Genomic DNA, 115,343 nt, shown 5'->3' with positions numbered 1-115,343 from the left:
GATAAAGTACTTCTTCAATCAGGTGATAAGATACCAGCTGATGGTATTCTTATAAGTGGATCGTTAAAGGTTGATAATTCAGCTTTAAATGGTGAAGCAGAAGAATGTCCTAAGGTTGGAGCAGATGAGAGCTTTCAATTAGCAGATGATATAACAGGTGATACTTTTGTAGATAAGCATTCATTATTTAGAGGCGCTGTTGTATTTGATGGAGAAGGTATCTTAGATGTAAGAAAAGTTGGACTAAAGACAATGATGGGTAAAATGGCTGAAGAAATGCAAGAAGATGAGCCAGATTCACCATTAAAGGTAAAGCTTGCTAAACTTGCAAAGCAAATATCTACATTTGGATATATTGGTGCTATCGTTATTGCTGTATTATATTTTGTATACTTTATTGTATCAAATGGTGGACCATCTGAGTACTTCTCACTAGGATTTGAAAGAATATTTAAAGATTTAGTAGATGCAGTATCTCTAGCAGTAGTTATTATTGTATGTGCTGTTCCAGAAGGATTACCATTAATGATTTCATTAGTATTAATGCAGAATACAAGTAAGATGCTAGATCACAATGTATTAGTTAGAAAAGCTGAAGGTATTGAAACAGCTGGTTCATTAAATATTTTATTTAGTGATAAAACAGGTACAATTACTAAAGGTAAGCTTGAAGTAGTAGATTTCTTCGTAGGAAATGGTTCGTCTATAGCTATTGAAGATTTAAGTAAACATAGCAAGGTTAAAGGATTAGTAGATATTGCTATAGGTAAGAATACAAGATCTATGTTTGATGCATCTCATAAAGTAATAGGAGGAAATGCGACAGATCAAGCTCTTATGAAATTCATAGGAGAAGAAACATTTAATACATTACAAGAAAATAAAGAATATGTAATTACTGCAGAACAAGGATTTAATTCTTCTAATAAGTTCAGTCAAGCAAGAATAGATGCATTAGGAAAAACATTCTACAAGGGTGCACCAGAAAGATTATTAGCTAAGGCTACTAAATATCTAGATGAACAAGGAAATGTTCAAGATATAGATATGGAAGTTCTTAATAAAAAGATTGATGATCTTGCAGCAAAAGCAATGAGAGTACTTGCATTTGGATACTCTGAAAAGAACATGGTAGAAAGTCAAATAAATGATGATATAGTTATCATTGGACTTGTTGGAATAAGAGATGATGTAAGACCAGAAGCAAAAGAAGCAATTCATGAGGTTCAATGTGCTGGAATACAAGTTGTTATGATTACTGGTGATAGACTAGAAACAGCTGTTGCAATAGCAAAGGATGCTGGACTATTAAAAGAAAATAGTGATATGGCAATTACTTCTGCACAACTTAATGAAATGTCAGATGATGAAGTTAAGAAGATTATACCTCGTATAAGAGTAATAGCAAGAGCTTTACCTACAGATAAGTCAAGAATGGTTAGATTATGTCAAGAGATGAATCTTGTTGTTGGTATGACAGGTGATGGTGTTAATGACTCGCCAGCCCTTAAGAGAGCAGATGTTGGATTCGCTATGGGTAGTGGTACTGAAGCAGCAAAAGAAGCAGGTAAGATAGTAATATTAGATGATAACTTTAAGTCGATTAAGGATGCTATATTATATGGTAGAACAATTTATCACAACATATTGAAGTTCTGTAAGTTCCAATTAGTTATCAATGTTACAGCAGTAATAGTAAGTGCAATAGCTCCATTCTTTGGTGTAGAAGAACCTTTAAAGGTTACACACTTATTGTTTGTTAACTTAGTAATGGATGGTCTTGGTGCAATAATGTTAGGTAATGAACCTGCATTAGAAAAGTATATGTTAGAAAAACCTAGAAGACGTGATGAGAGTATTATAAGTAAAAATATGATGGCTCAAATTCTTATTATGGGTGCATGGTTAACTATAGTTAGTTTTGTATATTTAAAAGTACCATTCTTCGAAAATCTATTTGGTTCAGAAGAAAAACACTTAACTGGATATTTTGTATTATTTATTGTTAGTGCATTATTTAACGGATTCAATGTAAGAGATGATGAATTTGGTATATTCAAGAGACTTGATGAAAACCCAGGATTCTTAAAAGTATTCTTTATTATTATTCTTGTTCAAGCTCTTATTGTAAATGCAGGACTTGTTCCATTAAAAATATTTAAATGGATTGGAGAAATGTTTAGCTGTGTTCCATTTGGACCTAAAGGTTGGATTGCAGTAATTATTCTTGCAGTAACAATGATACCAGTAGATATTATACGTAAGGCAGTTGTTAAGGCATCTAAACCAAAGAATTCAGATGATATCGTAGAAGATGAATTAGCCTTAAACAAAAAGTAATAAAATATAGATAAAAATAGGTGCTTACTTATTGAGTAAGTACCTTTTTTAGTGAAAGGAAAATAATATGAAAGTTTTTAATGTTGACCTTGATAATACATTAATATATTCTTATAAGCATGATATAGGTCCTGATAAGATGGATGTAGAGTTATATAATGGAAGAAATATATCGTTTATAACAAGAAAGACATATGATATGTTATTAAAACTTAAAGATAAAATATTGATTGTTCCTACAACAACAAGAACAATAGAACAATATAAACGTATAAATCTTAATGTGGGAAATTTCAAATATGCTCTTACATGTAATGGAGGAGTCTTATTAGTTAATGGAGTTGAGGATGAATTATGGTATAAAGAATCATGTGAAATTGTTAAAAATAGCATAGAGTCATTACAAAAGGCTATTTTAATTCTAGAAAATGATAAAAGAAGAAGCTTTGAAGTTAGATTTATTAAAGATTTGTTTGTATTTACTAAATGCAATGAGCCAGAAAATGTTGTCAAGGAATTAAAGGAAGTTTTAGATGAAACACTAGTTGATGTATTTAATAATGGTATAAAGGTATATGTAGTACCTAAAACATTATCTAAAGGAATGGCAATAAAAAGGTTTAAAGAATATATAAATGCTGAAGAAATAATAGCAGCAGGAGATAGTGAATTTGATATATCTATGATTAAGAATGCTGACATTGGAATTGCACCAAAAGGATTACTTGAAGAGGATAAAATATTAGAGAACATAAGAATATTATCTAGTAATAAATTATATTCTGAAGAAGTATTAAAAGAAGTATATAAATATATATAAAATCCAATGTTATTTGGTTTGATTAATATTATGTTTTCTGATAATTAGTATCAATATTATATGTTTTCATAAATAGCATAATTTCATTAAGTATTTCTAAATGTAAAAAAATTAAGGTAGCTAAATGTTGTAAACTCACTAAAGTTCAAACAGTACAACATTTTAAACGCTACCTTAATTTTTTTATAATAAGAAATCCTAAAATTCATTATGAAAATTTATTCAAAGCAATAATATTGATACTAAAAAAAGAAAATCATAATATTAACATTATCAAATAACATTGGATTTTTCATTATAATAATATTACTTTGCTTAAATCAATAATTTGATATTAATTAACTGAAAAAATAAGTAATCAAAAAATATATTAGATAATTTTTTAAGTAAGAACTACTGAATACTTAAGATATTTGAAATAATCCAGATACACTAAAAATCACCATAACGCTTAAATAATTAAAATATAATAAGCTTAGTGGAAGTAACCATTATTGTTGAGGTTAGAATTATAGGTAGATATAGAATAATGTAACCATGAAGAATTAAAGATTAGTATAAATAATATGTAACAATTGGTTACTGCAACTAATGCTATTATATTTTAATTATAATCATTCATTATGAAAATTTATTCAAAGCAATAATATTGATACTAAAAAAAGAAAATCATAATATTAACATTATCAAATAACATTGGATTTTTCATTATAATAATATTACTTTACTTAAATCAATAATTTGATATTAATTAACTGAAAAAATAAGTAATCAAAAAATATATTAGATAATTTTTTAAGTAAGAACTACTGAATACTTAAGATACTTGAAATAATCCAGATACACTAAAAATCAGCATAACGCTTAAATAATTAAAATATAATAAGCTTAGTGGAAGTAACCATTATTGTTAAGGTTAGAATTATAGGTAGATATAGAATAATATAACCATGAAGAATTACATATTAGTATAAATAATATGTAACAATTGGTTACTGCAACTAATGCTATTATATTTTAATTTTAGCTTTATTAATCTATGCCTACATGTATTCCACCACTTCGTTCTGTTGGTTGAATAAGAACAGTAATTGGTTGACTACTATGCCATTCGTATGCATATGATTCGCCAGAGGCTTGTCCTATAAAATTCTTCCATGAAATATCGGTCTTGATTTGTGGATCACAATAGCCTTGTTGACTCATCCAACATATAACAGCATCTGGATCTACAGATATTGTGCTTTTATTTTGTATATTGCTTAGTACAATTGGATTACCAGTAGAAAGAATAGCAACATATGCATTATTTCCTTGACCAGTAAGTGTAGAAGTAGCTAAACCTTTTTGAGAGAATATACCAGTACCGATAAATCTTACATCGTATTTACAGTCTTGTGTAAAGGCTAGTATATTTTCAGATTCTACAGAAACAACTTCTCCAATTGCTAACTTATATATGACTATATGTTGCCCGTAGTTTGCATAATAAGTTGTAGAATCACCATTTAACATTACTTTCATTAAAGGTAAGTTTTCACCTGTCAAACGTCTTTTTAGAGAACCTAGTGCAGCTTGTGCAAATCCATTTTGTGGTCCTAATAATAATTTTTCAAATTTATAATTTTTTTCTCCTTGATTTTCACCTGCAATGAAAGATCCTGCTTTTGTATATAAAACATCATTTCCAGAACAAGTTACTTTAAGTGTTAATTCATTTATTGTTTCAAAAGTAAGCATTTTTTTCCTCCTAAAATTTAATTTACTTCAACACCATATAGATTGCAGAGTCCTTCAAGATCTCTAGCAACTCCATTACCTATAGCACTAAATTTCCAAATGCCATTATGAATGTATATTTCTCCTATCATCATAGATATAACATTAGAATAATAGTCACTCATAAGAAAACTAACTAATTCTTTACCGGTGTTATCAAGAATTCTAATATAAGCATCTTCTAGCATTCCGAAATTAAGATTATTTATAAGTGCATCATTTATAGTTAATACAAAAACTATTTTCTTTACATTTTTATTTAATTTATTTAAGTCAATATGTATTTTTTCACGATCTGTATTATTGCATACACTAAAGTTTACACTGTCATCAGGGCTTTTAGTTTGACCGTAAAATACAAACCATGAATCACCTAATACTTTTCCGTTATCACCTAGTAAGAATGCAGAAACATCTACATCACATTTTGAATTTTTAACATTCCAACCTAATAATATGTCTATATAAGGGGATGTAGTATTTGAAAATAATGCTACCTTTTGACCCTTTTGTACTTTGTTATGTAAAGGTGGTACGTTTATATGCGAATTAGTAGATGTAATAGGCTCTTGATTATTAATTGTTTGGTTAACCTGTTGTGTTATTGTAGTTCTTTGTTGTGCTTGAGTATTTTTGATAGTGTTTCGAGTTATACCATTATTAAGTTCTAGTATATTATGTGCTGATTTTGATGTTTGAACTTTTATTGAGTTAATGGAATTAATATTATTTGCATTAAAAGAACCAGTTGTTCTCATTGGAATATCAACCATAAATTCACTCTCCTTTCAATATATTATATTTTATCAAAGATATGCGATGTTATCTATGTATTTTCGAATTAGTGAAGTTTTTTATTCATCTAGGGTAAATTAAACTTTTAGTTTAATTATTGTATAATTTGAAAGAAAAGTTCAAAAGTACTATAATGATATTGAGTATCAATGCTAATAAGCTTTGATATTACAATACATTTGGTTGAGGTGAATAATATGAAATATATAAAAATGCCAAAAGGTGTTAAAAAAGTAATAAATAAATTACTAAAAGAGAAATTTGATGAAGAAGAAGCACAAAAAAGATGGAATAAGATTGAGCAATTATATGATAAGTTTCAAGAAGAACAACCAGATATAGGTGGAACTAAAAATATGTTGTGGGAGCAGATGTATGCATCATTAGCTATGTTTGCATATTATGAAGCATTAGATAGAAAACCAACTTTAGAGGAGATGGAATATCTTTCAGTAGAATCATTAATAGGTAATAATAGAACTTTTGGCAAAGTTATAGATTTTAATTGGAAGTGGTTTCAGAAAATCTATGGATGGGCATATATAATAGTAAAGAAAGAAACAGATAAACATATTGCAGATGGAAGTTGGAATAATACGTGGAAGTTTGAATTAAATCCAGAAGGTAGGAGTGAAGGAGTTAATATACGTCTTATAGGATGTCCGGTATATGACTTTGCAAAAGCTCATGGATATGAAAATATTATGCCTGCATTATGTAAATCTGATTATAAAATATTTGAACCTTTTCATTGCAAAATGATTCGACGTCATACAGTAGCTAATGGAGATGGATATTGTGAATTTTGGCAAGTAGGAGATAAGAGTGAGGCTTGGAATAAGGTTGATAAGAATACATTAATATAAAATCTAATATATACTCTATTTTTAAAACAAGGTTAAAAAATTAAAATAAATTGTACTTTTAACATACATATATCCCAAAAATATGAAGAATTAACATATAATTCATTGTTTCTACATTTGTTTTTAAATAATTGATATTAAAATTAAAATATGGTATTTAAAGGTTGAAACTATAATAAAAAAACTAAACAAAGCTGTAAGGGGGATATAGAGGTATGAAAAAGAAAGGTATGATGGTGTTTTCAATAACAAATAAAATACTTATATTGATGCTTGTGTGTGTTATTATTAATGCATGGATTGTATTAGCATATAATATACCAAGTTCAAAACAAGCATTAAAAAAATCTATTGAATCTAATATGGAAGATATTTTAGAATTAAGTACTAGGCTTATTAATAACAAATTAGAAGAAAACAATAATAAAGATATATCTTATAATGAGTATAAAAAATTAATAGGCGGAGTAGGAATAAAAGATGTTCCATCAAGTTATGTTTATGTAGTAAAGACTAATAAGAAGTTTGTATATCATCCAGATGAAAGTAAATACAATAAAGAAGTAGTAAATAATGAAATTAATAAATTAATAGATAAAATTAATTGTGGAAAAGAATACAAAAGTGAAAATATAGTTAGTTATAAGTATAATAATGAAATAAAATATGCTGCTTATAAGGTAGAAATAGATAAAGGATTAATTACGGTTATAGGTGCAGATGAAAATGAAGTATTAGCATCAATGAATAAATTAACACGTAACACTACTATTGTTATAGGAGGAGTTACAGCTGGATTAGTAATATTTGATTATATTATGGCAGCAGGAATAACTAAACCTATTAAATCAGTAACAAAGGTAATAAATAACATAGCAGAATTAAACCTTAATAATACAGATGAATTAGAAAAGTTAAAACATAGAAAAGATGAAACTGGTCAAATGAGTCAAGCAGTAATAAGTATGGAAAATGATTTTAAATACATAATATCTAAAATAACAGATGTTTCAGAAGATATTCAAAGGTCATCTGATAATTTACATAAGGTTTCTAGTAAGATTAATATAGCTAGTGTAGACAATTCAGCTACAACAGAAGAATTAGCAGCGAGTATGGAGGAAACAGCAGCTACCACTATTAATATTGATTCTGATATGAAAGATATAATGAAAGATACAGAAAATATCAATAATAAAGCAATTAATGGAATGGAACTTTCAAGAGATATAAAAAGTCGTGCAAATGATATGAATAATAATGCACTTATGGCAACAGAAGAAACTCAGCAGATGTATCATAATGTAAAAGAAAAGACAACATTAGCATTAGAGGAATCTAAGGCTGTTAATAAAATAAATACGCTTGCTTCAACCATTCAAGATATTGCAGACCAAACTGGATTATTAGCTCTTAATGCATCTATAGAAGCAGCTAGAGCTGGAGATGCTGGCAAGGGGTTTGCAGTGGTTGCAAGTGAGATAAGTGATCTTGCAAGTGAATCAGGGAATACTGTTAAAGAAATAATTAACATAGTAGGAGAAGTTAATGATGCTGTTAAGAATATGGAAAACTGTATGACCACTACTTTATCGTATATAGAGAAAAAAGTTATGAAGGACTATAATATGTTTCTAGAATTAAGTAAGCAATATGATGTTGATGCTAATAATTTTAATCAATTTATGATTAATATATCGGAAAATTCTAAAAAATTAAAAGTATCATCAGATAGTATTGTTTCAGCAGTATCTGGAATTAGTGAGACAATATCTAATGCTGCTGAAGGGGTAAGTGATGTAGCAGGTAAAACAGAAATGGTAGTTGCATTATCTGATGATGTAGTACAAGTTGTAGATAAAACAGAAGAAAATTCAAGTGAATTGAAGAAAGTAATAGGTATGTTTAAATTATAAAAAAATAGTAAAGATTCTTAAATGCTATAAGCTCGCTAAAGTTTGGAAAGTTATAGTGTTTATAATAGAATCTTTACTATTTTTTTTATCATATAGGAGATTACATAGAATTAAAATACGTGGATAAGTATCTTAAACATAGTATATATGTAATGCGAAAGGGTATTACCTATAGAGTGGAAATAAGGATTTAGATATAAGATAAAATTTTTTTAACCAGTTATAAAGAAAAGCAATAAAATACATTGGCTGTAATTTGTTGACATAAGAATAGAAATAATTTATTATTTATTTCATACTAGAACGGTAGGGAATACTTACGCTTAAGGAGATGAATTTTGATGAAGAATATATTATGTTTTGGAGATTCAAATACATATGGTTATAAGCCAGATGGCAGTGGTAGATATAATTGTGATATTAGATGGACAGGTCGTTTACAAAAGATATTAGGTGAAGAATTTAATATCATAGAAGAAGGCTTATGTGGACGAACAACAGTATTTCAAGATGAATTAAGACCTGGAAGAAGAGGAATTGATATAATAAGTGTTGCTATAGAATCACATAATCCATTAGATGCAATAATTATTATGCTAGGCACCAATGATTGTAAAACTAGATATGGAGCTTCTGCACATATTATTGCCCAGGGAATAGAGAAGATAGTTAGAAAGGCACAAGATTATGTAAGCAAAGATACAAAAATATTAGTGGTTTCACCTATAGTATTAGGCAGAGGTGTAGGTGAAGAAGGGTATGATCAAGAATTTGATAAACATTCTGAAGAAGTATCTAGAGGATTAGCAAGAGAATATGAAAAGGTAGCAATACAGCAAAATGTTTTCTATATGAATGCTGCTGAAGTAGCTGTACCTAGTGTAATAGATAGAGAACATATGGATGCAGAAAGTCATAAAAGATTTGCAGATGCAATGTCTAGAAAGGTGTTAGAACTTTGGAACGTATAAAGAAAAAAGAATTGATATATGCATTTAAGAAGACATTACCTATATTATTTAGCTATTTATTTTTGAGTATGGCATTTGGTATTATGATGAAGCAAGCTAAGCTATCATTTATATGGGCATATTTAATAAGTGCAACTATATATACAGGAGCTTTTCAGTTTGTTATAGTGCCATTTTTGAGTAGTGGAGCAAATGTTCTAACTGTTGTTTTAACAGCAATTGCAATGAATAGTAGACATATATTTTATGGATTTACATTTGTTGAGGAATTCAAAAAAATGGGTAAAAGGTATTTATACATGATTTTTTCACTTACTGATGAAACATATTCGTTAGATTGTAGCTTAAATGTTCCTGATGATATTAATAGAGAAGATATTTTATTTTATATAGCATTATTTAGTAGAATATATTGGCTTATAGGAACTTCTGTAGGAGCATTATTAGGTAGAATAATACCTTTTGATTTTGAAGGAATAGATTTTTGTATGACAGCCTTGTTCATAACAATTTTTGTGGATCAATGGAGAAATACTAAAAATCATATTCCGGCAATTATAGGATTAGTTTCATCATTATTGTTTATGTTTATATGTGGAAAAGATTCGTTTATATTGCCTGCACTGATGTTATCAACTGCATTACTTATGATATTTAGAAAAAACATTGACGAAGGAAGAAAGTATATATGAGTGAAAAAAATATATTGATAACTATATTGTTATGTTCATTAGTCACTTTTTTATTAAGGGCTATACCATTTATATTATTTGGAGGTAAAAAAGAATTACCTTCAAGCATTAAATATATAGGAAAAGTCTTGCCAGCAGTTATTATGGTTACATTAATTATTTATTGTTATAAAGATATATCGCTTGTGAAGATGAATAATGCTATTGTAAAAGTCTTATCAGGATTAATTGTTGCGGTGGTACACATAGTGAAGAAAAATACAATATTGAGCATAACCATAGGAACTGTTATATATATGATATTAATTAGATTTGCTAAAATATAGAACAATATAATGCACAAAAAAATATTAAATGTAAATCAATATACACACAAAGTGACGTAAATACAAGGTTTGACAAAATATGTTACAAAAAAACAAAAAATTTGACATGAAAAAATATATGTGATATTGTATATATATAGTAAAAATGAATAGGTTTTAAGGCAAAGGTGCCAACATTAATATGTTGTGTATCTTTGCCTTTTTTGTTGTTTCATAAGAAATTATATATATGAAAAACAAAAAAATAATATAAGTAGGAGTAAATTTTAAGATGGGAGTGTTGGTAAATGAAGCACATGGTAATAACAATAGGATGTGAATATGGAAGTGGCGGACCTGAGATTGGCAAGATGATTGCAGATACTCTTGGAATTGAATATTATGATCGTGATTTGGTTGATAAAGTAGTAGATCAGATAGGAGTAGAGAGAGATTTAGTAGAAAAGGCAGACACAGAAAATAATGTAATGTATAGATTTGAAACAAAGCTAGGACCAAGGTATGCTAATCTTACGAATAGAGTAATATACAATCAATTTGAAGTAATAAGAAAATTAGCGAATAAAAAATCTTGTGTAATGATAGGACGTTGTAGTGATTATATATTACAAGATAGAAATGATTGTTTAAATATATTTATATATGCACCTGAAGAGATTCGTTTAAAGTCAGTTATGGAGAAAGAAAATTTATCTAAAAAACAAGCTCTAGAAGTTCTCAAATATAATGATGAGATGCTACATTCTCGTTATAAATATATAACAGGAACTTATAGAGGAGACAGAAAAAATCGTGATATGATGATAGACAGTAGTGTATTAGGTTGGGAAAAGACAGCAAAATATATATTACAATTAATAGAATTAAGATTTGCAGAATAGTTATAAAGTAGGAAAAAATAATATTTGAATTTTGACAAAGGCGTTAAAAATAATAACTTTAAATAAGTTAGTTATATTTTTACGTCATTTTTTATTTTTAGGATAAATCAATAGACTATAGATGAAAGTGGGATGGTATTAGATGGAAAAGAAAAAATCAGAGTTTGATAAAGTTTTTAGTGCATGGGATATTTTGGTAATAGCTTTTGGTGCAATGATTGGTTGGGGATGGGTAGTATCTACTGGTGATTGGATTGAAAGAGGCGGTGTTATAGGAGCTATAATTGGATTTGCAATAGGTGGACTTATGATATTCTTCGTTGGATTAACTTATGCAGAGTTAACTTCAGCAATGCCTCAATGTGGTGGAGAGCATGTATTTAGTTATAAGGCTATGGGACCTATAGGCTCATTTATATGTACTTGGGCAATTATTTTAGGATATGTAAGTGTTGTATGTTTTGAAGCCTGTGCATTACCTACAATAATTCAATATATATATCCAGGATTTTTAAAAGGATATTTATATACTGTTGCTGGATTTGATATATATGCATCTTGGCTTGCAGTTGCAGTAATTGTATCTATATTTATAACTTACATTAATATTAAAGGGGCTAAAACAGCAGCTTTATTACAAACTATACTTACTGCAATAATAGGTGGTGTTGGAATATTATTAATAGTAGCATCTGCTATAACTGGTGATGCATCAAATCTTCAAGATCAATTATTTGTAGGAAAGTCAGCTGGTACAAGTATAAAGGCAATTTTTAGTGTTGCAGTTATGACTCCGTTCTTCTTCATAGGATTTGATGTTATTCCACAAGCAGCGGAAGAGATTAATGTTCCATTAAAGAAGATAGGGAAAATATTAATATTATCTATTGTTTTTGCAGTTGTATTTTATGCATTAATTATATTAGGTGTAGGTTATGTTATGAACCCTGGAGATATACTTAATTCACAATCTGGTTCTGGAATGGTAACAGCTGATGCAATGGCCAAGGCATTTAATAGTAGTATAATGTCAAAGGTATTAATAGTAGGTGGTATGTGTGGAATAGTAACTAGTTGGAATTCATTCCTTATAGGAGGAAGTCGTGCAATGTATTCTATGGCAGAATCATATATGATTCCACGTTTCTTTGTAAAATTGCACAAGAAATATAAAACTCCTATAAATGCACTTTATTTAATAGGAATATTATCAGTTATTGCTCCATTCTTTGGACGTAAGATGTTAGTATGGATAGTTGATGCAGGTAACTTTGGATGTTGTTTAGCTTATTGTATGGTTGCAATTTCATTTATATTATTAAGAAAAAAAGAACCTAATATGGCTAGACCTTATAAGGTAAAAAATTATAAAGTAGTTGGAGCAATTGCGGTTTTAATGTCTGCATTTATGGTAGCTATGTATATAATTCCTAATTCAGGTTGTTCTTTAACTTGGCAAGAAGTTATTATTGCAGGTGGTTGGTGTATTTTAGGAGTAGTATTCTGTGTTGCTTGTAAGATTAAGTATAAAGATAAGTTTGGCTCTCATATAGATGTAGAAATAGAAGAAGCTGAATCAGAAGCAGAAGATGAATTAGATAAGATGGTTGCAGCAGCAATGGAAACTGTAACAGGGGAAGAGGCTATAGCGGTACAAGAAGAAGTTCAACCTATACAGTTTGCTTATAATTTACCAGTGAACATAGTATTTGGTTCTGGAAAGGTTAATGAGGTTGGAGAATTAACTAAGCCGTATGGTAAGAAAGCTTTAATTGTTACTGGTAAGAGTAGTGCTAAGAAGTCAGGATTATATGACAGAGTTAATGATGGCTTGAAAGCTGCAGGATTAGAAACAGTATTATTTGATAAAGTTTCCCAAAATCCATTAACTACAACAGCAAATGAAGGGGCTGAATTTGCTAAAGTAAATAATTGTGATGTTGTCGTTGCAATAGGTGGCGGTAGTATTATGGATTGTGCTAAGGCAATAGCATTTCTTGCAGTAAATAATGGAGATATAAATGATTATATCTATAATAGGTTAAAGAGTGATAGTGCATTACCATTAGTATTGATACCTACAACTTGTGGTACTGGTTCAGAAGGAAATGGATTTGCAGTATTAACTAATCCTGATAATGGTGATAAAAAATCATTACGATGCAATGCTATAGTAGCAAAAGTATCAATAGTAGATCCAGAATGTATGATGACAATGCCAAAGAAAGTATTGGCATCAGTTGGATTTGATGCATTATGTCATTGTATAGAAGCATATACTTCAAAAATAGCACAACCATTTACAGATGCTTTAAGTTTATATGCTATATCATTAATAGCTGATAATATAGTAAATGTATATAAGGGTAAGGCAGGAAAAGATGCTTGGGAAAAGATAACTTTAGCAAGTACTATTGGTGGTATGGTAATAAATACTGCTGGAGTTACACTAGCGCATGGTATGGAACATCCTGCTAGTGGATTAAAGGATATAGTTCATGGACAAGGATTAGCAGCATTAACTCCAACTATAATAGAAGCATCATATAAAGGAAACAGAGATAAATTTGGTAAGATAGCAAGAATATTTGGTGGTATGACTGCAGAAGATTGTTCGGTTAAGATTCGTACATTAATAAAAGAATTAGATTTAGATTGTAAATTATCTGATTTAGGATTAACAGAAGCAGATATACCTTGGATGGCAGAAAATTGTATGAAGGTATCAGCAGCTGGAATTAAGAATAATCCTATAGTTTTTACACAAGAAGAAATAGCAGAGCTATATAAGAAAGCAATGTAAAAAATCTAATGTTGTTTAGATATAATTCAAATTATATTTTTTAATGATTAGTATCAATATTATATGTTTTCATAAATAACATAATTTCATTAAGTATTTCTAAGATAATAAAAAAAGTAAAGATGCCTAAATGCTATAAACTCGCTAAAGCTCAAACAGTATAGCATTTTAAACGGCATCTTTATTTTCTTATTATAAGAAATACTAAAATTCATTATGAAGATTTATTCAAAGCAATAATATTGATACTAATTAAGAAAATTATAATATTAACATTATCAAACAACATTGGATTTTTTCATTATCAACATTTACTTAAATCAATAATTTGATATTAATTAACTGAAAAGATAAGTAATCAAAAAAAGATTAATTCAATAATTTTTTTGCTAGAAATTCTGAAGCCATAAGATACTTTCAGACAATACAGATACACTAAAAATCACCATAACGTTTAAATACCTATTGTCTTTTCCATGAGAATGTTGATTATTTAATTTAAAATACAGAATGTAAAATGAAATCAATAACTTGATATTAATTAATTGAAAAGATAAGTAATCAAAAAAAGATTAATTTAATAATTGTTTATGTAGAAATGCAGAATACATAAGATACTAGTTAACAATATAGATATATTAAAAATCACCATAACGTTTAAATAATTAAAATAGAAGTGATTTGATGGAACAAAGCCTTTTTGCTAGGGTAGAATCAGTAATATTTAGGATATATAAATTACTGTGAGAGCTTGAAGGTTAGTATGAATAAAATTGAGCAAACTGCTTTGTGAAATCAAATTCATTCTATTTTAATATGCTACTGAAACTAATGCTATTATATTTTAATTTAAATATATTACCATTGTTAAATTAATAAAAATAAGATAAACTATCTCTAGATAATGATAATAATAATCAATAACGAGAAAGGAATAAATAAACTAATGAAAAAAATAATAAATATTATATGTATTATATTAGGAAGTGTTTTTTTAATTATAGGGGCTATAGGGGTAATTGTACCTATTTTACCTACAACACCATTCTTGCTTTTAACAGCAATATTATATGCCAAGGGATCGGAGAGATTTCATAAGTGGTTTTTATCTACGAAGATTTATAAGAAATATATAGAAGATTTTATAACTACTAAAGCAATGACAAAAAAGGAAAAGATAAAGGCTTTAAGTGCTTTTACTATTCTATTGACTATAAGCATCATTGTTGCACCTATATGGCATGCTAAGGTATGTATATTAGCAATTATGATAGGGCATTATATATACTTTATTAGAAAAATAAAAACTGTTACTGAAGAAGAAAAGCAGTTACTAAAAGAAACAATTAGAATGGGAGAAAAAGAATATGTTTCATAAAAGATTACTTCAAGAATATAAGGGAAATATACCTAAGATAGTTTTTATTGTATTTATGCAATGGATTGGCATGCTTGCAAATGTTTTATTTGTGTACAAGTTAGCTATTGTTGTTGGAAATTTATTTAAGAAAAAAATGATAAGTTCTGATATTAAAGAATTTTTGATAATAGGAATATTGTCTATAATTATTAGAATTATTACTGTTACAATAGGAAACAAATTATCCTTCGAAGTTTCAACAATTGTAAAATCTTCATTAAGAGAAAGAATATTTGAGAAGTTATTAAGACTAGGCAATGGATATAACAAAAATATATCAACAGCAGAAGTAGTTCAATTATCAACAGAAGGTGTTGATCAATTAGAAATATATTTCGGTAGATATGTACCACAGTTTTTTTATAGCTTACTAGCACCTATTACATTATTTTTTATAGTTTGTACAATGGATATAAAGGTTGCTATAGTGCTATTAATATGTGTACCACTTATACCAATATCAATAGTTGCAGTTCAGAAATTTGCAAAGAAAATGTTAAATAAATATTGGAATACCTATACAGAGCTAGGAGATACTTTTTTAGAGTGTTTACAAGGATTGACTACGCTTAAAATATATGGGGCAGATGAAGAATATTCGAAACGAATGAATTTGGAGAGCCAAAAATTCAGAAAGGTTACCATGAGGGTTTTAATAATGCAGTTAAATTCTATAAGTATTATGGATTTAGTTGCATATGGTGGAGCAGCAATAGGTATAATTCTTTCATTAATATCATTAAATAAAGGCAATATAGAGGTTTATCAATGTTTCTTTATAATAATGATTTCAGCAGAATTTTTCTTGCCTCTTAGATTATTAGGCTCATTTTTTCATATAGCTATGAATGGAAATGCAGCAGCTAATAAGATATTTAAATTGTTAGATACAGAAGAACAAAAGGATGGAAGTGTAGAATTAAGTAATATAGATAACATTACATTTAAAAATGTTGATTTTGCATATGAAGATTCAGCAGATAGAATTGTATTAAAAGATGTTAACATTAATATTCCTAAGGGTAAGATGACAGCAATAGTTGGAGAATCTGGTTGTGGTAAGAGTACAATTGTTTCATTGATAATTGGTGAAGAATCACAAACTAATGGTGATGTATTGATAAACAATAGAAAGATGAATGAATACATTAGAACAAGCAGAATGAAAAAAATTATTAGAATAAATCATAATAGCTATATATTTAAGGGAACTATAAGAAGCAATCTTGCTATGGGATTAAATAATGATAGTATCTGTGAGAATGTAGAAAATAAGATGAGGGAAGTATTAGAGTTAGTTGGATTAACATCACTAATTGACAATGAATATGGACTTGATTCAGAAGTGAAGGAAAGAGGAAGTAATCTATCTGGTGGGCAATGTCAGAGGCTAGCAGTAGCAAGAGCTATACTATCAGATGCAGATGTTTATATATTTGATGAAGCAACATCTAATGTAGATATAGAGAGTGAAGAAAAAATAATGGAAGTCATAAGAAAAATATCTAATGAAAAAGCAGTTGTAGTAATATCTCACAGATTAGAAAATATAATATCAGCTGATAATATATATGTTATTGAAAAGGGAATAGTAAAAGAAACTGGTAAACATGAAGAACTTATGGCAGAAGGAGTAATTTATAGAGAGTTGTATAATAGTCAGAAGGAATTGGAGGCAGTAAGAAATGCATAACGAAAAAAATAGATCTGGATTTAAAGTGATGGCAGGACTTATAGGCATGGTTAAGCCTCTTGTGCCATTTATGATATTAGCTATTATTATGGGAGTTATAGGTAATCTTGTAGCAACCTTTATAACTATATTAGGTGGATATGGAATTGTTAAAACTGGTGATTTTAAATTTATATTTATAGTTCTTGTATTATTTGCAGTGTTTAGAGGTGTATTTAGATATTTAGAGCAAATGAGTAATCATTACATAGCTTTCAAATTGTTAGAGATAATAAGAAATAAGGTTTTTGGTGTATTAAGAAAATTAGCACCTGCAAAACTAGAAGGAAAAGAAAGAGGTAATCTTATATCTATAATTACCACAGATATTGAACTTCTAGAAGTCTTTTATGCACATACTATATCGCCCATATGTATTGCAGTTATATATTCTATTGTGATGATAGTATTTTTAGGTGTAAATCATTGGAGTTTTGCAGTTATTGCAGTAATAGCATATATTATTGTGGGATTAATAATACCTATTATTAATGGTAGAATAGGAAAAAATATAGGAGAAGAATATAGAAGTGGTTTTGGTGAGTTGAATTCTTATGTTTTAGATAATTTAAGAGGAATAAAAGAAGTTCTACAATATGATCAAGGAAAAGAAAGACTTGATAATATGAATACAAAATCTGATTCTATAGAAAATAAACAATCAAAGTTAAAGTCATTAGAGAATAAACAAGCTGTTATAACTAATTCAGTTATAATGGTTACTTCTATGATAACATTATATGTTTCTTATAGATTGATAGAAGTAGGTAGTATTAACAATCTTCAAGGAATAATAAGTATTATAGGTATAATGAGTTCATTTGGACCAACAGCAGCTCTTGCATCCTTATCAAATAATTTACATCAAACACTAGCAAGTGGTAATAGAGTACTTAATATATTAGAAGAAAAACCTATGGTTGAAGATATAGTAGGACAAGAGGATATGCCAGTAGGAGATATAAAAGCATATAGAATAGATTTTACATATGCTGATTCTAATAAACAAGTTTTAGATGGATTTAATGCTACTATAAAAAAAGGCAAGATAAATGGAATATTAGGAGCTAGTGGTTCAGGAAAATCTACATTTTTGAAGTTATTAATGAGATTCTTTAAAGCAGATAGCGGAGAAATAAGATATATAGATAAAGAAAAATCTGTAGAAGTTAATAATATTAATACTCAATCATTAAGGAGTAATATATCTTATGTAACCCAAGAAACTCAGGTCTTTTCTGATACTATAGAAGAAAATATAAGGATAGCAAAGTTAGATGCAACTACAGATGAGGTTATAGAGGCAGCTAAAAAGGCATCATTACATGAATTTATTATGACATTGCCACATGGATATAATACTAGGCTCAGTGAATTAGGTGAATCTCTATCTGGAGGGGAACGTCAGAGAATAGGAATAGCAAGAGCATTCTTACATGATGGAGACATTATGCTATTAGATGAACCAACTAGTAATTTAGATAGCTTAAATGAGGCTGTTATTTTAAAAGCGCTAGAAACAGAGAAAGATAAAAAAACTATAGTAATAGTATCACATAGAAAGTCTACTATGGCAATTGCTGAGAGTATTATGGAGGTTTAAACTTTTTTATGATAGATTTAGTTGAAAAGAGAAATACGGAACAAGAAACAATAAAGGTTATGATTGAGATATATTGTAGAGGAAAGCATAAAACAAAAAAAGGAGAGCTATGTGAAGAATGTGAGCAATTAAGAAGATATTGTAATGAAAGAATTAATAAGTGCCCATTTATGGAGACTAAGACATTTTGTAGTAATTGCAAGGTTCATTGTTATAAGAAAGATATGAGAGCAGAAGTTAAAGAAGTTATGAGATATTCAGGCCCAAGAATGATGTCTCATAATCCTATTATGGTTTTTAAACATATTATATATGGAATCAAAGATAAAGCTAATAAATAGAATTTGGCAAATCAAAAAAGTTGGTATATACTAAAAGAATTAATGAGAGATGATTATGTATAAAGGGGTGTAATTGATGAAGATAAATATGGATTTTAAAGCAATATCAAAAGATATTTTTGTTGGAATTATGATAGCAGCAGTGTCTATACCTATATCTATGGGATATGCACAAATAGCAGGTTTACCAGCAGCATATGGGTTATATGGATCAGTTCTACCAATATTATTATTTGCTATATTAACCTCATCTCCACAATTCATATTTGGAGTAGATGCTGCCCCAGCAGCACTTATAGGAGGTGTGCTTGTTTCATTAGGCATAGAAGCATATTCGGATAAGGCCCTAGAGGTAGTACCACTTTTAGCATTGTATACAGCTATATGGTTGTTTATATTTTACATTTTTAAAGCGGGTAGGCTTGTTAATTATATTTCAACTCCAGTTATGGGAGGATTTATAACTGGGATAGGTACTACTATTATATTGATGCAAGTGCCTAAACTAATGGGAGGAGTAGCAGGAACTGGAGAAGTAATTGAACTAGTGGAACATATATGGCATTCATTTTCGGATATTAATTATTTATCATTAGCAATGGGAATAATATCTTTAGTGCTTATATTGTTAAGTAAGAGATTGTATCCTAAATTTCCTATGAGTTTGGTAGTTATGATACTTGGTGCTTTAGTTACTGTTATATTTCATGTAGATGATTATGGTGTGAAACTATTACCAGCTGTAAAAACTGGATTACCATCACTTATTATTCCTAATTTTTCAGCTATGGGGATAAAGGATGGTCTTATGGATAGTTTGCCTATAGCAGTAGTAATATTGGCAGAATCCTTATTAGCATCAAATAATTTCGCTATGAAGAATAATTATAAGATAGATGATAATAGAGAGATTTTAGCTTATTCTATGGGAAACTTAGGGGCAGCACTTGTAGGATGTTGTCCTGTTAATGGTAGTGTTTCTCGTACAGGAATGGGAGAACAATATGGAGGCAAGACTAAATTAGTTTCTATTGTAGCAGCAATAACTATGATGCTTATATTGTTATTTGCAACTGGATTTATTAAGTATCTTCCAGTACCAGTTCTTACAGCTATAGTAATAACAGCTTTAAGTGGAATTTTAGAATTACATCTAGCAAAGAGATTGCTTAAGGTTAATTCAAAAGAGTTTATAATATTTATAGGAGCTTTTTTAGGAGTATTATTACTAGGAACTATTAATGGAGTTTTGATAGGTGTATTATTATCATTTGCAGCAACTATAATTAAGTCAGCAGTTCCACCTAGGACATTTTTGGGAATAATTCCAGGGAGATATGGATTCTACAATATAAACAGAAATAAGGATGCTGAACCTATAAAACATACATTAATATATAGATTTAGTGGAAGTTTATTTTTTGCTAATGTTAATACATTTCAGAAAGATATAGAAGATGCTATAGAAGAAGATACAAAAGTTATAATTGTAGATGCATCAGGTATAGGAAGTTTAGATATAACAGCAGTAGATGTATTAGAAGCTATGTATAAGAATTTTAAGAGTAAAAATATCAAATTTTATATTACTGAACATATGGGTGAACTTAATGATGAAATGAGAAAATTAGGTATTGGATATTTTGTAGAACAAGGTGTAACAAGAAGAACTATAATTGCTGCCCTTAAGGATTCAGGAGTTATTCCAGATAATTATACAGAAGAAGATTTGACGAAGAATAAAAATTTAGAGTTAATAACTAAGTATGTTCCAAGTGAAGAGGCAATGCAAGAATTTGAATGGGCATTTGGTAAAGATTCAGAGAAACAGATGGAGAAACTTGTAGAAGATGTTATAAGTCATATAGATACAATAGAAGAATTAAAACCAGATACAGATATAGAATTACATTCAGATGTATGGAATCATCTTGGTAAATATGATGAAGACCGTTTGTTAGAACATCTAGAAAGGCATTTAAGTGAAGTCGCTGAGAGATTAGGACAGAAGGCAGATCTAGTTGAAGTTAATATAATCAAGCATCGTTTAGTTCTTGCAATGCAAATGCGTGAAGAAAATTCTAAGAGATATGAAAGATATAAAAAGAAGAAAGAAGAATATGAAGTTATATTAAAAGAAAAGAATCCAGAATTGTATAATAAGGTTAAAGAACATAGAATAAAACAATACAAAAAGATGCAAGAGATTGATCCTAAGTTTGCAGAAGACATAAAGAAATGGATGGATGAATAGAGAAAAACATAATAAGACAAAAAAATAATATAATTGTGCAAGAGCCCTTTGCTTTTATAATTTATAATTATTAATATAATTTATAAAAGTGAGGGGTTTTTTTATGAAAGAAAAAGATAGAATGTTAGCTGGAAAGTTATATATAGCAATGGATGAAGAGTTAGTTAATGATATGAAGAAAAGTAGACGATTAACTCGTTTATATAATACAACTACAGAAGAACAACAAGATTATAGAAAGGAATTATTAAAAGAGTTATTTGAAAGTACTAAAGAAAATTATTACATAGAACCACCTTTTAGATGTGATTATGGATGTAATATAAGTATTGGAAATAACTTTTATGCTAATTATGATTGTATAATTCTTGATGTTAATAAAGTTGTTATAGGCGATAATGTCTTCTTTGCTCCAAGAGTAAGTGTGTTTACAGCAGGACATCCTATAGATGCTGAAATTAGAAATATGCAGTTGGAATATGGAAAACCTGTTTTTATAGGTAATGATGTATGGGTTGGAGGTAATACTGTTATTAATCCAGGTGTAACAATAGGAGATAATGTTGTAATAGGTTCTGGATCTGTTGTAACTAAGGATATACCTTCAGGGGTAGTTGCGGCAGGTAATCCTTGTAGAGTTATAAGAAAAATTAATGAAGAAGATAAGAAGTATTGGGAAAAACTAAAAAATGAATATTATGAATCAAAATAATAAAAAGTTCCTGTAAAAATAAAATTGTAATTTGTGGATATTTATAATAAAATATAATAATGTCTTATTATAGATTAGATACGAGGTAATTTTTATGGGGAAAAAGAACTTAAAGTCTAAGATTAAAAAAATAAAAAATAGAATTGTAGTAGAGGATGCTAATGAAAATAAGTCTTTGAGTAAAGTGCTTAAATTTATTTCCAATGCACAAAAAGAATTAAAAGGTTATAAATTTATAGAAGAGCAATTAATGAATCAAAGTAATATTAGAAAGTTAGTTGATACTAAGTATAATTTTAGTTTGAAGGATGTACATCTGCTATATAATATTGCTAACATGCATAAGATATTAGAAGATGATATAGATTGTACAGCTGAAGAACTACTTAAATTACCAGAAGAAAATCAAATTATTTATTTTTATAAAAGAGGTTGGATATTCAAGATAGATACACACATATTTTTAGAATATATTTTCGCAAAAGATAAGAATGCTATACTTACAGAATACACCATATCTCAGTACATAGTTGAATATATCAAATATAATAATATAGATATATTAGAAATTATAAAAGAATGGACTAGCAAAGCATTTGCTAGTAGAAAGAATGCATTTAGAGAATGTATATATAATATAAAGAGAAACAAATATACAATTGCAATAAGTATGTTATATGTACAACTAGGTGGCATCTTATATAATAGGTATGGATATAAAATAGAGAATTGGTCTATAAGTTCTAAGTTAAAAGAACATAAGTGGTATGAAATTATGGAATGTATACTGTTTGAAGACTTATATGATATATTAGACAAAAGTATATTCAATAATAATAGATGTGAATACTATAAGATAAGTAATAGATATAAAAACATTATGTTGGGTTATATAGAGTCGAATCAATATGAAGTTGAACTTGTTAGGATAATTATGTTGTTAGATTGCATTAATGATTTATCAGAAGATAAAGAACAACTTTTATTAAAAGAAGGAATAGAAGAAAATAGAATTGATTAAAATATGTCTAGATAAGATTGATTATAGATTATCTAGACATATTTCTATATTCGGTAGGTGTCATACCTACTATACTTTTAAAAACTTTTGTAAAATGACCTTGGTCGCAGAATCCTAGTAATGTAGATATTTCAAGGATACTTTTATTTCCGTTCATAAGAAGTGATTTACTTCTATCTATTTTGATTTTTTTGTAATAATTCATTACAGATATACCCATGTTTTTTTTAAAGCAAGAAGAAAGATATCCCATAGATATATGTAAGTCATCTGCTATTTCCTCTAGAGATAGATGATTTTCTATATGAGTGTATAGATAACTAACTATTTTGTTAATGATAAAATTATCTGTAACTTCCACGAAGTTAACAAGAAGATCATAATAAGAAGAGGCTAGATTGAGTTCTAATTTTTGTAATGATTGTAAAGTTGTACAACTTAAGATTGATTTGTAGAATTTATTATATAGTGGATGTAGGTATTGTTTTGTAGAGCCTTTCTTTATAACTTCTCTGCAGAAAACTACATTCCACATGATAAGATCATTTTTTTTGGTTAGAACAGGGATGTTATCTGTGTTTTCCCAAGTGTGTTTTTGCTTAATTAATTCTATTAGAGCTTCTTTATCCTTTGCTTCGATTATATTAAAAACATCATTATTGAAAAAGTAACTATCGGACTCAAAAACGTCATACATAATAAGTCACCTCCTATATTTATTATATATATTATACAAAAAATATTATATATATATCAAAATAATATGACTATTATTATAAAAAAGAGAAGTTTTTATAATAAATCACAAAAAAAATAATAGGGTTTTGTAACCTTTTACAGTGGATGTAAACATTTTTATAATGTATAATATGTAATGTAAATTGAATTATGTAGTTAAATATGAGGAGGAAAAATAATGGCAAATTTATCACTTAGAAACATTTACAAAATATATCCAGGAGATGTATGTGCAGTTAAAGATTTTAACCTTGAAATAGAAGATAAAGAATTTATAGTATTCGTAGGACCATCAGGATGTGGTAAGTCTACTACATTAAGAATGATAGCAGGACTTGAAAGCATATCAAAAGGAGAATTATATATCGGAGATGAATTATGTAACGATAAAGAACCAAAGGATAGAGATATCGCAATGGTTTTCCAAAGCTATGCATTATATCCACACATGACAATTCGTGACAACATGGCATTCGCATTAAAGATAAGAAAAGTACCAAAAGAAGAAATAGATCAAAAGGTAAACGAAGCAGCAAGAATTCTTGATATAGAACATTTATTAGACAGAAGACCAAAGGCTTTATCAGGTGGTCAAAGACAAAGAGTTGCTTTAGGTAGAGCAATAGTTAGAAATCCAAAGGTATTCCTTATGGACGAACCTTTATCAAACTTAGATGCTAAGTTAAGAGTTCAAATGAGAACTGAAATTTCTAAGTTACACCATAAATTACAAACAACATTTATATATGTTACACATGACCAAGTAGAAGCTATGACAATGGGAACAAGAATAGTTGTTATGAGAGATGGTGTAATTCAACAAGTTGATACTCCACAAAATATATATAACTTCCCATCTAACAAATTCGTTGCTGGTTTCATAGGAAGCCCTCAAATGAACTTCTTTGATGGAAAAGTAGTAGTAGAAGGAGAAAAAGCTTACGCTACATTAGGTAACCAAAAGATTCTATTACCAGAAGAAACTGCAAAGGTTGTTAAGAAAGAAAACTTAGCTGGTACTGAAGTTACATTTGGTATAAGACCAGAATATTTAGATGATGATGCAGAATTAGTAGCTGCTAATCCAGGAGAAGTTGTTGACGTAGAAGTAGAAGTTATCGAACTTATGGGTTCTGAAAGCTATATCTATGTTAAAGATGACACAACTCCATTAACAGTAAGAGTTAACGGAACAACTAAGTTAAAAGTTGGAGATAAAGCTAAGATCCATTTAGATGCAACTAAGATTCATATATTCAACAAAGAAACTGAAATGAGAATCGTTTAATTTGTACTAAAATAATATAATAAAATAAGAGTTTGAGGTGTATTCATGAAGAAAATCGTTGAGATGATGGAAAAAATAAATGAAGTTACTCAAATTCCTTTTAGAATGAAAGATGAGCTAGGAGATATATATGTATCTCCTAGCTTCAATACTATTAAGGAAGAAATTATTGAAAGAATAATTAATGTGGAAAATAAAAGAATATATATACAAATTCCTAAAAGCGAAGAAAAAGTAATGTTTCTATTAGAATATTATATTGAAAATGTGCTTAAAGAAAGCTACATAAAAAAAAGAATGATAATTAATGAGATATTAAGCAATAATTTTGTGCAAAGAGAAGAAATTATTGAAGCTTATCCTTGCTTATCTTCAAAATTTGATATGATTTTAATATATGTTGATAATATGCTTGAAGAAGCATTTTCCTTATTAAAGGAATGCTATGATGAAAATGAAATGCCTATATTGATATACCAAGACAAGATATTATTATTAGGAAAATTAGAATCTGTACATGAACATGCTGTTAGTATAAAAGAAACTATAATTACTAATATATCTACAAAAGTTATAATAAGTTACTGTAAAGTTGAGGGTTATAAGAATATATTGAAGCATATAGAAGAGTGTAATGCAAGAATATCTGTAGTTAGAAAGTTTGATATGGATATTGATATAGTTAATGAAAAAGATACAATATTTGAAGAAATAGTGGATAATATTAATTCTAAGAAAAAAGAAGAACTAATTGGGTATTTTAATAAGAAGCTAAAAAAATTAGATAATGATATGGTGAAAACTATAGATGTGTTTTTTAAGTGCGGACTTAATCTTAGTGAGGCTGCCAAGGAACTTTATATTCATAGAAATACTTTAATATACAGAATAGATAAAATACAGAAATACACAGGGTTTGACATAAGAATTTTTAATCAAGCAACTATCTTTAAAATAGTGTTTACATTATGGAAAGGTGAAAATAAATTCTAAAAAAATGAAAATAAGGTATTGAAAATGTTTCCACGGTGTAGTACAATAATCTTGGGAACGATACCGAATGTAAATTAAGTAAATTATTTTAAGTTATGTTTGGTAATGTAATTGCTTATTAGGCCTTATTATAAGGTTTATATAATAAGATGATATGAGGAGGAGTAAAAATTATGAGCAAACGTACAAGAATTTTAGCAGCAACTATGGCTGCAACAATGTTAACTACAGCATTAGTAGGATGCGGTGGATCAGATGACAAAAAGGGAGGATCAAGCTCTAAGAAGTCTTTAACTGTATGGTCTCACTTATCAACTGATGAAGTTGATGCTGTAAGAACAGTAGCAGAACAATGGGGAAAAGATAACGATGTAGATGTTAAAGTAGTAGAAGATACAGGAGAAATGCAAGCTGCTATCACTGCTTTACAAAGTTCAAAAGGACCAGATATCTACTTCGGTTTAGCACACGATAACTTAGGAACTTATCAAAAAGCTGGAGTACTTGCAGAAGTACCAAGTGATTACAAAACTTCAGATGATGAATATGTTTCACAAGGAGCTGTTGATGCTGTAACTATAAACGGAACTAAATATGCTATTCCACTAGCAGTTGAATGTGTAGCTTTATTCTACAATAAGGATAATGTTCCTGAAGCACCAACTACTATGGAAGAAGTAAGAGATAGCGGTAAATTCCAATTCAATGCTAATGACTTCTATTTAACATTTGGATTCTTATCAGCAAATGGTGGATATGTATTCAAAGATAACGATGGTACATTAGATCCATCAGATATTGGATTAGGAAATGAAGGAGCAACTAAGGGATTCGAATTCCTTAAGAGCTTAGCAGATAAGAAAGAAATATCAGTTGATATTACTGATGATATAGCTAAAGCTAACTTCATGAACGGAGAAACTGATTACTACATTTCAGGACCTTGGAATGTTTCAGATTGTGCTGGATTAGTTAATTTAGGAATTACTCCATTACCAACAATAGATGGAGAAACAGCTAAACCATTCATGGGTGTACAAGCTGCATTCGTAAGCTCAAAATCTAAAAACTCAGATTTAGCTTGGGAATTAATGGAATACTTACAAGAAAACACAACTGATATATTAATAGAAAAAGGAAGTAGACTTCCAGCATTAAATTCAGCTATGGACAGTGACGCATTCAAAGCTAACGAATACTCAGCAGAATTCGTAAAAGCATCAGAAGTTGCTATTCCAATGCCTAACATTCCAGAAGTTCAAGCAATGTGGACTCCAGGAGCAGACAACTTAAAGGCATTAATTACTGGAACACAAACTCCAGAAGAAACTGCTAAGAAGTTAGTTGATCAAGTTAAAGAAGGAATAGCAAACATGGAATAGTCTGTTAGGCTAATTCATATTGAATTTCTAAGACAATTAAGAGGGGATTAAAATCCCCTCTATAATTTACGTATATATTTTAGGTTATCTTTGAAAGGAGTTTTTTGTAGTATGAAGGCTATAACAAAAAAAGGCGATGGAGTCAAAGCAGCAGCTTTTATGGCACCTGCAATGATTTCAATAATTATTTTTACAGTGCTACCAATAGCTTATACAATATGGTTAGCATTTACAAACAAAACAATGTATATTGCAAGTGAAGATGTAAAGATGGTAGGTCTTAAGAACTTCGTAGAAGTTTTAAATGGACCATTTAAAGAAGTATTCTTCCCTGTATTTGGTTGGACACTTATCTTTGCTTTAATTTCAACATTAGGTTCATTCTTTGTAGGTTTAATTACAGCAATGTTATTGAACAATGAACACATAAAAGAAAGAGGCGTTTATAAAGCTATTTTAATTATTCCATGGGCATTACCAGTTGTTGTTGCTATTCTTTCATGGCAAGGACTTTTAAATGGTACTTATGGTGCAGTAAATAACTTGTTATTAAATATTAGAATTATAAGAGAACCTATTCCATGGTTATCAGATCCATTCTGGGCAAGAGTTGCATTATGTTTTGTTAACATTTGGTTAGGATTCCCTTACATGATGAATATTTGTTTAGGTGCATTAGCAGCTATCCCAACTACTTACTATGAAGCAGCTGATGTTGATGGAGCTAGTAAGTTTACTCAATTTGTTAAAATTACAATGCCATCAATTGCCCAAACTGCTTATCCACTTTTAATTTCATCATTCTCATTTAACTTTAATAACTTTGGTTCTGCGTACTTGATTACATCCGGTGGACCTGCTAGAGCAAATAGCCAATATGCTGGTTATACAGATATACTAGCATCTGTTAACTATAAGTTATCAAATGGTAGTATAGGTAAATATAATATAGCAGCTGCTATAGGATTACTAGTATTTATATTACTTGCTATAATTTCATATGCTCAAATGAGATTATCAGGACAATTCAAGGAGGTACAATAATATGCAGATGTCAGCTAACAATACTGAACCAGTATTAAAATATGAAGAAAAAGTTTCAGGCAGAGAAAAAAGAAAAGCTTGGATTTCAAGAATATTCCTTTGAATATTTGTTTTAATAGTTTTATTCCCATTACTATCAATAGTTGCAGCATCATTAACTAAAGGTACAGGATTCGCTACTACTAAATTATGGCCAAGTGAAGTTACATTTGAAAACTACTCAAAGGTTATAAAAGATACTAACTTCTTATTATGGGTTAAAAACTCATTAATAATTTGTTTATCAGTTGCAGCAATACAATTAATATTAACTACACCAGCAGCATTTGCTTTCTCTAAATTAAAATTTAGATTCAGAAGTGGTGGACTTATGAGTTTATTAATACTTCAAATGTTCCCTACAACAATGGCTTTACCAGCTATATTAACTATATGTTATAACTTATATGATACTGTTGGAATAGCAGGTACAGATAACAAGCTAATAATTATTCTTTTATTAGCAGGTGGTAGTGCATATAATATATGGTTAATGAAAGGTCATATGGATGGTATTCCAGATGAATTAATAGAAGCAGGATATGTTGATGGTTGTACTACAATGCAAGTTTTCGTTAAAATCGTATTACCTATGATGAGAAATATGTTCTTAGTTATATTCTTATTTGCATTCATTAATGCATATTCAGAATTCATATTCAGTTCATCATTATTAAAAGATCCGAGTGTACAAACTGTAGCAACAGGTTTACAATCATTTATAAAAGATAAATTTGCTTCTAACTGGACTCAATATTCAGCAGCAGCTATAATGGCATCAGTACCAGTAGTTGTGCTATTTATGGGACTTCAAAAGTTCGTAGCTGGTGGTTTAACAGCTGGAGCTGTAAAGGGCTAATAGGTAAAGGCAATATTAAACTAATTTCTATAGATAACTTAGTAAATACAAAAATTCCTAGTAACATAGGAATTTTTGTATAATAATTATTGGTATCGGTACCGGTTTTTCATAGGTATATAGTATATCAATGAGGGGGCAATAAATATGAATATTAGAGATATTGCTAAAAAAGCTGGAGTTGGAGTAAGTACTGTATCAAGGGTATTAAATAATCATCAAGATGTAAAAGAGAGTACTAGAGAGAGAGTTATGGCAGTCATAAAAGAAAGTAATTACGTTCCTAATAATAGTGCTAGAATATTAAAGCAAAATAACACAAATCATATTGGCATATTAGTTAGGGGCGTTTTTAATCCTTTATTTTCTGAAATGACTAATATCATAGGTGGAATTATCAATGATTCTAAGTATACAATGATATTAGAACAAAATGATTTTACTTTGTCAGATGACTTTGAAACATTACAGGCATTTATAAAAGAAAAAAGACTTAGAGGAGCTATTTGCCTTGGAGGAAATTTTGAAACAGTAAGTAAGGAACAATTAGCATCATTAGAAGTGCCTGTTATATTAACATCAGCAAATACTTTATTTATTAATGATGATATTGGGTATTCATCTGTAGGAATAGATAATGAAAAAGCAGCATACATAGCAATTAAATATTTAATAGATTTAGGTCATCGCAATATTGCGGTAATGATTGGTGAAGAGAATGACCTTGGAATCAGTTGGTTTAGATTAAAAGGTTATAGAAAAGCATTAATAGAGAATAATATTGAATTTAATACTAACAATATGTTAGTTGGTGATTATAATTCTGAAAGAGCATATGAAGTCTCTAGGGAATTTATAAGAAATAATAAAGATGTAACAGCAATCTTTTGTATATCGGATGTTATGGCAATAGGCGTTGCAAAGGCTATTGTGGATGAAGGATTAATTATAGGAGATGATATATCATTAATAGGATTTGATGGTATGGACATAAGTAAATTCTATAATCCTGGTATAACAACTGTGATGCAACCTAGAATAGAAATGGCTAAAAAAAGTGCAACATTGCTATTAGATCTTTTAGATGGAAAAACACAAAATCAACATATTATTCTAGACACTAAATTAATAAAAAGAGAATCTTGTAAAAAGAATAAAAATAAATAAAAATATAGAAAAGAGGGAATATATATGGAAAGAGGCGCAGGAGTATTAATGCATATAGCTTCTCTACCTGGTAAATATGGAATTGGTAAAATGGGAAAAGAAGCTTATGAATTTGCAGATTTCTTAAAAGAATCAGGAATTAAATATTGGCAAATATTACCTATAGGACACACTAGTTATGGAGATTCTCCATACCAATGTTTCTCAGCATTTGCTGGTAATCCATATTTTATAGATTTTGATATTCTTAATAAACAAGGGTTATTAAAGAGATCAGATTATAAGAATGAAGAATATGGAGATAATCTTGAAAAAGTTAACTATGAGTTAATGTTTGATGTTCAATATAAAGTTTTAAGAAGAGCTTATGAAAACTTTAAGGTATCAGATAAATTAGATGATATTAAAGAAGAATTTGAAGCATTTAAAAAAGAAAATGCTATGTGGCTTGAAGATTATGCATTATATATGGCTGTAAAAAACCATTTCGATTTAGTTAGTTGGAACGAATGGGATGATGACATCAAGAAGAGAGAAAAAAGTGCTGTAAAGAAATATAAAGAAGAACTAAGTGATGAAATAAATTACTGGTCATTCTTACAATACTTATTCTATGATCAATGGATGAAGCTTAAAGAATATGTTAATGAGCAAGGCATTAAAATAGTTGGGGATATTCCTATATATGTAGCTACAGATAGTGTTGATACATGGAGTAATCCTAAGAACTTTAAGATAGATAAAGAAACATTTGACCCAATAACTGTAGCTGGATGTCCTCCAGATATGTTCTCAGAAACAGGACAATTATGGGGAAATATTATCTATGATTGGGAATACATGAAGAAAGATAAGTATTCATGGTGGATATCAAGAGTAAAAGAAAGCCTTAAGATATATGATGTATTAAGAATTGACCATTTTAGAGGATTTGAAGCATTCTGGGAGATACCATTTGGAGAAGAAACAGCTGTAAATGGAAAATGGACTGAAGGACCAGGAATGGACTTATTTAATGCAATAAAAGCAGAACTTGGAGAAGTAGAAATAATTGCAGAAGATTTAGGAGTACAAACTGAATCATTAGCAGAATTCTTAAAAGAAACTGGATATCCAGGAATGAAAGTATTACAATTTGCTTTTGGTGCAGAAGAAGGAGAAGTTATGGATGGTACTAGTGATTATTTACCACATAACTATACTGAAAATTGTATAGCTTATACAGGAACTCACGATAATGATACATTTATGGGATGGTACACTGTAACAGGCGGTAAACAAGAAGTAAAAGAAGCTAAAGCTTATCTTGGATTAAATAAAGAAGAAGGATTAAACTGGGGCTTCATAAAAGGTGTATGGAATAGTGTTGCTAATATTGCTATTGCACCAATGCAAGATTTCTTAAACTTAGGAAATGATGCAAGAACTAACTTCCCATCAACTTTAAGCGGAAACTGGCAATGGAGAGCGCTTCCAAAGAGCTATAATAAGAGATTAGCTAAGAAGATATATCAATTAACTAGAAGAGCAGGAAGATGTGAATAGTTTTTTGAAAAATTTCTATCAATAAAAATATAGTTTTTATATGAATATTATTTGATTTCATCAAGTATTCTAAACAATAAAAAATTGACTTGCCTAAATATTACAAATTCACATTAGTTTGAACAGTGTAATATTTTTAATGGCAAGTCGATTTTTTATTTATAAGAATACTAAGATTTATCTAGATATATACAATAAAAAACTTTATTACTAAACTAGAAATAATTATTTTAATTAAATATTGATCATCTTTGTTATAGTATTGAATTTAAGCAATTAACATCTGATATACTATCATTAACACTACAGTTTATTTTTTTTAGTGACTGTTCTAAATTTAATAATAGTGATCTTTCAGTATCTGTAAGATTACCATTAGAGCATAGTGTTTGAGCCAAGAATAAAAGTGTAGCTTTAGCTTCTGCTAGAGTAACCTTAATATCACATAAGTTATCATCAAGATTATTTAATGATGCTGTTACTAGATTATTATTATTTGATGGACATAGAGCTGTTGAGCTTGATGTTATAGAAGTAGAACATCCACAGTTGCTATTAGATAATATATCTAATAGTGAATTGTCATCATTATCTGAACAACAACGGTTACTATTTTTTGTGTTGTTGCAGCAATCACAGTCAAATGAGCAAGAAGATCTTTTCTTGCAACATGAAGAACGATCGTATAAACTATTATTCATTTGTATCCTCCATTATAATTATTATTGATTGATATTATATTATGAAAATAATAATTATAGTGTGTGAGAATTTATAATATATTTTTTATATAAAAAGATAATAGAAGTTCCATCTTTACGGACATATTATCAATATCAACATCTAAAATGCTTTTGATTTTTCTTATTCTATAATTAATGGTATTTCTGTGAGTAAATGTAGCATCTGCTACAGCTTGAATACTTGAATTATTAAGTAGATATAGTTTTAAAGTAGTTAATAAATCTGTATTGTGCTTGTTATCATACTCAATTAAGTTGCCTAAAGAATTATTGTAAAATTCTATTAGGCTATCTTTTTTATTAATTTCTAATAGAAGCTTGTATATCCCCAAGCTATCATAGAATATACAATTGTTAGGAGAAGGAATTAATGAGCATTTATTAGATTGGTCATATCCTAATGATAGATTTTTTATACCTTTAATAGCTGAACTTATAAAAAATTTTATAGGATATTTTTCTATGAGTTTTTTAGATAAATTCTCAAAATAATTTAGAGAAATTTCTCTGGATTCGCTATGAAATACTAAGAAATAATCTTTATTAATAGTTATAATATTATATTTTATTGTTGAATAATTAAAAGATATATTATAAATAGAATTTATGATATCTTGCATTGGATAAGTAGAGGTAATCTTACAAACATAATAATAACCATCTGTATCATATTTGTTTTCAGATAAAACATCATAATATTCATAGGATAGAGTTCTATTTAGTAATAAATTTTTTATTGTTGCATCTATATTTTTAGATCTTTGTTCTTCAGTAATTATAGAATTACAATAATCTTGCATTATATCGACTAAGTGAATTTCCCAAGGCATAGTAATAAGAGGAAAATTATATTTGTTACAGTAATTTATAATATCCTCAGGTATGTTTTTTATATAATTTCCTATGTTAATAACTAATCCACCAGCATTATGTATAATTAAACTTTTAATAAGTTCTAGTAGCCAATTCTCATTATGATTATATTCAAGTCCAGTAGTAAAGATAAGTTCATTTCCACGAATAAAATCAATTGTAGAATTATCTTCAGAATAATATACCCAACTTATTATCCTATTTACACCATTAATTCCAGCAACTAATTCTAATTTGTATTTTGATTTTGTATCATTATATAAATTCAATAATGAAATAGACATATTATCACCTCGTTTATAATATTATATAATATTTTTGTGCATTAAGCACAAAAAATAAAGAAAAATTTATGCTAGACAACGTTGAGAACATAGTATGGTTGTGCTATATTATAATCAATAAATAAAAGAAAAGTAGATGACAATGAGGTCAAGGATATAGGGTCTCTTTGTCATCTTTTATTTTTTGAAAATTGTATTATTAATATATATTTAGGGGGTAGTAATTATGTTAAGAGAAGCATTACCAAAAATTATTACAGAAACAGTTCCAGGACCAAAGGCAAAGGCAATAATAGAGAGAAGAGAAAAAGCAGTTCCTTCAGCAATAAAATGTGTTTATCCTGTAGTTATAGAACGTGGAGAAGGGGCGATGATTGAAGATGTTGATGGCAATACATTTTTAGATTGGATCGGTGGAGTAGGTGTTTTAAATGTAGGATTTAGTCATCCAGAAATAATAGAAGAAGTTAAGAAACAAAGTGAAAAGTATTTTCATGGAATGTTTAATATAGTAACTCATGAGGGATATGTTAAACTAGCAGAAAAATTAAATCAAATAGTACCAGTAAAGGGTAAAGTTAAAAAGACATATTTTGCAAATAGTGGTGCTGAAGCAGATGAAAATGGTGTAAAGTTGGCAAAGGCATTTACTAAAAGACCTAATATAATATGTTTTTCAGGAGCATTTCATGGTAGAACTAATTTAACTATGGCAATGACTGCAAAGAAGGTTTATGCAAAGGGTCTTGGACCATTCCCAGAAGGTGTATATAGAGCTGAATATCCATATTTATATAGAAAACCAGCAGGAATGACAGATGAAGAAGCAATACAATATTATGTTGATTCAATATACAAGGTATTTGATGAATGTTCTCCGGCTGAATATATAGCTGCAATAGTTGTTGAACCATTGCAAGGTGAAGGTGGATTCATTCCAGCACCAATAGAATGGGTAAAGGCTGTAAGAAAAATATGTGATGATAATGGAATTATGCTTATAGCAGATGAAGTTCAAAGTGGTTTCTGTAGAACAGGTAGAATGTTTGCAAGTGAATATTGGAAGGAAAATGGTGTTGAACCAGATATACTTACAACAGCTAAATCAATAGCAGCAGGACTTCCATTAAGTGCAATAATTGCAAGAGAAGAAATAATGGAAGCTGTTTATCCAGGAACTATTGGTGGAACTTATTGTGGTAATCCATTAGCTTGTGCTTCAGCTCTTAAGACAATAGAAATTATGGAAAGAGATAAATTAGCAGATCGTTCTCTAGAAATAGGAGAAAAAGTTATGAAGAGATATAAAGAATGGGTAGATAAGTATGAAGTAGTAGGCGATGCTAGAGGATTAGGTGGTATGATAGGTCTTGAATTCGTAAAAGATAAAAAGACTAAAGAACCTAATGGAGAATTAGTTGCTAAGTTAATTCAAGAATGTGCACAACATGGATTAATGGTTGAAAATTCAGGTAGTCATGGACAAGTAATTAGATTTTTGGCACCACTTGTAATGACTGATGCTCAATTAGAAGCAGGATTAGATATATTAGAAAATGCAATTAAGAAATGTTCTTAATAAATAAAGTTATTTTGTATTTCCGTAAAATTATTCTTTGAGAATAATTTTACGGATTTTTTAAATTACGAGCAATAAGAATACACTATATATTTTGGAATATATTTGATTTAATTCACATTTATTGATATTATATATAAATGCAATACTTTAAACTAACTATAAGATAATGGGGTGAAATAATGACACAAATCAACAATAATAAAATCATTTTTAACAAAGAACGTAATTTCTTAGAAGAGGAACCGCATTGTTACAATTTACAAAATAGAGACAAACCTAATTTATATAGAGAAATATTTAGCTATGATATGGTGCCATTAACAGCTTTTAATCATAGATATACAATGCCATCAATGCCTAAGGAAATATATATTACAGATACAACATTTAGAGATGGACAACAATCTAGAGAACCTTATTCAGTTAAACAGATAGTAGACTTATTTAAAATGATAAATGAGCTTGGGGGTAAAAATGGAGTTATTAGACAATCTGAATTCTTTGCATACAGTAAGAAGGATGTAGAAGCAATATATAAATGTAGAGAATTAGGGTTTGAATTTCCTGAAATAACTACATGGATAAGAGCTAATAAGAAAGATTTTAATGTTGTAAAATCTTTGGAAATAAAGGAAACAGGTATATTAATTAGCTGTTCTGATTATCATATATATAATAAAATGAAATTAACTCGTGAAGAGGCATTTAATAAATATGTAGAGATTGTTAGGGATGCATTAAATGAAGGAATTATTCCTAGATGTCATTTAGAGGATATAACTAGAGCTGACTTTTACGGTTTTGTTGTTCCTTTAGTTAATGAATTTATGAATATGTCCAAAGAAGCAAAATTACCAGTTAAGATAAGAATATGTGATACGTTAGGAATAGGGGCATCTATGCCAGGAGTGACATTACCAAGAAGTGTACCAGGTATTGTTTATGGATTGAAAAATTTCTCGAATGTTCCTTCTGAGTGGTTAGAATGGCATGGACATAATGATTTCTATAGAGCTGTTATTAATGGAATAACAGCATGGATGTATGGAGCTTCAGCAGTAAATTGTTCATTACTTGGAATAGGAGAGAGAACTGGTAATATACCAACAGAAGCAATGGTTATGGAATATGCATCATTAAGAGGTACCTTCAATGGAATGAATCCTCAAGTAATAACTGATATAGCAGATTATTATACTAAGGAATTAAAATATGATATTCCACCTATGACACCTTTTGTTGGCGAGAATTTTAATGTAACTAAAGCAGGAATTCATGCTGATGGATTAAATAAAGATGAGGAAATTTATAATATTTTTGATACTAAAAAAATTCTCAATAGAGAAGTTGGTGTAGCTATAAATCAATCATCAGGAATTGCGGGTATAGTTTATTGGTACAATAAGAGGTATCCCGATGAAAAAGTTAGTAAAGAATCTGAGATTGTATTAGAAATTAAGAAGTGGATAGATAATGAATATGATAATGGACGTCAACATGCTATTACAAATTCTGAATTAGAGGATTTAATCAAAAGAATAAAAGGATAAATATTATGTATAATTTTATAGCATTATTGAGAAAATATTTGTTGACATAAAAAGTTATATATAGTACTATGTAGTAAAGTTAATAATATCTTCAGGGTGTGGTGTAATTCCCAACCGGCGGTTATAGCCCGCGAGCTCTTATGAGCATGATTCGGTGAGATTCCGAGGCCGACAGTAGAGTCTGGATGGAAGAAGATTAGATATAGAATTTATATATATGATTTGTATATATTTAGATTATGTTGATAATGCACTCTGGAATCTTAGGATTTCAGAGTTTTTTTCTTCATAATAATTGTATATTTTATATTTAGAAGCCTTGAAGTTAATTCAAGGCTTTTTTGTTTATAGGAAATTCAAGCCTATGGCAAAATATCATATAAGCATAAATGTTAACTATATATAGATGAAGATATGAATAACTTATAATAAACTTTTATAGGAAGTGATAAGAATATGGACAAAATCTATATGAAGAGAGCTTTAGAGTTGGCTGCATTAGGTAGAGGCAAGGTAGCTCCTAATCCTATGGTTGGAGCTATTATAGTGAAGGAGGACAAGATCATAGGAGAAGGATATCACAAGAAATATGGTGATAATCATGCAGAAGTAAATGCCGTTGAAAATGCTACTGAAGATGTAAGAGGAGCTACTATGTATGTAACCTTAGAGCCTTGTGCACATTATGGTAAGACACCTCCTTGTGCTAAACGAATAGTGGAAGAAGGCATCAAAAAGGTTGTTATAGGAGTTTTAGATCCTAATCCCTTAGTTGCAGGTAAAGGGGTAAATATACTAAAGGATGCAGGAATAGAGGTAGTGGTAGGAGTCTTAGAAGAAGAATGTAGGAAGATAAATGAAATATTTATGAAGTACATAGAAACTTCTAGACCTTTTGTACTTATGAAATATGCTATGTCTCTAGATGGCAAGATATCAACAGCTACAGGTAAATCTAAGTGGATAAGTTGTGAAGAGTCTAGAAAGGATGTGCATAAGTTAAGAAATAATTTATCAGCAATAATGGTAGGAATAAATACTGTTATAAAAGACAATCCTATGCTTAATTGCAGAATTGAAGGTGGAAATGATCCAATAAGGATAATAGTTGATTCGAATCTTAGAATTCCACTAGATTCTAAGATAGTTAATACATCAAATAATATATCAACTATAGTTGCTACTACCCATAAAGCGGATAAAGATAAAATCAAATTGCTTGAAGAAAGAAATGTAGAAGTGATTGTTGCTAAAGAAAAAGATGGAAGAGTAGATATAACTAGTCTTATAGATAAGTTAGGAGAAAAGAAAATAGATAGTATACTTCTAGAAGGTGGAAGTGAAATTAACTTTTCTTGCTTACAAGAGGGAATTGTAGATAAGGTTAGAATATATATTGCTCCAAAGATATTAGGTGGGAATAATGCAAAAGGGGCTGTTGGAGGAAGAGGTGTATCAGAGATGATAGAATCTTTTAATATAGAAAATATAGATATTAGTACTATTGGTAGTGATATCGTAGTAGAGGGGTATGTTAAGTAATGTTTACAGGAATAATAGAAGAAATAGGTGAAATTAAAAATATAATCCCTGGACATGAGAATTTATCTATAGAGATAAGAGCTACTAAAGTGTTGGAAAATACAAGGCTTGGAGATAGTATTGCAGTAAATGGAGTATGTCTAACAGTATGTAAATTAAATAAAGATTCATTTGTAGCAGATGTTATGGGAGAAACATATAGAAGAACAAATTTAAGTTTATTAAAAAGAAATAGCAAGGTTAATCTAGAAAGAGCATTATGTTTAAGTGATAGATTAGGTGGACATATAGTTAGTGGACATGTTGATGGATTAGGTAAATTAATTAATGTAGAAAAAGAAAATATATCAACGTGGTTGACCATACAAGTATCTAATAATATAGCTAAGTATATAGTTGAAAAAGGATCTATAACAATAGATGGAGTAAGTCTTACAGTGGCAGAAGTGGATAAAGATAAATTTAAAGTTTCTATAATACCTCATACCTCGAAAGAAACAACTATATTGTCAAGAGACATAGGTTATGAATTCAATATTGAAAATGACATTGTAGGTAAGTATGTAGAAAAGTTATTAGGTTTTAAGAATAAAGAAGAGAAGAGTAATATAACAGAAGATTTTTTGATGAGAAACGGCTTTATGTAAGGAGGAAAAAATATGAAGTTTAGTACAGTAGAAGAAGCAATTGAAGAGATAAGAAATGGCAATATGATAATAGTGGTAGATGATGAGGATAGAGAAAATGAAGGTGATCTAGTAGTTGCAGCAGAGAAGGTAACTGGGGAGCATATTAATTTTATGGCAAAAATGGGGAGAGGATTAATATGTACACCTATGGAGAGGGAGTTATTAGAGAAGCTAGATATAAATGAAATGGTAACAAAAAATACTGATAATCATGAAACTGCATTTACAGTATCAGTTGATTATAAAGATACAGATACTGGAATATCAGCTTATGAGCGAGCATTAACTATTCAGAAATTAGTAAGTGAAGATGTTACAGGAAGTGATTTTAGAAGACCTGGTCACGTATTTCCACTTATTCCAAAGCCAGCAGGAGTATTTGAAAGAAGAGGACACACAGAGGCATCAGTAGATTTGGCAAAGCTAGCAGGACTTAAGGGGGCTTCTGTTATATGTGAAGTTATGAAAGATGATGGACATATGGCAAGAACTTCTGATTTGTTGAAGATGGCAGAAGAATATAATTTGAAGATAATATCTGTAGAAGCAATAATTGAATATAAAAGTAAAAAAGAAGAATTAGTAGAGAAAGTTATATCAGCTAATTTACCAACTAAATATGGAGAGTTTACAGTATCTGCATTTGTTAATAAATATACAGGAGAAGAAAATATAGTTTTATCAAAGGGAGAATTTAAAGAAGGTGAACCTACTCTTGTTAGAATTCATTCAGAATGTTTTACAGGAGATGTATTAGGGTCTAAGAGATGTGATTGTGGTGAGCAATTACAAAATGCATTAAGAAGAATTGAAAAAGAAGGTAAAGGCGCACTTTTATATATGAGACAAGAAGGTAGAGGGATAGGATTACTTAATAAATTGAAAGCTTATACATTACAAGATGAAGGATATGATACTGTAGAGGCAAACTTAAAATTAGGTTTCCCAGCTGATATGAGAAAATATGATGTTAGTGCACAGATATTAAAGCAATTAGGTATAAATAAAGTTAAGCTTATGACTAATAATCCAGAGAAGATTACTGGACTTAATCAATATGGAATAGATGTGGTTGAGAGAGTTCCAATAATTATAGAAGCAAATGAAATAGATAAATTCTATTTACAAACAAAAAAAGAGAAAATGGCACATATGCTATAAGGAGGAGTATAGAAATGAAATTATTAGAAGGAAATTTAGTAGGACAAGGTATAAAGGTAGCAATAGTAGCATCTAGGTTTAATGAATTTATAGTATCAAAGCTTATAGGTGGAGCAGAAGATGCGTTAGTAAGACATGGTGTAGATACTGATGATATAACATTAGCATGGGTTCCTGGTGCTTATGAAATTCCACTACTAGCAAAGAAATTAGCACAAAAAGATGAATATGATGCAGTAATATGTTTAGGAGCTGTTATAAAAGGATCAACATCACATTATGATTATGTATGTGCAGAAGTGTCAAAGGGAATTGCAGCAGTATCATTAGAAACTAATAAACCAGTAATGTTTGGTGTATTAACTACTGATAATATAGAACAAGCAATTGAGAGAGCAGGAACAAAGGCTGGAAATAAAGGCTTTGATGTAGCAGTATCTGCTATTGAGATGATTAATTTAATGAAGGATTTATAGAAAATATAAACTCCCCACCTAACAAAAATTATATTTTGCTAGGTGGGGAAAATTTTTAATTATCGCTTATATCTAAATCACCACTTTTGGTAATTACATTTATAATTTTTTCACCAGATTTATGAGAAGAATCATCATATAAATCACCACTTAGTGAAGAAAAATTGACATCAAAATTTTCTTTAGAAGGCACAGTTAGATAAACATCTCCAGAGGTACTGTTTATGTCCATTGATTTATCTAATCTAGTCATTTCAATATCTATATCACCTGAAGTAGTCTTTATTTTACTAATTCCAAGTTCAGAAGTTTCTGCATATATATCACCACTTGTAGTGTTTATATTAGATTGCTTAGTCTTAAAGTTCTCTATATCTATATCTCCACTTATTGTAGAAATTGATGTGTTTTGAGTATTTAAATTATTTATTTCGATATCACCACTTGTGGCTTCTATATTAAATGAACTTAATGTAATTGCATTAGAACAATCGATATCACCACTTACTGTATTAATGTTTATATTATTTTTATATTGACTTGGAATAAATAATTTTAATTTAAATGTTCCAAATGATAATGAATTTTCTTTAGTTGATATAGTGGCAATGTTGTTAGAATATCCAAAATCACCAATGATATCTTCAAAGGACTTGGTATCTGAAAAAGTGCCCTCTATGGTCATTTTTATTTCAGTTGCAATAGAATTAGTGAACTCTACTTCAATATCAGCAGCAGTTGAGTTAATGTTTATTTTTTCAATATTGTCATCTATGGTAATACTTCTAGTGTCATTAAATTTACTAGTAAACCTACCGTTAAATTCAAAATCATCAAGTATGGAAAAATTATGATTTTTTAATTCTTTAGCAAGTGTACAGTTACTATTAAAAATAATAATTATAGCAGTTAAAAAGCAACCAATACATACTATAAGTGAAACAATTGCTGTTATTATAACTTTAGTAGAAATAAATTTCTTTTTCAAAATAAACACCTCCTTAGTTATTCCTGATCCAATTTATAAAACTTCTAATTAATAGAATAATTGCTTTGATTATATATATAATAACAATAATACAAAATATTGAAAGTGCAATTGTTCCAATAAGTGCAAGAATCTTTGATGCAATTGGTAAGTCAGTAAGATATTTTGGAATGGATATACCTGGAACCAATATACCGTAGCCTGATAATGTTACTGCAATTAAAGCAATACATAAAGATATGGGAACTACTATTGCTGTAACACCTATGCCAAAGATAGCACTAAGTATTCCCAAAAGTAAAGGACCACAAAATATGATTAATGCGGAAACTATTATTATCTTTAATATTATACTAGCATTTGAAGATTTTATATCAGGTTCTGGTTTAGTATAATTATTTTTTGTAGTATCATAAGAAGAAGTATTGCTAGTATCTTCTGTGTTAAATTGTGATGAATTAGTAGAGGAATCTTTTTCTGAATTATTGTTATCTTCGGATACAGGTTTTAGATAACCATTTCTATATTGATTAACTATTTCATAAGGGTCTCCTAATTCAGCTATTATCTCTTCATCTGTTTTTCCGTCAGCTCTACCATAAGTAAAGTGTTCTTCATAATCGTATAAAATATCATTTCGTTCACTAGTTGGAAAGTCTTCTAGACCTTCTTCGATAATTCTAAGAAATTCGTACTTAGTCATTATTATAATTTACCTCCTAAGATAAAATTTGGTTTACGGCATCTACAAAATGATGCCAATCTTTTTCAAGTTCAATTTTCCGCCTAAAACCATTATCAGTTAAACTGTAATATTTTCTAGGAGGACCTTCTTGGGATTCACGAAGATATGTTGAGAAGTATCCTTCAGAAGACAATCTTCGTAGTATAGGATATATGGTTCCATCAGAGATTGATATATTCTTAGATATTTCACTTACTAATTCATATCCATAACAATCTTTTTTTGATAAAACAGATAATACACAAAGTTCTAATACACCTTTTTTTAATTGAGTATCCATTCTACATTCGCTCCTTGATTATTTTCTTAACTCTATTATATTATTCGGTATTAAATAATGCAAGGTAGTAAATAATATTTTAGTCTTATCTATGTTCAAATAAGATTTTTGGATAGGTGCTTTAAATATATCTTTGTATAAGGTTTATAAGTTGTGGAATATGTGGATAAAGTGGATAACTCTGTGGATAAGTACTTTTTTATAAAAAAGGTATTGACACAATATATAAGCATAACTTTAAATATTGACAACAATATACAGTAAGTTGCAAAATGTAAATTAATAAGATAAAATCTTATTCGACAAAGATAAGAAAAAGAAAAAATACGACATAAATTATTCACATGTATGTGGAAAAGTTATGTGAATAATGTGGATAAGTATGTTTGTGAGAGGATAAGTATGTTATATAATAAAAATATTTTTGAAGCTAAATTTATAAATAGACCTAACAGGTTTAATGCAGAAGTAGATATGGATAATAATAATATAATAGTTCATGTTCCTAATACAGGAAGGTGCAGAGAACTGTTGATACCTGGAGTTACAGTATTACTTAGAGAAGAATTAAATCCAACACGTAAGACAAAATATGATTTAGTTGCAGTGTATAAAAAAGAAAAGTTAATCTCTATAGATTCACAAATTCCTAATAAGGTAGTTAAAGAAGCATTGCTTAATAAAGCTGTGGATAACTTGAAAGGTTACTCACAAGTTTTAACAGAAAAGACTTATGGAAATAGCAGATTTGACTTCAAATTAATAGATGATGATGCTAGAGAGTATTATTTGGAGGTAAAAGGCGTTACGTTAGAAATGGAAGGACACACTAAATTCCCAGATGCACCTACAGAAAGAGGTACTAAACATATAATGGAATTAATAGAAGCAAAGAAATCAGGTAAGGGTGCAGGGATTTTATTTTTAATTCAAATGGAAGATGTAAAAAGTTTCTCACCTAATAGTGAAACAGATCCTAAGTTTTCTGAAGCACTTAAACTTGCTTACAAGGAGAAGGTGGATATTATGGCATACTCCTGTAAAGTTACTAGAGAAGGAATAGAATTATATAAAAGTGTGGAGGTAGTGCTTTAGTTACTACTAAAATAGGAGTATAATAAAATAGTTAGAAATGTGAAATTAAAGGGGGTACCTATATGGAGAAGAAGAGTAAGTTTATTCCTGAAGTAAAAGGAGTACTTAGAAGTCATGTTATAGAGGTTCCACCAATAATCAGAACTTGTGGTGGAATGAAGATTTTTGGAAAGAGAATTAAATCTATATTATTTACAACAGATGTAGCAATAATAAGAAATACAAATGCAGATGCTATTATTGCAGTATATCCTTTTACACCACAACCACTTATAACAGAAGCTTTGATTAAGGCTGCAGATGTACCTATATTCTGTGGAGTAGGTGGTGGAATTACTCAAGGCAAGAGAGTGGTTAACCTTGCTCTTGATGCAGAGTTTAAGGGTGCTATGGGAGTTGTTGTTAATGCGCCTACAGACAATAGAATAGTAAGAAAAATTCATGATACTATAGATATACCTGTTATAGTAACAATAGTTTCAGATGAAGATGATGTTGACGGAAGAATAAAATCTGGAGCAACAATCTTGAATATTTCTGCTGGTAGAGATACTCCTAGAATTGTTAAGATGATAAGAGAGAAATATCCAGAATTCCCTATCATGGCAACTGGTGGTCCTACTGATGAATCCATTCAGAGAACAATAGAAGCAGGAGCTAATGCAATCACATATACACCACCATCTGGAGCTGAAGTTATGGGGGCGCTTATGGATAAGTATAGAGGAACAAATCAATAAAAATATTATTAATTTGTAATAAATATTAATTTTTATTCACAACTTAAGTGTGATATACTTAATTAAACCTATTAATTATAAGATATTATATGATAATTTGTTATAAAATAATTGTTTACTCTGTAGAAAATTATATAAATTAAAGGCATTAAAATATGGAGGTATATATGGAGATTATGGAAAATACAAAACAAGATAAAAAGAAAAAAATATTTAATGGAATAAAGGAATGGGCTATATGTATAATTATAGCAGTTATAGCAACTGTTCTTATAAATAAATTTTTGATATACAAGGTATATATTCCATCAACATCAATGGTACCTACCATTAATAAAGGAGATCAATTATTTGTAACAAGAGTATATAACCCAGAGAAACTTAAAACAGGTGATATAGTGGTGTTTTATTCTCGAGAAAATAAAGACACATATATAAAGAGACTTATAGGATGTCCTGGTGACAATGTTAAGATAGAAAAAGGCGTTGTATATGTTAATGGTGAAAAGATAAACCAAGATTATGTTGTTTATAATGATACATTTTCAGGCGAATATGATGTCCCAAAAGGTAAATACTTTTTCTTAGGAGATAATAGACCTGTATCTAATGATAGTAGAAAGTGGGTTAAGACTCCATATGTAGATGAGGATGATATTGAAGCAAAAGCAGTGCTTAGGGTATATCCTTTTAAAGATTTTGGACTTCTTAAGTAAAGCATAGAAAGTTAAAGATTATAAGATGAAAAAGAGGTGGTATATTAATGAATGAAGAGAAGAAGAATAATAACATAAATGATAAGAAACCTAATAATATGAACAATAATAATAATAACAATAAAGGCAAATCACAAATATTTTTATATTTTACTTTGATTTTCTGTTTGGTTATGACGTTTAATGTACTTAGAGATACATATTATACTGAGAAGATTTCATATAGTGAATTTAAACAAATGATAGAAGATGATGCAGTACAGAAGGTAGAGATATCTAGTGACACAATAGAGATATATTCTAAGAAGAATAGTGAATATAAGGGTGATGTTTTATATACTATAAGAGTTTCAGATGATGAGTTAGTTCCAGAATTAGAGAAGAAGAATATAGAATTTAGCGGTAAGGATGAGAGAACATCTCTTATGATGAATATATTAGGTAGTTGGATTATTCCAATAGCTATATTATTTTTCTTCTGGAAGTTTGTACTATCTAAAGCTGTTGGCAAAATGGGTGGAGGTATTGGTTCAATATCTAAAAATAAGGCTAAAGTCTACTGCGAAAATGAAATAGGTGTTACATTTAAGGATGTTGCAGGACAAGAAGAAGCTAAGGAATCATTAGAAGAGGTTATAGGATATCTTAATAATCCGTCTAAGTATACAGAGATAGGTGCAAAGTTACCAAAAGGAGCACTATTAGTTGGACCTCCAGGAACCGGTAAAACTCTTATAGCTAAAGCTGTTGCAGGAGAAGCAAAAGTACCATTTTTCTCATTAGCAGGATCTAGTTTCGTTGAAATGTTTGTTGGTGTAGGTGCATCTAGAGTAAGAGAATTATTTAAGGAAGCAGAAGAAAAAGCACCTTGTATAATATTTATAGATGAGATTGATGCTATAGGTAAGAGCAGAGATAATCAGATGCAGAGCAATGATGAAAGAGAGCAGACTTTAAATCAATTATTATCAGAGATGGATGGTTTTGATTCCAATAAAGGAATAGTAATACTAGCTGCGACTAATAGACCAGAAGTATTAGATAAGGCTTTACTAAGACCTGGTAGATTTGATAGAAGAGTAATAGTTGATAGACCAGATCTTAAGGGTAGAGAAGCTATACTAAAAGTACATGCAAAAGATGTATGTTTAGATGCAGATGTTGATTTGGTTGAAATAGCAAGAGGTACTCCTGGTGCAGTAGGTGCTGATCTTGCTAATATAATTAATGAAGCAGCATTAAGAGCTGTTAAACATGGTAGAAATGCAGTACTTCAAGAAGATTTGAGAGATGCTGTAGAGGTTGTAATTGCAGGTAAAGAAAAGAAAGATAGAATACTATCAAAACAAGAAAAAGAAACAGTAGCTTTTCATGAAGTTGGGCATGCACTTGTTGCAGCATTACTAAAAGGCAGCGATCCTGTTCACAAGATAACTATAGTTCCTAGAACAATGGGAGCACTAGGATATACAATGCAATTGCCAGAGGAAGATAAGTATCTACAATCTAAAGAAGAATTAATTAATCAAATAACAGTTCTGTTAGGTGGAAGATCTGCAGAAGAAGAGGTATTTAATAGAATATCTACAGGTGCTTCAAACGATATAGAGAGAGCAACAAGTATAGCAAGAAGTATAGTAACTATATATGGTATGACAGATGAATTTGATATGGTAGCATTAGAATCAATACAGAATAGGTATTTAGATGGAAGAGCTGTTAGAAATTGTAGTGAAGAAACTTCTACAAAGATTGATGAAGAAATAGTTAAGATAGTTCGTGAAGCACATAAAAAAGCAAGAAGTATCTTGAATGAAAATAGAGATTTATTAGATAAGATAGCTAGAGTGCTATTAGAAAAAGAAACTTTATTTGGTGATGAATTTATGGAAATGGTATGTGAAAAGTATCCAGAACTTAAAAAGCCTAAGGTAGATAAGAAAGAGATAGATGAATCAGAGGCTTTAGAATAAGAATAATAATAAATTATTGAGGATTGATGCAGGGTATATTATATTATCCTGCATTAGTTATTTAATTGTCAGGAGTGATTTTTTGGATAATAATTTGGAATTTTTAATGGAACAAGGTAAGCTTCAAGAAACATTAAATATATTAGATAAAGAAATACTTAATTACATAACAAAGCGAAAATATATTACAGAATATATTTTAGATGCTAGAAAAAAATATGTAGAGGAATATAAAGATGATGAAGATAAAATAATAGATTATTTTGATCATGAAACTTATGTTAAAGAAGAGGCATATAAGACTATAGATAAAAAGCTAAAGGAATATTCAATATTAAAGGAATCTCCTTACTTTGGTAAGATTACATTTAGTGAAGAAGAAGAAGGAGTAGAAGATATATATATAGGAAGATTTGGAGTTACCTTAGAGGAAACATATGAACCAATAGTAATTGATTGGAGAGCGCCTATAGCAGGTTTGTTTTATAAAGGTGTCTTGGGAAAATCAGAATATATTTCTCCTGAAGGACCTATAGAAGCTAATATATTAGGAAGAAGACAAATAATAGTAAAGAAAGGCGACTTAAAGGGAATATTTGATTCGGCAATAGATGTAAAAGATGAGATATTACAGATGGTTTTAACTGCTAATTCATCTAGTACATTAAAAGATATAGTTATGACAATACAATCAGAACAGGATGAGATAATAAGAGCACCTCGAAATAAAGTTGTTGTTGTAAATGGAGTTGCAGGTTCAGGAAAAACTACTATAGCTCTTCATAGGGTGTCATATCTTCTATATAACTATAGAAAAGAATTTGGAGATAAAGTTTTAATATTAGGGCCTAATAATATATTTATGGATTATATATCAGAGGTATTACCTACTCTTGGTGAATCTGGAGTAAGTGAATCTACTTTTGAGAATTTCGCTTATAGAGAAATTAACTTAAATGAAGAGTTTATCACTTTCTCTGAATATATGGAGAAAGCTATGCAAGGAGATGAGGATTTCATAGAAGACTATAGATATAAGTCTAGTGATAAATATTTAAGTGATTTAAATGATATAGTAAAGGAATTAAATAATAGTTATTTTAAGATAAGAAATGTAGAGTTCTTTGGAGAAGAGATTGTTTCGCTAGAGGAAATAAAGGAATTATTCACAAAATATTATGGATATATGCCATTGTTTAGAAGAAGTGAAAAGATAAGAAGAATACTTACATCTAAGATAAAAGATAAAAGAGATGAATGTGTAAGAAATATAAATAATGAATTTAGAGAACAGGTAAAAAGTTTAAGTGAAGAACAGCTAGAAATTGACAGAGTTAATTTAGAGTTTAGAAGAAGGTTGAAGATAAGAGAAGTTGTCAGAGAAGTAATGAATGCTAGAGAGGTATTGGATAGTTGGCTTAAACATGAAGACATTGTAGAATTATACAAGAGGCTTTTTAAAGTAAATATGCTTAATTATATGGATTTATCAGGAATATTATATTTAATGATAATGTTAGATGGTAAGAAGGTAAAAAATAAAATAAAGCATGTAGTTATAGATGAAGCTCAAGATTATTCTAAGTTGCAATTCTTAGTGTTAAGAGAATTAACAGGATGCACAAGTTTTACAATAGTTGGAGATAGCAATCAAAGACTTATTACAACAGATGAAAAGCCAGCAATATTAACACTTGAGGAAGTCTTTGGTGATAAGGTAATGAATTATAAGCTAAATAAGAGTTATAGATCAACTCAGCAGATTATGGAATATGCAAGTAAGTTCTTAAAGGAAGAAACTATAGTTCCGTTAGTAAGAAATGGCGAGAAAGTGCTTGTAGAAGATGTTAATAATGATGAAGATATGATTGAAACTATAATATCTCTTATAGAGGATTATGAAGAGGATGGATTAGAGAGTATAGCTGTTATTATAGATAATAAAGATAATATGCAGAGTATATCTACATTATTAAAAGAAAGAGTTAAAATTGTTTCATTTGATAATGACGATATGATTTATAAGGGTGGAAATGTACTTATTCCAGCATATTATGCAAAAGGTTTAGAATTTGATGGAGTAATTATTCTAGATGATAATGAAAAAACTTCAGACCTAGTAAAATATATAATGTGCACAAGAGCACTTCATAGATTATCAGTTGTAAAGAGGAGGAATTAAAATTATGAATAGAGAATTAGAATTAGCTCAAGAGTTAATAAGTTTTATAAATCAAAGTCCAACAGCATATCAAGCTACAGAGAATATCTCATTACGATTAGATAAATTAGGATATAAAAGATTATATGAAAATCAAGAATGGAAGATAGAAGCTAGAGGCAAATATTATGTTAAGAAAAACGATTCAGCAATAATTGCATTTAAAATAGGAACTCAAGAAATTACTGATTCAGGTTTCAGAATAATTGGAGCTCATACAGATTCACCAACATTTAAGATAAAACCTAATTCAGAAATGATATCTGAAGGTAGTTATCTTAAGCTTAATACAGAGGTATATGGAGGCCCAATATTAAATACATGGTTTGATAGACCATTAGCTATAGCTGGAAGAGTTGTGCTTAAGGGAAATTCTCCTCTTAGACCCCAATCAAAATTAATTGATATAAATAAACCTTTAGTAATAATACCTAATTTGGCTATTCATATGAATAGAAATGTTAATGAAGGTTATGCTATAAATAAACAAAAGGATACATTGCCATTAGTGGATATTATTAACGATACACTTGAAAAAGATAATTATTTATTAAAACTTATTGCAGAAGATGCAGATATAAATGTAGAGGATATATTAGATTTTGATTTATTTTTATATGAGTATGATAAAGGAAGACTTATGGGTCCTAATGATAATTTTATATCTGCAGGAAGATTAGATGATTTATGGATGGTATTTGATGGCTTGAAGGCATTAGAAGATAGCAATAATGATGCTACGACAAAAGTCCTTATTGCAATAGATAATGAGGAGATAGGAAGTCTTACTATGCAAGGAGCAAGATCGTCATTTATAAAAACTATACTAGAGAGAATAGCTATAGCATTAGGCAAGAATACAGAACAATTTTATAATATATTAGCAAATTCTATTATGATATCAGCAGATTTGGCACATGCAGTTCATCCTAATTCTGGTGAAAAACATGATCCTACTAATAGACCAATTTTAACTAAAGGACCAGTTCTTAAGCTTGCGGCTTCTGGAAGTTATTCTTCAGATGGCTATTCTTCTGCAATATTTAAGTCGGTATGTAAAGAAGCAAAGGTACCATATCAAGTTTTTGTAAATAGATCAGATTTAAGGGGAGGAACAACAATAGGACCTATGATGGCAGCTGAATTAGCTATTCCAGTTATAGATATGGGAGCACCGTTAGTTGCAATGCATTCAGTGAGAGAACTGGCTACTACAATAGATAATTATTATACAATAACTGCTTTTACCAAGTTTTATGAATTATAATAACTATTAAGGATAGTTATTATATTATTTGTATGATATAATTTATAAGGATTTTTATTCAAATGAAAGTAATTATGAGGTTTGTAAACCTTAGATAGATTTATTACAGAAAATAATAAAAACGTATATGTTACAACGTAAGATATAATAAATAAGAAAGGAGAGAGTTATCAGAAAATAGTAACATAATAAAGATAATTAGTTATTTTTATTGATTTTCTTGATAACGAAAAACACTTGTCTGATTATATTAATGAAATAAAAAAGAGAAGAACATTTGCGATAATTTCTCACCCCGATGCAGGTAAGACAACACTTACAGAAAAGTTCCTATTATATGGAGGTGCTATAAGACTTGCAGGTTCAGTAAAAGCAAGAAAGGCATCTAAACATGCTGTTTCAGACTGGATGGAAATAGAGAAACAAAGAGGAATATCTGTAACATCATCAGTAATGCAATTTAATTATGCAGATCATTGCATAAATATATTAGATACTCCAGGACACCAAGATTTCTCTGAAGATACTTATAGAACACTTATGGCAGCAGATTCAGCTGTAATGGTTGTTGATGCAGCTAAAGGTGTGGAGGATCAAACTAGAAAATTATTTCATGTATGTTCTCTTAGAGAAATTCCTATATTTACATTTATCAACAAGATGGATAGAGAAGCACAAGATCCTTTTAAATTATTAGATGATATAGAGAATGAATTAGGTATAAAGACATATCCAATGAACTGGCCTATAGGTTCTGGAAAAGAATTTAAAGGTGTATATGAAAGAGATAATAAGAGAATAATAGCATTTGATGGAGGAGATCATGGTCAGACAGAAGTAAATGCTATTGAAGGTGATGTAGATGATGATAAGTTTAGAGATATATTAGGATCTGCATTACATGATAAATTAATGGAAGATATCGAATTATTAGATATTGCTGGAGATGATTTTGATTTAGAAAAAGTAAGAAAAGGAGAATTAACACCTGTGTTCTTTGGATCAGCTTTAACTAACTTTGGTGTTCAACCTTTCTTAGAGCATTTCTTAGAAATGACTACAGCTCCATTACCTAGAAAATCATCAATAGGAGAGATTAATCCGTTTGATGAAGATTTTTCAGCATTTGTATTTAAGATACAAGCAAATATGAACAAGGCACATAGAGATAGAATTGCATTTATGAGAATATGTTCAGGTAAATTTGAAAAAGGTATGGAAGTTATGCATATGCAAGGAGGCAAGAAAGTTAAACTTGCTCAACCTCAACAATTTATGGCTCAGGATAGAGAAATTGTTGAAGAGGCTTATGCAGGAGATATAATAGGTGTATTTGATCCAGGTATATTCTCTATAGGAGATACATTATGTTCTCCTAACAAGAAATTCAAATTCGAAGGAATACCAGCCTTTGCACCAGAGCATTTTTCTAGAGTAAGACCAGTAGATACAATGAAGAGAAAGCAATTTATAAAAGGAATTACTCAAATAGCTCAAGAGGGAGCAATACAAGTATTTAAAGAACTTCATATAGGTATGGAAGAGATTATAGTTGGAGTAGTGGGTGTACTTCAATTTGAAGTTCTAGAATATAGATTAAAGAATGAATATAGTGTTGATATAAAGATGGAAAGACTTCCATATAGATATGTTAGATGGATAGAAAGCGAAGATGTTGATCCTGAAACATTAAACCTTACATCAGATACTAAGAAGGTAAAAGATTTAAGAGATAGAAATTTATTAATATTCCAAAATGATTGGGGAATAAGTTGGGCTCTAGAACATAATCCAGGTGTAGTATTATCTGGAGTTGGAAAGGTAGACTAATAGAATTATGATAGATATTCATTCGCATATTTTGCCTAATGTAGATGATGGTTCAAAAGACATAGAAATTACAAAAAGTATGCTTAAAACAGCATATAGATCAGGAACTACTAAGATTGTAGCAACTCCTCATTATAATAAACACTATAATTTCGCAACCTATAGTAAAACTATAGATATGGTAGAAAAGTTGAGAGAAATAATAAAACCTTATAATATAGGTATTGAGATTTATCATGGGCAAGAAGTATATTATTATGAAGATATAATAGAAAAATACAAACAAAATTTAATTGGAACTATTAATAATACTAGATATATGCTAGTAGAGCTACCAATTGAAAAGTATGAATCTAATTCTCTTAATGTGTTATATGAATTGATGTTACAAGGAGTAAAAGTTATACTAGCTCATCCTGAGAGATATAGAGCTTTTATAAAAAATCCTACATTAATTAATGAGTTTACTAGAGAAGGATTTTTATTTCAGATGAATTCAGCAAGTATAGAAGGATATTTTGGAAAAGATGTTAAGAAGACTTGTGAAACATTTTTAAATAGTGGAGTTTACAGTTTCTTGGGATCAGATGCACATAGTAATGTGAGCAGAATAACTGATATGTCAGAGTGTATAGATATAGTTAAGCAAAAGCATCCACAAACTATTATAGACTTTGAGAATAATGGAAATTTGATGCTTAATGATAAAGATGTATATTTTAAGGGTGAAGAAGTATCTGCAAAAAAATCTATATTTAGTATTTTTAAAAGATAAGTCAAAGTATGAGAATATAATTAAAACCTTAACAAGAAGCACATAATAAGGTATAATATCTAAGTAAAATAAAAATTAGAATAAAAAATTATATTTATTAAATATATAGAATGATTTTAGAAGGGTGGTAATTATGAAAGGAATTATTTTGGCTGGAGGATCTGGAACTAGATTATATCCAGTAACAAGAGCTATGTCGAAGCAAATGGTACCTATATATGATAAACCAATGATATATTATCCTATGTCTGTACTTATGCTTGCTGGAATAAGAGATATTCTTATTATTTCTACACCTAGAGATATAGTAACATTTAAGGAATTATTTGAAGATGGATCAAACTTTGGACTTAACATAGAATATGCAGTACAAGAAAAACCTAATGGTTTAGCAGAAGCATTTATAATAGGTGAAGACTTTATTGGTAATGATAGTGTAGCTATGATATTAGGAGATAATATATTCTATGGACAAAACTTCTCTAAGAATTTACAAAAGGCAGCTAGCTTAGATAAAGGTGCCTATGTTTTTGGATATTATGTTCAAAATCCTAAAGCTTTTGGGGTGGTGGAATTTGATAAGGATGGCAAGGTACTATCTCTTGAAGAAAAGCCAGAACATCCGAAGTCAAAATATGCAGTTCCTGGATTATATTTCTATGATAATTCTGTAATAGAAAAAGCTAAAAATATAAAACCATCTCCTAGAGGTGAATTAGAAATAACAGATTTAAATAAAGCATATATGCAAGAAGGAACATTAAAAGTAGAACTTCTTGGAAGAGGTATGGCTTGGTTAGATACAGGAACTCATTCATCAATGTTACAAGCATCGAACTTCGTAGAAGCTGTTCAGAGTACTCAAGGAACATTTATAGCTTGCTTAGAAGAGATTGCTTTTAGACAAGGATGGATTACATCTGACAAAGTATTAGAACTTGCAGAACCACTTAAAAAGACAGGATATGGACAGTATCTTATAGATATTGTTAATGAGTCAAAAGAAAATAGATAGAAAAGGGGTAGAATATGAATATATTAATTACTGGCGGAAAGGGTCAATTAGCTAGCGAAATAAAAACAATAATTGAAACTGGAAGAGCAGAAATAGGCCCTATAGAATTAAACAATGCAAAAACAGAATTTGTTGATGTTGATGAATTAGATATAACTAATTTAGATGCTGTTAGAAGTTACATAAATGATTTTAAAGCAGATGTAGTTGTTAACTGTGCTGCTTATACAAATGTTGACGGATGTGAATCTAATTTAGATGCTGCATTTAAAGTAAATGCAATAGGACCTAGAAACTTAGCTATTGCATGTGAAGAAGTTGGAGCTAAATTATTACATGTATCTACAGATTATGTATTTTCAGGTGAAGATGCAGCAGCACCACGTAAAGAATTCGATGAAACTAAACCAGTAAGTGCTTATGGTACTACAAAATTATTAGGTGAACAATATGTAAGAGATTTCTGTTCTAGATATTATATAGTAAGAACTGCGTGGCTTTATGGATATAATGGACATAATTTTGTATATACAATGATGAAATTAGCAAAAGCAAATGATTCAATTACTGTTGTAAATGATCAAAGAGGTAATCCAACTAATGCAAATGACTTAGCATATCATATATTAAAACTTATAAAGACTGATGAATATGGTGTATATCACTGTACAGGTGAAGGAGAATGTTCATGGTATGATTTTGCTAGCAAGATAATAGCATTATCTGGAGAAAACTGTACTGTTAATCCATGTACTTCTCAGGAATATAAGGCAAAATATCCTAATTCAGCTGATAGACCGGCTTATTCATCATTAGATAATATGATGCTTAGAGCAACAGTTGGAAATGAAATGAGAGATTGGCAGACAGCTATAGAAACATTTATGAAGAATGTTAAAAATAATTAATATATATATAAGGAGTTTATTATGAAAACATATTTAGTAACTGGAGGAGCTGGATTCATCGGCTCAAACTTTGTATTATACATGATGAAGAAGTATAATGACATAAAGATAGTAAATTTAGATGCATTAACTTATGCAGGAAACCTAGAAAATTTAAAAGAAGTAGAAAATAATCCTAATCATATATTTGTTCAAGGAAATATTTGTGATAATGAATTAGTGACAAAATTATTTAAAGAACACAATTTTGATTATGTTGTTAACTTCGCAGCAGAGTCACATGTTGATAGAAGTATAAGAGAACCTGAAATATTTGCAAAGACAAATGTTTTAGGAACAGTTAATCTATTAAATTGTGCAAAAGCAGCATGGTTTACAGAAGAAAATGGTTGGAAAGAAGGAGTTAAGTTCCTACATGTTTCAACTGATGAAGTATATGGTTCATTAGGAGAAACAGGATATTTTTATGAAACTACACCATTAGATCCTCATAGCCCATACTCATCAAGTAAAGCAGGATCAGATTTAATGGTTAAGGCATATGGAGATACATTTAAGATGCCTATAAATATTACAAGATGTTCAAATAACTATGGACCATTCCAATTCCCAGAAAAATTAATACCATTATTAATAAATAACTGTTTACAACATAAAGATTTACCTATATATGGTGACGGAATGAATATAAGAGATTGGTTATTTGTTGAAGATCACTGTAAGGCTATAGATATGGTAATCAATAATGGAAGACTAGGAGAAGTATATAACGTTGGTGGACATAATGAAAGAACTAATATACAAATAGTAGATACAGTTATAGATTACATTAATAAAAATGTAGATAGTGAAGTAACTGAAAACTTAAAGAAATTTGTTGATGATAGAAAAGGTCATGACAGAAGATATGGTATTGCACCTGATAAGATAAAAGAAGAATTAGGTTGGTATCCTGAAACAACATTTGAAGTTGGAATAGTTAAAACTATTAAGTGGTATTTAGATCACAAAGAATGGATGGATAATGTTACATCAGGACAATATCAAGAATATTATTCAAAGATGTATAAATAAAATAATTAGCCTCATTAAGACTTATTTTCTTAATGGGGTTTGTTTATACAGTAAATGAAATTTACATGAATATTATTATATGATAAAATTTAAATGTTAATGCTTAATTGTAATATGAAAATTTAACTATTATGGTTGAAGTTTGACAAACATAATTAATAATAATATCATAAAAAAGTAAAATATCACATGATAGGAGCGAAAATAATGGGAAACTTTAATTTTATAAAGACAAGTATAGAAGGAGTATATGTAATAGAAACTAAGGTATTTGGTGATAATAGAGGATACTTTATGGAAACATATAATAAGAAACAATTTGAAGAAGCAGGACTAGATATGGAATTTGTTCAAGACAATCAATCTAAATCTACTAAGGGAGTCCTTAGAGGATTACATTTCCAAACAAGAAATACCCAAGGTAAGTTAGTAAGAGTTACTAAAGGATCAGTATATGATGTTGCTGTAGACTTAAGAAAAGGTTCACCTACATATGGAAAATATGAAGGAGTAATTCTTACAGAAGATAATAATAAACAATTCTATATTCCAGAAGGATTTGCACATGGATTCTTAATATTATCAGATGAAGCTGTATTTACATATAAGTGTACTAATTTCTACACACCAGATGCAGAAGGTGGATTGATGTGGAATGACCCAGATGTAGCAATAGAATGGCCATTAGAAGGAATAGATAATATCATTCTATCAGAAAAAGATAAAGTTCATAAAACATTAAAAGAATTAGATTCACCATTTGAATATTAGAAAATAGCTTAAGGGATGAAGGGTATGCTTCATTCCTTAATGTGAATAATTATAAGAAGATTGGAGATAATTATGAGTGTTTCTATTGTAATCCCCAATTATAATGGAGAAAGATATTTACAGAAATGTTTAGATAGTATAATGATACAATCAATGCAACCTGATGAGATTATTATTGTTGATAATGATTCCCATGATAATAGTATGGATATAATACGTAGATATGGTGATAAAATAAAAACAATAATAATGGATAAGAATTATGGTTTTAGTGTTGCAGTAAATAGAGGAATAAAAGAGAGTAAGTGTGATTATGTTGCCTTACTTAATAATGATACAGAATTACAACCACAGTGGTTAGAGAAACTTGTGGAATGTATATCATCAGACGATAAGATATTTGCCTGTTGTAGCAAGATGCTTAGATATGATAATAGAAATATTATAGATGATGCAGGTGATTTCTATACAGCTCTAGGTTGGGAGCAAAAGATAGGTGATGGTGCCCATGATGATACTGATTATTTAACATCTAGAGAAGTATTTTCAGCATGTGCAGGAGCAGCTATATATAGAAAAAGTGTTTTTGATACAATTGGATATTTTGATGAAAACTTTTTTGCTTATATGGAAGATGTAGACATATCTTATAGGGCTAAGGTATATGGATATAAGAATTATTATTGTGCTGAAGCAAAGGTATATCATATTGGAAGTGCTACAAGTGGAAGTAAGTATAATGATTTTAAGGTTAAATTAGCTTCGAGAAATAATATATATCTTATTCATAAAAATATGACTTTATGGCAGATTATTATAAATTTTATATTTATATTATTAGGCATAATTGTTAAAGCAATATTCTTTAGTATAAAGGGTTATGGAAAGACTTATATATCTGGAGTAATAGAAGGATTAAAGAATAAAAAGAATATAAATAAAATCAGATTAAATAATAATGGATATGTGTATAGAAAAATTGAAATAGAACTACTCAAAGGAATGTTTAAGCTTGTAAAGGAAAGGATAGCAAAATGATAAAAGAAAATCAAAAAGCTATTAATAGAATAGCTATGCTTATAGATTGCATGACATTAGTGATTGCTTTTTTATTATCTTGGTATATTAGAGTTGCTAGTGGACTTGTAGAATTAGAAGAATGGCATTTAAGTTTTAAGGAGTTTTTAATTCCTTTTTTAATAATGATACCTGTGTATTTGATTATTTACAATTTTAAACGACTATATAATAGTGAAAGAATGATGTTTGTAAGTAATGAAATATGGAATATAATTGTATCTAATGTGATTGGAATTATAGTTTTTATAGGGGTATTATTTATAACTAGACAGATTCATTATTCAAGAAGATTTTTATTTATATTTTTTATAGTATCAACTATATTAACATCATTAGAGAGAGTCGCTTTTAGAAAGATTTTAAGAAAGCTAAGAAAAAAAGGATATAACAAGAAGTACACTGTGTTTATAGGGTATAGTAGCAGTACAGATAAATTTTATGACTTAATAAAGAAAAATAAACATTGGGGTTATAGTGTTTGTGGTATCTTTGATGATTATAAAACTAAATATGAAGAATTAACTTATTTAGGCAAAATAGATGAGTTAGAAGAATATTTAGAAAAAAATAGAGATGTTGAAGAAATAATTATTACATTAGAGATGAAGGAATATGATAAGTTAAAGGATATAATAGAAGCTTGTGAGAAGATGGGAGTAAGAGCACAGATAATTCCTAGTTATACAAAATATTTTCCTGCAAAGCCTTATGTAGAAGAGATAGGTGGAGTGCCACTTATTAATTTGAGATATATTCCTTTAGATAATATAGTAAATAGGTTTGTTAAGAGAACTATGGATATTGTAGGCTCATTAATTGCGTTGATTTTAGCATCACCTATTATGTTAATTGTAGCAATACTTATTAAATTAACATCTAAGGGAGACGTAATATTTAAGCAAGAGAGAATTGGGCTTAATAAAAAGCCTTTCATAATGTATAAGTTTAGAAGTATGAAGGTGCAAGATCCAGACGAAGAAAAGCAGAATTGGACAGTTAAGAATGATACTAGAAAGACTAAAGTGGGAACATTTATAAGAAAGACTAGTATAGATGAATTACCACAGTTTTTTAATGTATTAAAAGGTGATATGAGTCTTATAGGCCCAAGACCGGAGAGACCTCAATATGTAGAAAAATTCAAAGATGAAATTCCTAAATATATGGTTAAACATCAAGTAAGACCAGGAATAACAGGATGGGCTCAAGTAAATGGATGGCGTGGTGATACATCTATAAAGAAGAGAGTTGAATGTGACATATATTATATAGAGAATTGGAGTTTTATATTTGATGTAAAAATAATTATATTAACTTTTATAAAGGGATTTGTTAACAAGAATGCATACTAAAAAATAGGAAGGTAAAGAAATGAAAAATAAAAAGAAAAAAGCTGGGTTTTTATTAGCTTTTATAGTTGTTTTTGTTGTTTTGGCTGGATTATTTAATTTTTATTATACTAATCAAACAGAAAAATTTAAGATTTCTATGGAAGTTAAAACTGATAGTACTGATCAATTTTCAATTTATTATGATACAGATGGTTCTGAGGCTTGGAGTGAGCAAAATAGAGAAAATGAAACTTACAAAGGTAAAGGAAAATATGAAAAATTATCTTTTTGGATTCCTATAGAAGCAAAAAATATAAGAATAGATTTTGGTAATAGAGTAACAAAGATAAATATAAAAAATATAAGTGTATCTAGAAAAGGTTCAAAGAAAATATCATTAGAAGAATTTAATAATATGATAATGGAGTATTCAGATGTTGATATGACTATTGAAGGTAGTGAGGAAATAGTAGATAGCAATTCAGAAGATCCTTATGTAGTAATACCTGATTTTGATACGATAACTAAAGATATAAATGGAAGACCTGTTTATGTTAATGTAGTTCTTGTTATATTATCATTTACATTAGGATTATTAACTACTTATTCCCTTAAGGGATTAAAACAATCAATAAAATTTTTAAAGGCTTCAATAAGCAATAGGAGCTTAATAATTAATTTAGCCAAAAATGATTTTAAGCAAAAATATGTTTCTTCATATTTAGGCGTAATATGGGGATTTATTCAACCTCTTATAACAATTGCTGTATATTGGTTTGTATTCCAAGTAGGATTTAGATCAGCAGATGTTGATGGAAATTATCCATTTATATTATGGTTTATGGCTGGAATAATACCTTGGTTCTTTTTCTCAGAAGCTTTAAGTTCATGTACTAATGTATTTATGGAATATAGTTATTTAGTTAAAAAGGTTGTATTTAAGATAGAAACATTACCTATAATAAAAATAATATCAACTATGTTTGTACACTGTTTCTTTATATTATTTTTATTTATAGTATGTTGGTGTTATGGCTTTAGACCTGATTTATATACATTACAAATTTTTTATTATTTATTTGCAATGATAGTATTAACTTTTTCTATTACAGTATTTACATCATGTGTAGTGTTATTCTTTAGAGATTTAACTCAAATTATAAATATAATTGTTAATATTGGATTTTGGGCTACTCCTATAGGTTGGAATATAACAATGCTTCCAGAGGTATTACAGAAGATATTTAAGCTTAATCCTATGTTTTATATAGTAACAGGATATAGAGATACATTTGTTGAAAAAGTATTCTTTTGGAATAGACCATTTCACACAATTTATTTCTGGTTATTCTGTATAGTTATGTTACTATTAGCAGTAAAGATGTTTAATAAATTAAAACCACATTTTTCTGATGTTATTTAGTGAGGTATACAAATGAGTTTAATGATAAAAGTCGATAATTTAGTTAAAAGATATAACATGTATGATAATCCAATAGATAGATTAAAAGAAGCTTGTTCAATAACTAAAAAAAGCTATCATAAAGAGTTTAGTGCTCTAAATGGTATAAGTTTTGAGGTTGAAAAAGGTGATGCTATTGGAATATTGGGTAAGAATGGTTGTGGAAAATCTACATTGTTAAAAATGATAACTGGAGTTCTAACACCTACAAGTGGAACTATAGAGGTAAATGGAAAAGTATCTGCTATATTAGAGCTTGGAACAGGGTTTAATCCAGAATATACTGGTATTCAGAATATATATTTAAATGGTACTATGATGGGATGTACTAAAGAAGAAATAGATGAAAAAGTTGATTCAATTGTAGAATTTGCAGATATAGGTGATTTTATTAACCAACCAGTTAAAATATATTCTAGTGGTATGTTTGCAAGACTTGCATTTGCTGTTGCTATAAATGTTAATCCTGACATACTAATAGTAGATGAAGCATTAGCTGTTGGAGATACACGTTTCCAAATAAAATGTATCAACAAAATGAAAAGCTTAAAAGAAAGTGGTACAACAATTTTATTCGTATCACATGCTACAGAACAGGTAAAAAGATTCTGCAATAAAGCAATATGGATAAAGGATGGCAAGATAAAAGAACAAGGTCCTGCAAGCGAGATAGCTGACTTATACGAAGATTATATGAAATATGGAGATGTAGATAATAAACAAGATGTAAGGCTTAAGAATTCAAATGATACATCTTCTGATGAAGAAGCTATGGAAGAAGAAGAAAAAACAGCTGATGGATTAAGACCATTTAAGATGCCATTAGATGAAGATACTTTAGCTGCGATTATTAATGTTAAGACAAATAAAGAAAAATTAAGTACATTTGAAGATTTTGAAGTAGAAGTTACTTATGATGTATTTAGAGAAAAGATAGAAGGATTCTTATTAGGAGTTGCTATATATACACCTAATAGAGAATACATATTTGGGCCAAACACATATCTAGAAAAAGCAGAAGTACCTAATACTTATGGTAGGCATAAGGTAGTTTATAGAATTCCAAGTATGACCCTTCTTGGAGGAAAATATACAATAGATGTAGGAATATTTACAGATGAAAGTATTATTAATTTAGATTATAAGACAGCAGTAAAGGCATTTACTATAGCTAATGAATACATTTCAGAAGGAAAGTTTTATATAAAGCATGAATGGAATGTAATAGAATAAACTTTATTATATAGAGAAAGGTTAATTTTTATGAAAAGCGAGAATCAAGATAAGATAGAGATTTTTAGAGTAGGCGGAGAACCAACTAATAGTATAATTATAAAAAAAGACGAAGCATATGAATGTAAAGTTATATATAATGATTTCAACATAAAGAAATTAAGTATATATTTTCCCGAGGAATATGCTTATGAAAAAAAACCACTAAGGGTTGAAATATATGAAAATACTTGTAATAGTTTAGTTGCAGAACAGATTATTAATTCAATAGAAAAAGGTTGGAATGACTTTGAATTTCCAAACACAAACGGAGTTTTTGAAGAAGAATTAATTATAAGAATAATTGAAAAAGAAAGAGAAGAAGTACAGGTTGGTTCTGATAATAAGAATAACCTATGTATGAAGTTCTATCATGAAGATGTAGATAAAGATATCCAGCTACAATTAGATAACTATGTAAAGGAAATTAGAAAAATATATAATTCAAGTGGTTGGAGATTCTTAGTTAAGCTTTATGATATAAGAGATTCTATTAAGAGAATACCTAAAAAGATAAAAAAAGCAATATCTATGTGTGGAAAATTAATAAAGAATATTAATAAAAATAATATTAGGAATGCTTCTTCTTATATAAAAGAAAATGGATTAAAAGAATTCTTTGCTAAATTATTAATGAAGTTAAAAGGCTCAAAGATATCGTATGAGCAATGGTTAAAATTTAACCTTCCTACTGAAGAAGAATTAAATTTGCAAAGAGAACATGAATTTGAATACAAGCCACTTATAAGCATATTAATACCTACATATAAAACACCTAAACATTTGTTGATAGAAACTTTAGATTCAGTATTTAAACAAACTTATTCTAATTGGGAATTATGTATTGCTGATGGTGCTTCTGGAGAAGCTTATATAAAAGAAATGTTAGATGATTATGCTCAAAAGGACAAAAGAGTAAAAGTAAAATATCTAGATGAAAATAAAGGAATTGCAGGAAACACTCAAGAATGTTATCATATGGCAACAGGTGATTATATAGGCTTGTTTGACCATGATGATTTATTAGAACCAAATGCGTTATATGAAGTTGTAAAAGCAGTAAATGAGGATAGAACTATTGAATTTATATATACAGATGAGGACAAGATAAACGAGAAGAGTACTCATAGATTTGATCCTCATTTCAAGCAAGATTTTGCTATAGATACTTTTAGAAGTTACAATTATATATGTCATTTTTCAGTTTTCAGAAAAGACTTAATGGATAGCATAGGTGGCTTCAGAGAGGGTTTTAATGGTAGCCAGGATTATGATATCATCTTAAGAGCAACATATAAGGCTAAGAATATACATCATATTCCTAAGATATTATATTCGTGGAGAGTTCACTCTGGTTCAACTGCTGGAAATCCTAAGAATAAAATGTATTGCTATGATTCTGCAAAGAAAGCACTAAGTGAAGATTTAAAGGTAAGAGGACTAAAAGGAACAGTTAGAGATGGTAAATATATAGGAACATATGAAGTTGATTATGATATAATAGGTAATCCTAAGGTTTCAATTCTTATTCCTACAAAAGATCATATAGATGATCTTAATAGAACAATAATGTCTGTAATACAGAAAACTGAATATGAAAATTATGAGATTATAGTTATAGAAAATAATTCTGAGTTAAAAGAAACTTTTGATTATTACAAAGAAATACAAGACAAATATAACAATATAAAGGTTGTAACATGGGAAAAAGGGTTTAATTATTCAGCAATAAATAATTTTGGTGCAAGATATGCTACTGGAGAATATATACTTTTACTTAATAATGATGTTGAAGTAATTAATAAAGAATGGCTAACTAAGATGTTAGGATTGGCTCAAAGAGAAGATGTAGGATGTGTTGGAGCTAAATTATATTATCCTGATTCTACTATTCAACATGGTGGAATAATAGTAGGCTTAGGAGGAGCAGCAGCACATGCTCATAGAGGATTTACTAAAAAAGCTTATGGATATTTCTTAAGACTTGGAATAACTCAAAACTTAAGTGCAGTTACAGGTGCTTGTCTTTTAGTAAAGAAATCAGTGTTTGATGAAGTAAATGGATTAGATGAATCATTTGAAGTAGCTTACAATGATGTGGATTTTTGTTTAAGAGTTTTACAAACAGGAAGAGTTAATGTTTGGACACCTTATGCAGAATTATATCACTATGAATCTAAAAGCAGAGGAGATGATTCTAAGGATCCAGTTAAGGCAGAGAGATTCAGAGGTGAATTTAATAGATTTAGAGAAAGATATGCAGATTTCTTAGAAAAGGGAGATCCATATTATAATCCTAATTTAACTTTAAGTGCGGAAGATTTTTCTTTGAGATACGAAATTCAATAATTAATCAATCTAAAAATGAGAAAGGGGAGAATTACTGAAGTTATAATATTATTTCAGTAATATTAGTATGACTATATCAATAATATGTCCTATATATAAAGGAGAACGATATATATCCAGTTTAGATGCATCAATTAAAAAACAAAAAAAAGTAAATATTAAAGAAATATTGTATGTAGTTACAAAAACTAAAGATGATTCTAGTATAGATATTTTAGAGGGGCTTGGTGCAACATATAATACTATTACACCAAAAGAGTATTCTCATAGTTTAACTAGAGAACAGATGGCTTATAAAGCTAGTGGAGATATACTAGTATTCATTACTCAAGATATAATAATAGATAGTGATGTATGGTTGTATAATTTAACTAAAGATATACAAGCTAAAAAATGCGAAGCTGCATTTTCTAAGCAAGTTGCAGTTGATAAGTCAATAGAGAGATATACCAGGATGAATAATTATCCTGAGAACAGTAGAGTAGTATCTAAAGATGACGTAGAGAAATTAGGTATATTAACATATTTCTTTTCTGATGCATCTTCTGCAATTAGTAGAGAAGTATTTATGAAATTAAACGGATATGACGGAAAAAGACTATTAACTAATGAGGATATGTATATTGCATATAAGATAATAAATAATGGATATAGAATAAAATACTGTGCTGATTCAGTAGTTATACATTCACATAATTATAGCTACAAAACTTTATTTAAGAGGTATTTTGATCAAGCTGTATTTTTAAAACAAAATGAATATATAGATTGTGGTTCTAATAAAAGTGCCTTTGCATTATTAAAATTTGTACTAAAGAATGCAATTAAAGAAGGTAATTTTAAGGTCTTATTTAAGATTATTCCTAATTTTGGAGTTAGGTTTATTGCAAATAAATTAGGAAAGAAATATGAAAATATGAGTAAGGAAAAAATACTTAAATATACAGCAAATAAAAGTTATTGGAGTAATGTGGATTAGTATAAAAATAATAGAGATGTCATTCTAATATAAATAATTATTAGTGACATCTTTTTTTATGCAAAAAACTATTGATTATATATAAGTTCTGGAGAGAGAAAATTAAATTTGTGTTGGGGTAAAAGTATTGTTAAAGTAAAATTTAAATATTGGCTTGAGAATATATTTTTGTATTAAGTAACATATAAAAATTAAAATAAATAAAAAAAAATTTAACAATATGTTAAGTTGCATTAAGAATAAAGTATAATGTGGTACAATAAAAATGATGTTTTTTATAGTGTATTATTTTAAATAAGTATAGGAAACTTTACAATAACAAGGGGGAGGAAAAATGAAAAAGAGTATAAGGGTTTTAATTGGGATATTTATAATAATTAATATTTTTTCAGTAGTTGTGTTAGCAAATACAAGCAATAATACAAATGTATCCACAGAAGTTCAATCAGAAGAACAAGTATATTCAAATGATAAAACTATAAATGTAAAATATACGACACATGTTCAAAATATAGGATGGCAAGATTGGGTAACTGATGGAGAATTAGCAGGAACATCAGGTGAAGGATTAAGAGTTGAAGGGTTAATGATTAAGTTAGAAGGTGCTCCTGATGCAAAAATATATTATACAGCACATGTTCAAAATATGGGATGGCAAGATTGGGTAACTGATGGAGAACTAGCTGGAACATCAGGTGAAGGATTAAGAGTTGAAGCAATTAAGATAAGAACAGAAAACCTTCCTATAGGATATCATATAGAGTATAGAGCGCATGTTGAAAATATAGGATGGCAAGATTGGGTGACTGATGGAGAAATAGCAGGAACATCGGGTAAGGGGTATAGAGTTGAAGGAATTGAAATAAAAGTAGTTGAAAATGATAAATTTTATGATAAAATTCAGTATAATTCAAAACTTGTTAATAGTGATGAATGGATGGGAGTAGCAAAGGAGGGGAATACATCAGGGAAAATAGGAAATGATATTTCAAACTTTAAGATAAATGTAGACAAGTCTATAGCAACAATAAGATATAAAGCATATATACAAGAAGAAGGATGGCAAGATTGGATGTCCAATGATGAAATTGCTGGCAAAAAAAATAAAAGGATAAAGGCAATAAAAATAGAGTCACCAGATATATCAGATGATGTTCAATTGTTATATAGAGTATACATATCTAATAAAGGATGGCAATCATGGAAGTATAACGGACAAATTGCAGGTGATATTGAAAATTATAATTGTAATATTCAAGCAATTCAAATAAAATTTGAAAAAGATATTCCCAATATAGAATATCAAGCGCATGTTGAAAATATAGGATGGCAAGATTGGGTATCTAATGGAGAACTAGCTGGAACATCAGGTGAAGGATTAAGAGTTGAAGGTATAATAATTAAAATGAATAATTTTGATAATGGCTCTATTTCTTATAGAACTTATGTACAGAATAAAGGTTGGCTTGGTTGGAAGCATGAAGGAGAATTGGGCGGAACATCAGGTGAAGGATTAAGAGTTGAAGCAATTCAAATAAAGGGAGATAATCTTCCAGATACTTATCAAATACAATATAGGGTACATATACAAAATAAAGGTTGGCAAGAATGGAAGACTGATGGAGAAATAGCAGGTACTATAGGTGAAGGATTGCGTCTTGAAGCAATTCAAATAAGAATAGTACGAGCTGTTAGAATTACTCCTATACAATGTATAGATAAACCAGCTGATAGTGATATTATAACTGATAACTTTTCAGTAACTGGATGGTCATTGAGTTATAGCGGTGTTGAAAAGGTTCAAGCATATATAAATGATAAATTTCTAGGGGAAACAGTTCCTAATATATCAAGAGAAGATGTTTATTCAGCTTATTCAGAATACAAAAGTCATAATTCTGGGTATGAAATAAATAATTTAGATATAACAACTATTGCTCCTGGAAAACAAACATTAGAAATCAGACAGTTTGGTAAAGATGGTTACATTCACCATATGTACAAAACAATAACTATAAGAAAAAAAGATAATATTACAACTATTGATGCCCCAAATGTTAATTATGTAGAAGGTAGTGATTGTATATTAGTTAAGGGGTGGGCTTTAAATGGTTCAGGAGTAAAAAAAATAAATATATATATAGATGGAGTGTTAAAAGGAACAACTATAACTAATCAAAGTAGAGAAGATGTAAATATAAAATTCCCAGGATATATTGGAGGTGCTAAATCAGGTTACTTAACAAATGTTAACTTAGGTGGTTTAAAAGTGGGTAAACATACGTTAAAAGTTGAGCCTATAGGTTATGATGGAACAATTCAAGAAGCAAATGTTGAGTTTTATTACAAAAGCAAAGGGACAACAATAGTTGTTGACGCAGGACACAATTATGGTGGGGATTATGGAGCAATAGCTAAACATAATGGAATAACTTATTCAGAAACTGAACTAAATATAAAGATAGCAGATTATTTAAGGACATATTTAGAAAATGCAGGATATAATGTTATTATGACAAGAAAAACATCTGATAGAGATGTATCTAGTGTTAATCAAAGTTTAGCAAATAGAGTTTCTATAGCCAATAAATCTGAGGCAGTGTTATTTATAAGTATACATCAGAATGCAGCAACTGCAAGTGCCCATGGTGTAGAAGTTTATTCAACTACTAATAGCCCAGATAAAGGATATAGTTGGGATAATTATAGTGATAAAATTAATAAATCAAGACAATTGGCAACTAAGGTGGTAAATAGTATTGCATCAAATGTAGGTTTTTATAATAGAGGAGCAAAAACTGCTAATTTATATGTATTAAGAAATACAAGAATGCCAGCTATATTAGTTGAATGTGGATTTATTACAAATTATGGTAATGCAACGGCTTTATCAATTGATTTGAATCAAAGAAAAATTGCGTCAAGTATAACAGATCAAGTAGTAAGTATGTTTGGAGCTAGGTAGGAAAAATGGATTTGCCGCATTAGCAGTTAAAAACTGCTAGCGACAAATCCATTTTTCATGTCTTAAATTAAAATAAACTATATTATAGCAATATAACATTAAATTATTAATTAATAATTACCATTGATTTCAAAATAGACTAATTTACAATTTTAATTTGTTGTGATAAAATTATAAAAGTTGTATTATTTTAAAGGTGGAGGGATGTTATGAAAATTAAAAATCTAAAATATAGATTAGTATTAATTTTGATTTTTATAAGCATAATAGGATGTGTTTCTTATAAATTTAACAAACCAATAGATATAAAAGTTAATGAAAAGGAGTCTTATTATGGTGATAAGACTATAACAGGTGAATTAGTTCAAAATATAAAAGCTACATATAGTAAACCACAAAACATAATATTTAAATTAGGAAAATTATCTAATGGAAACAATTATAATATTGAAGTAAAAAATGGTGATGAGGTAGTTGGAACAGCAGAGTTACCTAAAGAGGAGATAAATAGTGATTATACTGTTAGTATTAATATTGACGGGAATGACATAAAAAAAGGTGATATATTAGAGTTAATAATAAAAAGTAAAGAGACTGCTAAATTAAACATATTAACTTCAGTTAGTGATAAAGATAACTTTTCTATTAATAATGTACAGAGTAATGAGGGATTATTTTATGTTATACAATATAATGGTTTTACTCCAGTGTATATCGGAATTGTTGCTTTGTTAATTATTGTGACCAGTGCAAGTTTATTGTTCATAAATATTAAAGAAATTCATAATAGTATGTTTGTAATAATATTAGTGTTAGGTATAATGTCTGCAGTATTAAATCCTGTATTAGACATTCCAGACGAGCATGACCATATATCAAGAGCTGATTTAGCTTCTAGAGGTTATCTTATGATGGGTGAAGACTATCAGGATTATAGAATATCTAATACAATAGGAGATATAATATACTATAATTGGTCAACTTTTGATAATACACCTTTAACGAGTACGGATCCAGATTGGAATACAGAATCTACATATTATAGTTATGCAAATGCAAATTTATTTTTTGGATATATACCTCAAACTATAGGAATAATGATTTCGAAAATTATTGGAATTAATGATTATGGAGTATTTTTAATTGGAAGAATAATGAATTTGATTATGTATGCTATAATTGTTAGATATGCATTGAAGAAAACACCGATGTATAAGATTCCATTAGCAATAGTATCTATATTGCCTATGACTTTGTTTATAGTTGCTTCATACAATGCAGATGCAACAACATATTCATTAGCAATTTTGGCAATTTCATATTTCTTATATCTGTATGATAAAAAAGATATAGATATAAAAGATATGTTTAGCTATTTTATTATATGCACTATTTTGGGGTTGGTGAAATTACCATATTGTTTATTAATAAGTTTATTATTATTTATACCTAAAAATAGATATAAATCTTCAAAGTGTTATTATAGAAGTATTATATTTATAGCTATAACAGCAATTATAGCATTAGGCTGGGCTGGTATATCAGTAATAAGAACGAAATATTCCCCATTTCAACCATATTTTGATGCGTATGGTGTTAATAGTAGAGAACAAGTTAAATTTATAATAAACAATCCAGTTTTATTTATGAAAGGATTTATAATTGCGTTAGCTAAAAATTTAGCAGGGTATATTAATCAATTAACTGAATTTGGTTGGCTATTATATGGTATGCCAAAGATTCTTAAATATTTATTTAATACATTCTTGGTGGTGGTAATACTAGGTTATCCATCTAAATATGTTTTATCCAAAAAGACTATTTGGGGCACTTTTTTGGTTTCAGTATGTATATATGTTACTACATGCTTAACTTTATATATTACATGGACTACCGTAGGTTCAAATACTATTTTAGGAGTACAAGGAAGATATTTTGTTCCAGTTATAGGGATGCTATCAATTTTATGTCCATATAGATTAAAATGCAAGGACGATAATAGAGAAATTATAGATTATACATTTATTTGCGTTGGAATATTATTTGCTATATTGTATCTGTTAACAGTAACCAATCAATATTATTAATATATATATATAAGATACTAGAGGAAAAATATTATGAAAATAGATAAGAAAAAAAAAGAGATAAATATTTTTTACTTTTGGATAATAATAGTTATACTAGCAATAATAAAGCAATTATTAGTAGCGAAGTTACCGTTATTAGCAATTCCAGTTGACAAATATGATGATGGATGGATGATGAAATTAGGATATTTTATTGCTAATCATAATTGGCTTGGAAAGTTTGATGAAATAACTTTAATGAAAGAACTAACAGGCCCTATTTATTTAGCAGTATGTTCAAAATTAGGGCTATCATTTATAGGTACAACGACTTTCTTATATTCTTTAGGGTGCTTACTTTTTGTATGTTCAATAGAAAGTTTATTCAAAAGGAAATGGCCATTGTTAATTATATATAGTGTTTTATTATTTAATCCTGTATCATATGCTTCGTGGACATTACAAAGAGTATATAGATGTGGATTGACTATCATAGAGGTTTTGGTTTTATTTGGAAGTTATTTTGCTTTATATTTAAAAAGAGATAAAAGTAATAAATCATTGTTTTTGTGGTCTATGGTTGCAGGAATTGCTTTGGCAGCTACATATCATACAAGGGAAGATCGCATATGGGTGCTTCCATTTACAATAGTTGTAACTATTGTATTAGTAGTAAATACAATAATAAATAGTTTAAAAGATAAAAAATTTAATTTTCATAATGTTAATTATTTCCGTATAGCATTGGTTATATTACCTATAGGAATTTTAATGTTTAGTAATATTTCACTTTCCTATTTGAATTACAAACATTATGGATTATATTCGTATAACTTAATTGATGATAGTAATTTTTCAAGAGCGGTTAGCTGTTTTTATAGAGTAAAAACTGAAGATGATGATAAGCAATATAGGGTATCGGTTCCTATATCGAAACTTAAAGTGCTTTATGATATAAGCCCTACACTAAAAAGTATAGAATACAAATTAACTGATCAATGGAAAGCTTGGGGACAAGCAAGATTGGGAGTAGATGACAACGAAAATGGAATGATTATATGGCCTTTAATTTCTGCTGTGGCGGAATGTGGTTATTATGAAGATGCAAAAAAAGCTGATGAATTCTATAAGAATGTTGCAGATGAAATAGAGAAGGCTATTAAAGATGGAACGGTTGCAAGCAGAGCACCTATGCCATCACCATTGATGCCTCCATGGAGAAGAGAATACACATATCAACTACCTAAAACTATGTTGAAGTTTACAATAGATTCTATAAGATTTATAGATGTAAATGCCGTATGCGAAGTGGGAAGAGGAGATAGTGAAGAAGATATAAGATTTGCAGAAGCAATTACAAACGATATAGCTATAAAAAACAATGATGATTATGTTATAAGTAGTAAGAAGAAAATAGTGGATAGAGTCAATAAGATTACACCGATATATTCGCATATCTTTCCTATTTTAGCTATATTAGGAGGGGGATGTTATATATTAATAACTGTAAAAGTGATTTGTAATATGAAAAATAAATTAAAAGAAAAGAAGAACTTTGATGTATGGTTGATATTAACTTCTATATTGTTATCATATATTGTATTAATCGGGGGGGTTGCATATAATGAGATTGCATCAGTTAAATCATCTTATTATATGTATAGATCTGGAGGATATCCATTAATGATAATGTTTGTTATGTTATCATGCACATTTGTATTAGAAGGTGTAATTAAAAATATCAATAAGATAAGAAGTAATAAACTATAGGGTATAAATTACTTGAAGATAAATGATAAAATATATATAATTAATGTTGATTATACTTGCAGAGGAGATATTATGAATATAATAATAAAATTAAAAGATAATAAGAGATTTAGAGAAATTTTTAGATTTGCAATAACAGGTGGAATAAGTTTTGTATTTGATTATGGAATATTATTATTATTAACTTCTTTATTAGGAATTAATTATCTTATATCATCAGCTATAAGTTTTACTATATCTGTTATTGTCAATTATTATTTGTGTAAATTATGGGCTTTTGAAGGAGCTAAAAACAATACTGATAAGAAGGTTGTTGTAGCATTCTTAGGTTCGAGTGTTATTGGACTAGGATTTAATCAAATATTTATGTGGGTATTTGTATCAATTATAGCTATTGATTACAGAGTAGCAAAGATTATAACTACAATATTGGTCATGATATGGAATTATATTATGAAGAAAAAAGCTTTAGTAAAAAAAATATAAAGATTATGGAGGAATTTAAATATTATGAAAACAGCAATTTTAATACCATGTTATAATGAAGCAAAAACTATTAAAAATGTTATAGAAGATTTTAAAAAAGAAATGCCTCATGCAGATATATATGTGTATGATAATAATTCAACTGATGGTACTGATAAGATAGCAAAAGAAGCAGGGGCAATTGTAAGGTACGAGTATAGACAAGGAAAAGGTAATGTTGTTAGATCTATGTTTAGAGATATAGATGCGGATTGCTATATAATGGTTGACGGTGATGATACATATCCAGCTTCATTTGCACCAAAGTTAGAAAAGCTAATATTAGAAGGAAAAGCGGATATGGCTGTTGGAGATCGATTATCGTCTACTTATTTTACAGAGAATAAAAGAGCATTCCATAATTTTGGAAACGTATTAGTAAGAAAATTGATAAATATAATATTTAAATCAAATTTAAAAGATATAATGACTGGAGCAAGAGCTTTTAACAGAGATTTTATAAAAATGTATTCAATTTGTTCAAAAGGATTTGAAATAGAAACAGAAATGACAATATTTGCATTAGAAAATAATTTTAAAATAGTAGAAGAACCTATTGAATATAAAGATAGAATTGAAGGAAGTGAATCTAAGCTTAATACATATTCAGATGGATTTAAGGTAATTAAGAAGATAGGTGCATTATTTATGGAAACTAAGCCATTTGCATTCTTTTCAATAATAACATTGTTGTTAATAGTTATAGCATTAGCATTTTTTATTCCGGTATTTGTTAAATTTGCACATACTGGAATTGTAGATAAAATACCAACCATAGTGTGTGCTGCAACATTAGGGATAATTGCAGTCATAATATTTTTCTCAGGAATAATATTATCAGTATTAAAATCTCAAGATAGACAAAACTTTGAGAGAACATTTAATATTATGCGATATATGCAAGAAATATTAAAAAATAAATAAAGAAGATTGTTTTTATATGAAATGGTAAATTATATAATATGAATTGTTAAAACTAAGGATTACTGTAAGAAAAAAATTTCATATATAATGTAACAATTGTATAAGGTTTGTATATAATTAAAACTTATAATTAATAAAGGCATATCCAAGTCATAAGAATCTGTATAGGATATGCCTTATTATTATTTTAAAATAAAGACTATTTACTAATTGGTTTTTGTTAAAGAATTATTCATTCGATTTTATTTTGTAATTGAATAAAAGTTTTTTAATTTATGTTTTTTATCAAATAAATAATTATACTGTAATATTTGATATTGGTGTAAAAGTTTATTTTCATTTTCAGATATTGAATTACCTTTTATAGAATGATAAGTACCACTTGAATCAACATAACAAAAATTATTTATAGCAGGAATTTTATCACGAACATAAGTTAAATAATTTAAATAATCACTTTTTTTAAGTCCTGTAGCATCTAGCAAATATGTGGATAGATAATTAATGCTTGTACAATCAATAAATTGTTCTTGTATATCATAGTTTGCCCATATATAAAAGGGAACTTTATATAATTTTTGATTTTCTTCTAGAGATAACTCATTTTTATCTTTTCCGTATAAGTATTTTATAAAGTCATCTTCTACTATTCCCTGATGATCACCAAACATTAGTATTATAGTTGGTTCATCTACTGTGCTAAAATAATTAATTAGATTTTCAAATGCCTTATCAGTTTCATACATAAGAGATAGATACTGATTTGCAGCAGGATATTTATTTTTATTAAATCCATCTATTTTTATTTGTTCATCAAAATTATCAGATTCATCATCATAACCACCATGATTTTGAATAGTAACGTTAAATAAAAATAACTTTTCTCCATCTGCTTTTTCATTATAAATATCTATTATTTTATTAAAGTCATAATAATCACTGGCTAATGTTCGTATATCATTATCAGGAGTTATATATAAGTTTTCTGCATAATAGTATTTATCAAATCCAAGGTTTTTATAAGCATTTATTCTGTTATAATTTGAACCTTGGTATGGATGTAGAGCAATTGTTGAATAACCTTGCTTTTTTAGTAAAGAAACTAATGAGTCTGTTTTTGTATTAATATAAGATTGGTATGCAATTGCAGAACTAGGTAAAAAAGCAGTGGATGCACCAGTTAAAAATTCAAATTCAGAGGTAGCAGTTCCACCACCATATACAGAACTTAATGCATAACCACTTATTGTATTTTCAGATAACGAATCCAAAAATTCTGTAACAGGTTTATTTGTATTAAAATTTCCTATACAATGTAAGTCAGCAAATGATTCATCCATTATCGCAATTATGTTAGGTTTTACTTTTGGCTTATTTGTAGAATTTTTATTTGAAGTCGAATTTGTTTTGGTGATTTTTTTCTGGAGATCCTTTAATGTGTTTTTTGAATAGTTATCAGGTTTAGCTATTCTATCTAAATTTCCTTCTATTATAAAGTTGATAGCTACACCATTAGTTAAATGACCATACCAATGAATTTGCTTAAAACCTAATTTGAAAAGTAATGTGCTAAAAGTAAATAAACATAAAGATATAATTGAAAGTATTAATATTGATATTTTGGTTGCAAAACGATAAATATATTTTACTTTTTTTATAGGAAATTTTATTATTATAATCATCCATAAAACAAATATATATGTAATTGTAAGCATTTCTGATGTAATGGTGAATGATATATTATCAACAATAGTAGTTGCTGTTTTTATAGAGGATATATCGTTAGGAAAGAGACCACGTCCTCTATAAATAACCATAAAATGGTTTGCGATAGAAACTATATAAAATAAAGTATGACATAATAATAATGACAATTTTGGAATATTTAGCGATATATAAAATATTGTATATATTAAATAATATACTAATACATTAAAAAGTAAAGTTTTTAATGAGAAATTAGTAAATGGATTTTTACCACTTAAACTTAAAAATTCTATTATAAAATATGATACCAACGGAGATAACGCTAATATTAAAGGTTTAAAATTAAATTTAATATTTGATGTATTGGGTATATTTAAAATAATTAGCATAATAATAAGAAGAAAATATAGTAAATGCATTGTAGAAGGAGTTGCAGCTTCTAATACATGCGGAAGAAAGCAAGTACATCCTATTAATAATATGCTTAATAATATATTTAGTATAACTTTTATAATTCTAATATTATTACAGTGAAAATTGAATTTCATAAAATTTAAAACCTCATTTCATTTTATCGTATTGTAAAAACAATGTTAAATCTATATTAAATATACAAAAAATATTATAGCAAATAACAAGATAAAAGTATATAAATATAATTTATAGAATCGATAAGAAAATTTGAGTGTTTTAATAATTAGTTGTAAAAAAATTTAGTTTGTTTTTAATAAATTAAAAGTTTTTATACAGTAGTAAACTTGATTAATAATTTACTATGTTAGCATTTATAATTAAATTAAATATATGTAAATTATGCATAGTCTAAATTATTTATTGTGCTTTGTATGATAAAATTATATTATAATAAAATTATATTAAATAAATTAATGAAAGGAATGGGTAGGAAAACCAAATGAAGTGTGGTATAAAGAAGTTTATCTCTGTACTCTCTTGTATATTTTTACTTCTTAGTATAATTCCAAGAGATGTATATGCAGACAATGTTAATTCAACAAATGCAAATAAAACAATAAGTGCAGAAGAAGAAAATGCTTTAATAGAGTATGTAGTACAAGCTTTAAATATTAAAGAAAAGTTTGTAGGACAAGAATACACAACTAGTATATGTGAAGTATTACAAGGAGATGTGTTAGAAAATTATGATAATGTAATAAATCCTGATAGAACAGATGAGGGAGAAACATTATTAGAAGATGAAGAGTTTGAGGAAGCATATAAACAATCATTTGAAGTAGAAAAATTAGATAATATTACAGAAAGCAATTATGAAGTATCTTTGGCAAAATATGATGGAAGTTATATACATATAGATACAGCAAGTACTTATGATGAAGCTGTTACAACAGCTAATAAAATAGAGGAAATAATAAAAAATTATGATGAATTAAATATAGAAGATGAATATATCCCAGCAGTTATAGATAGTAATGGAACAACTGTATATGCTACAGAAGCCATTGCTAGGGCTATAAAATGTACAAGTGGGAAGGTTGATAATTCTAATGTGACATATTTATATGATAATGTAAATGATGTTGGAAGTAAGAATACAAATTATTATATTAATCATAATTCAATTGAAGATGTAGCGTTAGTTGATAAAACCGATAGTGCAGTAAAGGTATTAGTGAATGGATATACAGGTTGGGGCAAAAGTAGTGAAGCAGGCGATGGAACTTATGACTTTGACATAATTCCTATTAATCAAGCAGTAAATCCTAGTTATTATATAGTTAATAATAATCAATTAAGACACTTTATATCTTTTGATATATATGGCAAGGCAACTCAAAAAGGTTGGACTATTTCTGCAGGAGTTGCACCTTCATATTTAGCAAAAGATACAAAGTATTATAGTTATGATGCACAATACTTTTATACTAGTTTGTCTGCATTAGAAAAAGATGTACAAGCTGGAGTTCATACTAATGCTGTTAATAGTAATAATCCATATTATAATTATTATCAAAAGTTACCATTGAGAAGTAAAACAAGTTATACTGCTGCACAATTAGATTCCTATATTAATGCGAACACTAAACCTAACAGTAAATTAAGAGGATTAGGTTCAAAACTAATAAGTGTACAAAATACTTATGGAGTTAATGCAGCTATGATATTATCAGTAGCTATAAATGAATCAGGATGGGGAGTATCTAAAATTGCACTTGAAAAAAATAATTTGTTTGGACTAAATGCAGTAGATACAAATCCAGGACAAGCTGCAAATACTTATAATTCTCCAGCAGATTGTGTAGAACAATTTGCAAAATATTATATGTCTAAAGGATATTTAGACCCACAAGATTGGAGATATTATGGTGGAATATTTGGAAATAAAGAAATAGGCATAGGAGTTAAATATGCTTCAGATCCATATTGGGGAGAAAAGAATGCAGCTCAGTTTTTTGCAATAGATAGGTATTTAAGTGGATATAATAATAATTATGAAGAAGATTTGTTAAGAGAATATAAAAAATATAGTATAGGAATATATAATAAAGACACTTCAGTTACTTTTAATAATGGCAGTGCAATATATAATGTAAGTAAGAAAAAAACAACAGCAAGAGAAATAATAAATTCTTCAGTAATTATTAATTCTTTGAACAGCGTTTATATAAATGGTACTAATAAATATAAAGTAACTCCTGAAAGAACAACAACAATTTTAGATGTTTCAAGTGAATTTTCAGGAGAGTTTTCGTGGACAACAACGGGTTTTGTTCCCCAAGATGCAGTCACAATAATAAGTCAAAGAAAAAAGCCAACAATAGAATATCAAGCCTGTGTTCAAAACATTGGATGGCAAGATTATGTGGGAGACGGAGAATTAAGTGGGACACAAGGAGATGGATTGAGAGTAGAAGCACTTAGGATTAATTTAAATAAGTATGAAGGTGCAAAATTAAACTATAGAGTTTATATAGAAGGATTAGGATGGCAAGATTGGAAAAACGAAGGTGAGGTAGCAGGAACAGAAGAGAGAAGCTTGAAGATAGAAGCAATACAAGTAAAAGCCGAAGGACTTCCAAGTGGATATGATATAGAATATAGAGCACATATTCAAAATGTTGGATGGAAGGATTGGTGTGGTTCAAATGAAATAGCAGGAATAGAGAATAGTGGTTTAAGTTTAGAGGCATTTGAGCTTAGGATTGTTAAAATAGATCCTAAGGTACAATATAGATCTCATGTGCAAAATGTAGGATGGCAAGGTTGGATGAGTTCGGGAGAGCTATCAGGAACAGAAGGTCAAGGATTAAGAGTTGAAGCTATGGAAATTTATATTTCAGGATGTCCAGGTGTAAAGTTGGAATACAAAACACATGTAGAAAATATAGGATGGCAGAATTGGGTAGAATCAGGCAAAATAGCAGGAACAGAAGGAAAAGGATTAAGAGTTGAAGCTATTCAGATAAAAGCTTTTGGTTTACCATCAGGATACTATTTAGAGTATCGAACACATGTAGAAAATATAGGATGGCAGAACTGGGTAGAATCAGGTGAAATAGCAGGAACAGAAGGAAAAGGATTAAGAGTTGAAGCTATAGAAATAAGAATTGTAAAAAAATAGATTAATGTACAAGGAATATACAAAAAAATATTGTTAATCTAATAATAGGTATGATAGAATTAAGGTGAAATCTTTATTTAGGCGAAGGGAGAATAAGAATGAAAGTTAAAAAAGCAATAATACCTGCAGCAGGTTTAGGAACAAGATTCTTACCAGCAACAAAAGCACAACCTAAAGAAATGTTGCCGATAGTTGATAAGCCAACAATTCAATATATTATAGAAGAAGCAGTAGCATCAGGAATAGAAGAAATACTTATAATTACTGGAAGGAATAAGAAGTGTATAGAAGATCACTTTGATAAATCTATAGAATTAGAAATGGAATTGGAGAAATCAGGAAAATCAGAATTGCTAGAATTAGTAAGAGATATTTCTGATATGGTAGATATTCATTATATAAGACAAAAGGAACCTAAAGGATTAGGACATGCAATTCATTGTGCAAAGACATTTGTAGGTAATGAACCTTTTGCTGTGTTGTTAGGTGATGATGTAGTTTATAGTCAAGTGCCTTGTTTAAAGCAATTAATAGATTGTTATTCAGAATACAAAACAACAATATTAGGTGTACAAGAAGTAGCTGAAGAAGACGTATCTAAATATGGTATTGTGGATGGTATTCACATAGAGGATAGAGTATATAAGGTTAAAGACTTAGTTGAAAAGCCAAAGCCAGAAGAATCACCAAGTAATATAGCTATATTAGGTAGATATATTATAACTCCACAAATATTTGAAAAGATAGAAAATACAACTCCAGGTAAAGGTGGAGAAATTCAATTAACAGATGCATTAAAAGCATTAATGAATGAAGAGGCTATGTATGCATATAATTTCCAAGGAAAGAGATACGATGTTGGAGATAAATTAGGATTCATACAAGCAAATATTGAATTTGCACTTAGAAAACCTGAACTTAGAGATGGTGTAATTAATTATTTAGATAGTGAAAGATGGAAAAATATATAAGTTGAGTATTTATAGTAATAACAAATTGAATTAAATTTTATTTAATTGCATAGTTTGCAATAAAAGTGTTTAAAATAACTCTTCCATTGAATGATAGTTTTATATCTTCTTTGGAAGAGTATTTTTAATTATAATGTAAATATTTGTTTTGTAGACTCATTACATCTAGTCCATAAATAATTATCTTTAGAAAGGGATAAAAAAATAGTAGTAACACTTCCTAGCAAAGTTTTGTTACTACTATAAATAAAAATTATAGCAAAGAAATGATAGCTAATTTAAATACAAAAATCAAGTCACTTTAATATTTCATTAGATCTGAGCATTTCAAAACAATGCTTAGAACATTTTAACAGACAATTTATGCAAATTAAATGCATCCCTAATATTTATCATCATAAATCATGACAAATCCCCCTCATTTTTATTGTGTATTTTGATTAATACACTTATTTTTACATCAAATAAATTTAGAATTATAGCATCAAATAATTTAATATTCAATACATAAGAAGAAAAGAATAAAAGTAATTATGAATAACATGTAAATCCAAAATTTAAGTTTTATTTATTTTTGTGTGTTATAAAATATCCTTTTAGGGAATAAATGAAATGCAGGTAAAAAAGCAATGTAAGATAAAGATGTTCCAAGGGAAATAACAAGATAATAAAGGAGGTTTGAAATGAACTTTAAGTTAAAAGATAAGGTTGTACTATTAATTAAATATTAACTATATGTTAGTAAATCAAATTTTAATTGAATTCACAATAACGACATTTTTTTATGGTTATTTTGTTTTGTTGTAGATTCAATTTTAACATAAAATTAGGGGATGTTTTTTTATACAAAAAAACATGTGAAACCTTGATATATAAATAAGAGGGGGAAGAAAATGAAATTTTTAAAAAAATTAGCAACAATAATGATATTATTAATAATCTTTGGGGTAATGACTCCTATAGTTAATGTTAAGGCTGCGGAGGAAAATATTATTACATACGAAACGCATGTAGAAGGGATTGGATGGCAAAATACATTTAATGAAGGTGATATAGCAGGAACTACTGGTAAAAAATTGGGAATACAAGCTATAAAAATTAACTCAATAGAAGGATTAAATATTAATTATCAAGCTCATGTAGAAGATATGGGGTGGCAATCAAGTGTTAAAAATGGGGAAGTAGCTGGAACTGTAGGAAAGAAAAAGTCTATGGAAGCAATAAAAATATGGCTTTCAGATGAAAATGGAAACGAATGTAGCGATTATTCAATATATTATAGAGTTCATATATCAGGTAAGGGATGGCAAGTATGGACTAAAGATGGTCAAGTAGCTGGAACAACTGGAAACAGAATAAAGATAGAAGCTATTCAAATATGTATAGAGAAGGTTGGAACTTTAGAATATCAAAAAATGGAGTCTAAGATTGATAATAAAGCCAATATTGATGTTTCATATCAAGCACATATATCTAAGCAAGGATGGAGTCAAATTGTAAATAATGGTACTGTGGTAGGAACAACTGGTTCAGACTTGGGAATTGAAGCATTAAAAATAAATTATAACAATAATGTAGATTTGAAATTAAAATATCAAGTACATGTAGCGAAGATAGGTTGGCAAGATACAGTTGAAAATGGAGAATTAGCTGGAACAACTGGACAAAAAAAATCAATAGAAGATGTAAAGATGTGGCTTGAAGATGAAAATGGACAAATATCAAATGAATATTCTATATTTTATAGAGTATATGTAAGTGGAAATGGTTGGAGAACTTGGGCAAGAGATAAAGAGGAATGTGGAACAACTGGAAAAGGGTTGAAAGTCGAAGCGATTCAGGTTAAAGTTATAAAATGTGGAACAAGCGATTATGAAAAATATGAGAATTTAAGAAGCAATGTTTATAATACTATAGAATATAAAACTCATATATCTAAGGAAGGATGGAATGCTTTAGTAGGTAATTCAGTAGTATCAGGAAAGCCTAGTTCAAATGCTAATAATGTGGAAGCAATAAATCTTGTATATTCAAATAAGTCGTTAGGGTTAAAATTAAAAGGGCAAGCACATGTAGAAAGTGTTGGATGGCAACAAGTTGTAAGTGGTGAAAATATTAAAATAGGTACAGAAGGACAAAAGAAAAATCTAGAAGCAATAAAATTAAATATTGTTGATTCTAATAATGTTGTATCAACTGAATATTCTATATTTTATCAAGTATATAGAGGCGGAAATTGGTCTAAGTTATTCAAGGATGGAGAAAGTTGTGGTACTACTGGCAAAAAGGTTCCTATAAAGGCTGTAAGAATAAAAATTGCTAAAATTGGAACATCTGAATGTGATCAGTTATATGCTGAATGTAATAAAGCAGATTCTCCAATAGTTGTAGAGCCCGTTGTAAAGCAACCTATAAAAACAGCACAAGAAATAAAGAGAGAAAAAATTATAGAATTTGCTAAAAGATATAAAGGAACACCTTATCAATGGGGAGCAACAGGTCCTTATAGCTTTGATTGCTCTGGATTTACACAATATGTATATAGAAATGTTTTAGGAATAGAGATAGGAAGAACAACTTATGTTCAAATAAATGCAGGAAAAGCAGTTTCCTATGCTGAATTACAACCAGGAGACTTGGTATTTCCTCATACAGGGCATGTTGGAATATATATAGGAAATGGGCAAATGATCCATGCACCTCAAACTGGAGATGTAGTTAAAATTACGTCTGTATACAAGTTTATGACAGGAAGAAGAATAATTTATTAATAATATTATATATTAGAGGAGTTGTTATTAAGTTAGAGAGTTGTTAATAGCAACTCCTTTTTTGTTATATTATTTGAACCCATACATTTGAAAAAAATACACTATTGAGTATAATTTATTACATAATAAAAAAGGGAGATGTATTATGTATGGAACAAAAGACAGTAAATACAAGAGATATTGTTTTAACTGCGTTAATGATAGCATTAGTATATTTAGCAGGAAGTGTAATTAAAATTCCATCAGTAGGTGGCTTTGTTCATTTAGGTGATTGTATGGTGTTCTTATCTGTTATTGTTTTAGGCAAAAAGAAAGGAACCTTTGCTAGTGCAGTAGGTATGGCATTAGTAGATATATTAGGTGGATATTATTTCTGGGCTCCATTTACATTTATTATAAAAGGAGTAATGGCATATATAACAGGTGCTATTATAGAAAAAATTAATCATGGCGATAAGGTAAAAGGATTTAAGAAAGAATATATATTGGCTTTTGTAGTAGGTGGAATATTTATGGTAGTAGGATATTTTATCGCAGGGGCAATTCTTGCAGGATTCTTAACTGATAATTTAGGATTAGTAAGTGGATTAGCATATGCTGCAAAAGATATTGTAGGAAATATAATTCAAGTTACTACAGGTATTGTAATAGCAATTCCATTAACAGGGGTTATTGTTACAGCCAAGAAAAAAGCATTTAATTAAATATTTATAAGATAAAATAAGCTTCTGTAATTTTGTAAATAAAAGTACAAATAATACAGAAGTTTATTTAGTATAATATCTAATTATTGAAAAGAGTACTAAATTCCATTATAGTTTAATTTTTGTTATTACTTAGTTCGTTTTGTTGTAATTATTATAACAGAGAAAAGCAAGAACATAACACATAATGAGTACATTAATACTTGCAAGAAGTTATATAAAGTATAAGTATTGCTAGAAATTAAGTTAGAAACAATAAATATTGCTATAGATATAAGTGTAATAAACAAAACATTTTTAGATTCTGTTTTCTTAAGGATAAGTTTTAATCCATATAAACATAATATGTATTTTATAAAGTACATACTAACACTTCTAAATATAAAAAATAATTCTCCAAACTCAACAAAATCTGCTATTTTTATACGTTGAAATTCTATGTATTCAGGAAAAAATATATAGCTTCCTCTAGTAGAGCCTAAAAAAGCTATCATTGTAGCAAATGCAGTAGTTATAAGTGCACCAACTATTATTACTGATAATATGCAATCAGATAATAAGGATCTCTTGTGAGCTAATAGTCTTAAATAAGGCATAATTATAATTATACTAGATAACCCTCCTAGTAACGAGATAACACAGGTGAACTTATCCTTGGTAGTTGTGCTCGCAAATATAGGTAGTAAATTATTAAGATCTAAGTACTTAGAGGCCAAAGCTAGTATTATAATATCTCCAATTAAGTTTATAACAACTAATACTATAGTTGTTATAAGAACTGAATTAAAACTCTTACTTGCAACATATGTAGCTGCTATTATAAAGAATAATAAACAGAACCAAGTAGGTGTATTAAGAAAATAATTATTATGAATAGAAGTTGCTTCAGTAGTTGCTGATTCAATACATAATAAGAATAATGATATTATAGAGATTATCTTAAGTATAATATTATCTCTGCACATATCAAAATAGTTAGTTTTTATTATATGCCTAAATATAATCCATATAAATAATGTCATAATAACAGAAGCAAGTAAGGCTAATATCCATGTATCTCTACCCCCACTAGATATAAATATAGAAGAGTAGCTACGTAATGAAATTGTAGAAACCCCAAGTATTAATAACATTAAATGTTTAGATGATAGTTTATCCATATAAAAATCTCCTTCAGAAATAAAATTAAATTACCTAAGATAGTATTTGCAAAAATAAAGAATATTAAACATTATTTTTGGAATAATAGATACTAGGTGATGAATATGAACAAGAATTTAGAATATATACAAGATAAGTTTTTAGATGTATTTGATGTTAAGTATAGGACTATTAGTACAGTACTTGGAGAGTGTACCTTGGTTTTTATAGATGATATGTGTAGTACAGAGTTTATTAGTGAATATGTAATAACTCCTCTTACGAAGAAGGATTATAAGTGTAGTAATGTAGATGATGTAATTAAGAATGTATTAGATATAAACATTACTAGCAGTACAGAAGATGTAGATGATGCTATTAATCATATATTGTCAGGAGATATAGTTCTTATATTTAGCGATTATTCAGAAATAATAGTATGCGAGGTTAAGGGGTACGTTAGAAGAGGAGTATCTATACCAGAGACAGAAGCTGTTCTGAAGGGCCCTAGAGAAGGGTTTACAGAAGCTATAGTAGATAATGTTTCACTTATTAGAAGGAAGGCTAAGAATCCTGATTTGAAGTTTACAGCACTTAATGCAGTAGGCAAGAAGAGCAAGACCTCTGTTGTTATAGCATACATAAAGGGAGTTGCACCAGAATATCTCATACAACAAGTTAAGGATACTATTAACAATTTAGATATTAACTTTGTATTAGATACTAATTATATAGAAGCTAAACTTCGTAGTAAACATTCAGCATTTGATACAGTTGGGTACACAGAGAAACCAGACGAGATAGCTGCAAAACTATTCGAAGGTAGGGTTGCAGTTTTAGTTGATGGTACTCCATTTGTTATAACTGTTCCGTATTTTTTCCTAGAGAATTTTCAGGCTCCAGATGATTATTATCTTAATAAGTATTATGTGAATTTTTCTAGGATTCTTAGGTGGATATCGTTCTTTATTGCAGTTTTATTACCTGGATTTTATGTTGCTATGATAACTCATCATTTTGCTCTTATACCTTCTATGTTTATATTTAGATTAGCAGTAGCTAGGGCTGGAGTTCCACTTCCTACTATTGTTGAAATTATAATCATGATATTAGCATTCCAAACTATAAAAGAAGCAGGAATAAGATTACCTCAACCTATAGGCGGTGCTATGAGTATAGTTTCTGCACTTATATTAGGTGATGCAGTTGTAGGGGCAGGGATAGCATCAAGAATAACAATCATAGTTGTTGCACTTAGTACCCTTAGTTATTTCCTTATTCCTAAACTATACGGAGCTTTATCTATATGGTCACTTATTATAACTATAAGTAGTGCTATTCACGGATTACCTGGATTTTTTATTATGAGCATAATAATGTTAGCGAAGATTGCAGACCTTAAGACTGGTGGATATTCATATTTATTTCCATTAGGCAGTATAACTACATATAAGTTTAAAGACATTATTTTGAGAGGCAACTTAGATAAGATATCGAATAGAATAATTTCAAGGTGGGGAGAAGACAGAAATGAAGAAAAAAATATTTAAAATTATTATACTTATATGTATTTCAGTGTCATTAGTTGGATGTTTCAATTATATGGAGATTAATAATATTACTTTTGTTACTTCAGTTATATTTGATATAGATGAATATGATAATACTATAATGTATTTAGATTGTGTAGCTCCTTATAGAAATGCAAATGAAAGTTCAGACAAAGGTAAAAGAATAGTTTTTGAAGGTAGAGGAAAAACAGCATTAGAGGCAATGAGGAAAGTAAATGTGGATTCTAGTAATGATCTTAATTTTAGTCAAGTAAGGGCATATATATTCACAGAAAATGTACTTCTAAAAGGTGTAGATAAATATCTTGATTTAATAGAAAATAATCAACAACTTTCATATAAAACATATATGTTTGCATATTTCGGCGATATAGAAGCTTTATTGGATGTACATAATAATGATGAAGAATATCTTGGATTATATTTAGATAACTTAATAGAGATGAATAAGAAAAATGCGCAGGTGATAAGTTCAAATGTTAGTGATTATATAACTAATTCAATAGAATCGCCTAATATATGTACTATGAGTATGATAAACTTAAAGCAAGATTTAGTAGAGAAGAAGATTTTATTAGATGGTGCAGTAGTAATGCAAGATAATAGGATGATTGATACAATGAATTTAAGGGATACTTTAGCATATAATCTATTAACTAATAAAAATCTTAAAGAAGGGACTTTTCAAGTTACTAATCCTAACAATGCAGAACAATTTATATCATTAGATATTTTAGATAATTATAATAAGCAAGGTATACGTATAGAAAATGATATAATATATTTAGATGAATATATTAGAGTAAGAACATCTATAGGCGAAGTACAGGGCAATTATTCAATAGATGACAGTACAATGAATACAATAAAAGAAGAACAGGAAGAAAAGCTACAAAAAGTATTTATAAAGCTATTTGAAGAATATAGAGATAAAGGAATAGACATATTAAGAATAAAAGAACTTATAGATAGATATTATCCTAACTATAATTCAGATGATTACTTATCTAAAGTTAAAATAATTCCTGAGATTGAGATAATAATAGATGGTAGAAGTATAAGCAGATAAAAAACAAGGGACTGTAAAAGTGTCCCTTTTTTAAGCTTCCTTATGTAATTAGGCTTTTTGAAGTCTATCCCTTTTGATATAATTAATAAAAGGGATAATATAAGGATGAGGTAATATGGATATAAAAAAATTAAAAACATTATTAAAAAAAGAAGAAAGTTCAAAATTAGATTATAAATTAGAAATAGACTTACTTACAGAAAGCGGAAAAAAAGAATTTGCTAAGGATGTATGTGCAATTGCTAATTCTAAAGGTGGTAGAGGATATCTAATAATAGGTGTTGTAGATAAAACAAAAGAAATAAAGGGTGTAGAAGATAAAAATATATACATGGAAGAGAGGATGCAACAGATAGTAAGCAGTAGGTGTGAGCCTCCTATTCCATTATCCATAGATTATGTAGAAATAGAAGATAAGGTAGTAGTTGTAGTAACAATATATGATGGAGATCAGAAACCTTATCAGATAAAAGAAACAGGTGCATTTTACATAAGGAGAGGATCTACTACAGATGTTATGAGAAAGCAAGAAATACTAAGGGTGCTAGAATCTCAATTAGAATTAAATGTAGAGACATGTCCAATGATAAGAAGTAAAAAAGATTTCTTGAATAATGAGTTGATAGATAAATATTTTAATAAAAAAGGAATATATATAAATAATGAAAATATGGATTTTCTGTTAGAGAGTACAGGGATAGTATATAAGGGGTTAGATGACAATGAGTATAAATGTACTTTTGGCGGATTATTAGTATTTTCAGAGAACAATAGTTTATGCATACCTAATAATATTATAAAAGTAATAAACAAATTGAATAATAAGTCAGAGGTTACCATAGTGCAAGGTAGTTTATTAACTATGATATACAGAACTATGAAAATTATTAGAGATATACTACCTGAAAATTATCCATTTACTGCTATAGATGAAGCAATAAAAAATGCAGTATTATATAGAGAATATATGGAAGTAAATAGATTTATAGAGATAGTTGTTACACCGAGAAGCATTCTTGTAGAAAGTCCAGGAGATAGAGTGACTAAGAATGTTGGAAATAATATGACTCCGTATATTAAGAGAAACATGTGGCTATATGAAAAACTTATTACAATGGATAATAATCTATTTATTAATGATGGAAGAGGATTTGCAAGGATGAAAAATTGTTTTAAGGATAGAACAAAAAAGAGGGTTAAAATCATTAATTTACAAGAGCAAAATACATTTAAGGTTATTTTGCCTGGAATTATGGATATTGATTAAATTTATTATCAAGTATATAAGGAGTGTTTATAGTGATACAAGTATTCTGTAATGAACGAGGTGCTGGTAAAACAAAAGAATTGATTACGTTAGCCAATAAAAAGCTTACAGAAACTAAGGGAGATTCAGTATATATAGATGATGATATAAGGCATATAAGACAAGTTGATAGAAGAATTAGATTTGTGTCATTAGAGGATTATAGTATATTAGATTGCAGAGATTTCTATGGGCTATTATGTGGAATAATATCTTCGAACTTTGATATAGAAAACATTTATATAGATGGATTTTTTGATAGCTATAAATATAATAATGAAGAGATGAGTAATTTATTTAATAAACTAAAGAAATTAACATCAGAATTTAATATAAATTTATTCATAAATATAAATAACAAGTTAAAAGAAGTTCCAGATTTTATTAGAAGCTATGTAGCATAAAGTATTAGTTTAGTGATATTGTAACTAGAAAATAGCAATACAATATCACTAATTTTATTGCGAAAAAACTACAATATATGTATACTATAATATATGTTTAAGTAATAATATAGGTAATTCAATAAAAGAGTAATACTTTTATTATATTATAAAAAAATTAATGGAGGGAAAAAAATGGCTAGTATATTAGATGAGTTATTGGAACGTGGATACATAAAGCAATTTACTCACGAACAAGAAACAAGAGAATTGTTAGAAAAGGAAAAGATAACATTCTATATAGGCTTTGATCCAACAGCTGATAGTTTACATGTAGGACACTTTATAGCTATGATGTTTATGGCTCATATGCAAAAAGCAGGTCATAGACCTATAGCTTTAGTTGGTGGTGGTACTGCTATGGTAGGAGATCCTAGTGGTAAGACTGATATGAGAAAGATGTTAACAAAAGAACAGATTCAACACAATGTTGATTCTATCAAAAAACAAATGGAAAGATTCATAGATTTTAGTGATGATAAAGCTATATTAGTTAATAATGCAGATTGGTTATTAGATCTAAACTATGTAGATTTCTTGAGAGATATTGGAGCACATTTCTCAGTAAATAGAATGTTAAGTGCAGAATGTTTTAAACAAAGACTTGAGAGAGGATTATCATTCTTGGAATTTAACTATATGTTAATGCAAGGTTATGATTTCTACGTATTAAATAAAAAGTATAATTGTAAGATGGAATTAGGTGGAGATGATCAATGGTCTAACATGATAGCAGGAGTTGAGTTAGTAAGAAAGAAATCTCAACAAGATGCTTATGCTATGACTTGTACATTATTAACTAATAGTCAAGGTCAAAAAATGGGCAAAACAGTTGGAGGAGCTCTATGGTTAGATCCTAACAAGACACCACCATATGAATTCTATCAATATTGGAGAAATGTAGATGATGCAGATGTAGAGAAATGTTTAGCATTATTAACTTTCTTACCAATGGATGAAGTAAGAAGATTAGGAGCACTTGAAGGTGCTGAGATAAACAAAGCTAAAACAATTCTTGCTTATGAAGTAACTAAATTAGTACATGGCGAAGAAGAAGCTAATAAAGCAAAGAGTGCTGCAGAAGCATTATTTAGTGGCGGAGTTGATATGAGTAATGTACCAACAATTACTGTAGCAAAGGATGAAGTTATAGGTAAAGATATACTTCAAGTATTAGCTGATAATAAGATAGTTCCATCAAAGGCAGAAGGAAGAAGATTAATTCAACAAGGTGGATTGTCATTAAACGGAGATAAGGTTACAGATGTTAAGAGAGCTTTCTCTGAAGAAGATTTTAAAGATGGTTCTGCATTAATTAAGAGAGGTAAAAAGAACTACAATAAAATAGAATTAGCATAGAATGGGGCGTCGCATTAAAAAATGCGACGCTTTTTTGTTATGAGGATATAATAGGATTGAGATTATATATATAAATTTGAGTGAAAATTTACGGTTGATATTATTAAAATTGAGCAAAAGTTTTGCAAAATCAATAGTATTCTATTTTAATTACAAGCAAGGACTTCAATTTTTATTAACTTTGTACGATAATATTATTAATAAATATTAAAGGAGAAGTTAACAATGCCTACTATATGGAATATAAACCAGAACAATGGTTTAAATAATAGAAAGATGTCTAGTAAGTTAACATTTTCAGTAGGAGAGAAGTTTGCTGGAAGGTTAATTAAAAATGAAGATAGCAATGAAGTACAGGTTAAGCTTCAAGATGGTTGGCAATTTCAAGCTGAAATAGAAGGCGATTATTCTATGCAAGAAGGAGCCTTATTAAGATTTCAAGTATTAGGATATGAGAATGGCAAACTCAAATTAAAGCTTATAAATAACAATTCTGATGGCGATAATGATATAGAGAGCTCATTAAATAGTATTATAAAAAAAGAAGGCTTAACTAAAGAAGATGCTTCTATACTTAGAGAAATGGTTGAACATAATATTCCTCTTACAAGAGAAAATATAACTAATGTAAAAAGTATATTGGATTTTAAGGACAAATTGAATAATGATCCAGAGGAAGCAAACAGATTTATAGATAATTATTTAAATAGTAAAGGAATATCAGAAGAGAGTTCACAATATACTGAGATGAAACAAGTTTTAACTGAATTTTTTCAAGAAGTTAAGAATATGTCCTCTAAAGATATAATGTTGTTTTTAGAGAATAATATAGAATTATCTAAAGAGAATATTGAGAGTTTTAATAAACTATTTAATGGGGAATTGTCTGTAAAAGATTTTTTAGATTCTATAAAAGAGGAATTACAGAAGGCGGGATTATTAGATACTAGTGATGGGTCAGAAGGAGTTGTTAATAAAGATATTATTGATAATATGTCATCAAACAACGTAAATAATAATTTGAGCAATATGGCAACTAAAGTATATGATATGGTTGAGGCTAACAATGGCAAGGTTAACGTTATGAATTTGCTTAAATTGATGATAGATGTAGAATCTGGAACAACAAAAGAATTATTAAGTAATTTATTAGCTGACAAAGTATCTATGTTTACTATGGGCGAATACAATGAACTTGTTAATAAGTTAAATTCTATGTCAGATGAAGAAATTGCTAATTTGTTTCAAGATACATTAAAAGGTGGAGAACTTACTCAAGAGGGATTAGAGAAGACACTAACAAGTCTCTTTAATAAAAACATTACCTTAACAGATGTGGAAGCTAATCAATTAAAGGATGCTATAACTAATGTAAGCAATAATATGCAACAAGAATTTCTACAAAAATTAACTGATACGATAAAAAATCATAGTAATGAGATAAATCCACAAGAGTTAACTGCTATGTTAGATAAATTGCAAAATATATCTGAGAAAGATATTATAAAAGGAAATAACATAAATGAGACATTAGCTAATTTATTCAATAAAAATATAAAGTTAACTGATGAAGAGATAAATGAATTTAATAAATTTTTTACTACTCAAAATAAGGTGGGTGTGGAGAATTTAAATGGAAAAATTATAAATAATGATCAATTAAAAGGAATAATTAATTCGAGATTAGCAGCTATGAACAATACTGAATATTCAGCAGCTATGAATAAATTAAGTAAGCTTACAGATGAAACATTTTTACAGAGCCTTATGAGCAAAGGAGCTTTAAGTAATAATAGTCTTAGTCAAACATTTTCTCAATTACTAGGTAAAGAAGTACAATTATCAAATAGTGAATTTAATGCAATAAAGAATTTATTAACTCATGAAGCTAATTCATCTACAATTAATAATTTGAAAAATGAATTGTTAAAGAATGTTCAAGAAAATAATGAAACTGTAAGGGATATAATTAAATCTATTACAAATTCTAATGTAGAAGCAGCAAAGTTACTTCAACTTATAAAAGCTAACGTTAGTGATTTTAAATTATTAGATACAATGAATAATGAATATTATTATTTAAATATGAATTTACATGCATATACAAATGAATATCCATGCAAACTAATAATAAAGGATAATAGAAAAGGTGGAAAACAAATTGATAAAAACAATATAAAGATGGTAGTTTCTGTTGATACAGTTAATCTCGGAAGTGTAGATGGATATTTATCAATAAAAAATAGTTATATAGATGTAAATATAAAATGTAACGAGAAGATGATAAATATTCTCAGTAAAAATAAAAATAGGTTGGTTGATGGTTTAAGGACTATAGGATTAGTTGCTAATGTAACGGTTACTAAACAAGAAGAAAAGGTGAATATATCTAACTGTAGAGACTTTTTTAGTACTAGAAATGAGAAATTGATAGATAGAATAGTATAGGTTTGACCAAATGCATAAAACCATTTATTATAAAATAAGATAAGGAAGTGATGACATGAATCAACGTAGAAAAGCTGCAGCATTAAAATACGAACTGAATTTTGAAGCACCAGTTGTAACAGCGGCAGGTGTGGGCAAGATTGCTGATAATATAATAGATAGGGCCAAGGATAATGATGTGCCTATAGTATATAATAAGGAATTAGCAAATCTACTATGCAATGTTGATGTGGGAGATTCTATTCCTCCAGATTTATATGAAGCTGTTGCTCATGTTATTGCTTATATAACAGACATAGATAAGTCAAAAGAAAGGTGATAGTAATAGATGGGTTTATATGCAATATCAGATTTACACTTAGGATTTAATTTAGATAAACCTATGGATATATTTGGGGACAATTGGAAGGATCATGAGGATAAGATAAGGAATAATTGGATAAGTAAAATAACAGAAAAAGATACTGTTTTAATTGCTGGAGATATATCTTGGGGAATTAATCAAAAGGAAAGTTTAGAAGATCTTAATTGGATAGAAAGTTTGCCAGGTAAGAAGATAATATCAAAAGGAAATCATGACTATTGGTGGAATAGTATAAGCAAGTTAAACAAAATGTTTGAGAATACTAAATTTATTCAGAACAACTTTTTTACTTATGAAGACTATGCTATATGCGGAACTAGAGGATGGATATGTCCAGGATCAGATAAGTTTACAGAAGAAGATACTAAGATATTTAAGAGAGAAATTATTAGATTGAAGTTATCTTTAGATTCTGCAAAAGCAGCAGGATATAATAAATTTATTGTGATGTTACATTATCCACCAACTAATGAAAAATTTCAAAAATCTGAATTCATAGAAGTGGTTGAAGAATATAATGTTGAAAAAGTTATATATGGACATCTACACGGGGATGCTCTAAAAAGAGTGTATTCAGGTGTTCATGGTAATATAGACTATATAGTTACTTCAGCAGATTATTTAGATTTTAACCCAATACAATTATTATGATAATTAAGTATTTCTAAATAAAAAAAATTAAGTTAGCTAAATGTTGTGAAACTACTAAGGTTCAAACAGTACAACATTTTAAACGCTACCTTAATTTTTTTATTACAAGAAATACTAAAATTCATTTAAGCATTTTTTTGTAATTTCATTTCTTTAATCATATCACGACCATTTCTAGCCATTTCTTTAAATTTGTAGTTGGCACCAACTGTTGTAATAACATTAGAATACCAAGTTAAAGCTTTATCATATTCTCCGATTCTTCTATACAAATCTCCTATTAAGTATGTTAAAGAATCTCTTTGAAGACCATATATAGGGAATGGTTCAGTACTAAATGCTTCTTCAAAACATTTAACTGATTGAGTTAAGAAATGATTTTCTTTTTCTTCATCTTCTTCTAACCTATACATCCATGCTATTCTCAATAAAATAAATCCTAGTGTACCTTTACTCCTACCTAAAATACTAGCATTAATAAGAGCTAGTTTGTATTTTTCAAGTGCATCACTTGGTGTCATAATTTCATTGAAGTGTCTTTCTTTCCATTTTGGTAATAACTGTTCTTTTAATATATCTTTTTCAAAACTTTTGATTTTATCAAAGTCAGATTTCATAGCAGTATAACCACATTTCTCACAAGTCCAAATATCGTATAAGTATGGATTACCAGTTTTATATCTAACAAAAAAATCGGAGTCTTTTGAAGCTATTCTTACAGAATTTACTTTTACCGATTTAGTTGTGAATTCATTTCCACAAATAGGGCATGTAATTTTTCTGTCGAATAAAGAAGCCTTAATATCAGGCGAATTATAGTCTGTCAAGTCTATCCCTCCTACTCATATCTTTTCTATAATTAAATTATAGCATGAAATTAAGTAAAAATAAGTTAAAAGTCTGTTACAAGAGTTACATATTTGATATAATAAAAAGGTATAAGAATAGTGTAGGTGATTAATATGGCAATAAATGATTGGAAGAATTTTCTTATACCTTATGAACAAGCAGTAGAAGAAATAAAGGTTAAGCTTAAAAGTATAAGAAAAGAATACAGAAAGAAAAATGAATATTCACCAATAGAATTTGTTACAGGAAGGGTAAAGGAAATTGCTAGTATAATAGAGAAGGCAAATAAATTTGAAATTCCTATAGATAGAGTGGGGTATGAGTTAGAAGATATAGCTGGTATAAGAATAATGTGCCAGTTTGTTGATGATATTGATAGAGTTGTAGAACTCTTGAGACAGAGAGAAGATATGACTATACAATATGAAAAGGATTATGTTAGAAATGTTAAGGAAAGTGGATACAGAAGTTACCATATGATTATTAAGTATCCAGTATATATGGCTGAGGGGACAGTAAATATATTAGCTGAATTCCAGATAAGAACATTAGCAATGAACTTTTGGGCTACTATTGAACATTCACTGAATTATAAGTATAAAAAGCAATTACCTGTTGAACTTAAAGCAAAGCTTAAGAGTGCAGCTGAATCGGCTTTTAGATTAGATGAAGAAATGCTAGAAATTAAAGATGAAATAAAAGATGCACAAAAGTTATTTGAAGTGAAATCAGATATAATATCATCGATAATGAGTAAGATACTTACATTGTCAGCTATTGGCAGAGGGGTAGAGGCTGCGAGATATCAAAAGTCATTAAACAAACTTCTTGAATGTGGAGAAGTTTGGGAATTAAATGATTTATTAACTGTAATTAATAGAGAGATTGAAAGGTATCGAGATTAATATATTATGATAATGATAAGGATGTGAAGTTTTAGTGATTCAGATAAAACACAGAATAAAAGTTACCATTATGATATGTATTATTTTTATAAGCGTGTCATTAAATGTTTTTTTGGCTGTAAGTAATTATCAATATAAATATAGAACTGGAAGAGAATCTTATAATAATATTTTGTCTGTTAGGACATTAAATGAAACTAATAATGATATGTTGAAGAATATATTAGAAATTGGAAAGATAGGTAATGCAGATTTATTAAAATTATATACTAACTATAATACTATATCTGAGAATATATCATCTTTATGGTATGAATATAGTAATTATAAAAATGATAGAGCATTATTTACTTCTACAAAAGATATAGATACTAATGATGCTCTTATAGGAGAAGTTAATTCAAGAATAACTGAATATTTAAAGAATATTTTAGAATTAGAGATGGAAACTCAGAATTTTGAAATGATTTTAGATGGTGATATAAAGACTAAATTTACAGAGATACTTTATGTATCTGATGCAACTAAGGAGTTTTTTGAGAAATTTTCTGATGAACACCTTAAAGGACTTGAAGGTGAAAAGAGAGTTAAATCTATTATAAAGAATAAATATTGGATAGATATATTAGAAAATCTAAACAAGATAGATCAGCAGTATGTTGATGTTGATTTCTCAATGCCAGATGATACTGAAGAAGAGCAAAATGACTTAACATCTTAAAGCAAAAAGTGTCAGTAAGCTTATATAAGCATACTGACACTTTTGTGTATTTACTATTAGTGACAACCGCCACCGCAGCTACCACAACCACCTTCACCAGGATTGACAGCTTTTAGTGAAAGGCCGTTTCCGTTATTTTCATCAGATGAAAGGAATATAAATCCTTCAAATTCATCTATTAAAGTTTTTTCAGCAATAAAAGTAATGTCATTAACAACTTCTACTATATCAGCATCAGTTGGATCGCTTATAGAGATATTAAATACAGGACCACTACAAGAAAATCCTGCTAAGTTGATTCTTATACTATTCTTCTCTACATTATTTTCCTTAAGAAAATCTAGAAATTCAGTATATGCTTCATTACTAATAGTTATGTTTTTCATTTTTTTAATACACCTACTTTTAAGTAAATTTGTTATGGTATAGTATATCACATTATCAATAAATTTCAAGGTGTTTTTTTATCCTTTATGTGTTAATATTTTTAATTTCAATGTATAATAATATACAGGTTAATAAAATGATAAATATGGAAAGGAGAACTTTTTTATGAAACCCTTTCATAAAGATTTTGTTGTAAACAAAATAAACGATTATAAAAAATATATAAAAGAACAAGAAATAGGAAAATATAAAATAACATATGCTAATTATACTCAAGAAGAAAGCTCGTATTTATATAAGGAAGATAATATGTATACTATGGATGTACCTACATTATATTGTGGAGATGAGAAGGTAATGCAGCTTCATCCTAAAGAGATTCAGAGCTCTTATGAAACTATAAAATTAGCAAGAGGAAAAGTAGCCATAGTAGGATTAGGACTAGGTTATGTAGCTAGAGAAATTGCTACAAAGGATGATGTTTCTGAAGTAATTGTATATGAAATAAGCAATGAAATCATAGAAATGTATAATAATAATTTTGAGCCTAATGATAAAATAAAAATTATACATGGAAATGCTTATGAGGCTGAGAGAGAACATTTTGATTATTTTTATGTTGATATATATAGTTATACTCTTGGAGATAAAATGGTGGAAGACTATGTTATATTCAATGAATTACATGATATAGAAGAATATGCTTTCTGGGGAATAGAGCACTTTTTATTAAGTTGTAGATATGATGAGATTGTATGGGTATATATACCTGAGAATTGGATGACTATGAGTAAAAGCATATCATCGTCTTTAGATAGTGCTAGACTTATGGACAAGTATGTTCCTTTAGATCCTGAATTTGTTAGTGATTTATTAGCGAAATTCAAGATAGTATTAAATGAAGAGGAATAATAGTTAGGAGAGTGTAGTAAGGTTATTAAATTTAGAGTATTCTTTATAAAAAATCGCTATAAGCTTAATGCCTATAGCGATTTTTTATTAGGGAGTTTTTTTAATACTCACTTTATATATTATTTTACTACTATATTAACTAAACGTCCTTTTATAACTATTACTTTAACTATATTCTTACCTTCAGTATTTTCTTTTATAGTAGAATCATTAAGTGCAGCTTCTTTTATTTCGTCTTCTGTTAAGTTTGAAGCAACATTTATTCTGCTCTTAATCTTACCGTTTATTTGAATAGCAATTTCAACTTCATCTTTAATTAATGCAGAAGGATCAAATGTTGGCCAGCTTTCATTAAATACAGAAGTTGTCATACCCATTATACTCCATTGTTCTTCACTGAAGTGAGGTGCAAATGGTGCAAGTAATCTGATAAAGTCTAATACTGTTTCTTTTAAGAATTCTAAGTTCTTAGTATCTTCTTGGATATACTTAGATAGAGCATTAACAAATTCCATCATTCTAGCTATAGCAGTGTTGAATTGCATCTTATCAGCATCTTCTGTAACTCCTTTTATTGCTGTGTGTCTCCAGAAGTTTAATTCTTTTTCAGCACTATCTATTGTAGATTTTGAATTAGAGTTTGATTTAATTTCATTTGATACTGTTTCGATAATTCTTTCGATTCTTTCAACGAATCTAGCAACTGATTTTATTCCATCGTCACTCCAAGCGCCACCTTCAGTATAAGCGAAACCAAACATTAAGTACATTCTAAATACATCAGAACCATATTCATTTATACAATCATCAGGAGAAATTGTATTTCCTTTTGATTTACTCATCTTTTGACCATCAGGTCCTAGAATTAATCCTTGATGAGTAAGTGATTTAAATGGTTCATCAAAGTTTAAGTAACCCATATCTCTTAAAGCTTTTGTAATGAATCTTGCATAAAGAAGATGCATACAAGCATGTTCAGGACCACCTACATATTTATCTACAGGTAGCATTTTATTTATTAATTCTGTATCAAATGGTTTTTCATCATTTTTATTATCAGGATATCTTAAGTAATACCATGATGAACATACAAATGTATCTAATGTATCTGCTTCTCTCTTAGCAGGACCACCACAACAAGGACATGTAGTGTTCATAAATTCTTCGCTTTTTGCAAGTGGTGATTTACCGTCTGGAGCAAATTCAACATCATAAGGAAGTTTTACAGGAAGATCTTTTTCTGGTACTGGAACAGTTCCACATTTATCACAATATATTATTGGGATAGGAGCTCCCCAATATCTTTGTCTAGAAACTAACCAGTCTCTTAATCTATAATTAACTTTTTTCTCTCCTAAGTTATTTTGAGCTAGTTTATCTACTATTTTTTCCTTGGCCTCAGCAGTAGTTAATCCATTAAATTCACCAGAATTTATTAGTATTCCATGTTCACAATAAGGAAGTTCAGGTGTTGATCCATTCTTTGGAGCAATAACTCTTTCTATAGGTAAATTAAATTTAGTAGCAAAAGCAAAGTCTCTTTCATCATGAGCAGGAACAGCCATAACAGCACCTGTACCATATGATGCAAGAACATAATCTGATATCCATATAGGAACTTCACGACCATTGATTGGATTTATAGCATATGATCCAGTGAATACTCCAGTTTTTTCTTTTGAAATAGATTGTCTTTCTATATCAGATTGTTTTGCTGCAGCTTCTTTGTAATCAGCAACTGCTTGTTTATTATCTTCAGTTGTTAATTTATCAACTAGTTTGTTTTCTGGAGCTAGAGTTACATAAGTTACTCCATTTAATGTATCAACTCTTGTTGTAAATACATCGAAGCTAATGTCAGAATCCTTTACCTTGAATGTAACTTGAGCACCTGTTGATTTACCTATCCAGTGTTTTTGCATAGCTACTGTTTTTTCTGGCCAATCTAAGGTATCTAGTTTCTCTAATAATTCGTCAGCGTAATCAGTTATTTTAAAGAACCATTGAGTTAGTTCTTTTTTAGTTACTTCTGTTGAACATCTTTCACAACACCCATCAATAACTTGTTCATTAGCTAGAACTGTGTTACATGATGGACACCAATTAACTGGAGCTTTCTTTCTGTAAGCTAATCCATGTTTATATAATTGTAGGAATAACCATTGAGTCCATTTATAATAATGAGGATCACAAGTTATAACTTCATGTTCCCAGTTAAACATTGCTCCCATAGCTTTAAGTTGTTTTTCCATAGTTGCTATATTTTTGTAAGTTGAATCTTGTGGATGTATACCTGTCTTTATAGCAAAGTTTTCAGCAGGTAAACCAAAGGCATCGAATCCCATAGGTTGGAATACATTATATCCTTGCATTCTCTTCATTCTAGCCCATGAATCAACTGGACCATAATTAAACCAGTGACCTGCATGTAGTTGACTACCAGATGGATAAGAAAACATTTCTAATGTGTATAATTTCTTATCTAAATTTGATGCATCAAATTTGTATAGTTCGTTCTTTTCCCAGATTTCTTGCCACTTCTTATCAATAGAAGTTCCGTAATTTCCCATTGTAAATCCTCCTTAAATTATATAGGGTATTTTTTCAGCCATTATGACAGGTTCAAAAACTTTTTTTGGTGTTCTGTCATGGCGCTATTTTTTATTCTTTAGGTAGTATGTTCTAATATTACTTAAAAACTATATTTAAGATACTTATTCACAGCTACAAACAAAATATAATTTCCTAAAGAGTAAAAAAAGCTTTCATCTCTTAAAATTTAAGAGACGAAAGCATAATTCCGTGGTACCACTCTTATTAAGACATAATACTATGTCTTCACTCGACAACTATAACGCGTTACCGTACTTACTTGTATAAGCATAGCTCCTAGATAAGTTCCCATATATATAACATTATCTCACACCAAACGATAATTCTCTGTAGATATATAAATTATGGTACTACTTCTATTCTCAGCCATAAATATTCATAATATAAGTAATTATATAGTTATAATAGAAATTAGTCAACTATGAAAATAAGATAATTAGAATGGTTATAATTTGACGATAAAATTTTATAAATGTATAATTATAATGGAATTTGGCAAAGGTGCTTACAACTAGGAGGTAAGCACCTTTTTTTTAGGGGTGGAAAAATATGATAAAGGAAGTTGTATCAGTAGGATTGCCTATAGATGAGAGAATTATTATAAAGAAAAATACAATTGAACCAGATAATATAATGGGAAATGAGAAACGAATATGTATAGTTACAGGAATTCATGGAGATGAATTAGAAGGACAATATGTATGTTATGAATTAATAAAAAGGATTAATGAAAATAAATCTAAATTAAAAGGAATAGTTGATATATATCCAGCTATAAACCCACTTGGAATAGATTCTATAAGTAGGGAATTACCAATGCTAGAGTTAGATATGAATAGAATATTTCCAGGAAGTGAAGGGGGAACTATGGAAGAATTCCTTGCGAATAGAATAATATGTGATATTGAAGGAGCTGACATATGTATTGATGTTCATTCTAGTAATATCTATTTAAAAGAAATACCTCAAGTAAGGATAAGTGAAGAAAATGCTACTGAACTTATGGATTATGCCAAGAAGTTAAACGTAGATTTTATATGGGTACATGAAGCAGAAACAGTATTACGTTCTACATTATATCATAGTCTTAATTCTAGAGGAGTTAAGACATTAGTAGTAGAGATGGGAGTAGGTATGAGAATAACTAAGGAGTATTGTAATAACTTGGTAGATGGAATATTTGCCCTTATGAAGAGTGAAGGAATATGGGAAGGAGAATCTATAATACCTAAAGAACCAGTAATATCTAGTGATGGAGAAGTAGCATTGATTAATGCTCAGTGTTCAGGAGTATTTATACCTTGTGTTAAACATTGGAAGGATGTAAAGAAAGGTGAACATATAGGTGACATAATAAGTCCTATTGAAGGAAAGGTTATAGATGAAGTGATATCACCATGTTCAGGAATGTTATTTACCCTTAGAGAATATCCAATCGTATATGAAGGATCACTTATAGGAAGAGTGTTAGGAGGAGAACAATAAATGAAAAAAGAAGTTTTGTATACTCTAAAAGCACCTTATAGAGATGATTTAAGAATAACAGGATATAAGTTTGGAAGAGGTCCTAAGAAGGCTGCTTGCATAATGGGAGCGATAAGAGGAAATGAAATTCAACAATTATATGTGTGTTCTCAATTAATAAGAGAACTTAAGAAATTAGAAAAAAATAATTGTATATTACATGATAATGAGATAATGGTAATACCATCTATTAATAATTATTCAATGAATATAAATAGAAGGTTTTGGACTGTGGATAACACTGATATAAATAGAATGTTTCCAGGAGATAAAAATGGTGAAACAGCAGAGAGAATAGCAGGTAACGTATTTGAAAAGGTTCAAGGTTATACATATGGAATTCAATTTGCTAGCTTTTATATGCCAGGCAAGTTCGTGCCTCATGTTAGGATGATGAAAACAGGATATCATAGTGAAAGTTTGGCTAACCTTTTTGGTTTACCTTATGTTGTATTGCGTACACCTAATCCTTATGATACAAAGACATTAAATTATAACTGGCAGATGTGGCAAACTAATGCATTTTCAGTATATACAAATTCAACAACTCAAATAGATGAAGAATCAGCAAAACATGCAGTCGTGTCAGTACTTAGGTTCCTTACTAGAATGGGAATAATAAAATATAATTGTCATAGTGGTTATATAGCTAGCATAATAGAAGAAAATAAATTAAAAACAATAAGAACAAATAAAGCTGGATTTTATAAAAGATTAAAAGAGCCAGGCGATGCAGTATATAGAGGTGAAGTTCTAGGAAGGATATATGACCCCTATGAAGGAGAAATTATATCAGAAGTTATATCTCCTACAGAAGGAATAATATTTTTTGCTCATGTTGAACCAACTGTAGTAGAAAATAATGTTGTGTATAAGATTATAAAGCGAATACATACATAAAAAAATATGGATGACAAAAGGGCTCAAATGAGAAAAGTTTTCATTTACAAAGAAAATGTATTGTGATACATTTGTAATGGTATAAATTTATCGCGGCAAAAAATAAATTTATAATTAGGAGATGAACAAATAATGGCAAAGATGATGGGCCCAAGATTTAAGAGATGCAGAAGACTAGGATTGAATGTTATAGGTCATCCAAAGGCAATGAACAGAGCAGGTAATGGATCAGCGAGAGATGCTAAGAAATTATCAGATTATGGAAAGCAATTATTAGAGAAACAAAGATTAAAAGCTTATTATGGAGTAATGGAAAGACAATTTAGAAATTACTACAAAAAAGCTGCAAAAGAAAAAGAATCAACTGGTACAACTCTAATAAGATTACTAGAATGTAGACTTGATAATATAGTATATAGACTAGGATTTGCTTCATCTGTTGCACAAGCTAGACAGATGGTTGTACATGGTCATATATTAGTTAATGGTAACAAGGTAGATATTCCATCTTATAGTGTTAAGATAGGAGAAGTTGTTTCATTAAAAGAGAAATCAAGACAAAATGTTATATTCAAAGAAAACTTTGAAAGCAATATGAATCAATATCCATATTTAGAAAAGGATGTTGAAGGATTTAGTGGAAAGTTAATAAGATATCCTCAAAGAGAAGAAATACCTATACAGATAAACGAAGTTCTTGTAGTAGAGTTCTACTCAAAACAACTATAATATAATAAATTTTCGACCTTTAATATTATTTAGAGAGATTTTATTAAAGGTCGAAATATATTCATAGGAAAGGGGGATAAATCTTGAACTATAAATATAAAAAGAATTATAGTACTTATTCTTATTGGGAGAAGAAAATAATTGATGATGAACCAATATGGCTGGGAAATTTTAATAATGAAAATATAACTAAAGATTCTGTAATATTGTATACAGGAATGTTTAATGAAGAGAAAGACATATATGAATATGGTTGGGTAGCATATCCTAATATATATACAGCATTAGGATTTATAACAAATGTTTTTGTGCCAACAGCTACAGTTACATGGCATAAAAAGAATGTACAGGGATTATTAGTTCCTATTGAAGATTATGAAGATGTTTTAGATAGTTTAATAGAAGAAAATGAAGAAGAGATATCAGAGATTAATAAAGCTAGAGATATCTATAATAAGTTAGAAGAACTGTGGGATTGCAGTGATAAGGATATTATAAGAGAGAAAATTGATATTTTAATAGATAGATGTAATGACTTATGGGAAGAACAACATAATAAAAAAATATTTATTAAAGTATTTCATGATATTGATGAAATAGTTCCATTTATAAGAGAAACTATAGGATGGGATGAGCTTATAGAAGAGGAGACTTCTATGAGCATAGAAAAATTAGAATATATAACAGAAGAGAATGTTCTATCAGATGAATTATTAAATAGAGTTTTTATGGAACTTCTAAATAATAATATGCCAGTTTTGTTTTAATAATTGCTAATTACCTCCACAATTAATTTGTGGGGGATTTTTTTATAAACAGTCAGCTAAAAAACCACGGTATTTAGGTGGTGGATAGTCTATAAGTAAAATAATTAGAAAAAATATGCATTAGCACATAAAAAAATAGGCAGATAATTATAGAGATACAGAATTAGATATGATAAATTATAATTAGCAATGGTGCAAGATATTAGTATCATTGTTTTTTTGGGTTTAAAAAGAATGGAGTGATTAATAATGAAGATAATTGGATTTATTGGTGTAGGAATTATGGGAAAATCTATGGTTAGAAATTTAATGAAAGCAGGGTTTGAATTACATATATATGCTAGGAATAAGAATAAGGTAGAAGATGTTATTGCTGAGGGTGCTATATTCTATGATAGTATAGGGGAGTGTGTAAAAAAATGTGATGTTGTAATAAGTATTGTTGGTTACCCAAAAGATGTTGAAGAAGTATATTTTGATGATGGAAATATTTTTGATAGTGCTGAAAAGGGTGCTTATTTAATAGATATGACTACTAGTAGTCCAACTTTGGCTAAAAAGTTATATGAAGAAGGTACTAGAAGAGGTTTTCATGTTATAGATGCTCCTGTTACAGGTGGGGATGTTGGAGCTAAAAATGGAACTTTATCCATACTTGTAGGAGGTAGAGAAGAAGATTTTAATGCATGTCATGCTGTTTTTGAGGCTATGGGAAATAACATTAATTATTTTGGAAATGCTGGTAGTGGACAACATACAAAGCTTACTAATCAGATAATATTAGCAGGTACAATATCTGGAATATGTGAAGCATTAGAGTATGCAAAAGTACAAGGATTAGATTTAGATAAAGTATTTCAAGCATTAAAGACAGGTGCAGCAGGAAGTAAGCAATTAGATTTATTAGGACCTAAGATATTAACTGATGATTATGAGCCAGGTTTTTTCTTGAAGCATTTCATTAAAGACATGAAACTAGCATATGAGGAAGCTGATGAGAAGAATTTATCACTTGATATATTAAAAGAAACCTTGAGTAATTATATAGGACTTGAAGATAATGGAATGGGGGATTTGGGAACTCAAGCATTAATTAAGTATTATGAAAAGTAGCATAAGAAAATGAGGATAGCATATATCGGAATATTTTATTGAGAATATTGAACACAAAATAGGAAGGATTGCACAAAAAAGTAAAATATAATATAATGTATAAATCAATAAATGGATATAAAGGAATAATTAAAGCATATTTTGGTAATAGATAATTTTAAACTAATAAAATCGGTTATGTATTCAATAAGAATTATTGGAGAAAAGGATATGCATAAAAGAATCGTGCAAGGCGTTGATAGAGAATATCTTTAATAATATAGGGGTAAGAGGTGCGAATAAGGGGAATGGATAAACTTAATATTGAAGAAACAATTCATGGCAATAATAAGTATTTACAATTAATATGTAAGAATTATGAGATAATTCAGTATCAGATAAAAATGATTAATAATAATAAAGAATTATCATTTATTGAAATAGAAGATATGAATATAAATGATGATGTATATATGAATTATAATATTACAAACTATCATAATATGTATGAATGTATAAATGATATGACATTATCAATAAAGGATATTAAAAATATTTTATATAAATTAATTTCAGTATTAGCGGAATTAGATAGTTATTTATTAAATAGGAATAACATTATATTTGATATGAAAAGAGTTTTTTTGAATACAGATAATAATGAATTAAAGCTAGTATATGTACCATTAAAAAATGGATTAAGTGAATCAAAGATTGATGAAAAAGTTTGTATTCTTAATTTATTATTTGCTTATAAAAATATTATAGGTAATAATGAGGAATTAGAAAGAGCAATTATTGAAGTAAGAGAAGAAAATGGAGATTTAATAAGTTTAAAAAATCATTTGGATAAGATAGAAGACAATATAAATATAAAAGAGACAACAGTTTTAGAAGAAAAAGAAGAAGAGGATGTTGTAGTAAAGAAGAAAAGGTTCTGGAATTTTAAGAGAGAGAAAAATATAATTCAAGAGGAGCATATAGAACCTGTTAAGATATGGACTATTATCTGTGAAGATGGTAGTCTTATTTCGCTAGATAAAGATACATATATTTTAGGAAGGCTTAAATCAGATGTTGATATACAATTAAAAGATAATTCTGTAGGAAGAATTCATGGCAAAATAGAGAGGGAAAATGATAAATATTATTATATAGATTTAAATTCTAGAAATGGATCATATCTAAATAAAGAGAGATTAATACCTGAAAAAAGGTATTTATTAAGCAATGGTGATGAATTAAGATTAGCTAATATAAAAATGATTATATCAGTTAATGATAGGGGAATGTAGTATGAAAGAATTAAATTTGGTTATATGTGATACAGATTATATTTATGTTAAAAATTTTATTAAGTTTTTAAACGAATATTATCATAATTATTTTCATTGTATTGGAATAACCTCTAAAGGAGAATTACAAAAACTTATTTTTTCTGGGAAAAGCATAGATATACTTTTAATCAATGAAGAATTAATTAATTGTTCCATTTCAGAAATTAATATGCTTAAACTTGTAATTACATTAAATGAGAGCGAAAGAATAAATAATATTGAAGACAAAATTATATTTAAGTATCAAAGCGGTCATGCTATTTTTAACAGTATTCAAAAAATTTATGCAAGTACTAATAATGGACAAACATTTGCTAATAAACAATTAGATACTAAAATACTATCTTTTTTCTCACCTATAGGAGGAGTTGGTAATACAACTATATCACTAATGTTTGCTATAAATCTTGCAAAACAAGGCAAGAAGGTATTATATGTCAATTTAGAATATATATCTAGTCTGGGGATATATTTTGATGTTAATAATAATCCATATTCGCTTATGGATCTTTTCTATAAAGTATCAGATAATGTGGAATTAGATAAAAATTCTCTAGGTTCTTTTATCAATAGGAATGAAGTTACTAATGTATATTATATTAATCCTCTTAATTCAACAATAGATTATGAAGAGGTAACTATTGATGGAGTTATAGAAATAATTAATAGCATAAAGAAATATATGGATTTTGATTATGTGATTGTGGATTTGGATGTTTCTATAAAAAATTCATTAGTGTTTTTAAGCGAATATTCTGATAGAGCAATAGGATTATTTACATTAACTAATAGTAATGTATACAAGATTCAGCGTTATCTTGATGAAGTTGTAAATGATAAAAAGGTTATATTACTAATTAATAAACATAAACTAGGAGACGTTAATTCACTAAGAACTAATAATATTACTATAGATAATAAATTATTTGATTATATTAATTATGATAATAATTTAGATAATAAGAATGTTAATTTAGATACATTATTGAATTCAGAGAATATAAATTCGCATATTAATAATATAATTAATAGATTGTCAGGGGGAAATTAATTGAATAAGGGAATTGTACTTGTACAGATTGGTGAAGATACTAAAGAATATGAATTAGAGATTCCGTTAGATATAACTGTTAGAATGTTATATGTATGCATATTAAAAGCTTTAAATATAGAAGATACAAAAGATATAAAAGTACACTATCTAAAAACTGAAAACCCCACTTGTTTTCTAAAAGAAAATGATGTTTTATCTGATTATGGAATATCATCAGGTAGCAAATTATATTTGGTATAAGAGGAGATAAGAGATGTCAGATAATAAGGTTAAGAATACAATAATACTTTATAATAGTTATTTTTATAACGAAGTAGATTTAGATTCTTTTAATAAAGATGAATTGATTATAAGTAATACAAATTTATGTGATATAAAAGTTAATATATTAACTAATGATTTTAAGATAAAGCTATTAAAGGTAGATAATTATTGGGTTATTTTAGAATCAGATAATGTACTTTTTGTTATTAATAATAGAAGAATAGTTAAGAAGAAATTAATGCATGGTGATCAAATTGCTATATTAGATAATAGTAGGAATGAGATATTTAATATTAATTTCTTTTTAGACTTTGCAAGTGGAAAAGAGGATTATAGTAAGGAGATAATATTAGAAGGAAAAAGTGAGATAAAGATAGGATCAGCATTAGATAATGATATTATTATAAAAGACGATATGGTTAATAATTATCATTGTGTAATGAGGACTGAGAATAAGAATAGAATAATTCAAGATTTAGATTCTAAATATTGTGTTTATGTAAATGGAAATAAAGTTATAAATAGTGCTTCTCTTAAGGATAATGATTTTATAATTTTATGTGGATACAAACTATTGTATAAGGAGGAGAAGATTTATTGTTCTAGAGATAATATAGAAGTTTCTCCTAAATTAAAAATAGTTATAAATGAGAAATTTGCAGTTGATTATCCTGTTTTTATAAGAACTCCAAGAATGATATGGCGACTTCCTGATAATAAGATATCAATAGTTGCACCACCTAGGTTAGAAAAAAAACAAGGGCTTGAGACATTTCTTAATTTAATCCCAACTATAGGTATGTCACTTCTTGTATTATTTTTACCTTATGGCAATCCTATATACAGAATAGGTATGCTAGGGGTAACTGTATTTTCTACAGTTACAATGTTTATATATAATAATAGAAAAACAAATAAGAATATAAAAAAAAGAAATAAAATGTATATAGATTACATATCTAAAACAGAAGATAATATAAAAGAACTAATTGATAAACAGAGGTATGTATTAGATAAGTTATATCCTTCTGTAGATGAAGCATGTAGTGTTATAGAGAAGTTTGAACGAAAATTGTGGGAAAAGTCATTTCATGATGAAGATTTTCTTAGAGTTTATCTAGGACAGGGGGATTTAGATACATCTATTGAGATTAAAGTTCCGGATGAAGAATTTGGTGATAGAGAAGATGATTTATTATTAAAACCTAGAGAGATAAAAGAAAAATATTCAAGAATTACCGATGTTCCAATAGCTATAGATTTGTTTAATAATTATAGTATAGGAGTAACAGGGGAAAAGAAAAATATATATAGTTTGATTCGTAATATAGTTTTAGAAATATCAGTATTTCATTATTATGAAGATGTGAAGTTCATATGCTTATTTGATGAGTCAGATAAGGATATGTGGTTATGGATGAGATGGCTACCTCATATATGGTCTAATGATAGAAAGGTTAGATTTATGGCAATGGGTAAAGAATCTAGTCATGCTATTTTAGAAGTTGTGAATTCTATAATATCTAAAAGGCAAGATAATGAAGGAGAATTTCATCCACATTATATAATGATAGTTACTTCACCTAAGCTTTTAGAAAACGAGAGTATATCTAAATATATAGATAGAGAAACATCTATGAATTTAGGATTAACAACTTTATTTGCATATGAAAAGCTAGATTTATTACCAAAACAATGTAGTGAAATAATAGAGGTAATAGATTCAGAAAAAGGTAAGTTGATTAATGTAAATGATAGTGGAAATAGTATTGATTTTTCATTCAAGAATTATGATATAGATTATTTAGATCAGTTATCAAGGCGAATGGGACCTATATATGTTAAGAAGAATTATTCTGAGAATACACTTCCAAGTAAAATTACACTATATGATTTGTATCATGTTAATAATGTAAGGGAATTCAATATAGAAGCTAGATGGCAGAATAACGATGTTACAAAGAATATATTAGCACCATTAGGTGTTAATAGTAGTGGAAATTTAATAAGTTTAAATCTGCATGAGAAGGTTCATGGACCTCATGGATTAGTTGCAGGTACAACTGGATCTGGAAAGAGTGAATTATTACAAACTATTATTATTTCCCTTGCAATTAATTATCCACCAGAAGATATATCCTTTATACTTATTGATTACAAAGGTGGTGGAATGGCTAATTTATTCTTAAAACTACCACACTTAATAGGCACAATTACAAATTTGGATGGAAATTTGGTAAATAGATCTTTAACATTGATAAAAAGTGAATTGAAGCGAAGACAAGAATTGTTCGCAGAATATGAAGTTAATCATATAGATTCGTATAAAAAATTAGAAAAATCAGATGTATCTATGGAGAAACTTCCACATCTAATTATTATAGCAGATGAATTTGCTGAATTAAAAAGTGATCAACCAGATTTTATGAAGGAACTGGTGTCAACTGCAAGAATAGGAAGAAGTTTGGGGGTACACTTGATACTAGCAACACAAAAACCAGCAGGAGTTGTTGACTCACAGATATGGAGTAATTCGAAATTCAAATTATGCCTAAAGGTTCAAGATGTTGGTGACTCTAAAGAAGTGTTAAAAAAACCAGATGCAGCAATGATAGTTGAACCTGGACGAGGTTATCTACAGGTAGGAAATGATGAGTATTATGAATTGATACAAACTGCATATAGTGGTGAATATAAATATGTAGATGATAGTGTAAGTTCAGAAGATATACAAGTATCCTATGTTTCTATAGAGGGGATAAGAAAAGTCCTATATTCTTCGGCAGAAGAAAATAAAGATAAAGAAAAGATTACTGAATTAGATGAAATTGTTGGATATATACATGATTTTAGTGAATATAAAGGTTATAAGAGATGCGATAAGTGTTGGGTAGAGCCATTAGAAGAAGAGATAAGATTAGAAGAATTAATTCATTCAGAGGAATATTTCTATAAGAATGTACATAAGATGAGTAGAGTTGAAGCGATTATTGGTGAAGTTGATTGTCCAGATTTATTAGAAAAGGAATTATATAAGATTAATTTTGCACAGGATGGAAATACTTTATTAATAGGTGGGAATGGATATGGAAAGACTGTATTTATTCAAACTATTATACTTAGTCTTATTGCAAGGTATACTCCAAGAGAAGTCAATATTTATGTATTGGATTTTGCCTCTAGAATATTGAAGGTATTAGAAGAATCTAATCATGTAGGAAATGTAGTATACGTAGAAGATAATGAGAGGGTGCTTAATCTATTTAAGATGGTTGGACAGGCAGTACAAGAAAGGAAAAAAATATTTTCAGAATTTGGAGCAAGTACATTAGAAAATTATATAGAAGCTTCGGGAAATATTATTCCACAAATATTAATATGCATAGATAATTATTCTGAATTTAAAGAGAATTATCCTGAACTGCTAGATGAATTTATGGTATTTATGCGTGAGGGTCCATCTTATGGAATTAACTTTGTAATGACTAATATATCATCTAATAATATTAATTATAAAATATTAAATGTGTTTAAGAGAAAGATTTGTCTTACTTGTAATGATAAAACAGAGTATACAAATCTATTAGGATATTCAAAACAACAACCTGCTAATATAAAAGGACGTGCAATAATAAAATTAGATAATTGTTATGAGATGCAAATTGCAAAATTTGGTGAAAGCAATAAAGAATTTGAGAGAATAAATGAGATAAGAGAATTTATAAATGATATTAATAAGTATTGTGCAGATGAGAAAGCAGCAGAGATAATAGTAGTTCCGGAGAAGTTAACTCTAGAAAGTGTTATACAAAATGTTAATTTAGATAAAAATGAAACAACAATACCTATAGGTTTCAATATTAATGATCTTAATTATATAGATATAGATATAGCAGATACTACTAACTTCACAATAGTAGGGAAAGAAAGGTCTGGTAAAACTAATTTTATTAAGATGATTATAGAGGTATTAAAACAGAAAGATAATTATTTCTATATATTTGACAGCAATAAAGGTAGCTTAAAAGAATATAGTGAATATGAAAAGGTGCTAGGATATGGAAAAGATACAGATGAAGAATTAAGAATACTAGATGACATTCTAGTTGAAGGGGAAAGAAGAAAAGAGATTATAGAGAAACAAGGCGAAGAAAGTCTAGAAAAAATGCCATTTGTTATCGTGATAATAGATGATATAAATAATCTGATAAAGAATATTGAAAAGAAATATTTAGATATGTTTGAACAAGTTGTTTTAAGTTATAAAAACTATAGGATAATAACTGTTGCAGCAGGAACAGAAGGTGAATTCAAAGCAAATACATATACAGTTAAGTTTATAAAAGCATTGAAAGAATCTCAAACAGGTATAGTATTTGGAGCATTAACAAGTCAAACATTTTTTAACAATGTTAAGTTAAAATATGGAGTTAAAGAGCGTGAATTTAGAGAAGGCGAAGGATACTTGATTTTAAATAGCAAGTTTAAGGTTATTAAGACGCCTTTATTAAGCTAGATGATAAATAAAAAAATGTAAATGAAACATTTACAAAATATAAGTGAAATGTTAAAATATCTCTGAAAGGGTGTGGAAAAATTGGCAGGAAATATAAAATTTAGTCCTGAAGAAGGAAGAGAAATGGCCAATGTTATTCTTCAAAAAAGAGGAGCAATAGAAGGCGAAATAGAAGATTTAAGCGGTTTAATCTTAAATGATTTATGTGGAAATTGGGAAGGATCAGCAAGTGAAAAGTATTCAAGTGAATATACTAACTTAAAAGCACAAGTTATGGACAAGTTCTTAGCTATGCTTGATGATTTAAGTGCTCAATTAAATTCTATAGCAGATGCAATGCAATCAGCTGATGAAGATATCGCAAGTAAGATTAGCATGCAATAAAATAAAAAGCACATATAGAAGCATAAAGAGCTTTGATATGTGCTTTTTTCTTCTATTTAAAAGTAATATATACCAATAATGGGTTAATTAGCTATATATGAAGAAGGTTATGGAGGAAAAATTATAACTATGTTAAGTAAAAGTGAAATATATTTATTAAATGAAGCATTAGATGGAGAAGAAATTTATGGATTGCCAAAGGATGGGGTTATGTTTCTTAAACAAAATGGATCAGATGCAATGCAAGCATTAATTGATAAAAAAATAGTTAATGAAGATGGTAGTGTAAATGAGACTTCATATTTAATAATAAAAAGTTTAGAGAAATATAAAAAATCAAGAAGTTATATATGGATTAATGATATAGTAGCGTCTATAGATGATGGCGATAATATTTATTTATTTAGAAAAGATGAAGAAAATAAAGATGAATATGTTTTTCAAAAAACAGATAACGGAGTACTAATGTATTCTTTATTAAAACAGTTCAATTTTTTATGTGAGTATAAGGAAGTATTAGATGATACTAAGATAAAAATGTCACTAGAAGAGTTATATGATAAATATTTATCAAGTAAATTAACTAGAGAGATGATTGAGATTGAAAAGGAAGAAGGAAGAATAATTAAGAGTAAGAATTTTCATGCAATATATTTTACTTATGATAATAAATGTTATAAGTATGATGAAATGAAAGAATTCTTATATGAGATAAATCCTAAAGCTGTAAGAATGGAAATAGCTAAATTAATGAAATTGAATTCAAAAGAGGTGAGAAATTAGTGTTATGTTATTTTAAATACTCAGATACATATTATTCTTATTGTAGTGAATATAAGAAATATAAAGAAGCGCTAGAATATGTAGAAGAGAAACTTAGATGTATTAGATCTAGTCTATCAGGATTAGATGATGCAGTAAATAGATTTTATAGATCAGAGATTACAGCTAGAAGTGTTAGTGGCAGACCTAAAACAGCATATAATTATCAACATTCAAAGGTGACAAATAAGATAAGGAATGAGGTAGCTACATTCAATAGTATGATAGCACAATTACAGAAACAACGAGATGTAATTGAGAGACAGATGAATAGATATATGAATATGAAGAATATAGAAAAAGCTAGGTGTGAAGAGGAGATGCGAAATGAAAAGAGGTGTTAATATAGAGGCAAATGTAGCATGTAGATTATTAGAAAATAGTATAAATAGTCTAGAAGCTGCTAGTCATAATATTGATAGTGCGTTATTATTATTAGCTTGTTCAAAGTGGTCAGGCAAAACAAGGGTGGCATTTGAAGATTTTCTTGTGCAAGCTCAATTAATAAATGACAAGATAGTAGATGTGTCTAAAAATAATGAGGAATGTTTAAAAAAGTTTTTTAAAGATGCGGATAATTATATAAGCAATAATAAGATATTAAGGGATTTAGAAAAGTAGGTGTAAGATGTCTGAGATAAATATACCAATAAATGAATTAATTAATATGTATAATTTATTAAGCGAAGCATCAGAAAATATAAATGCAGCTAATAGATGTACAACTTTAGCATATAAGATGTTATGTGATGATAATATTTATAAAGGTAATGCAGAGAGCAACCTAGAAATAGTATCAAGATCATTAACTGGAAACTATGAAAAGATAAGTATGGTATTTACAATATTAAAACAATATTTATTAGAGGTATTGAATGATTATGAACAAAAGGAGAAGGAAATAGAGAAATATATAGAATCAGAATATGCAAGAATGAGAGGAAATTAGGGTGAGTGGATTTTTCTTAGATGATATAGAAATAGGGGATAAATCACAAAGAGCAGTAAATGCAATAAATGATATAATAGGATGTTTAAGACCAGCAGAAAACTATATAAATCAAATATGTGAAAAGATAAATCAAATAGGATTATCAAACATAAGATTTGACAG

93 protein-coding genes, 3 pseudogenes, 1 riboswitch and 1 other annotated feature (1 of these 98 running past the window's edge) are annotated in these 115,343 nt (G+C 28.5%); of the genes and pseudogenes, 83 read left to right on the top strand and 13 right to left on the bottom strand.

The features are described from left to right. A protein-coding gene (locus KQI77_RS09105) for a calcium-translocating P-type ATPase, PMCA-type (protein WP_216390112.1) crosses the window boundary here: on the top strand, window positions 1–2,340 show its 3' portion. The gene continues 372 nt to the left of window position 1, outside the view; 2,340 of the gene's 2,712 nt are visible here — the last part of the coding sequence; its start codon lies off the left edge, out of view; its stop codon occupies window positions 2,338–2,340. A 67-nt stretch (window positions 2,341–2,407) separates the two neighbouring features. Further along, entirely contained in the window at window positions 2,408–3,160 is a 753-nt protein-coding gene (locus KQI77_RS09100; protein ID WP_216390111.1) for an HAD family hydrolase, read from the top strand. Between the two features lie 1,032 nt (window positions 3,161–4,192). On the opposite strand, the gene KQI77_RS09095 is transcribed toward KQI77_RS09100, so the two are convergent. Next, window positions 4,193–4,900: an AIM24 family protein gene (locus tag KQI77_RS09095; protein ID WP_216390110.1), complete on the bottom strand. Its 708-nt coding sequence runs from the start codon at window positions 4,898–4,900 to the stop codon at window positions 4,193–4,195. A 17-nt stretch (window positions 4,901–4,917) separates the two neighbouring features. Next, window positions 4,918–5,712, bottom strand: coding sequence for a TerD family protein (locus tag KQI77_RS09090; protein ID WP_216390109.1), 795 nt, complete (start codon window positions 5,710–5,712; stop codon window positions 4,918–4,920). Between the two features lie 219 nt (window positions 5,713–5,931). Between KQI77_RS09090 and KQI77_RS09085 the strand changes: the two genes are divergently transcribed. The 15 genes and pseudogenes from KQI77_RS09085 (at window position 5,932) to KQI77_RS09020 (ending at window position 23,272) form a co-directional block, all read left to right on the top strand. Next, the gene (locus KQI77_RS09085) at window positions 5,932–6,600 is read left to right on the top strand and encodes an L-2-amino-thiazoline-4-carboxylic acid hydrolase (RefSeq protein WP_216390108.1); all 669 of its coding nucleotides are present in this window, start codon (window positions 5,932–5,934) and stop codon (window positions 6,598–6,600) included. Between the two features lie 215 nt (window positions 6,601–6,815). After that, window positions 6,816–8,516: a methyl-accepting chemotaxis protein gene (locus KQI77_RS09080; RefSeq protein WP_216390107.1), complete on the top strand. Its 1,701-nt coding sequence runs from the start codon at window positions 6,816–6,818 to the stop codon at window positions 8,514–8,516. A gap of 341 nt (window positions 8,517–8,857) precedes the next feature. Next, window positions 8,858–9,487, top strand: a complete 630-nt coding sequence (locus KQI77_RS09075) for an SGNH/GDSL hydrolase family protein (protein ID WP_216390106.1) — start codon at window positions 8,858–8,860, stop codon at window positions 9,485–9,487. Then, the gene (locus tag KQI77_RS09070; RefSeq protein WP_253289409.1) at window positions 9,475–10,179 is read left to right on the top strand and encodes an AzlC family ABC transporter permease; all 705 of its coding nucleotides are present in this window, start codon (window positions 9,475–9,477) and stop codon (window positions 10,177–10,179) included. The genes KQI77_RS09075 and KQI77_RS09070 overlap by 13 nt, the downstream gene beginning before the upstream one ends. Next, the gene (locus tag KQI77_RS09065) at window positions 10,176–10,505 is read left to right on the top strand and encodes a branched-chain amino acid transporter permease (protein ID WP_216390105.1); all 330 of its coding nucleotides are present in this window, start codon (window positions 10,176–10,178) and stop codon (window positions 10,503–10,505) included. Before KQI77_RS09070 ends, KQI77_RS09065 begins: the two co-directional genes overlap by 4 nt. A 287-nt stretch (window positions 10,506–10,792) precedes the next feature. Then, entirely contained in the window at window positions 10,793–11,386 is a 594-nt protein-coding gene (locus KQI77_RS09060; RefSeq protein ID WP_216390104.1) for an AAA family ATPase, read from the top strand. A gap of 142 nt (window positions 11,387–11,528) precedes the next feature. Next, window positions 11,529–12,878, top strand: a pseudogene (locus KQI77_RS13035) (APC family permease); the annotation flags it as partial. A 180-nt stretch (window positions 12,879–13,058) separates the two neighbouring features. Continuing rightward, a complete protein-coding gene (locus KQI77_RS13030; protein ID WP_367397297.1) occupies window positions 13,059–14,189 on the top strand; it encodes an iron-containing alcohol dehydrogenase in 1,131 nt (376 codons plus the stop codon). 946 nt (window positions 14,190–15,135) lie between these two features. After that, the gene (locus tag KQI77_RS09050; RefSeq protein WP_216390102.1) at window positions 15,136–15,567 is read left to right on the top strand and encodes a YbaN family protein; all 432 of its coding nucleotides are present in this window, start codon (window positions 15,136–15,138) and stop codon (window positions 15,565–15,567) included. Then, entirely contained in the window at window positions 15,557–17,302 is a 1,746-nt protein-coding gene (locus tag KQI77_RS09045) for an ABC transporter ATP-binding protein/permease (RefSeq protein ID WP_216390101.1), read from the top strand. Before KQI77_RS09050 ends, KQI77_RS09045 begins: the two co-directional genes overlap by 11 nt. Continuing rightward, window positions 17,295–18,944 (top strand): amino acid ABC transporter ATP-binding/permease protein, encoded by a 1,650-nt coding sequence (locus tag KQI77_RS09040; RefSeq protein ID WP_216390100.1) that lies wholly within the window; start codon window positions 17,295–17,297, stop codon window positions 18,942–18,944. Before KQI77_RS09045 ends, KQI77_RS09040 begins: the two co-directional genes overlap by 8 nt. Before the next feature lie 8 nt (window positions 18,945–18,952). Then, on the top strand, window positions 18,953–19,285 hold the full coding sequence (locus tag KQI77_RS09035; protein ID WP_216390099.1) for a nitrous oxide-stimulated promoter family protein: 333 nt from the start codon (window positions 18,953–18,955) through the stop codon (window positions 19,283–19,285). Window positions 19,286–19,361: 76 nt separating this feature from the next. Next, window positions 19,362–21,539: a SulP family inorganic anion transporter gene (locus KQI77_RS09030; protein ID WP_216390098.1), complete on the top strand. Its 2,178-nt coding sequence runs from the start codon at window positions 19,362–19,364 to the stop codon at window positions 21,537–21,539. Between the two features lie 103 nt (window positions 21,540–21,642). After that, complete coding sequence (locus KQI77_RS09025) at window positions 21,643–22,251, top strand: sugar O-acetyltransferase (RefSeq protein WP_216390097.1); 609 nt, start codon at window positions 21,643–21,645, stop codon at window positions 22,249–22,251. Window positions 22,252–22,345: 94 nt separating this feature from the next. Next, a complete protein-coding gene (locus tag KQI77_RS09020) occupies window positions 22,346–23,272 on the top strand; it encodes a hypothetical protein (protein WP_216390096.1) in 927 nt (308 codons plus the stop codon). A 28-nt stretch (window positions 23,273–23,300) separates the two neighbouring features. Here the strand turns inward: KQI77_RS09020 and KQI77_RS09015 are convergent, their stop codons facing one another. After that, a complete protein-coding gene (locus KQI77_RS09015) occupies window positions 23,301–23,969 on the bottom strand; it encodes an AraC family transcriptional regulator (RefSeq protein ID WP_216390095.1) in 669 nt (222 codons plus the stop codon). A 219-nt stretch (window positions 23,970–24,188) separates the two neighbouring features. Here KQI77_RS09015 and KQI77_RS09010 point away from each other — a divergent pair, with 219 nt between their 5' ends. The 7 genes from KQI77_RS09010 (at window position 24,189) to malQ (ending at window position 32,327) form a co-directional block, all read left to right on the top strand. Continuing rightward, window positions 24,189–25,298 (top strand): ABC transporter ATP-binding protein, encoded by a 1,110-nt coding sequence (locus KQI77_RS09010; RefSeq protein ID WP_216390094.1) that lies wholly within the window; start codon window positions 24,189–24,191, stop codon window positions 25,296–25,298. A 45-nt stretch (window positions 25,299–25,343) separates the two neighbouring features. Continuing rightward, on the top strand, window positions 25,344–26,291 hold the full coding sequence (locus KQI77_RS09005; protein WP_216390093.1) for a CdaR family transcriptional regulator: 948 nt from the start codon (window positions 25,344–25,346) through the stop codon (window positions 26,289–26,291). Window positions 26,292–26,464: 173 nt separating this feature from the next. Continuing rightward, window positions 26,465–27,673, top strand: coding sequence for a maltose ABC transporter substrate-binding protein (locus tag KQI77_RS09000; RefSeq protein ID WP_216390092.1), 1,209 nt, complete (start codon window positions 26,465–26,467; stop codon window positions 27,671–27,673). Window positions 27,674–27,784: 111 nt separating this feature from the next. Further along, the gene (locus KQI77_RS08995) at window positions 27,785–28,717 is read left to right on the top strand and encodes a carbohydrate ABC transporter permease (RefSeq protein WP_216390091.1); all 933 of its coding nucleotides are present in this window, start codon (window positions 27,785–27,787) and stop codon (window positions 28,715–28,717) included. A 103-nt stretch (window positions 28,718–28,820) separates the two neighbouring features. Then, window positions 28,821–29,615, top strand: coding sequence for a sugar ABC transporter permease (locus tag KQI77_RS13025; RefSeq protein ID WP_367397296.1), 795 nt, complete (start codon window positions 28,821–28,823; stop codon window positions 29,613–29,615). Window positions 29,616–29,762: 147 nt separating this feature from the next. Then, complete coding sequence (locus KQI77_RS08985; RefSeq protein WP_216390090.1) at window positions 29,763–30,782, top strand: LacI family DNA-binding transcriptional regulator; 1,020 nt, start codon at window positions 29,763–29,765, stop codon at window positions 30,780–30,782. A 24-nt stretch (window positions 30,783–30,806) separates the two neighbouring features. Next, entirely contained in the window at window positions 30,807–32,327 is a 1,521-nt protein-coding gene (malQ, locus tag KQI77_RS08980; RefSeq protein WP_216390089.1) for a 4-alpha-glucanotransferase, read from the top strand. 254 nt (window positions 32,328–32,581) lie between these two features. Here malQ and KQI77_RS08975 read toward each other — a convergent pair whose 3' ends face one another. Further along, the gene (locus KQI77_RS08975; protein ID WP_216390088.1) at window positions 32,582–33,028 is read right to left on the bottom strand and encodes a hypothetical protein; all 447 of its coding nucleotides are present in this window, start codon (window positions 33,026–33,028) and stop codon (window positions 32,582–32,584) included. A 71-nt stretch (window positions 33,029–33,099) separates the two neighbouring features. Next, window positions 33,100–34,227, bottom strand: a complete 1,128-nt coding sequence (locus KQI77_RS08970; RefSeq protein WP_216390087.1) for a PucR family transcriptional regulator — start codon at window positions 34,225–34,227, stop codon at window positions 33,100–33,102. 226 nt (window positions 34,228–34,453) lie between these two features. On the opposite strand from KQI77_RS08970, the gene KQI77_RS08965 reads away from it, so the two are divergent. The 6 genes from KQI77_RS08965 to ribE all read left to right on the top strand — a co-directional run bounded on the left by KQI77_RS08965 (window position 34,454) and on the right by ribE (window position 41,227). Further along, the gene (locus tag KQI77_RS08965) at window positions 34,454–35,806 is read left to right on the top strand and encodes an aspartate aminotransferase family protein (RefSeq protein WP_216390086.1); all 1,353 of its coding nucleotides are present in this window, start codon (window positions 34,454–34,456) and stop codon (window positions 35,804–35,806) included. A gap of 182 nt (window positions 35,807–35,988) precedes the next feature. Beyond that, a complete protein-coding gene (locus KQI77_RS08960) occupies window positions 35,989–37,359 on the top strand; it encodes a 2-isopropylmalate synthase (protein ID WP_216390085.1) in 1,371 nt (456 codons plus the stop codon). A gap of 83 nt (window positions 37,360–37,442) precedes the next feature. Then, window positions 37,443–37,560: riboswitch (FMN riboswitch) on the top strand. Between the two features lie 255 nt (window positions 37,561–37,815). Continuing rightward, complete coding sequence (ribD, locus tag KQI77_RS08955; protein WP_216390084.1) at window positions 37,816–38,901, top strand: bifunctional diaminohydroxyphosphoribosylaminopyrimidine deaminase/5-amino-6-(5-phosphoribosylamino)uracil reductase RibD; 1,086 nt, start codon at window positions 37,816–37,818, stop codon at window positions 38,899–38,901. Beyond that, window positions 38,901–39,548, top strand: coding sequence for a riboflavin synthase (locus tag KQI77_RS08950; protein ID WP_216390083.1), 648 nt, complete (start codon window positions 38,901–38,903; stop codon window positions 39,546–39,548). Before ribD ends, KQI77_RS08950 begins: the two co-directional genes overlap by 1 nt. 12 nt (window positions 39,549–39,560) lie before the next feature. Next, a complete protein-coding gene (locus KQI77_RS08945) occupies window positions 39,561–40,751 on the top strand; it encodes a bifunctional 3,4-dihydroxy-2-butanone-4-phosphate synthase/GTP cyclohydrolase II (RefSeq protein ID WP_216390082.1) in 1,191 nt (396 codons plus the stop codon). A gap of 14 nt (window positions 40,752–40,765) precedes the next feature. Next, complete coding sequence (ribE, locus tag KQI77_RS08940) at window positions 40,766–41,227, top strand: 6,7-dimethyl-8-ribityllumazine synthase (RefSeq protein ID WP_216390081.1); 462 nt, start codon at window positions 40,766–40,768, stop codon at window positions 41,225–41,227. Window positions 41,228–41,282: 55 nt separating this feature from the next. Here ribE and KQI77_RS08935 read toward each other — a convergent pair whose 3' ends face one another. The 3 genes from KQI77_RS08935 to KQI77_RS08925 are packed head-to-tail and all read right to left on the bottom strand — an operon-like array spanning window position 41,283 to window position 43,240. Then, the gene (locus tag KQI77_RS08935) at window positions 41,283–42,215 is read right to left on the bottom strand and encodes a DUF4097 family beta strand repeat-containing protein (RefSeq protein WP_216390080.1); all 933 of its coding nucleotides are present in this window, start codon (window positions 42,213–42,215) and stop codon (window positions 41,283–41,285) included. Between the two features lie 13 nt (window positions 42,216–42,228). After that, on the bottom strand, window positions 42,229–42,918 hold the full coding sequence (locus KQI77_RS08930; RefSeq protein WP_216390079.1) for a DUF1700 domain-containing protein: 690 nt from the start codon (window positions 42,916–42,918) through the stop codon (window positions 42,229–42,231). A gap of 16 nt (window positions 42,919–42,934) precedes the next feature. Then, a complete protein-coding gene (locus tag KQI77_RS08925) occupies window positions 42,935–43,240 on the bottom strand; it encodes a PadR family transcriptional regulator (protein ID WP_216390078.1) in 306 nt (101 codons plus the stop codon). Window positions 43,241–43,642: 402 nt separating this feature from the next. Here KQI77_RS08925 and sfsA point away from each other — a divergent pair, with 402 nt between their 5' ends. The 23 genes from sfsA to KQI77_RS08810 all read left to right on the top strand — a co-directional run bounded on the left by sfsA (window position 43,643) and on the right by KQI77_RS08810 (window position 74,351). Continuing rightward, on the top strand, window positions 43,643–44,335 hold the full coding sequence (gene sfsA / locus KQI77_RS08920; RefSeq protein WP_216390077.1) for a DNA/RNA nuclease SfsA: 693 nt from the start codon (window positions 43,643–43,645) through the stop codon (window positions 44,333–44,335). Window positions 44,336–44,397: 62 nt separating this feature from the next. Then, window positions 44,398–45,075, top strand: a complete 678-nt coding sequence (locus KQI77_RS08915) for a hydrolase (RefSeq protein WP_216390076.1) — start codon at window positions 44,398–44,400, stop codon at window positions 45,073–45,075. 176 nt (window positions 45,076–45,251) lie between these two features. After that, complete coding sequence (gene lepB / locus KQI77_RS08910) at window positions 45,252–45,791, top strand: signal peptidase I (protein WP_216390172.1); 540 nt, start codon at window positions 45,252–45,254, stop codon at window positions 45,789–45,791. A 98-nt stretch (window positions 45,792–45,889) separates the two neighbouring features. Continuing rightward, a complete protein-coding gene (gene ftsH / locus KQI77_RS08905) occupies window positions 45,890–47,764 on the top strand; it encodes an ATP-dependent zinc metalloprotease FtsH (protein ID WP_216390171.1) in 1,875 nt (624 codons plus the stop codon). Between the two features lie 82 nt (window positions 47,765–47,846). Further along, window positions 47,847–49,946, top strand: a complete 2,100-nt coding sequence (locus KQI77_RS08900) for a UvrD-helicase domain-containing protein (RefSeq protein ID WP_216390075.1) — start codon at window positions 47,847–47,849, stop codon at window positions 49,944–49,946. A gap of 4 nt (window positions 49,947–49,950) precedes the next feature. Further along, window positions 49,951–51,252, top strand: a complete 1,302-nt coding sequence (locus KQI77_RS08895; RefSeq protein WP_216390074.1) for a M18 family aminopeptidase — start codon at window positions 49,951–49,953, stop codon at window positions 51,250–51,252. A 237-nt stretch (window positions 51,253–51,489) separates the two neighbouring features. Further along, window positions 51,490–53,082, top strand: a complete 1,593-nt coding sequence (locus KQI77_RS08890) for a peptide chain release factor 3 (protein WP_216390073.1) — start codon at window positions 51,490–51,492, stop codon at window positions 53,080–53,082. Window positions 53,083–53,089: 7 nt separating this feature from the next. After that, complete coding sequence (locus KQI77_RS08885) at window positions 53,090–53,857, top strand: tyrosine-protein phosphatase (protein ID WP_216390072.1); 768 nt, start codon at window positions 53,090–53,092, stop codon at window positions 53,855–53,857. A gap of 133 nt (window positions 53,858–53,990) precedes the next feature. Continuing rightward, the gene (gene rfbA / locus KQI77_RS08880; RefSeq protein ID WP_216390071.1) at window positions 53,991–54,872 is read left to right on the top strand and encodes a glucose-1-phosphate thymidylyltransferase RfbA; all 882 of its coding nucleotides are present in this window, start codon (window positions 53,991–53,993) and stop codon (window positions 54,870–54,872) included. Window positions 54,873–54,886: 14 nt separating this feature from the next. Further along, window positions 54,887–55,780, top strand: coding sequence for a dTDP-4-dehydrorhamnose reductase (rfbD, locus tag KQI77_RS08875; RefSeq protein ID WP_216390070.1), 894 nt, complete (start codon window positions 54,887–54,889; stop codon window positions 55,778–55,780). A gap of 21 nt (window positions 55,781–55,801) precedes the next feature. Continuing rightward, a complete protein-coding gene (rfbB, locus tag KQI77_RS08870; protein ID WP_216390069.1) occupies window positions 55,802–56,854 on the top strand; it encodes a dTDP-glucose 4,6-dehydratase in 1,053 nt (350 codons plus the stop codon). 207 nt (window positions 56,855–57,061) lie between these two features. Next, window positions 57,062–57,625 (top strand): dTDP-4-dehydrorhamnose 3,5-epimerase, encoded by a 564-nt coding sequence (rfbC, locus tag KQI77_RS08865; protein ID WP_216390068.1) that lies wholly within the window; start codon window positions 57,062–57,064, stop codon window positions 57,623–57,625. Between the two features lie 72 nt (window positions 57,626–57,697). Beyond that, the gene (locus KQI77_RS08860; RefSeq protein ID WP_253289407.1) at window positions 57,698–58,663 is read left to right on the top strand and encodes a glycosyltransferase family 2 protein; all 966 of its coding nucleotides are present in this window, start codon (window positions 57,698–57,700) and stop codon (window positions 58,661–58,663) included. Next, complete coding sequence (locus KQI77_RS08855; RefSeq protein ID WP_216390067.1) at window positions 58,660–60,057, top strand: undecaprenyl-phosphate glucose phosphotransferase; 1,398 nt, start codon at window positions 58,660–58,662, stop codon at window positions 60,055–60,057. Before KQI77_RS08860 ends, KQI77_RS08855 begins: the two co-directional genes overlap by 4 nt. A gap of 19 nt (window positions 60,058–60,076) precedes the next feature. Continuing rightward, window positions 60,077–61,459, top strand: a complete 1,383-nt coding sequence (locus KQI77_RS08850) for an ABC transporter permease (RefSeq protein WP_253289406.1) — start codon at window positions 60,077–60,079, stop codon at window positions 61,457–61,459. Window positions 61,460–61,471: 12 nt separating this feature from the next. Then, on the top strand, window positions 61,472–62,731 hold the full coding sequence (locus KQI77_RS08845; RefSeq protein WP_216390066.1) for an ABC transporter ATP-binding protein: 1,260 nt from the start codon (window positions 61,472–61,474) through the stop codon (window positions 62,729–62,731). 30 nt (window positions 62,732–62,761) lie between these two features. Beyond that, window positions 62,762–65,119, top strand: a complete 2,358-nt coding sequence (locus tag KQI77_RS08840; RefSeq protein ID WP_253289405.1) for a glycosyltransferase — start codon at window positions 62,762–62,764, stop codon at window positions 65,117–65,119. Window positions 65,120–65,186: 67 nt separating this feature from the next. Further along, complete coding sequence (locus KQI77_RS08835; RefSeq protein WP_216390065.1) at window positions 65,187–66,098, top strand: glycosyltransferase family 2 protein; 912 nt, start codon at window positions 65,187–65,189, stop codon at window positions 66,096–66,098. Window positions 66,099–66,432: 334 nt separating this feature from the next. Next, the gene (locus KQI77_RS08830) at window positions 66,433–69,063 is read left to right on the top strand and encodes an N-acetylmuramoyl-L-alanine amidase (RefSeq protein ID WP_216390064.1); all 2,631 of its coding nucleotides are present in this window, start codon (window positions 66,433–66,435) and stop codon (window positions 69,061–69,063) included. Between the two features lie 209 nt (window positions 69,064–69,272). Further along, window positions 69,273–71,150, top strand: a complete 1,878-nt coding sequence (locus KQI77_RS08825) for a DUF2142 domain-containing protein (RefSeq protein ID WP_216390063.1) — start codon at window positions 69,273–69,275, stop codon at window positions 71,148–71,150. 33 nt (window positions 71,151–71,183) lie between these two features. Further along, on the top strand, window positions 71,184–72,902 hold the full coding sequence (locus KQI77_RS08820; RefSeq protein WP_216390062.1) for a hypothetical protein: 1,719 nt from the start codon (window positions 71,184–71,186) through the stop codon (window positions 72,900–72,902). A gap of 72 nt (window positions 72,903–72,974) precedes the next feature. After that, entirely contained in the window at window positions 72,975–73,388 is a 414-nt protein-coding gene (locus tag KQI77_RS08815) for a GtrA family protein (protein ID WP_216390061.1), read from the top strand. Between the two features lie 24 nt (window positions 73,389–73,412). Continuing rightward, window positions 73,413–74,351: a glycosyltransferase family 2 protein gene (locus KQI77_RS08810; protein ID WP_216390060.1), complete on the top strand. Its 939-nt coding sequence runs from the start codon at window positions 73,413–73,415 to the stop codon at window positions 74,349–74,351. 242 nt (window positions 74,352–74,593) lie between these two features. Here KQI77_RS08810 and KQI77_RS08805 read toward each other — a convergent pair whose 3' ends face one another. After that, a complete protein-coding gene (locus KQI77_RS08805; RefSeq protein ID WP_216390059.1) occupies window positions 74,594–76,168 on the bottom strand; it encodes an LTA synthase family protein in 1,575 nt (524 codons plus the stop codon). 803 nt (window positions 76,169–76,971) lie between these two features. On the opposite strand from KQI77_RS08805, the gene KQI77_RS08800 reads away from it, so the two are divergent. From KQI77_RS08800 to KQI77_RS08785, 5 genes and pseudogenes are all read left to right on the top strand, one after another. Next, complete coding sequence (locus KQI77_RS08800) at window positions 76,972–79,656, top strand: glucosaminidase domain-containing protein (protein ID WP_216390058.1); 2,685 nt, start codon at window positions 76,972–76,974, stop codon at window positions 79,654–79,656. Window positions 79,657–79,754: 98 nt separating this feature from the next. Then, window positions 79,755–80,627 (top strand): UTP--glucose-1-phosphate uridylyltransferase GalU, encoded by an 873-nt coding sequence (galU, locus tag KQI77_RS08795; protein WP_216390057.1) that lies wholly within the window; start codon window positions 79,755–79,757, stop codon window positions 80,625–80,627. Window positions 80,628–81,520: 893 nt separating this feature from the next. Then, a pseudogene (locus tag KQI77_RS13020) lies at window positions 81,521–82,789 on the top strand (hypothetical protein); the annotation flags it as partial. A 282-nt stretch (window positions 82,790–83,071) separates the two neighbouring features. Next, a pseudogene (locus KQI77_RS13015) lies at window positions 83,072–83,398 on the top strand (C40 family peptidase); the annotation flags it as partial. 149 nt (window positions 83,399–83,547) lie between these two features. Beyond that, window positions 83,548–84,102, top strand: a complete 555-nt coding sequence (locus tag KQI77_RS08785; RefSeq protein WP_216390055.1) for an ECF transporter S component — start codon at window positions 83,548–83,550, stop codon at window positions 84,100–84,102. A gap of 128 nt (window positions 84,103–84,230) precedes the next feature. On the opposite strand, the gene KQI77_RS08780 is transcribed toward KQI77_RS08785, so the two are convergent. Continuing rightward, window positions 84,231–85,262, bottom strand: a complete 1,032-nt coding sequence (locus tag KQI77_RS08780; protein WP_216390054.1) for a GerAB/ArcD/ProY family transporter — start codon at window positions 85,260–85,262, stop codon at window positions 84,231–84,233. Between the two features lie 105 nt (window positions 85,263–85,367). Here KQI77_RS08780 and KQI77_RS08775 point away from each other — a divergent pair, with 105 nt between their 5' ends. From KQI77_RS08775 to KQI77_RS08740, 8 genes are all read left to right on the top strand, one after another. Then, entirely contained in the window at window positions 85,368–86,792 is a 1,425-nt protein-coding gene (locus KQI77_RS08775) for a spore germination protein (protein WP_216390053.1), read from the top strand. Further along, window positions 86,773–87,882, top strand: coding sequence for a Ger(x)C family spore germination protein (locus tag KQI77_RS08770; protein ID WP_216390052.1), 1,110 nt, complete (start codon window positions 86,773–86,775; stop codon window positions 87,880–87,882). Before KQI77_RS08775 ends, KQI77_RS08770 begins: the two co-directional genes overlap by 20 nt. A gap of 115 nt (window positions 87,883–87,997) precedes the next feature. Further along, window positions 87,998–89,149 carry a helix-turn-helix domain-containing protein gene (locus KQI77_RS08765; RefSeq protein ID WP_216390051.1) on the top strand — a complete coding sequence of 384 codons (1,152 nt, stop codon included), beginning with the start codon at window positions 87,998–88,000 and terminating at the stop codon, window positions 89,147–89,149. Between the two features lie 32 nt (window positions 89,150–89,181). After that, complete coding sequence (locus tag KQI77_RS08760; protein WP_216390050.1) at window positions 89,182–89,592, top strand: hypothetical protein; 411 nt, start codon at window positions 89,182–89,184, stop codon at window positions 89,590–89,592. Window positions 89,593–89,766: 174 nt separating this feature from the next. Further along, the gene (gene tyrS / locus KQI77_RS08755; protein WP_216390049.1) at window positions 89,767–90,990 is read left to right on the top strand and encodes a tyrosine--tRNA ligase; all 1,224 of its coding nucleotides are present in this window, start codon (window positions 89,767–89,769) and stop codon (window positions 90,988–90,990) included. Window positions 90,991–91,215: 225 nt separating this feature from the next. Then, window positions 91,216–93,438 carry a hypothetical protein gene (locus KQI77_RS08750; RefSeq protein ID WP_216390048.1) on the top strand — a complete coding sequence of 741 codons (2,223 nt, stop codon included), beginning with the start codon at window positions 91,216–91,218 and terminating at the stop codon, window positions 93,436–93,438. Between the two features lie 55 nt (window positions 93,439–93,493). After that, the gene (locus KQI77_RS08745) at window positions 93,494–93,757 is read left to right on the top strand and encodes an EscU/YscU/HrcU family type III secretion system export apparatus switch protein (RefSeq protein WP_216390047.1); all 264 of its coding nucleotides are present in this window, start codon (window positions 93,494–93,496) and stop codon (window positions 93,755–93,757) included. A gap of 9 nt (window positions 93,758–93,766) precedes the next feature. After that, entirely contained in the window at window positions 93,767–94,453 is a 687-nt protein-coding gene (locus KQI77_RS08740; protein WP_216390046.1) for a metallophosphoesterase, read from the top strand. Between the two features lie 125 nt (window positions 94,454–94,578). Here the strand turns inward: KQI77_RS08740 and KQI77_RS08735 are convergent, their stop codons facing one another. Continuing rightward, window positions 94,579–95,280 (bottom strand): DUF2225 domain-containing protein, encoded by a 702-nt coding sequence (locus KQI77_RS08735; protein WP_216390045.1) that lies wholly within the window; start codon window positions 95,278–95,280, stop codon window positions 94,579–94,581. A gap of 135 nt (window positions 95,281–95,415) precedes the next feature. On the opposite strand from KQI77_RS08735, the gene KQI77_RS08730 reads away from it, so the two are divergent. Both KQI77_RS08730 and KQI77_RS08725 read left to right on the top strand, forming a co-directional pair. Next, on the top strand, window positions 95,416–96,207 hold the full coding sequence (locus KQI77_RS08730) for a GTP pyrophosphokinase family protein (RefSeq protein ID WP_216390044.1): 792 nt from the start codon (window positions 95,416–95,418) through the stop codon (window positions 96,205–96,207). Between the two features lie 34 nt (window positions 96,208–96,241). After that, window positions 96,242–96,928, top strand: a complete 687-nt coding sequence (locus KQI77_RS08725; protein ID WP_216390043.1) for a hypothetical protein — start codon at window positions 96,242–96,244, stop codon at window positions 96,926–96,928. Window positions 96,929–96,984: 56 nt separating this feature from the next. Here the strand turns inward: KQI77_RS08725 and KQI77_RS08720 are convergent, their stop codons facing one another. Then, complete coding sequence (locus KQI77_RS08720) at window positions 96,985–97,314, bottom strand: HesB-like protein (protein ID WP_216390042.1); 330 nt, start codon at window positions 97,312–97,314, stop codon at window positions 96,985–96,987. 166 nt (window positions 97,315–97,480) lie between these two features. On the opposite strand from KQI77_RS08720, the gene KQI77_RS08715 reads away from it, so the two are divergent. Then, window positions 97,481–98,227, top strand: a complete 747-nt coding sequence (locus KQI77_RS08715; RefSeq protein ID WP_216390041.1) for a hypothetical protein — start codon at window positions 97,481–97,483, stop codon at window positions 98,225–98,227. A gap of 119 nt (window positions 98,228–98,346) precedes the next feature. Here the strand turns inward: KQI77_RS08715 and leuS are convergent, their stop codons facing one another. After that, window positions 98,347–100,797 (bottom strand): leucine--tRNA ligase, encoded by a 2,451-nt coding sequence (gene leuS, locus KQI77_RS08710; protein WP_216390040.1) that lies wholly within the window; start codon window positions 100,795–100,797, stop codon window positions 98,347–98,349. A gap of 209 nt (window positions 100,798–101,006) precedes the next feature. Beyond that, window positions 101,007–101,213: a binding site (T-box leader), on the bottom strand. Between the two features lie 176 nt (window positions 101,214–101,389). Here leuS and KQI77_RS08705 point away from each other — a divergent pair. From KQI77_RS08705 to KQI77_RS08640, 14 genes are all read left to right on the top strand, one after another. Further along, window positions 101,390–102,325: a M14 family metallopeptidase gene (locus KQI77_RS08705; RefSeq protein WP_216390039.1), complete on the top strand. Its 936-nt coding sequence runs from the start codon at window positions 101,390–101,392 to the stop codon at window positions 102,323–102,325. Further along, window positions 102,326–103,264, top strand: coding sequence for a M14 family metallopeptidase (locus KQI77_RS08700; RefSeq protein WP_216390038.1), 939 nt, complete (start codon window positions 102,326–102,328; stop codon window positions 103,262–103,264). A gap of 132 nt (window positions 103,265–103,396) precedes the next feature. Next, on the top strand, window positions 103,397–103,993 hold the full coding sequence (gene rpsD / locus KQI77_RS08695; protein WP_216390037.1) for a 30S ribosomal protein S4: 597 nt from the start codon (window positions 103,397–103,399) through the stop codon (window positions 103,991–103,993). Window positions 103,994–104,076: 83 nt separating this feature from the next. Further along, the gene (locus tag KQI77_RS08690; protein ID WP_216390036.1) at window positions 104,077–104,760 is read left to right on the top strand and encodes a hypothetical protein; all 684 of its coding nucleotides are present in this window, start codon (window positions 104,077–104,079) and stop codon (window positions 104,758–104,760) included. A 249-nt stretch (window positions 104,761–105,009) separates the two neighbouring features. Further along, on the top strand, window positions 105,010–105,873 hold the full coding sequence (locus tag KQI77_RS08685) for an NAD(P)-dependent oxidoreductase (protein WP_216390035.1): 864 nt from the start codon (window positions 105,010–105,012) through the stop codon (window positions 105,871–105,873). Window positions 105,874–106,160: 287 nt separating this feature from the next. After that, complete coding sequence (locus KQI77_RS08680; protein ID WP_216390034.1) at window positions 106,161–107,147, top strand: DUF6382 domain-containing protein; 987 nt, start codon at window positions 106,161–106,163, stop codon at window positions 107,145–107,147. A 1-nt stretch (window position 107,148) separates the two neighbouring features. Next, the gene (locus KQI77_RS08675; protein ID WP_216390033.1) at window positions 107,149–108,240 is read left to right on the top strand and encodes an AAA family ATPase; all 1,092 of its coding nucleotides are present in this window, start codon (window positions 107,149–107,151) and stop codon (window positions 108,238–108,240) included. Next, window positions 108,241–108,483 (top strand): EsaB/YukD family protein, encoded by a 243-nt coding sequence (locus tag KQI77_RS08670; RefSeq protein ID WP_216390032.1) that lies wholly within the window; start codon window positions 108,241–108,243, stop codon window positions 108,481–108,483. Between the two features lie 13 nt (window positions 108,484–108,496). Then, the gene (gene essC / locus KQI77_RS08665) at window positions 108,497–113,023 is read left to right on the top strand and encodes a type VII secretion protein EssC (RefSeq protein ID WP_216390031.1); all 4,527 of its coding nucleotides are present in this window, start codon (window positions 108,497–108,499) and stop codon (window positions 113,021–113,023) included. 81 nt (window positions 113,024–113,104) lie between these two features. Continuing rightward, entirely contained in the window at window positions 113,105–113,407 is a 303-nt protein-coding gene (locus tag KQI77_RS08660) for a WXG100 family type VII secretion target (protein WP_216390030.1), read from the top strand. 129 nt (window positions 113,408–113,536) lie between these two features. Next, window positions 113,537–114,190, top strand: coding sequence for a DUF5081 family protein (locus tag KQI77_RS08655; protein WP_216390029.1), 654 nt, complete (start codon window positions 113,537–113,539; stop codon window positions 114,188–114,190). Then, on the top strand, window positions 114,190–114,573 hold the full coding sequence (locus KQI77_RS08650; RefSeq protein WP_216390028.1) for a hypothetical protein: 384 nt from the start codon (window positions 114,190–114,192) through the stop codon (window positions 114,571–114,573). Before KQI77_RS08655 ends, KQI77_RS08650 begins: the two co-directional genes overlap by 1 nt. After that, complete coding sequence (locus KQI77_RS08645; protein ID WP_216390027.1) at window positions 114,557–114,850, top strand: hypothetical protein; 294 nt, start codon at window positions 114,557–114,559, stop codon at window positions 114,848–114,850. Before KQI77_RS08650 ends, KQI77_RS08645 begins: the two co-directional genes overlap by 17 nt. 7 nt (window positions 114,851–114,857) lie before the next feature. Next, window positions 114,858–115,178: a hypothetical protein gene (locus tag KQI77_RS08640; RefSeq protein WP_216390026.1), complete on the top strand. Its 321-nt coding sequence runs from the start codon at window positions 114,858–114,860 to the stop codon at window positions 115,176–115,178. The last annotated feature ends 165 nt before the right edge of the window (window positions 115,179–115,343 follow it).

The organism is Clostridium sp. MSJ-8 (genome assembly GCF_018918325.1).
Classification (GTDB): domain Bacteria; phylum Bacillota; class Clostridia; order Clostridiales; family Clostridiaceae; genus Clostridium.
This window is presented reverse-complemented; position numbering and strand designations above follow the sequence as displayed.

Excerpts from the sequence above, each read along its gene's own strand:
- KQI77_RS09100 (WP_216390111.1), top strand. The coding sequence starts at position 2,408 with ATGAAAGTTTTTAATGTTGACCTTGATAATACATTAATATATTCTTAT.
- KQI77_RS09095 (WP_216390110.1), bottom strand. The coding sequence starts at position 4,900 with ATGCTTACTTTTGAAACAATAAATGAATTAACACTTAAAGTAACTTGT.
- KQI77_RS09090 (WP_216390109.1), bottom strand. The coding sequence starts at position 5,712 with ATGGTTGATATTCCAATGAGAACAACTGGTTCTTTTAATGCAAATAAT.
- KQI77_RS09085 (WP_216390108.1), top strand. The coding sequence starts at position 5,932 with ATGAAATATATAAAAATGCCAAAAGGTGTTAAAAAAGTAATAAATAAA.
- KQI77_RS09080 (WP_216390107.1), top strand. The coding sequence starts at position 6,816 with ATGAAAAAGAAAGGTATGATGGTGTTTTCAATAACAAATAAAATACTT.
- KQI77_RS09075 (WP_216390106.1), top strand. The coding sequence starts at position 8,858 with ATGAAGAATATATTATGTTTTGGAGATTCAAATACATATGGTTATAAG.
- KQI77_RS09065 (WP_216390105.1), top strand. The coding sequence starts at position 10,176 with ATGAGTGAAAAAAATATATTGATAACTATATTGTTATGTTCATTAGTC.
- KQI77_RS09060 (WP_216390104.1), top strand. The coding sequence starts at position 10,793 with ATGAAGCACATGGTAATAACAATAGGATGTGAATATGGAAGTGGCGGA.
- KQI77_RS09050 (WP_216390102.1), top strand. The coding sequence starts at position 15,136 with ATGAAAAAAATAATAAATATTATATGTATTATATTAGGAAGTGTTTTT.
- KQI77_RS09045 (WP_216390101.1), top strand. The coding sequence starts at position 15,557 with ATGTTTCATAAAAGATTACTTCAAGAATATAAGGGAAATATACCTAAG.
- KQI77_RS09040 (WP_216390100.1), top strand. The coding sequence starts at position 17,295 with ATGCATAACGAAAAAAATAGATCTGGATTTAAAGTGATGGCAGGACTT.
- KQI77_RS09035 (WP_216390099.1), top strand. The coding sequence starts at position 18,953 with ATGATAGATTTAGTTGAAAAGAGAAATACGGAACAAGAAACAATAAAG.
- KQI77_RS09030 (WP_216390098.1), top strand. The coding sequence starts at position 19,362 with ATGAAGATAAATATGGATTTTAAAGCAATATCAAAAGATATTTTTGTT.
- KQI77_RS09025 (WP_216390097.1), top strand. The coding sequence starts at position 21,643 with ATGAAAGAAAAAGATAGAATGTTAGCTGGAAAGTTATATATAGCAATG.
- KQI77_RS09020 (WP_216390096.1), top strand. The coding sequence starts at position 22,346 with ATGGGGAAAAAGAACTTAAAGTCTAAGATTAAAAAAATAAAAAATAGA.
- KQI77_RS09015 (WP_216390095.1), bottom strand. The coding sequence starts at position 23,969 with ATGTATGACGTTTTTGAGTCCGATAGTTACTTTTTCAATAATGATGTT.
- KQI77_RS09010 (WP_216390094.1), top strand. The coding sequence starts at position 24,189 with ATGGCAAATTTATCACTTAGAAACATTTACAAAATATATCCAGGAGAT.
- KQI77_RS09005 (WP_216390093.1), top strand. The coding sequence starts at position 25,344 with ATGAAGAAAATCGTTGAGATGATGGAAAAAATAAATGAAGTTACTCAA.
- KQI77_RS09000 (WP_216390092.1), top strand. The coding sequence starts at position 26,465 with ATGAGCAAACGTACAAGAATTTTAGCAGCAACTATGGCTGCAACAATG.
- KQI77_RS08995 (WP_216390091.1), top strand. The coding sequence starts at position 27,785 with ATGAAGGCTATAACAAAAAAAGGCGATGGAGTCAAAGCAGCAGCTTTT.
- KQI77_RS08985 (WP_216390090.1), top strand. The coding sequence starts at position 29,763 with ATGAATATTAGAGATATTGCTAAAAAAGCTGGAGTTGGAGTAAGTACT.
- malQ (WP_216390089.1), top strand. The coding sequence starts at position 30,807 with ATGGAAAGAGGCGCAGGAGTATTAATGCATATAGCTTCTCTACCTGGT.
- KQI77_RS08975 (WP_216390088.1), bottom strand. The coding sequence starts at position 33,028 with ATGAATAATAGTTTATACGATCGTTCTTCATGTTGCAAGAAAAGATCT.
- KQI77_RS08970 (WP_216390087.1), bottom strand. The coding sequence starts at position 34,227 with ATGTCTATTTCATTATTGAATTTATATAATGATACAAAATCAAAATAC.
- KQI77_RS08965 (WP_216390086.1), top strand. The coding sequence starts at position 34,454 with ATGTTAAGAGAAGCATTACCAAAAATTATTACAGAAACAGTTCCAGGA.
- KQI77_RS08960 (WP_216390085.1), top strand. The coding sequence starts at position 35,989 with ATGACACAAATCAACAATAATAAAATCATTTTTAACAAAGAACGTAAT.
- ribD (WP_216390084.1), top strand. The coding sequence starts at position 37,816 with ATGGACAAAATCTATATGAAGAGAGCTTTAGAGTTGGCTGCATTAGGT.
- KQI77_RS08950 (WP_216390083.1), top strand. The coding sequence starts at position 38,901 with ATGTTTACAGGAATAATAGAAGAAATAGGTGAAATTAAAAATATAATC.
- KQI77_RS08945 (WP_216390082.1), top strand. The coding sequence starts at position 39,561 with ATGAAGTTTAGTACAGTAGAAGAAGCAATTGAAGAGATAAGAAATGGC.
- ribE (WP_216390081.1), top strand. The coding sequence starts at position 40,766 with ATGAAATTATTAGAAGGAAATTTAGTAGGACAAGGTATAAAGGTAGCA.
- KQI77_RS08930 (WP_216390079.1), bottom strand. The coding sequence starts at position 42,918 with ATGACTAAGTACGAATTTCTTAGAATTATCGAAGAAGGTCTAGAAGAC.
- KQI77_RS08925 (WP_216390078.1), bottom strand. The coding sequence starts at position 43,240 with ATGGATACTCAATTAAAAAAAGGTGTATTAGAACTTTGTGTATTATCT.
- sfsA (WP_216390077.1), top strand. The coding sequence starts at position 43,643 with ATGTTATATAATAAAAATATTTTTGAAGCTAAATTTATAAATAGACCT.
- KQI77_RS08915 (WP_216390076.1), top strand. The coding sequence starts at position 44,398 with ATGGAGAAGAAGAGTAAGTTTATTCCTGAAGTAAAAGGAGTACTTAGA.
- lepB (WP_216390172.1), top strand. The coding sequence starts at position 45,252 with ATGGAAAATACAAAACAAGATAAAAAGAAAAAAATATTTAATGGAATA.
- ftsH (WP_216390171.1), top strand. The coding sequence starts at position 45,890 with ATGAACAATAATAATAATAACAATAAAGGCAAATCACAAATATTTTTA.
- KQI77_RS08895 (WP_216390074.1), top strand. The coding sequence starts at position 49,951 with ATGAATAGAGAATTAGAATTAGCTCAAGAGTTAATAAGTTTTATAAAT.
- KQI77_RS08885 (WP_216390072.1), top strand. The coding sequence starts at position 53,090 with ATGATAGATATTCATTCGCATATTTTGCCTAATGTAGATGATGGTTCA.
- rfbA (WP_216390071.1), top strand. The coding sequence starts at position 53,991 with ATGAAAGGAATTATTTTGGCTGGAGGATCTGGAACTAGATTATATCCA.
- rfbD (WP_216390070.1), top strand. The coding sequence starts at position 54,887 with ATGAATATATTAATTACTGGCGGAAAGGGTCAATTAGCTAGCGAAATA.
- rfbB (WP_216390069.1), top strand. The coding sequence starts at position 55,802 with ATGAAAACATATTTAGTAACTGGAGGAGCTGGATTCATCGGCTCAAAC.
- rfbC (WP_216390068.1), top strand. The coding sequence starts at position 57,062 with ATGGGAAACTTTAATTTTATAAAGACAAGTATAGAAGGAGTATATGTA.
- KQI77_RS08860 (WP_253289407.1), top strand. The coding sequence starts at position 57,698 with ATGAGTGTTTCTATTGTAATCCCCAATTATAATGGAGAAAGATATTTA.
- KQI77_RS08855 (WP_216390067.1), top strand. The coding sequence starts at position 58,660 with ATGATAAAAGAAAATCAAAAAGCTATTAATAGAATAGCTATGCTTATA.
- KQI77_RS08850 (WP_253289406.1), top strand. The coding sequence starts at position 60,077 with ATGAAAAATAAAAAGAAAAAAGCTGGGTTTTTATTAGCTTTTATAGTT.
- KQI77_RS08845 (WP_216390066.1), top strand. The coding sequence starts at position 61,472 with ATGAGTTTAATGATAAAAGTCGATAATTTAGTTAAAAGATATAACATG.
- KQI77_RS08840 (WP_253289405.1), top strand. The coding sequence starts at position 62,762 with ATGAAAAGCGAGAATCAAGATAAGATAGAGATTTTTAGAGTAGGCGGA.
- KQI77_RS08835 (WP_216390065.1), top strand. The coding sequence starts at position 65,187 with ATGACTATATCAATAATATGTCCTATATATAAAGGAGAACGATATATA.
- KQI77_RS08830 (WP_216390064.1), top strand. The coding sequence starts at position 66,433 with ATGAAAAAGAGTATAAGGGTTTTAATTGGGATATTTATAATAATTAAT.
- KQI77_RS08825 (WP_216390063.1), top strand. The coding sequence starts at position 69,273 with ATGAAAATTAAAAATCTAAAATATAGATTAGTATTAATTTTGATTTTT.
- KQI77_RS08820 (WP_216390062.1), top strand. The coding sequence starts at position 71,184 with ATGAAAATAGATAAGAAAAAAAAAGAGATAAATATTTTTTACTTTTGG.
- KQI77_RS08815 (WP_216390061.1), top strand. The coding sequence starts at position 72,975 with ATGAATATAATAATAAAATTAAAAGATAATAAGAGATTTAGAGAAATT.
- KQI77_RS08810 (WP_216390060.1), top strand. The coding sequence starts at position 73,413 with ATGAAAACAGCAATTTTAATACCATGTTATAATGAAGCAAAAACTATT.
- KQI77_RS08805 (WP_216390059.1), bottom strand. The coding sequence starts at position 76,168 with ATGGTTATTTATAGAGGACGTGGTCTCTTTCCTAACGATATATCCTCT.
- KQI77_RS08800 (WP_216390058.1), top strand. The coding sequence starts at position 76,972 with ATGAAGTGTGGTATAAAGAAGTTTATCTCTGTACTCTCTTGTATATTT.
- galU (WP_216390057.1), top strand. The coding sequence starts at position 79,755 with ATGAAAGTTAAAAAAGCAATAATACCTGCAGCAGGTTTAGGAACAAGA.
- KQI77_RS08785 (WP_216390055.1), top strand. The coding sequence starts at position 83,548 with ATGGAACAAAAGACAGTAAATACAAGAGATATTGTTTTAACTGCGTTA.
- KQI77_RS08780 (WP_216390054.1), bottom strand. The coding sequence starts at position 85,262 with ATGGATAAACTATCATCTAAACATTTAATGTTATTAATACTTGGGGTT.
- KQI77_RS08775 (WP_216390053.1), top strand. The coding sequence starts at position 85,368 with ATGAACAAGAATTTAGAATATATACAAGATAAGTTTTTAGATGTATTT.
- KQI77_RS08770 (WP_216390052.1), top strand. The coding sequence starts at position 86,773 with ATGAAGAAAAAAATATTTAAAATTATTATACTTATATGTATTTCAGTG.
- KQI77_RS08765 (WP_216390051.1), top strand. The coding sequence starts at position 87,998 with ATGGATATAAAAAAATTAAAAACATTATTAAAAAAAGAAGAAAGTTCA.
- tyrS (WP_216390049.1), top strand. The coding sequence starts at position 89,767 with ATGGCTAGTATATTAGATGAGTTATTGGAACGTGGATACATAAAGCAA.
- KQI77_RS08750 (WP_216390048.1), top strand. The coding sequence starts at position 91,216 with ATGCCTACTATATGGAATATAAACCAGAACAATGGTTTAAATAATAGA.
- KQI77_RS08745 (WP_216390047.1), top strand. The coding sequence starts at position 93,494 with ATGAATCAACGTAGAAAAGCTGCAGCATTAAAATACGAACTGAATTTT.
- KQI77_RS08740 (WP_216390046.1), top strand. The coding sequence starts at position 93,767 with ATGGGTTTATATGCAATATCAGATTTACACTTAGGATTTAATTTAGAT.
- KQI77_RS08730 (WP_216390044.1), top strand. The coding sequence starts at position 95,416 with ATGGCAATAAATGATTGGAAGAATTTTCTTATACCTTATGAACAAGCA.
- KQI77_RS08720 (WP_216390042.1), bottom strand. The coding sequence starts at position 97,314 with ATGAAAAACATAACTATTAGTAATGAAGCATATACTGAATTTCTAGAT.
- KQI77_RS08715 (WP_216390041.1), top strand. The coding sequence starts at position 97,481 with ATGAAACCCTTTCATAAAGATTTTGTTGTAAACAAAATAAACGATTAT.
- leuS (WP_216390040.1), bottom strand. The coding sequence starts at position 100,797 with ATGGGAAATTACGGAACTTCTATTGATAAGAAGTGGCAAGAAATCTGG.
- KQI77_RS08705 (WP_216390039.1), top strand. The coding sequence starts at position 101,390 with ATGATAAAGGAAGTTGTATCAGTAGGATTGCCTATAGATGAGAGAATT.
- KQI77_RS08700 (WP_216390038.1), top strand. The coding sequence starts at position 102,326 with ATGAAAAAAGAAGTTTTGTATACTCTAAAAGCACCTTATAGAGATGAT.
- rpsD (WP_216390037.1), top strand. The coding sequence starts at position 103,397 with ATGGCAAAGATGATGGGCCCAAGATTTAAGAGATGCAGAAGACTAGGA.
- KQI77_RS08685 (WP_216390035.1), top strand. The coding sequence starts at position 105,010 with ATGAAGATAATTGGATTTATTGGTGTAGGAATTATGGGAAAATCTATG.
- KQI77_RS08680 (WP_216390034.1), top strand. The coding sequence starts at position 106,161 with ATGGATAAACTTAATATTGAAGAAACAATTCATGGCAATAATAAGTAT.
- KQI77_RS08675 (WP_216390033.1), top strand. The coding sequence starts at position 107,149 with ATGAAAGAATTAAATTTGGTTATATGTGATACAGATTATATTTATGTT.
- essC (WP_216390031.1), top strand. The coding sequence starts at position 108,497 with ATGTCAGATAATAAGGTTAAGAATACAATAATACTTTATAATAGTTAT.
- KQI77_RS08655 (WP_216390029.1), top strand. The coding sequence starts at position 113,537 with ATGTTAAGTAAAAGTGAAATATATTTATTAAATGAAGCATTAGATGGA.
- KQI77_RS08645 (WP_216390027.1), top strand. The coding sequence starts at position 114,557 with ATGAAAAGAGGTGTTAATATAGAGGCAAATGTAGCATGTAGATTATTA.
- KQI77_RS08640 (WP_216390026.1), top strand. The coding sequence starts at position 114,858 with ATGTCTGAGATAAATATACCAATAAATGAATTAATTAATATGTATAAT.